Consider the following 115,343-nt stretch of genomic DNA (forward strand, 5'->3'; position numbering starts at 1 on the left):
GCACCGTCACAGGGCGCAGCTCGAGCGTATCGGTGCCGGCACGCACCACCCAGACTGCGGGGTTCTCGCCCTGATGAAAGAGCGCCGTCACCGGCACAGTGAACGGCTGTGCGCCCGACGCGCCACCGACGATATCGAACGCAACGGTGGCCGTCATGCCGAGGCGCACTTCAGGGGTGGGAGCGTTCAGGGTAAGCTTGACGCGCCAGGTGCGGCTTTGCGGATCCGCACCTGGCGACACCTCGCGCACGCGGGCCTCGAAGGTCTTGCCGGGTAGCGCCGATAGCGTTACGCGCGCCATGCTGCCGACTGTCAGCGAACTGAGCGTCCGCTCGGGTGCGTCGCAGACGACATCTACGTCGCCTGTCCAGTCGAGGTGATAGATGGATTGGGTTGCCTGAACGTTCTGGCCCGTGTCGGCGTCCTCCGACGTAATCACGCCGTCGTGGTCCGCTGTCAGCGTCGCATAGCGCAGATTGTCCGACGCGAGCGCCATCTGCGCGAGCGCCGAGTCGCGCTGCGCAGTAGCGGAAGCGTACGCGTCCTGCGTCTGTTCAAGCTGCGCAGGTGCAATCAGGTTTGCTTGCGCCTGCGCTTGATCCCGATTGAGCTGCTGCGTCGCGTAGACAAACCGGTGTTCGGCGGCATCGAGTTGCGCTCGCGCGTTCGCCAGGTTACTGCGCAGATCCGTCGGATCGAGGAGCGCAACGGCCTGCCCCGCCTTGACCGCGTCGCCGAGACGAAGGCGCCGTTCGATGATCTTACCGCCCACTCTGAACGAAAGCGCCGTGGAGTAGCGAGCCTGCACCTGAGCCGGCAGCGAAGCACTTACCGTGCGCCCGTCAGCGTGCACGGCCACGGCGACCACGGGCTTCGGCTCCGGAGCGGCCGCTTCCCGCGGGTGGCAAGCCGAGAACAGGACCGCGCAGCAGGCCGCAAGCGCCACGCGTGCGCATTGCAGAGATTGGACGAAGGAAGGTAAGAAGCAACGCGCGGGCGCCTGCGCGATAAGGCCGGAATGTTTCACGATGTTCACAAGACGGGCAATAACCCAAGTAAGAAAGTTTCCTCATGCGGTGCAAACCTGAAGTGCCAGTAAGCACAGTTTGCTATCAGCGAGGACCTACAAAACCAGCTCTGTTGATACGTTAGTTGTCCTTCTTTAGACGTACATATCGGGGCACGCCACCCGGGTACGACTCACGCTGTCAGTGGTCGACGCCGCGCCCGCTTATGCCTAGGCGCAATGATCTGCCAGCCTGTCAGTTTCGCCCGAAGACTTGGCGAGACCGGAAAGGCATTTTTTCGCTCCGTCGCCATTAATCAGCTCTGCGTACGTCCGGTTGCGGGGCGGTCGGAATGAGATTAGACCCATTACTGATAGACTTGTCAACCATGACATATAAATCTAGAATATGAACATCGAACAAATAAGATTACGGAGCCGACATGCCAGACGCCCTAAACCCGCGCACCAGGCGCGCACGCGCGCTCAAGGCGCCAGTCGCATCTCGCGACGCCGTCAACGGGAGCTTCCCGCGCGGCGCCCGTCGCAAACGCGAGACGCGCGCCCGCCTGCTGGACGCTGCGCTGCAACTGGTGGCGGCCAATGGCTTGAGCTCCGTGACCATTAACGAAATCACCGCGGCAGCGGACGTCGGGTTCGGCTCTTTCTACAACCACTTTGAGTCAAAGGAAGGCATCTTCACGGCGCTGATCGAATGGCTGTTCGAGGAATTCGCAAATTCGCTCGATCGCCTCGCTGCGGGGTTGTCCGATCCGGCGGAAGTGATCGCCGTCTCAGTGCGTCATACGCTGTTGCGGGCCCACCGCGAGCCGGTTTGGGGGCAACTTCTCATCCGCGAAGGCTTGTCGCCGCGCGCGCTCAGCAGGGGTCTCGGCCTGCGCCTGCTGCGCGACAGCGAGAAGGGCATTTCAGAAAGGCGCTTTGTGATCGCGGATCGGCTCGTGTCCGTTATCTCCGTGATCGGCACGGTGCTCGCGGGAATTGCGGGCGAACTGCAATTAGCCCTCTCGTCGAAGCGCACAGTTCGTGCGCGAAAAGCGCTTCGCTCGAAGGAGGAGAAGTTTGCGCAGCGAACCGCCGCCATCGTGTTGCAGGCGTTCGGTCTCCCACGTGTAGAGGCCGAGCGCATCGCACGACGTCCACTGCCCAGCGTTCCCGCCGGTCAGACCTTGCCGTGAAGGCGTGATTAGCGCGAGCTTTGCGCCCCTTCGCATCTGCGGGCGCACGGCCAAGATACAGAATCGGACGGTGGCGCGATCGCGCCGCACTTCTGATCAGACGAACGCGCCGCCGGTCAGATCTGGTAAAGGGCACTCACGAGATAGCGACGGCGCAGTTCCCGCAATGACGATGCGAGGATGGTGCTGACCGGCAAAGCCAGCAGCGCACCGAAGAATCCGAACAGCCGCCCAAAGCCGGCACGCAAAGATCTCCGCAAGGATGATCGAGTGGCTTTCGTCGCTGGGTCGAAGTGTCGGCGGAAGCCACCGTCTTAACCGCGGGACCCGGCGATGATGCGGTCGCCCGCCGGCGCATCCGTCAGATTCGCGTCGCAACTTTAGCGGCGCTGCGAGTCATCCTGGCATTACCCTGTTGACGTGACGGGTCTTGCGGTGTCGCCGGCGTGCGGGTGCCTATCTGCGAACGCCCGCCGGGTCGCCCGGCGACCTAAATCCACAATGGAGGCGCCTTCGGATGGGGCTGCGGCGTCATCGCCGGTGCAGCCATGGCGGGAACGACAATCGCAATGACCCGAGGTGTCGGCATCACGATCGTGGAGCAACCGCAGACCATCGCAGCGAGCGGGAACTGGCACAGCAAGGCGAAAAAGAAGCGCGATCGTCGCATCATTCCTGCCACCGATGCAGCGAATCGTTCAGGTTTTGGTCGAACAGTTATGAGTGACATCTCCGCGGTTGATACAGCGTGCGCTGGCGTTGGAGACGACTCTCCTATGCCATTTCGTGGACGGGTCTAAATATGATACCAATATCATATTTGATGATTAACATCGTCGTAGATTTAGAAAAATGCAAGCGCACTGCACCGGCGGTCGCAATGCGCCGCGCGCTGCGTTGCCGTCCGGCTCGCGGACGGCGGCAGACGCGCGGAGGGGTCAATGCGTGAGGACGCTCGTCTGCGCGGCTAGGCGCTCGACCTCGATTAGCGCCTGGCCAAGCACATCGATAGCCCCATTCGTGGTGGCGGCCGTAGCAGCGCTGCGCAACGCATGCTGAACGACTTCATGAATGACTTCCGTGTTCGATGATTCGACCTGGAACATGTTTTGGTGTGCCATAAGCATTCCTGCGTAAATAGCGAAGTGTGTATGAGTGGATGCAGTATAAGCAAAGCGCGCCATCATTCGACGCGCGCAACTATGAGTTGCGAGATCTTCAATACACGGGGTTTGCGTGAACCGCGAATCGCGGGCAGCAGAACAACAAGCGGAAGCTATTCCATACTCACGTCCGGTCTTATTAACGAACCTCTGTCGAGGCGTCCACGCTCGATCGGCTGATATCGTTGACGTGACGCCCAGTTTGAAACCGCCGAAGCGACTGCGGTACGTGTCATTCAGATGGTCCGCAGCGTCCGTGCCTTCGGACACGGTATAGAAGCGCGCGGCACTTCAGGGCAATCGGCTGCGAGGCTTGCAGCGACGGCAACTCTCCGTTGCTCCGGGGGATGCTTGTAAGCAGACGGTAACTGACTAAACTGGCACCAACGAACTGGCAAACAGCACTCATGCCTCGCCAGACCGTTGTTCCCCAAACACCGCGTCTCCTGCACGACGCTGGATATGGAGTCTGATCATGCAAAAGCCGAAGACCTTCCTCCCCGCCCCTGTTGTCGCGTCACTCCTGTCCTTCTCGACCGCCGCGTTCGCTAACAGCGATGCCCCCCCAAAAGTATGAGCCAGCGGCTGCGCAAACGGTTCAGCGTAAAGCGGTTGAGGGTCAAACGGTCGGCTACCACGACCGCACGAGTGCCGCTACACGACATGCAATGGACTTTCAGGCGGTGTTAGCCCGCGTAGAAGCCCAACGACAGGCGTTCAACAACTACGGCGGGGTGGATAGTTCGTCCGCTTCCCGCCCCTCAGACAACGTAGCGTCGAATCGATCCGTCGACTTCAGTACCGCAACGGCGCCCTGGCGGTACAAGGCAATCCTGGCCGCGCTCTGATACGGCCTGCGGCTGCCAATCGCATCAAATTCAGGACAACCAGCTGGAAAAATTGAAATGAAAAAGACCTTCGCCGTACTGTTCGCATTCCTTACCAGCACATCTGTGCTTGCGCAAAGCAATCTGCCGCAGCAATTCCCATCGCAGCAGCTTCCCTCCACCGGACAGTCCCCCACGAAGCAGCTTTCACAGGGTGGGCCGCAGCTTCCGCACCCTCCACAGCTTCCGCAACTTCCAAACCAGCTTCCGAACCAGCTTCCGACACAAGCGTCGACCCAAGTACCGACCCAAGTACCGACCCAGCTTCCGAAATAACCCGTATGGCCGCGCAAGCACCGCAACCATACCTGAGAGACTGGCGATTGTCGCGCCTACCCCGATTCTGTTCGTCGCGGTAGGCATGCATGCGATGCATGACGGTGTTTGCCATATGACGTCCGCAACTCGCTGGCCGCGACACCGTGGCTGGTCGAGCAATAGACTGGGGGTTGGACGGAGCCGCCCACCTGGCGAAACGGTGGCGGTTCGCCTGCCATCGCCCGAGTTCAGGCGCCTGCCTATGCGACGTCACCTTTGTCCGTCGGCCCATAGGCGGCCAGAAACACGTCGACCGCTCTTTGAACGACTTTGGCGACGTTGCGGGAACTGGTATCCGCCGGCACACCTAGCAGGCAAAGCTCCAGCAACTCCGCTTCATATAGCCCGCGCAGATGCGCGGTCGCGACGTCTGCGTTACAGCTGCGCAGCTGCCCGCCGTCAATCGCCTGCTGCAGGAAGTCAGCCACCATTTGCCAGCCGACCTTCGGCCCGCGGTCATAAAACAGGGCGCCGACGTGCGAGCGGCCGCCTTCGTGATTTGCTAGACGGCGCACCGCCAGTATCTGCGGCTTGAGCGTGGCGGCGAGATAGTGCTTGCCGAACCTCAGCAGTGTCTCGCGAATCGGCAGCGAGGTTTTGAGTAGCTCCGTCGCTACTTTGGCTTCCTCCGCGGCGGCCATCATGACGTCCGCGAACATCAGATCCTTGGACTCGAAATAGCTGTAGAGCGTGGCTTTTGATCCGCCTGCCCGCGCCGCGATCTCGGACATGGATGCCCGTTCGAACCCCACTTCGCAAAACACCTGGAACGCGGCGTCGACGATCGCCTGCCGCTTTTCTTCTGTCTTCACCCTCATTTTCAATGCCCTCCCACTCTCTGCAAGACCGATCAACGACATGGCCGGCGGCGACACCGTGACCGGCCTTCGACTTCCAATGGTGTGATCTTATCATATCTGAACCGTACAGTTTATTTCTGTTGACAGGCAAGATCCGTATAACTAGACTGCCCGGTATCGTAAAGGAGCGAAGGGAGCAGGAGATCATGCAAGAGAGCACGGACATTCGGAGTCAGGTGAAACCGGTGAGGCTGGCCGTCGCGTTCGCGTTCGCGATGGTGGTGAGCGCTTGCGCGCAACTGCCCGACATGCCGCAGAAGCCGGTCACGAAAGACATCAGCAGCTATGAGACTGCGCAGAGTCTCAGTGCGGTCGGCGGCAAACAGGGCAGCTCGGCGTCAGCGTGGCCTACCGATCAGTGGTGGCTCGGCTACAACGATCCGCAACTGAACGCGCTGATCGGAGAAGCGCTCCAGGATGAGCCGACACTGGCGGCCGCCCAGGCGCGGCTGCATAACGCCGAGGCGTCGGCGCAGGTGGCCGGCGCGGCGCTGCTGCCCGAAATCGACGCGGACGGCTCGGTCCAGAAGAAAAAACAGAGCTACAACAACGGTATTCCCTCGGATTTCGTTCCCCACGGATGGCGCCCCTACGGCAGCGCCGAGCTGAATTTCAACTACGAAATCGACTTCTGGGGCAAGAATCGCGCGGCGCTGGCCGCCGCTACGTCGGAGCTCGACGCCGCACGCGCCGATGCCGCACAGGCCCGCATGGTTCTCTCGGCGTCGATCGCGGCAGCGTATGCCGACCTCGCGCGTCTGTTCGCCGAGCGCGACAGTGCGCAGGCGGCACTGCAGGTGCGCACGCAATCCGCACAGCTGTTCCGTGAGCGCTTCGCCAACGGGCTCGAAACGCAGGCAGGTGTGAAGCAGGCGGAGTCGAAGCAGCAAAGCGCGCAGGCCGACCTTCTCGCGCTGGATGAATCGGTGGCACTCGAGCGCAACCAGATCGCCGCGCTGATGGGCGCCGGTCCCGACCGCGGCCTGCGCATCGCACCGCCGGCCGTCGATCTGACGCAGCCCGCCGAGATGCCCGCCAACCTTGGACTCGGCCTGCTTGGCCGCCGTCCGGACGTGGTGATTGCACGCCTGCGTGTAGAGGCGGCGGCGAAGCGGATCGACGTCGCGCGAGCCGGGTTTTATCCCGACATCACGCTCGGCGCGTCGATCGGCTTCCAGTCGCTTGGCCTGAACATGCTGACGAACGCGGCTTCGCTGGCCGGCAACTTCGGTCCGGCGATCACACTTCCCATCTTCAATGGCGGACGTTTGCGCGGCGAACTGCGCGGCGCGCGGGCGACTTACGACGAGGCGGTCGCGAACTACGACGAAACGCTGACGAAGGCGCTGCACGACGTGGCCGACGTGGCCGCAAGCAAACGCGCGCTGGCGGACCGGCTGCAAGCGACCCAAGCCGCCTACGACGACGCAGCCCAGGCGCACCAGGTCGCGCTCGATCGCTATCGCGCCGGCCTTGCCGGTTATCTCGAGGTGCTGAACGCCGCCGACACGATGACGTCGGCACAGCGCCAGCTCGCCGATATCCGCTCGCGCACCTTCTCGCTCGATGTCGCGCTCGTGCGCGCTCTCGGCGGCGGATATCAGGCCAGCACGCCGGCCGCGACCGACGCAACCCATCCCAACAAGCAAAGCTGATTTCAAGGACTCCGATCATGTCTGAAACCCAATTCGTCAAAACCAGCGAGTCGCTGATGCCGGACTCGCCCGCTTCCGCTGCTTCCGCTGCTCCCGCCGATACCGGTGCCGCGGCCCCCGCTCCCCCTTCGAACCGCAAGAAGCTGTTCGCGCTGCTCGGCGGCGCCATTCTCGTCGCCGGTCTCGCCTACGCAAGCTACTGGCACTTCATCGCGTCGCACCACGTGTCGACCGATAACGCCTACACCGCAGCCGAAGTCGCGTCGATCACGCCGGCGGTGAGCGGGATCGTCAGGAGCGTTCCGGTCGTGAATACACAGCAGGTACATAAGGGCGACGTATTGGTGGTCATCGATGACACCGACGCAAAGATTGCACTCGCGCAGGCTGAGGCCGATGTGGGCCGCGCCGAACGCAAAGTTCGCGGCTATGTCGCGACGGATACGCAACTGAGCGCGCAGGTCAGTGCGCGCTCAGCCGACCAGACCCGGATGGCCGCGCAGATCGCATCGGCCCAGGCCGACTTTGACCGCGCGGCGATCGACCTGCAGCGCCGCGAAGTACTGAGCCACACCGGGAGCGTATCCGGTGAAGAGCTGAGCAACGCGCGCGCCGCATTTGCCACCGCCAGGGCGGCGCTCGACGCAGCCCGCGCTGCGGCCTTGCAGGCGAAGGCAAGCCGCGACGCCGCAGTCGGCTCGCTCGAAGCGAACAAGGTACTGATTGCGGACACGACGGTCGAAACCAATCCAGAGGTCCTGCTCGCACGTGCGAAGCGCGATCAGGCACGCGTCGATCTCGAGCGCACCGTGCTGCGCGCGCCGGTCGACGGTGTCGTCGCGAGCCGCCAGGTTCAGGTGGGGCAGCGCGTTCAGACCGGCGCGGCGTTGATGTCGGTCGTGCCGATCGAATCCGTCTACGTCGATGCCAATTTCAAGGAGACGCAGCTCGGCAAGGTGCGCATCGGACAGCCGGTGGAACTGGAGTCGGACCTGTACGGCAGCAAGGTCGTCTATCACGGCAAGGTCGCGGGCCTGGCCGGCGGCTCAGGCTCGGCGTTCGCAATGATTCCCGCGCAGAACGCGACCGGCAACTGGATCAAGGTGGTGCAGCGCCTGCCGGTGCGCGTCAGGATCGATCCGGCCGAGCTTCGCGCGCACCCGCTCGGCATCAACCTGTCGATGGAAGCGACGGTCGACACGCGCGGCGGCAACGACGCGCCCGCTCACTAAGGATCCGCCGCCATGTCTTCCAGTCAGGTCAACGACATCGCATTGCCGCCGCTGTCCGGCCCCATGCTGATTCTCGCGGCGGTGATGATCGCCGCCGCCAACTTTGTCGCGGTGCTGGACAGCACCATTGCGAACGTGTCCGTGGCGACCATTTCCGGTGCACTCGGCTCCTCGACCAGCCAGGGCACGTACGTCATCACGTCGTATGCGGTGGCCGAAGCGATCACGGTTCCGCTGACCGGCTGGCTCGCGAGTCGCTTCGGGACGGTACGCGTGTTCATCGCGGCGCTGGTCATGTTCGGACTGGGTTCGGCACTGTGCGGAATGGCGACGTCGCTCACCACGCTGGTGCTGTTCCGTGTGCTCCAGGGCCTCGCGGGCGGCCCGCTCATGCCTCTCTCGCAAACCCTGCTGCTGCGCATCTTCCCGAAGGAGAAGACGGCCGCTGCGCTCGGCCTGTGGAGCATGACGACCCTGCTCGCGCCGGTGATGGGGCCTGTGCTGGGCGGTGTCATCTGCGACGACTACCACTGGTCCTACATCTTCTTCATCAACGTGCCGGTGTCGCTGATCTGCGCATACGCCGGATGGATGCTGCTCAAGCGCTATGAATCCGAGAAGATACGGATGCGGATCGATACTGTTGGCCTAGTGTTACTGGTCATCTGGGTCTCGGCGCTGCAGATCATGATCGATGAGGGCAAGGATAAGGACTGGTTCAGTTCGCTCGAAATTCGCGTACTCGCGGTGACTGCGGTGATTGGCTTCCTGGCTTTCCTCATCTGGGAGCTGACCGAGCGTAACCCCATCGTCGATCTACGGGTGTTCCGCCATCGTGGCTTTGGTGCGAGCGTGGTCACCATGACGCTGGCGTTCGGCGCGTACTTCGGCGCCACCGTGCTCACGCCACTGTGGTTGCAAAGCAATATGGGGTACACGGCCACGTGGGCCGGCTACGCGACGGCGACCACCGGCATCTTCGCGGTCGTCTCCGCGCCGCTTGCGGCCAAACTGTCAACGAAGTTCGATGGACGCTGGCTCGTGTTTGCCGGCGTGATGTGGCTTGGCTCGGTGACGCTGTTCCGCACCCATGCGAATTCGGATATGGACTTCTGGCAGGTGGCGTTGCCGCTGTTGCTGCAAGGCGTGGGACTACCGTTCTTCTTCGTCCCGACGACGAGCCTCGGGTTGAGCAGTGTCGACGAGCCCGAAACGGCTTCGGCGGCGGGGCTGATGAGCTTCTGCCGGACCTTCGGCGGAGCGATTGCCACCTCGGTCGTCAACACGTTGTGGGAGAACAAGACCAAGTACAACCGCGCGGAATTGTCGGGCCTGGTCGATCAGGCTGGCCACTATGCGGCCTCGCTAACGGGCTCAGGCTGGAGCGCACATCAGGCGCAGGCTCAGATCAGCAACATGGTCGAGTCGCAAGCGGTGATGCTCGCCACCAACCAGCTTTTCTTCAGCATTGCATGCTGCTTTGTCATTGGCGCACTTGCGATCTGGATTGCGCCCAAACCAACGCGTGTGGCCGATACGTCGCAGGCGCACTGAGCGCGGGGGGCGCGCGTGCGCGCCCCGCTCATTTGAATGGCGACACTGATGACCCTGCTCGATACGCCGCAGTCTTTTCTGCGCTGTCAGTTGCGGGTCACCCGAATACGACTCTCAACCATGCCCCTGACCTCCTATCAACGCCAGGCTCTCGTCTGGAGCGCCATCGCCGCTGGCCTCGGTATTCTTCTATGGATCCTGCGACCGGTTCTCACGCCATTCCTGCTCGGCGCGCTCGTCGCGTACATGTTGCAGCCAGGCGTCGAGTGGCTGGTGCGCAAGCGTGTGCCGCGTACGGTGGCCGTGCTCCTGATGATGCTCCTGTTCGCATCGCTCCTGACCCTGCTGCCGCTGCTTGCGTTCGCCGTGATCCACAAGGAAGGACCCGAGCTCGCGAAGAACGTTCCCGTTTTCATCGCCGGCCTGAACGCGTGGCTGCAACCGAAGCTGGCAGTGCTGGGCGTCAGCTACTCACTCGACCTGCCCGCAGTCCGCCACCTGCTGACGGGCGACACGATCGGCAACGGCCAGACCGTCATACTCGCCGCCGGGCGGTACGTGCGTACAGGCAGCAACGTCGTGCTTCCTGTTGTCAGCAACCTCATACTGGTGCCGCTTGTCCTTTTCTATCAGCTTTACGACAGGCACCAGATATTCGCGCGGATGGAAAGTCTTGTGCCGCGGCGCTGGGTCTGCAAGGTCCGGGGACTCGTGACCGAGATGGACCACATGTTGTCGCAATACTTGCGCGGCCAGTTGCTTGTGATGGGCGTGCTCGCCGTGTTCTACCCGGTAGCGTTGACTCTGGCCGGCCTCGACATTGCGCTGCCCATCGGACTCTTCACCGGCTTCGCGGTGTTCATCCCCTACGTGGGTTTCGCCCTGGGACTCGCCTTTGCCCTTCTTGCCGCGCTTCTGCAATTTGGCGGCTGGTACGGCATCGGTGCAGTCGCAGCCGTGTACGGAGTTGGGCAGGTTCTCGAAAGTTCTTTTCTTGTTCCCAGACTCGTGGGTAACCGCATCGGTCTACACCCGCTCGCGGTGATCTTCGCCCTGCTTGCATTTGGCGAACTTTTTGGCTTTTTTGGCGTGCTGCTCGCGCTGCCGGTCAGTGCGATCCTTGCGGCGCTGCTGGGCGACCTGCGCCGCCGCTATGTGGCCAGTGCGCTTTATAAGGATTGACCCCCGGTTTGCCCTGGATGCCGATCTGCCGCCCGGACAATGCGGGCGGCAGCCCGATGATCAGTGCGTGGTTTGTGCGGCGTCCGTCGACCCGTACGCGGCCATGAACACGTCGACCGCTCTCTGAACGACCTTCGCGATGTTGCGGGGGCTGGTATCGGCCGGCACGCCAAACAGGCAGAGCTCCATCAGCTCAGCCTCATACAGCGTGCGCAGATGCGCTGTCGCGATGGCTGCGTTACAGTTGCGCAGTTGCCCGGCGTCAATCAATTGCTCCAGGAAGACAGCCACCGTTTGCCAGCCGAGCTTCGGCCCGCGCTCATAAAACAGGGCGCCGATCTTTGACCGGCCGCCTTCGCGATGCGCGAGACGGCGTATCGCGAGCAGTTGCGGTTTCAGCACCGCAACCAGATAGTGCGTGCCGAAGCTCGCCAGTGCATCGCGAACCGGCGTGGAGGTCTTGAGCAGCTCGAACGCCGCTCCGACTTCCTCCTCCGCGGCGGCGGTCATGAACTCAGTGAACATCTCTTCCTTCGACTCGAAGTAGCTGTAGAGCGTGGCTTTCGAACCGCCTGCCCGTGCCGCGATCTCGGACATCGACGCGTGCTCGAATCCCACCTCACTGAACACCTCAAACGCGGCGTCAACAATCGCCTGCCGCTTGGCTTCCGTTTTGCCCCTCATCGGGCTCTCCTTTTGTTTATACGATCGAATCGACGACGCCGCCGGCGGCGACACATCTGATCAATCTTCCGTCTTTACACGTGCGGACTTTAACATAACTGAACTGTATGGTTTATTTACGTTGACGGCAACAGTATGTTTCACTATACTGAACCGTATGGTTTTGAATTTCGATTCACTCTGGATTGCGAACACTTATGGACCATCTCGAAACGCTGCGAACCTTCTGTACCGTCGTCGAAATGCAGAGCTTCACGCACGCCGCCAATGCATTGGGCATCTCAAAGACAGTCGTCTCGCGCGCGATCACCGGGCTCGAAACCAGGCTTGGCGTGCGTCTTTTTCAGCGCACGACCCGACACCTCGCACTCACTGAATCCGGGGAGGAGTTTTACGGCGGCTGCTCGCGCGTGGTTGCTGAACTGGACGTGCTCGAGGCCGGTGCCGGGGAGCGCGCACGGGAGCCTGCAGGGGTACTGCGGCTCGTCGCCCACACCACTGCGGCGCTGATCGAGCTGCCACCGCTGATCGCTGGGTTCCGTGCCCGGTATCCAGCTGTGCAGCTCGAATTGACGCTCGCGGAACGGACAGTGGATCTGATCAAGGAAGCCTTCGATCTCGGCATCGTGCTGCCGTTCATGCTGACCAGCGAGCTGACGATCACCCGTTCGTTGTGCCGCCTGCCCCTCGCCGTGGTGGGCTCGCCCAGCTATCTGCAGGGGCGCCGGCTGCCGCAAAGGCCCAACGATCTCGCCGCATTCCGCTTCGTGACAATCCTCGCCTCGATCAGCGAACCACAACTGCGGTTCCGGCGCGGTGGCGAACAGATTGCCGTGCCACTCGAACACGACGTATCGACCAACAACGCCGCGTTGAACAAGGAACTGGTAATGAGCGGTGCTGGTCTCGGCGTGTTGCCGCTGACGATGGTCGGCAAGGAGCTGGACGATGGCCGGCTGGTACAGCTGCTGCCCGACTTCGAGCTCATGAGCGGGGACGCCGAACTCAGGCTCGCATATCGGGACCGGAGCCTGATGACGGCGAAGGTCCGGGCGTTCATCGACTATACGACGTCATACTTCGACGCGCGCGCTGCTCAGGCGGGCCTTCGGTGATGTTCTGCCAGTTGACGCCTGATGAAACGTGTTTTTGGACGTAGGTTCCGTTCGCTTGCAGGCATGCCGACCAGCTGATAACTGTGGTCCGGTCATAGACTTTTCCGTCTTGGGTCAGTGCAGCGATGCGCTCTGCCGTACCACGCGGCACGAGCAGTCTGCTGCAGTCCACCGTAATAACGGCACTTGTAATCCGCTGACCGTAGCACGACGAAGCCGCCGACCTGACTCATCGCTGCGACGCCTTCGACCGTTTCGCTCATCGACGAATCGCCAACTGCATTCGAGCTCGCGGCGAATATGACCAGCAGCGCCGCAAACCACTTTTTCATTTCAGACTCCCACGCGCGCGCCTTGACGAATACGTTCGACACGTTGAAGGTGGGCGCGTTCGACAACGCCTTACGTACGTCGCGAGCCCGTTTCCTGTCCGCTGTTGTCGCCTTTCCTGAAGTTACAGCCGGAGTCGATGCGATTGCCATGGCGTCGATGGCTTGCGCATAGCCGTTCGACGTGAGCGTCACGCAGCCCACCACGGCGAGCAGATTCGCTACGTTGCATGCTTTCATGATTGCCTCTCCTGTTCGGCCTGCGGAAATAGCGGTCGATCAAGGTCTGGGTCGGATCATGTTCGGCCCTGGGACGGCAGCCGCGTCTTCACGCGGACAGTCGATGTCGCCTGCACCCTGGCCACCGATCCTCATGCGCGGATCGCGTCCGTCGGGTCGCTGCCGGGCATGTTTTCATCGTCTCACTTGCGGGCATCGGGAGCTCGCTGGCTGCCTTAAAAATGACCTGTCGCGTCCGCAATCAATATACCGCGGGCATCCCCGGTGGACGATGTTTGAAACGTCGACGCACCCAGTAATACTGGGCGGGAATTTTCATTATCTGCGTTTCAAGAAACGCATTCATCGTATGCACATCATGGGTGTCACTTCCCGACGGGAAATCGCTCAACGGCGGAAAAACGGTCAATCGATACTCTTTGAAATCTGGCAGTACTTCCGTAACAAACGGCACAACTCGCGCGCTCCCTATTCTGGCGAGTCGCGAAACAGAGGTTAACGTGCACGCATGTGCGTGTACGAGGAAGTGGCAGGCATCTTCAGTGAATAAATCAGGCACCCGATTTCGACGCCGACGAAATGGAACCCCATGAAGATCGTGGACGGGGGGTTCCTGTCTTCGAGATCAATCGCCGTGAGCCGATGCTGGAAGCAATGGATTCCTGACGAATCTGCCCCCATTCTCGCGCTTCCTTCTACGTCTTTCATGCGCCGCGCCAGCCGACCGTTTAGCACAAGGTGACGCGCATGAATTTAAGCGGTCGCCACAGAAACCACCGAAACAGAGCAATCCAAATCGATCCGTCGGCGATTCTTTTCCTCGGACAAATGTGCGTCAGTGTCAGAAATTCACGACAGGTTACTTTTTTTGCTTCGGTAACCGAACGATGCGGAGTTACCCTCATGTTCGCAACAACAATCATCCTGCCGGGAGAAACGCATGAAACGAATCGCATTGTCGACCTTCTCGCTTGCGCTGCTCGGCGCAACAGGCGCAGCGCATGCACAGAGCAGTGTGACGCTGTATGGCTTGATCGATGAATCAATCCAGTACGTATATCACGCAGATTCGGCGAACAATCATCTGTTTCAAACGTACGCCGGCAACCTGCAGGGCAGCCGCTGGGGCATGAAGGGCACCGAAGACCTGGGCGGTGGCCTGAAGGCTATCTTCCAGCTGGAAAACGGTTTCGACGTGAACACTGGCGGATTGAACCAGGGCGGTCGCCTGTTCGGCCGCCAGGCGTACGTCGGCCTGACGCAGGACCTGTACGGTACCTTCACGTTGGGTCGCCAGTACGACCCGCTTGTCGACATGGTCCAGCCGCTGACGGCTGATAACTACTTCGGCAGCACGTTCACGACGCCGGGCGACGTCGACAACAATGACAACAGCTCCCGTACCAACAGCGCAGTCAAGTACGTATCGCCGGTGTGGAGCGGCTTCCAGTTCGAAGGCATGTATGCATTCGGCGGCGTTGCGGGCTCAACGGGCGCAGGCCAGACGTGGGCGGGCGCGGCGACGTACGCCTTTGGTCCGTTGAGCTTTGCAGCCGGTTACATCCGCATGGAGAACGCTAACTCGGCGGCCGGCCGTGCGAGCACGACCAATTCGTTGTCGCACTGGGGCTCCAGCGCAACGTCCGACGGTACGTTCGACTCAGCCATCAACGGCGGATACTCATCGGCCAAGTCGATCGACATCACATCGGCAGCAGCCCAGTACGTCACGGGTCCGTTCACTTTCAATATCCGTTATAGCTTCGCGCAGTACAAGCCGGACGGCTTCTCTCTCTTCCAGAATCAGGAGAAATTTCACGTCGCCGGCGGCTACGCGGGTTACCAACTCACGCCTGCCATGCTGATCGGCTTGGGCTACATCTACACGCACGGCGCTGGCGACACGTCGGCTACGTATCACCAGGGTTCGCTGGGTGCGGACTACCTCCTGTCGAAGCGTACCGACCTGTACCTGATTGGCGCTTACCAGCACGCAAACGGCACGCAACGAGCGGCCGATGGTAGTCACGTCACTGCGGATGCTTCGGTTGGCTCGTACGGATTAACGGCAGGATCCAGCTCGCAAGCGATTATCAGCCTGGGTATCCGTCATAAGTTCTAGGAGAAATGCATTGGATGCGGCCAGTGACGTCTGGCCGCGGCACGAAGCCGGCCCCAGGACGCGAGCCCGAAGGTTGGCTTTTCTGCTGTCATCTTGTCGACTTCGCAAGAGGACGCGTCACCGTGGACGGTCACCACTTTCTCGGATTAAGACCTCTATCCACTCTCTGTTCCTCCGACTCCAAAAGTAGCTTTCATATCAGGTATCCTGGTTTCCTCTTTTTTGTACGTCGTGTGCGGCCATTGCTTCATCGCCAGAGGCCGGCGCCAGGTGAGGCGTGAACGCGGCCTCGTCCCGTACGAGACGCTGGGGCAATGTTTCCTTGAGAAATTCGACCCATGTACTTACCTTCTTGTCGTGGGAGCGCGGCGAAGAAAGAAGCACGTAGGCATTGCGCGCCTGCATCCTGTACCTGGGCAAGACGTGCATCATGGTTCCAGCCTGTAATTTTTGCATCCCCGCACGCAGCGGCAATGGGCCTATACCAAGACCAGCCTCAATTGCATCAGCGAGTACATCGCTCAGGTCGCTATGAAGAATCGGGTCGCCGACCGAACACGTTTCGTGGCCAAATGGCCCCTCGAACTGCCATTGCCCGGATGACACGTCGCCAGCGTGATCAAAGCACCGATGTTGTTTGAGGTCGCAAGGCGTCTTCGGCACTCCGTATCGCGCCAGATAGACGGGTGCAGCACATAGGATCGAAGAAACTGCCCCAAGTCGCTCGGAGACTATGCCAGGGCCGGGCGGTTCGGACGAGCAAAGCAGTACGACGTCGTAGTCGCCGGGCAGCGCGTCCTGCATCTGCGGCAACAGCGTCACGCTCGCCGAAACCTGAGGGAATCGCTCCAGGTAGCTCGAAAGTAGCCCTGATAGGTGATATCGGTCAAAACTCGCGGATACGCCGATCCTAAGTGTCCCGGCCGGTTCAGCGCCCACTTCCGATGCCTCCGCCTCCGCCTGTGCTAACTGATTCAGGATCACGTCGCAGTGCGAAAGATATCGCTCCCCTGCCTGAGTCAATGCCACGCGCCGGGTCGTCCTCTGCAACAGACGTACCTGCAGGTGCGTCTCAAGATCTGCGATAGCACGCGAAACCTGAGATGTAACGAGGTTGAGTTCTTGCGCTGCCGCAGTAAAGCTGCCAACTGATGCAACTCGGGAAAAGGCACGTATGGCCTGCAGCATATCCATGGGTCGCCTTCAATCTGTTAAGGCGTTTCAGTTCGTCAATTGTGAGAAACCAACCCGACACGCCAGCGGCACATGCCGGCCCTTTTTTTGGGCAATTCGGATGTGCCTCACTAAATACTTTAGTCGAAAGAGCGCGCGGTTTTCACGTGGCTCGTTGATAGAATAACAATCTTATTCTCGTTGCCTCGCAATACTTGTGTCGCGCCCTGGTTGGCGCGCTCGAGCAGTATCCGCTTAGGGCAGAACGATAATGCTACCTTCGCAATGACCGGAGAACTGCACCCGGTCCGTGTTCGCGCCATGCGATCAGCGCCGCCGGGTGAGACTAACGCACTTGTCTGGACTGGCTCGGTGGCTTCAGGTATCGCCGGTACGACCGAAGCATCTATCGCATGGACTTCGAACATGACTACACGCCCGGACGTACAGGATGATTTTTTGCACATGCTTATAAAGAACAAGGCCGCCGTGAACGTGTTCCTTGTGAACGGCATAAGACTGAGCGGTCAACTGGCCGCCTTTGACAGATTTTCAATTCTGCTAGTGTCTGGCTCAGGTTCGCAACTTGTTTTTAAACATGCCATATCGACCGTACTGCCCGTCAATGGCATGGGCCAAGTACGTGAGCCCACCGAGGTGCCTGTAACTGGTGAAACGACGGACCAATTACGGCGCCGTGTCCGATGAGAACTGCCATGACATGCTGCCGCTACGCCAAGCCTCACCCGTCTCCGTACCATTGAGTTTCTGCGCCGCGCTAACTCGCGCAGTGTCGATGAGGTACTCGGATGTTGACTCATGCTTCGGATGGCCTGAGACGGCGCGTCGCGGTCGATCTCGGAAAAGGCGATACCTGGCTTTTCGTCCCGGGCAAGGACGGTTGGCGGCAACAGAAGGAGCGCGACGCACGCGGCGATCCAGGCCGCCGGGATGTTCGTTTTCCGCGCTCGATAGGTCGAGGGAAGATGCAAGGCTGGTCGCCCTCGTCTTTAACTTGCTCGCGTCGGGTGGACTCCTCGGGCGTAAGCGCTGGACTACCGATGAAGTTCCACGCGAAGCGCGGTTTCAGAGCGCCAATGCCGGCGCGATGCACCTGGGTTGGCGCGCCACTGACGACACCGCTTAGATTGGCGTTTTCTACAGGGCGTATCACGGGCCACCGAATACCGCCTCGCTGCGCTGGTGCCGATGCCCCATCACCCTCCTCCGTCAAATTCAGGCGGCAGATCATGCCGACTGTCACACGAGCCGACTGTCACGTGCTCGGCTTGCTCCCGCATACCGGGGCGCCAGTCGCACCGGAGGAGGTGTCCGAATTGGCTGCGCCATCACTGACGACCCCATGCGCGTATGCCCGAGCGTCGTCGATGTCGACACGCGACAGGCAGCATAAAACCGCGTAAACTTACTTTCATCGACATGACTGGAAGCCCACCATGGTCACCACGAAAACTGTCCGACGGGCATTTTCGGGCCTGACTTTAGCGTTCAAGCCCAAAGCCAACGCTCGCATTACGCGCACACTCAAAAATGCCCAGCGACACGCCGACGATGCGTGGAAGGGGACCATGCATGGCGTGCACGACCCCTCCCGTCACAAAGGGTATGGGCGATGATTGGCGAATGACATGGGCGTCTTGCGGCATCGCTTGCGCCGCAATGCCGCGCGTCTTCGATTACGCCGACCCCGAGGTTTCCTGCTCGCTTTTGCGCTCCCGTTGACTGTTGCGCCAGATGGCGTGAGCCCGCGTGCGACGTTGTGTGCCTTTGCGTCATCCGGGTCCTTGCAGCGATACCGTATCCCCGGCCTGCCGGTACTTTTTGAGCGGCGCAACCGCGAGTCGTTTTTGACCAAGACTTGACGGTTAGTTGCATTCAGGCGCAGCAGCAAAGCCGGGCGCGGGAGCGCTGCTGACCTTTGCTGGCGTCACGGCATGATGTACGACGCGACGCTCGCCGGTCGGCTTCGGGCTCTCCTTGCGTCGCGGATTGCCGTTCGGAGCGTCCAAGCGCACAATCACCGCGCCCTACGTGATCGTGCGGGGCGCTTTCGTCACTAGACGCCTTACGGCTGCCGAACCATGTCATCCGATCAACCTCTTCAACCACGGCAGCGCGCCGACAGCATCCCCAAAAGATGGCTGCGCTATGTGCCCGGCGTCGCGATGCTCAAGGGCTATCACGCCACGTGGCTCAGGAACGACATCACCGCGGGCCTTGTGCTGACCACGATGCTCGTTCCGGTCGGCGTCGCTTATGCTGAGGCGTCGGGCGTGCCCGGCGTGTGCGGCCTGTATGCGACCATTGTCCCGCTGCTCGCCTATGCAATCTTCGGCCCAAGCCGCATTCTCGTGCTTGGCCCCGACTCCGCGCTCGCCGCACCAGTGCTCGCTGTCGTCGTGCTGAGCGCGTCGGGGGAGCCGTCGCGCGCGATCGCCGTGGCGAGCATGATGGCGCTCATCTCGGGACTTGTGTGCGTCGTCTTCGGCGTGTTGAAGCTCGGTTTCGTGACTGAGCTGCTGTCCACGCCGATTCGATACGGCTACATGAACGGCATCGCGCTGACGGTACTGATCAGCCAGTTGCCGAAGCTGTTTGCGATATCGTTCGAAGATCAGGGGCCGCTGCGGGATCTGCTCAATCTCGTCAAAGCTGTCGGCGCCGGGCAGGCGAACTGGTATAGCTTTTCGGTCGGCGCGGGCAGTCTCGCGCTCATTCTGTTGCTCAAGCGCTTTGACAAGGTGCCGGGCATCCTGGTCGCCGTCGTGCTCGCGACGCTGTGCGTGAGCGTGTTCCAGCTCGATCGCATGGGCGTGAAAGTACTAGGCACGATTCCGCAGGGATTGCCCACGTTCTCGCTGCCCGTCGTAAGCGACGTCGATTTCGGGCGCATCGTGCTGGGCGGTTGCGCGGTCGCGCTGATTTCCTTCGCGGACACGAGTGTGCTGTCGCGCACGTTTGCCGCGCGCTCCAACATGCGAGTCGATCCGAATCAGGAAATGATTGGACTGGGGGTCGCCAATCTCGCAACCGGGCTCTTCCAAGGCTTTCCGATCAGCAGCAGTTCATCGCGCACGCCGGTTGCGGAAGCTGCGGGCGCCCGGACGCAGGTGACGGGCATCGTCGGCGCGCTCGCGGTCGCGGCCGTTCTGCTCGCGGGACCAAATCTGCTGCGCCATCTTCCGAGTAGCGCACTCGCCGCAGTCGTGATCGCCGCGGCGATCGGCCTCTTCGAGTTCAGCGAGCTTAAGCGCATCTATCGCATTCAGCAATGGGAGTTCTGGCTGTCGATTTGCTGCTTCGCCGGCGTCGCGGTGTTCGGCGCGATTCCCGGCATCTGCATTGCGGTGGTCATCGCTATCATCGAATTTCTATGGGACGGATGGCGTCCCCATTACGCCGTACTCGGCCGCGTCGACGGATTGCGCGGCTATCATGACATGAAGCGTTACCCGCACGCGACACAGATTCCGGGGCTGCTGCTGTTTCGCTGGGATGCGCCGCTCTTCTTCGCGAACGCAGAATTGTTCCAGGAGCGCGTGATCGAGGCGGCGCAGCAGGCCACTACGCCCGTCAAACGAGTCGTCGTGACTGCGGAGCCGGTGACGAGCGTGGACGTCACCTCGGCCGACATGCTGCGCGAGCTGCACCGCACGTTACAGGACCGCGGCATCGAGCTGCACTTCGCCGAGATGAAAGACCCCGTCCGTGACAAGCTCAGGCGCCTGGAGCTGTCGCCGATCTTTCCCGATGCGTGCTTCCATCCGACCATAGGCAGCGCGGTCGATGCGTACCTTGATGCCGCAGGTGCAGGCCAGACGCCTGCGTCTGACCATCGTTGAGCGCGTCGAGAGCGAAAATCAACTGTCATCGCAGCGCGGGTTGCCCACTGCGGCGCTGTCACATTAATTGTTGGCGACACAATAGCGGAGAGGACAGACACCTGCCCAGAAAACGGACGGGCTTTGGGTGGCCTCAGTGAAACAATCCCAGGCGGCGAGGCGTGTGGCGATCTGTTTGCGATAGAGTGAGGCGCATAGCAGGTGTCGCTTGAGCGCGAAGTGCTGACGAATCGGACCGAAGCTCGACCAGAGAACCTGCGTGCGTTCAGGATCGCGGAAGCCGCGCGTGCGTCGCTCACGTTCGCGCGCCGGCTGATAACTGTTTTCAGCGCGGCTATTGATTCGCGCGCTGGCTTTGACGAAAACGTGCTTCATATGAGCGAGCTCGCGAATCTCGGCTTTCGCCGCCGGATAGCTGCGCAACTGGTTAGTCACGATCTTGCGCGGTGGCTTCAGCACACGAGGCAAGCACGCGCTTGAAAAACTGCTTTGCTGCTGCCTTGTCGCGGTGCTTCTGTAGCAGGATATCGAGTACAGCCCCGTATTGATCAACAGCGCGCCATAGCAGGTAAGGCTCGCCGCGCAAGGTCACAAATACTTCGTCAAGGCGCCATGTCGCGCGGGGCTTGTGAGGCGCCATGAAGACGCAGGGTGCGCAGGAAAAATACTTGCTCCCGCCGATACATGGAATCAGTTGCTGTTCGCCGCGCACGAACCGCGGACGCGCGACCGCTCTGTCAGCGATGGCCTTCCTCTCACCGAGCCAAAAATTCACGCGGCGGTGATAGCGACCACTCAGGACGCCGGCTCTGAACCTGCACTTCGAGCCTCGGCACCCAGCCACTTTCTGAGCAAGGGTTCAACCCACGTCAGCGCCAGAAGAAAGCAGATTGCGACGGTAAAATTGAATATCAGATGCGCCCATGCCACCGCCATCCCCGGGTTGGTTGTTAAATCCACCATTGCTCTTGAAAAGGATCTCAGGAATGGAAAGTAGCACAGCACTCCGGTCGCATTGAACAGAAAGTTCGTAATCGCCGTGGCTCTTGCGATGGAACTCATCCCGAGACCTGCAACCAACGCGGTTGAGGTCGAGCCGACGTTCGAGCCGATGACAATCGGTATCGCGGCCTGCGGCGGTAGCACCCCTTGTTGGACGAGGAGAATTGCCAGACCAGTGGTGACGCTGCTTGACTGAACCAACGCAGTGAATAGCAAGCCGGCAAGCACGCCTGCCCACGGAGCCTCTGCAAGTGCAAGCCATTCCTTGAACTGCGGGCGATTTTGCAGAGGCCTCAGTTCCGCGGATATCAGATCCAACGCGAAGAAGATCAATCCAAAATAGAAAACAGCTTTTCCGATGTACCTGGCGCGGATCGGCAACATCGAAATCAAGGCCCCAAGTACGATGAATATCGGTCCGATACCCGTGAGCTTGAAGGAGACCAGCCAGGCGGTTGCGGTGGTCCCGACATTGCTGCCGAGCAGGATCCCCAGACTGGCTCGGAAGGAAATGACGGACGCGTCCACAAGAGTGACCGCAAGCGCTGTGATTGCGCTGCTTGACTGCACAATCGCTGTGGCGAATGCACCAACCAGAAACCCGAGCCAGCGGCTTGCTGTCACACGTTCGAGCCATGACTGCAGCGCCGTGCCCCCGACTTCCTGCAGTTCGCGACTAAAGCCCTGAAGGCCGTAAAGGAAAAGAAGAACCGCGGAGGCCGCGGCGAACAGTCCCTGGATTGGTGTCATGGCGACCTCCTTGTCCGTTCTCCTCTCTGCGGGAAAGCCGTTCGAGTGTTGAGATCACGTCGACGGAAGACAATGCTGCGCCGCATGCCAAGTATGTACCCGCTTTGGGGCTCTGACCACCATGTCTCCCCCGCCGCTGCCGAAAGGCAGAACACCCTGCGAGTTGTGCCGGCCTGTCGCGTCGGCGTGGTTCACAACTACTGCACGCGTTTCATCGACCGCCGCGTTCGCGGCGGGGCGGGTAGCAGAAAGTTACCTGCGAACCTCCGGGATAAACCTGAATGGATAGTCGGGCTCTTGGTAATCTCCGGGCTTCTGTCGTTTGGGCAACGTCACCTTGTCTCGGGCCACCTCCTCATAAGGAATCTTGCTTAGTAAGTGGCTAATGAGATCGAGGCGTGCGCGCTTCTTGTCATCCGACTTCACGACGTACCAGGGCGCAAACTCCGTGTCGGTCGCCATGAACATTTCGTCGCGTGCGCGGGAGTAATCGTACCACCGCTGGTATGACTCGAGATCCATTGGTGACAGCTTCCAGATTTTCCGTTGATCATGAATACGCGCTTCCAACCGACGCGTCTGCTCTGCCATTCCGACTTCAAGCCAATACTTGAGCAAAATGACGCCGGAATCAGTCACCGCCCGCTCGACTAATGGCGCGTCTTTCAGAAAAATCCTCGCCTGTTCTTCGGTGCAGAACCCCATGACCCGTTCCACCCCGGCTCGGTTGTACCAGCTGCGATCGAACAGGACGATCTCGCCGCTCGCAGGAAGATGCGGCAGATAACGTTGCATATACATCTGCGATCTTTCGCGGTCGGATGGCGCTGGCAATGCGACGACGTGAAATATGCGCGGACTCACGCGCTCGGTAATCGCCTTGATCGTACCGCCCTTGCCCGCACCGTCGCGCCCTTCGAATATCACACATATCTTGGCGCCTGTTGCAACGACCCATTGCTGGAGCTTGACCAGTTCGACGTGAAGGCGAGCGAGCTCTTTCTCGTACTCCCTGTTTCCCAGATGATGTTGCCTGTTTGCCTCTGTCGGACTTGCACCTACCTTTGCATCCTTCATCGCCTTTCTCCCACGGCATTTCGGGTTTGCTGCTTTGCCGCACTTAGTTTGTCACAGTCCCTTTGAATTGCTATAAACACCTGTTGGTGTACCGAATGGCACCAGCATACGCGGGTAGAAGTGTTTCGAAATCAACTGAGCGAAGACCTCGAACTCAAGGGACCATTGAGCGCGTTTTCCGCTGGGTTTAGTGGCCGCTTCGTCTAAGCGTCTCGATGGGACGCCATAAAGAAGGACGGACAGTGAAGCGTCCTCGCCAAAGATGGTTCGCCCGGTCCCCGCACGTTCGGGCATAAAAATAAGGTAAGGGTTGCGCCCCTGAAGACGTTTGCGTCGAGCAGTAGCCTCGCAGTACGCGAACTATCGATTCAAGCCCACCTTCCGGTTTTCCTCTACGACACAGCGGCCGTTACCGATCAAATCCGCGCCGGCGACGGTCAAGGTGTCGCTGCAGACAGATCCTCCTCGGTCACCGCATCGTCGCTCATCCCGTCCATTTGAATGCCCGGCGAATCTGCAGAAGTCGTCGCAGCCGGAGTTGACATCGAACGATCGAACGACTGACGGGACGTGCCCGATCGCCGCACGGGCTCGCCGATGGTCGCGTCGAGTCGCGTCAAAACGTACGGAAAGAATGGATTAGATGCGATTCGAAAGAGCGTATCCAGACTGACAATCAGCCCTCCGCGCTCCCCGCGTGGAACGAGAGTGCCGAGTGCTGCGCCATACTTCGTGCCTGATTCCTCGTCCTGGCGGGTTCCATACAACGGATCATCGGGTGGAAAAGGAATTGCGACATGTGACAGTGAGAACACCTGCGGCGGGTAGACGAGGTCAAGCTCACGCGTTTGCCATTGCGTGCTCCCCGGCTCGACCACGCGCTCCTTCATGTTCTCGGAGCCCGACGGAGCATTGGCGATGACCGTGAGCCGGTATGCCACAGGAAACCGCGGTATCAAGCGTGATAGCGCCAGTGGTGACGCCGGATTAAGAATCTGGCCCATCTTTGCCCGTCTGTTCACGTCGAACAGTACCAGTTCGCTTCCGTTTGATGGGAAATTCGCGTACATCGCGGTCAGGATCGCGCGTGTGCTTACTGTGGAATCGATAACGGATTGAAAGGTTAATACCGGAGGAAGTTTCGCAAGTTGTCCTATTCTCGCAAGACGAGCCAATTCCTCCTGCAATGCCACTGTCAGCCGGTGCGATTGCCTTGCACCATTAACCGGAAACGAGTTGTATTTAAATGGATTGAATTCAGGCACGATCCCGAGCCACGCAGCTTTTGCAAATGGTGGCAATAGCGCCGGAAGTGACGCGAGACCGGCAAAACGCGCATAACGTGTAATACCGATCATCGGTGAGAACAGCACGATCCGTTCTGGCCGGTCCAGCCGACTATCTTCGAGGCTGTCCAGTGCATACTTCATCGCGAGCGCACCACCATTCGAGAACCCGACCATCTGTAATGGGCAATTCGGCCCGACTCGACGTCTGGCTTCACGCATCGCAAGCCGCGTTGCCGCCATCCATGTCTCCCAGTCGACATCGGTCAGCCCGGCGGGCACCGTGCCGTGACCGGGCAGGCGAATTCCGATTGCAACAAATCCATGGGCGACGTAGATGCGTGCAATGTGCCGGAGACTATAGGGAGAATCGGTCAAACCGTGCAGCAGCACGACAGCGCCCAAGGGCTTTCCAGGCGGGAGCATCTCATATGACCTGTTCCAGTCGTGGTCGAAACCTGGCGGATAGATGGGACTATTTTTAAAGTACCGATTCGACATTACCTGCGCCGACGTTGGCAAACGGTCCGTGACCTCCCGGCGCACCTGCTCGAAAAGACTGTCTTCGTGCCTGAGATACGCGTTCCAGTCCGATCCATCGATTTGCCCAGCGCTCAATTCTTCGGGTACATAGGTGTGCCAGAGTTCGAGCGGAGGCCCCGTGCGCGAATCGTACGCACGGACGGCAAGCAGGAGTGAAGACAATGCGGCGATTAATAGCAACGCTCGCACCAATATCCTGACAAAGCGAGTGCCTGTTCCCATTTTTAACTACCCCGTCCCAATGAACCCGATCTGGGCGATAAGGCGCATGAGGGTGTTTGCAGTCCAACTGACGCAATCACTTTCTGATAGGACTACGCCGGGCCTATCGCCGTAAGCTTGAACGACACAAGCGTGGCGGTGGCCGTTGTCCCCACAGGGCGACGCCAACATCGTCGCGTCCAAAACCATTGGCGCCCAGCAAGACTTTTCCAGACTGACGCGAGGTGCAGCCGCATCCCGTGTCGCGAGTTCGGCATATGACGTGTCGGAGCGTCACAGAAGCCATTGGTTTGCATCGTCCGACATGCGTGGGACCGCATGCAGATCGTTTCGCGCGAAACGCACCAGACAGAAGGCACGCGATTCCTGTAATGCACCCGGCACCCGCGCCAGATGAACCTGGATCTCGGTACTTTCACGCTGATGGTCGTCGTCCACGATCACGTTCGTCCGGTCAAGACGCAGCGTCCTCTTTTCCACCTGAATGTAAGGACCGGGCGACGTCAGCATCTCGCATACCATGCTGATCTCCCGCTCCAGTGCGTCGGTCTTTAGCCCAAGGCCAGCCAGTTTGCGGTTGTTCTCCTCGAGCTGCACCTGCAAGGCAGCCATCTCTCCGACACCCGACAACCGGTTACCGTCCAGAAGTGAATTCATTCCCTTGCCCTGTCGCCCTAGAAGCATGAGTCGCGTATTCAGCAGCGCACGCTCCTGTTCCAGCAGGCCACGGCGCGATACGTCGGCGGCGATCCGGTCGAGCGCTTCAAGCGCGAGTTGCTCCACGACCCGCAACACAATTTCGTCACGCAACTCCGATTCATTGCGTTCGCACACGCGCACCTGATGATCGCCAAAACTGACCGTCGTTCGCTCAACGTCGGTACGTACAGCATCGCCGTGCTGCGCGACGCCCAAGGTGCGGCGCTCGGTCATGGCCATACCAAGCAAAATAAACGCCTCGCGATCCAGTGCATTTCGGTCAAAGTACGCACGCAGTTCGGCCGAGCGACTCAGCGCGCGGGTGACATCCTCCGACACCGCAAAGAACGCGTGAATGTGTGGGTCCGATGACCAGGCCGCGGCGCTCGCCTCGCGTGCGATTGGGACATCTTCGGTCAGAGCGCGCACATATTCCAACGCACATCTGATGGCCGGTGCCAGTCTCGCCGCATGGTTCGTCACGAGCCGCAGTTGCGGAGCCAGGTTGAGGATTCGATCAAGCGCTTCACGTGTCTCTCGCGCGGTAGCTTCACCGGGCGGTGGTTCGCGCCTAAACAACCAGTTGAACACGCTCATGCTGGCCTCCTTGTCCGAGACCGTTAAAACTTCACGCGGAGACTTACACTGACCGTCTCACGCAGCGAGAGTCCACACTTCGGCATGGACCGGCGCTGATGACTTGTATTGAATGAGAATCGAACGTACCCGAGCCAGAGCGAACGTCCTCTCTTCTACCAACCCTATGGGAGCCATGTCCCTGTTCAGTTTTCGCACGGATGCCCGGATACCCGCTCTTTTCCCGAGCCATTCAACCATGATGCCACGGCCCTTTCCTGCTAACGAACTTTCTTTCGCGATACCGGTTACCTGCAAACGCAAACTGCCCCGTCGCATTCGTCGCAGCAGGGCGTTGGCGAATGACGGCAATCCGCGTCGACATGACCGCTCGCCAACTGATCAAACTGCAACTCCTGGCGGCTGAATGCCGACTCCTTCGGTGAAAAAAAATGGGTGTCAATGGGTACACGCGCCGCCTATTATCATTTTGTAGAAGGTCAATTCCTCCCGACCAGTGTGCTTGCGTCGCTGCACTGCGACGAGTCGTTTTTATCAAGAGGCAAGTTATCGGCGCTCTCACTTTCGAAGACGCGAACATGTCACACCGCTCCGTCTCGGCGTGATCGTTGGCACTGCATCGTTGGATATTTACCGGTTGCCTGGTGGGCTTTGCGTGAAATCGTTCACTCGCCGGCGCACCGTATGGGTCCGTGTGAGCATCCTCCCGACTGGGGGTGGGACATGTTCAGGCTCGACACGCAGGAAACGCTGATGGCTGCCGCCCTGGTGCTTCTGCTTGGTCGCCAGATTCTTGCCCGGATCCGTGTGCTTCGAACTTATACGATCCCCGAACCGGTGGTTGGCGGCCTGCTGGTCGCGTTACTCGTGTTTGCGTTACGCAGCATCTTGCGAATTGAAGTGCAATTCGACACGACGCTTCAGGCGCCTCTCATGCTCACCTTCTTTGCCACCATCGGCCTTAATGCCGACCTGGCGGGACTGAAAGCCGGCGGCCGTGCGTTGATCGTCTTTCTCGGTGTCGTGGTCGGACTGCTCGTGATGCAGGATACGCTTGGCATCGGATCGGCCTGGGCGTTAGGGCAAGACCGCCTTCTCGGTCTGCTCGGCGCATCGGTGACCCTATCCGGCGGACACGGGACGGGAGCGGCGTGAGCGAAGGTTTTTGCAGCTCGTCACGGGCTTGCCTCGGCAACGGAGATTGCGATTGCCTGCGCAACGTTCGGCCTGATCCTCGGCGGATTGATCGGTGGACCGGTCGCGCGTTTTCTCATCAGCCGGTACAGTCTTTCCCCCAGCCCCAAACCTGATGTCGCGGGCACAACAGGCTTCGAACAACCAAAGGCAGTACGGCCGATCACGGCAGAGGCCGTAATCGAAACAGTGGCGCTCATAGCCGTTTGCCTTGCCGTTGGTTCGGCACTCGCATCGTGGATTGCCGGCACAGCGTTCGAACTGCCGACGTTCGTGTGCGTCTTGTTTATCGGCGTCATCCTGCGCAACGCGCTCGCCGTGCGCGGTCTGTATCAACCATTCGAGCTCGCGGTGTCGCTGCTCGGCAATGTTAGCCTCGGGCTTTTTCTCGCCATTGCGCTGATGAGCCTACGCCTATGGGATCTCGCCTCGCTTGCACTACCACTCCTCGCGATTCTGGTCATGCAGGCGATCGCAATGGCGACGTACGCGATTTTCATCACCTTTCGCGCGATGGGCCGCAACTATGACGCGGCCGTGCTGGCCGCCGGACACTGTGGTTTCGGCCTCGGTGCCACGCCGACTGCCATCGCCAACATGCAGGCCATTACAGAACGTTTCGGCCCATCGCATCTCGCCTTTCTGGTTGTACCGATGGTGGGCGCATTTTTTATCGACATCGCCAACGCGATCGTCATCAAGTTGTTTCTGCTGCTCCCTATTTATGGCTAAAGTCCGTCTCTCGGCCGCTCATCCGGACGCGATGTGAGACCGGAGCGTTCGTTGAAGAGGTCCGCTTGCCAACCGGGCGTGATAGCCGGATTCGTCTGTTCCGCGCGGCGCATCCTGCCGCCGCACCTCTCTTTCGTGAGACGCTCTGCCCGCTCGCGTTTCATGCTGTACTTCGTCCAGGAGGGCGTCGGAGCAAGCATCGATGTTTTTGCACTCATCGGGGATGCCCTACCTGTGCAACACTCCCGTGCATCTGCCAACCACCTCCCATCGCGCGAAACATCGCGATCTGGGCATGAATCACCGCGACCTTTTCCTTCGCGTGCGATCTGCACGACACGCCCCGTCACGTCGAATTCAAGCGACGAGGGTCGAGCGCTGGCGAAAAATCACGGTCATCCCTGAGACCACAACCTTGCGTCGCGAAAGGGATTGGCCAGAAACCTTCCCTCGAACGCGTGTATACACCTAGGACCAAAGTCCACTTTCTCGGCATCCGGACCGTATGACATGATGCCATCAGGCGGAAGCTCGCAGCCGGCCTGTCATGGCCGCCGACAAATGGGAGGCGACGCCTTGGCCCGTATTCGTAGCGGCCGAAAAAAACAGCGCTCAAATTGCTTCAATGTTGTCCGACCAATGAACGCCGAGATCGAGACGTCATACTGCGCAGCCTGTTCATGTGGCGCTGTTCAACAGCCGCCCGTAGTGCACTATTTCGCGCGGTGCATACGGAGACCGGAAATGCATGTAATGAACGTATGAAGTGCTCCAAGATCAGGCCAGGTCGTTCGTCTTTCTAGCGGGCGCGCACTCGCCAGACGCTGACATCAGGACCGAGGGCTTAACGTTATTCACATGCGTGCTGTTCGTACGCCATAGCGCCTGCGGGCAGATTGAGCAGCAGAGAGGACCTGCATGGCAGCACCGACCGATCGGTAGCGCGCTGCAATACGCCTCTGCCCGGGAGGCGCGGCGACTCGACCAGCGCCATCAAACCGATCAACAGGAAACGACGGCGGGAATTGCAATGGAGGATGACATGCAACGACGTAATTTTCTGCTGCACACCGCGACCGGCATCACCGGTCTACTCCTTGCGGGATGCACCACGACTCCGAGTGGGACCAGGAGTGAGGCGACTGACGCGTCAAAACGCCAGTCGATTGACGCAAGCGTTGATGGAACGATATCGCGACTCTACGCGTCGGTGCCGGGCGCGCGCGAGCTCGTGTCCAAAGCGCAAGGCGTGCTGGTGTTTCCCTCAGTTCTCCAGGTCGGGTTCGTTGTAGGTGGACAGTACGGCGAAGGTGCGCTGCGGGTAGCCGAGCGCACGGTCGGCTACTACAGTACGGTATCAGGTTCGTTCGGTCTTACAGCCGGCGCACAATCCAAGGCGATCATCTTCCTTTTCATGACGGAAGATGCACTCCAGAAATTCCGCGGCGCCAAGGGGTGGTCGGTTGGCACTGACGCGTCAGTTGCACTCGTGAAAATAGGCGCAAACGGCACAATCGATACGTCGACGGCAACCGCCGCTGTTGACGCAATTGTGCTGACCAACTCGGGGCTGATGGCCGACGTTTCCCTTTCGGGAACCAAGGTGAGCCCACTCAGTATCTGAATGCAATCTCAGCGATCCGGGGCATGCATGCACGAACGACGGATATGTGGAATCACTTTTAGTTGCACTGCGACGCACAGACGTTACTCTACTTTCTGAACGGACGGGACCACGCGACCCCGCCTCTATCCCAGGCTTCACCCTCACGAGAACCTGCCGATGCGCGAGCCGACACGATGAATCACAATGCGTCTCGTAAGCTTTCCGATGGCCTTTCCGAATTCCTGAAAATGGAATCGGCCGGGGGCCTGTTGCTCGCGGCCGCCGCGCTTCTCGCCTTGATCTTCAGCAACTCGCCGCTTCGGCAGATCTATGACCATTTGCTGAACATTCCGGTCGAGATCCGGTTTGGGTCGTTCCACATCGGAAAGCCACTACTGCTCTGGATTAACGACGGATTGATGGCCATCTTCTTTCTTCTGGTCGGGCTTGAAGTGAAACGTGAGGTGATCGAAGGTGAACTGTCAACGCCCGCGCAAGTAGTGCTGCCGGTCGTCGCCGGCGCTGGCGGCATGGTGGTGCCTGCACTCATTTTCTTCTTTATTTGCCGCGGTGATACGGCAAACCTCCGCGGCTGGGCCATTCCGACGGCAACTGATATCGCGTTTGCGCTCGGCATCCTTTCCCTCCTCGGCCGCCGGGTGCCGATGTCGCTGAAAGTATTTCTGACCGCAGTTGCGATAGCCGACGACCTCGGGGCCATCGTTATCATTGCGCTCTTCTATACCGCTGATCTTTCGCTTGCAATGCTCTTTCTGGCGGCCTGCGCCATCGCGGTCCTGATTGCGCTGAACCGGCAAAGGGTTACGCGCCTTGCGCCCTATATTCTCACCGGAATCGTCCTGTGGATATTCGTTCTGAAGTCCGGTGTTCACGCAACGCTTGCGGGTGTCGCACTGGCGTTCGCCATACCCTTGAAGACGAAGGACGCCACAGGACAAGCTCCCCTGCATCAGCTTGAACACGGCCTGCACCCGTGGGTTGCCTTCGCGGTACTGCCTGTCTTTGCGTTTGCAAACGCCGGCGTATCGTTTGCCGGCGTTACCCTTGCTGCGCTGTCGGCGCCGCTGCCACTCGGTATTGCGGCGGGTCTCTTTGTCGGCAAGCTCGTCGGTGTATATGGTGCAGGTGCAGCACTCATCGCTGTCGGGCTGGGAAAACTTCCCGAGGGGGCAAGCTGGCGACAATTCGCTGGCGTCGCCTCATTGTGCGGCGTCGGCTTCACGATGAGTCTGTTCATCGGTTCCCTCGCGTTCGAAGGAGCCGAATTCTTCACTCCTGTCCGGCTGGGCGTCATCGTCGGCTCATTACTTTCCGGGATTGCCGGGTGCCTCCTTCTGAGCTTCGGATCGAAACCTTCCCTTGCGGAATCGCCGCAAAGTGCGGCATGAACGTTCCCCGCATTGACGGTTACGTGTCAGCCGCGAGAGGGCGCGCGACGCCAGTTCCGCACATCTGCGACCTTCGGTCATCCGACGCGGGCAAGACCGTCTGCAAGTAGCGCGTTAATTTCTTCAACGTACACACGATACGTAGTTTGGTTGCGGATCGTGCCGGATGCTCACCCGGCCGTCGGCCAGATTCACTACCTTGTGCATGCGGTTCCCTGCAAGCGTATGCGACCAATACGGGCTGGAACCGCCCCAAGCATAGATACCACCCTCATAACGCGAGTCGTCTTTTGACGCGACGATTGCATTATGGCTTCCTCCACCCTGACTGCCATGCGCGTTCGTATAGGCAAACAGTGCCTTCAGTTCATCAAGCGTAGGCAGCCGCATACGTCGCTTGGCACAGTGGTAAAGCGCGTCGTGGTAATCGTACATCACGATTCGTAATCCGTTGAAGGCGTCGGGCGCGCCTTTTTTTATCCGCGCGCTGTTCTTCTCCCAAGCGTAGGTGTCAATCGCGGGACGGCTAAAGCAGGTCTTTTCGTGCGAGAAAACCGTCGTGCCACCACCCGCCGTCGGATATGTTCCTTTAGGTATGCAGATTTCACGGGTAGTCACGTTGGCGTCCGCCGGCTCCGCGCCGAACGAGAAACTCGAACCGGGTAGTGCCGCCGCTGTCGACAACGCCAGAAACAACACAGCGCGTCCATGCAGCTTTCCGATGGTTAGTGTCATGGCAATCCAGTCACCGGTAGCCAATCGAGCTGCAACTGCCCCGCTCTTCAAGACATCGAGCATAAGCATTCTCCCTGATACAACCATGGATACAGCAAGGGCCCATGTATCGGGCACACTCAGGTTGTAGCCGCGAAGGCCCGTCTGCACAAGGACCGGCGATCAGAAATTCTGCCATTCTCAATCCACGTCACGCAGTCGGGCCCAATCTATCTGCTCGGGTCGCGACTCTCCGTTGGCGCTACCTCTCATATTTTTGTAAGCCGGCTGCCACGGTATGGAATCGCTTAATGCACTTGCTGCACAAGCCCGTCACATCTGGACAAGGAGCGGCAGGGTTTTCCACGCGCCATCAGCCTGTCGATTTCAAATGCGAGAGTCTTGCAAAGAAGATGTTCGCGACACTACAGCGGAAGCTGTATGCGAAATGGCGTTAAGACAAATTGGTCCTCACGTCAGCAAGAAGGGGCAGCTGTTCCGCAGTTGTGCGCCGATCCGCCCCGCGGAGCATGGCAAGCATTGTCAAACGGGCCTATAACGTAAAAGTGGGCCTCAAGACCGCGTGAAAGAAAGCCTCAAGAAAGGAAGTGACGTCTTGCAAGCTGCCCCGTGACAAAAACAAGGCCCTGTCTGACACGGCATTTCCCTGTCCGGACCTGAAGTGAAAGGGAGTCTTCCGTGAAAAAGATGAATGAGCGAACACTTTCCCCGGCGTTCCAATCGCTCAGATTCCTCTTGCGGCTCAGGAAAAGATGAAGTCCCATTTGTTTGTCCGCAGAGCCCGGTTAAGCCATGCCATTGCCGAGACACTTTGCGCCCGGCTTCTTCCAAAGGTCGCTTATTGTCGTTTCATTGAATGTCGTCTGCGCGGCCGCGCTGTGCGGTTGCGCGTTGCCACCGCTTGAAAGCCGCACGCCATCGACGGCAATAAGCAACGCAGAGGCGCAGGCCACAACGCTTGGGCGTTCTGCCGCTCATGAGCTTGCTGCTCACCATGATCTGGCCGGTATCCATCCGCTAGCGGACCCGCGTGCAGCCTTCGCTGCGCGCATGGAGCTAATTCGCACGGCTGAGCGTACGCTGGACGTCCAATATTACATCTGGCGAAGTGACCTCACGGGCACGCTCCTGCTCGATGCATTACGTGCGGCGGCCGATCGCGGCGTACGCGTACGCCTGCTGCTGGACGACTACGGTATATCGTCTTCACTCGATGGCACGCTGGCCGCGCTTCAGACGCATCCAAACATCGAGGTCCGGTTGTTCAATCCGTTCGTCATCCGCAAGCCGAAGTTCATCGGCTTCCTGACGGATTTTTCGCGTGCCAACCGTCGCATGCACAACAAGTCATTCACCGCCGACGGCGCCGTAACGATCGTCGGCGGACGCAATATCGGCGACGAATACTTCGGCGCCACCGATGGCATTGTTTTCGCCGACCTCGATGTACTGGCAGTAGGCCCGATTTCAGCCGATGTCGCAAATGAGTTCGACCGGTATTGGGCGAGCGGATCGTCGTATCCGGTCGACCTTATCGTACATCGTGCCGCCAGCGACAAGCCCGATGAACTGGACCGGAAAGTTCGAGCAGTCGAAAGTGACTCGACGGCCGCCGCCTACCTGGACGCCCTGCGTGATGCACCGATCGTGCAGCAACTGCTTGACGGCACGCTACCACTGGAATGGGCCAGGGCACAGATGGTCAGCGACGACCCGGCGAAAGCTTTGAGCGAGGCACCGCCTGAGGCAAGCGTCGTACATCAATTTCGGGAGATTCTCGGCGACCCGATGCATGAACTGGATCTGGTGTCTCCGTATTTCGTTCCGGGTGCGGCCGGAACAAAATATTTCACTGAGCTCGCTCGTCGCGGCGTCGCCGTGCGCGTACTAACCAATTCACTTGAAGCCACCGACGTGACAGCGGTTCATTCCGGTTATATGACCCGTCGTGTCGAACTGCTCGAGTCGGGGGTGGAGCTGTACGAATTGCGACGATTGCCTGGCGTGGAACACAAAAGTGAGGAGCACGCCGGCATATTCGGTAGCTCGGGGTCGAGCCTGCATGCAAAGACCTTCGTAGTGGACAGCAGCCGCGTCTTTGTTGGATCATTCAATTTTGATCAGCGGTCGGCCCATCTGAATACCGAGTTAGGCTTCGTTATAGACAGCGCGCCACTTGCGAGCCGGATCGCATCCATCTTCGTGTCACTCGTACCACAGGTCGCCTATTCGACGCGCCTCGATGCCGACGGCAGACTGTACTGGCTGAAGCGGGAGAACGGGGTGGAAGTGCGCTATGACACGGAGCCCAACACGACCTGGCTGCGCCGGCTGGGGGTCTGGTTTCTTTCAATCCTGCCAATCGAATCTCTCTTGTAGACGGAACGGCATCTATGCCCGGGCCCTGTTCCCGGAGTCGCAGCTCGTGCGACCTCTCCGCAGCCTCGTAATTTCAATGGCACTGTTGCACCGCGTCGTGCGCAGACACTGAAGATCAACTGAGAAAGTCCACAGCGCCGGTTTTCAGGTTGTACATCGCACCAACGATCCTGATCGTGCCTTTGGTTTCAAGCTCCGCAAGCACCGGGCTATCCTTACGAATGTTCGCCAACGTCAATTCGACGTTCTTGCGCGCCACCGCGTCCACGAAATCATAGTTCGTCGCTGAACGATCGCCGTTGTAGGTCGTCGCCTGCACCGCGGGCTTGATCTTGTCCAGCAATCCGGTCAGATTGCCCAGCTCGGCGTTGGCAATGGCTCCCTTAATCGCGCCACACGCTGTGTGACCCATCACGAGCACTACCTTTGCGCCAGCAAGCTTGCACGCGAATTCCATGCTGCCCAGGATGTCGTTGTTTTCAACATTGCCGGCAATACGGCAGTTGAAGATATCACCGATGCCGAGATCCATGATCACTTCAGCCGGCGCGCGCGAATCGATACAACTGAGGAGCACGGCTGCCGGATACTGTCCGCCGGCACTCGCCCTCTGTTCATTCAGGTAATTGCGTGCTTTCCTCTCGCCCCGCCGGAAGCGTGCGTTACCTCGCTTCATCGCCTCGATAATCTGCTCTGGCGTCATGCTGTCGCGCTGCTCCCTGGTCAAAGCGTCGGCGTGCGCGGGACTCGCAACGAGGGCGCCGCCGGCAAGCCCGAGCGCGACCGCGGTGCCGGTGAACTTAAGCAAATTCCGACGGCCCGAACCGTTGCCGGGCAGAAGAGGCTCACATGTGTCACACATGATTCATGCTCCATTCTGGCAAACTAACGCGCTGTATAAGCCAGCGTCAGCATTGGGCTTCGAACGCGCCCATGCCTTCGGCTCGCTCATATGGCCAGGCCGCTCGCGCTGGTAGGCGATAAACATCTTTTCGTTTGGTGTTCTTCCCTGGGCGGCACAATGTCCTTTGTACAGGGTATTCGCCATGAGGCTCGAGCGCTATTGGACTTTGGTCCGATAGCGGAGGATTCACCGCCAATATGCGATATCTGGAACTACGCCAGGCGTCGGACGACCTGTGCGTTACGTGATCGGCTGACAGTCTCAGTGGCGATGGCAGCCGGCTGGTCGGCGAAACTGACATTGCCGAAAGGACTGGTGACGAGCGTGGGCGGCGACTACAAAGCTGCAACGCTTACGTTGTGGTATCGATGGTTCGATCGCTGAACCAACGCCTCTGCCGATCCATTGTCGCGGCCCCGCTATTCCTTCACCTTCTCACCGACCTGGGAAATCCGGTTCCGCACGACGCCGATCGCCTGTTTGAGGGCATAAACATCCTGAAAATAACGATACGGAATACGTATCTGGCTGGCATGCGCATCAATGTTCTCGATTTCATCCCGCCATTTCGCGACATCGTCTGGGGTGGGTTGCCTGTTTCTCCATATTTCGTCTTCCAGCGATTTTATTTCGCGATACCAGACCACAAGCCGTCTTCTTATCCGCGCCTCCAGCATGCGCGGCAATGCCTGCAGCAGGCCTAGCACAAGGGCCATGAAGGGGAGCAGGATCAGCAGCCGCCTTTCGATGAGACTGGCGAGCCAGAATGGAAGGTAGCGCTGCAGGAAGGGGCGACCCGATCTGAAATAGCGCGCGCTTTCGTCGGAAATGGGAAATTCCTCGGTGGTCAGATTGGGGAACGCGCCCAGCGGCGTGAAGTAGTCTTCACCGCCGTGGACGGTTCTGGCTGCATCCAGCAGCAGGTAGACCAGGGCCGGGTGTAGGGTATCTTTGGACACGAGCAGAGCCGTGGCGGCCAGCAGGGTGACATCAGTCTGTGGCAGATCGTCGACGATGCTGGTTGAGGCGCGGGGGAAAATAACTTTCGACAGGGACGGGAATTTCTGCACCAGCGCATCGGCCTGCGCAAAACTCATCAGCTTCAGATCGCTGTTCAGCAGCCTTATCTGCATCGCGGCGTCGGGCCTGCCAATAAAGAAAGCAGCATCCAGTTGGCCAATTTCGAGGCCTTCATATGCCTGGGTGGCGTCCATTTCCAGCAGCGTGGTGTTGTCGCCAGTGACGCCGCTATAGCCGAGCAATGCCCGGGAGACGTGAAGCAGGCCGCTGCCGGCAACGCCTATGGCGATCCTCTTGCCGCGCAGTTGTGACAGCCTGTTGACGGTAATGTCGCCACGAAAGAACACCCAGATCGGTTCGTATGAAACGGCGGCGATGGTCTGCAGGTGGTCTGTTGCTTTCGGACTGGTGGTGCCCGATTGGATAAAACCCACTTCGTATTCGCTGTCCGGATTCGTCAGCCGCTGATAGTTTTCGACCGAACCGGAAGAACTGCGGATATCGAGCGTGATGCCTTCGCGCTTCAGGATGGGTGCATAGCGATCGGCAAAGTTACGGTAGATACCTTGGTCCGCCCCGGTGGTAATGACGATCGTGCGCTGGATGGCAGGCTTGAGCATTGTCACCAACGCCCAGCCTAGCGCGGCCAGCAGCACTATCACGCAAATGACGAGAAACCGCCGGCGCCCCGGTGTCATGGGGGCCTTCTGCGTACGTTGAAGCGCTGGGTTCTGCTTGGGCATCGTTGCCCTCTCTCGTCAGGCCTCTCCTGCCGGGGTGGACTCGGGGCAAGCGTTTAAGTAACCGCGTTGCCGACAGTCGCCCGTAACGCTGCGAAGAGCTTGTTGAAATCTTCTGCAACAGCGGGACTGCGTGGTTTGGCATGCCTCCACTTGGCGTCGTCAGGAGCGGCCGGTTGACGCCGACCACCGGCAACAGCACGATGAATCAGTCCGCCGCCGACGTCAGAGCGGCAGCGTATGCGTGATTGCCTGCAGGCAGACCGTCATCAGCGGGCCCGGCACAATACCCAGCACCAGCACGGCCACACCGTTAAGCGCGAGCAGCGTGCGGTTACCGGCGCCGGCCGAGATCGGCGATGTGTCTTGCGGGTCGTCGAAGTACATCAACTTCACGATACGCAGGTAGTAGAACGCGCCGAACAGCGACGTCACCACGGCCAGCACCGCGAGCCACGTGAGGCCCGCGTTCATCGTCGCTTCGAGCACGGCGAGCTTCGCGTAGAAGCCGACGGTCGGTGGAATGCCGGCGAGCGAGAACATCATCACCATCATCACGAATGCGGACACCGGGCTGCGCTGGTTGAGACCCTTGAAGTCGTCGAGCGTGTCAGCTTCGAAATTGCGGCGCGCAAGCAGCATCAACACGCCGAACGAGCCGAGTGTCGTCACCAGATAGATGATGCTGTAGAACATCGCCGAACCGTAGGCGCTTGCCGCCGAACCCGCGTTGCCGTCCACCACGCCGGACAGCAGGCCAAGTAGCACGAAGCCCATGTTCGAGATCGTCGAGTAGGCGAGCATTCGCTTCACGTTGCGTTGAACGATACCCGTGATGTTGCCGACGATCATCGACAACGCCGCGAGAATCACCAGCATTTCCTGCCAGCCGACGGCGAGCGGCAGCAGGCCCATCACCAGGAAGCGCAGACCCCACGCGAACGCCGCGACCTTCGGACCGCCGCCGACGAACAGCGTCATCGCGGTCGGCGCGCCCTGATAGACGTCCGGCACCCACATGTGGAACGGCACCACGCCCATCTTGAATGCAACGCCCGCGACGATGAAGACGACACCGAACAGCAGCACGAACTCGTCGATGTGGCCCGAGGCAACCGCCTTCAGCACCTCGTTCAGTTCGAGCGAGCCGGTCGCACCATAGAGCATCGAGATGCCGTAAAGCAGGAAACCCGTAGCCAGTGCACCAAGCACGTAGTACTTCATCGCCGCTTCGCTCGATTGCGCGACGTCGCGGCGTACTGCAACCATTGCGTACAACGACAGCGACATCAGTTCAAGACCGAGGTACAACATCAGGAAGTGGTTGCCCGAGATCATGACCAACTGGCCGAGCAGCGAGAACATGCCGAGCAGGAATACGTGGTCGCGAAACAGGTCGCGATCTTCAAGATATCTGCGCGAATAGACGAGCGAGACCGCGAAGCCAAGCGAAACGGTTGCCTTCATCACGCTGGCGAATGGATCAATCACGATCATCCGCGAGAAAAAATAGTAGTGGTGCGGATCGGACGATTGGATTGCGAACCAGACGCCTGCCGCGGTCGACGACACGAGCGCGATGAGGTAAGTAAGACGCCGGTTCGTTGCTTCGGAGCAGAAATCTCCTACCCGGGAGGCGATCACGAAGCCGAGCACTACGAGCGCATCAGGCAGCAGTATATGTGCGTTTTGCATGATCTATATGACTCTTAGGAAGTTGGAGTCGGTTCAGCCGCATGCGAATTGCTCAACGAGGAGTTGGCCTGTTCGTCCGGACATTTTCCTCCCTGCACCCCGGCTTTGGCCTTAAGGCTTTTCAATCCGTCCATGCCGTGGGCGCCCCCGCGCATTGGTGCCGCAATTAGCGAAAGTTATTCGCGGGGTATGCGCGAGCATCTTCCATGACACGCAACGTTAGTCCGAAGTTAACTTGCCCTGTCAATTCACGTTAGCGGGAGTATCGAATCTGCCGATCACTCTTCTGCACATGTCGCGCACGCTCAGATCCGTGCCGTTGGCCGAATGGTCTGCAGACTGATAGGCCACCACTTGCCGATCTCTGATCAACACCCAGTAACTGGCTTTCTGTAGACCTGCCAAGACTGTCTTTGGCGTTTATGACCAAGCACACCACATAACCGAAGTACAGATGGAAACTGAACCCGCCCCACGACTTTTGCGCACGCTGAGGTACTGAACCAGTGCGTTAGTTGTGTCCTCAAACCGTGCTTCGCGATACCTCTCAAGGATCGTTTTGTAGTCGGCTGGGTAGGGACCGTACTGCGCGCGCAGGCTACCAATCTAAACCGGTGCAGCCCGGGTATGCGCAAAGTACGTAAGGCATTAAGTAAAACACGCAGACGGACGAAAACAAAACGCTCGAGAGGTTTGAATCCTACCGGGTCAAAGTAAGCCTCGAGAAGGAGGATGTAAACGTTTTTCTGACCTCCGCCGCGGACATTCAAGCATGCGGTCTCGACAGCTGAGTTTGCGAGCAGTGACACGAAAAGCGATGCGACGCTCTTCAACAAACGGAAAGTTGCTATAGATCGAGGTACCGGTTCGACACGCGGGTTCGGCTTCTCGGGTCTGTGTGAACGTACGCAGACAGCCGAACCGATTCTTAGATGCCGGGCATCACAGGATAAGGCTCAGTATGATCCTCCACGCTTTTGACGCCTGGAATGCTTTGCGCCGCCACGCGAACGGAATCGACGGCTTCCTTCGAATGGAAGGCGCCCCACAGGTGCACCACCCCATCGGTGACAACGACATTTCTTCCGGCGAATGCCCAATTGCGACCCGCCAGTTCACCCATCAACGTCGCGCGAATCTCGCCATCCGAAAGCGTCCCGTCCGACGCCGGCTCGTCGGGAATACTGCCAGCGCCTGCACAAGATTGGCCCGGCAGACGATGCCCGCAAGCCTGCCCTCTTTCATCACCGGTACCCGCTTGATGCGCCGCGACTCGAGAATGCCGGCCACTTCGCCGAGCGGGGTGTCGGCCTGAACGGTTACCACGTCGGACGTCATCACGTCGCGCACCTTCAGCGCATGGGTTTTGATGTAGTCGCGCGCCTCGTGACCGGCGGACCAGAGATCGAGCCAGGAGGTTCGCTTGCGCGTATCGGTGCCAAGCTCGGCCCGACGCAGCAGGTCGCCTTCGCTGATCATGCCGGCGACGCGGCCGTCGGGATCGAGCACTGGCGCCCCGCTGATGCCGTTGTCCACAAAAACTCTGGCGGCCTCGCGCACAGTCATATCGGGCTTGACGGAAACAACATTGCTGGTCATGACATCTGATGCACGCATGGCAAGTCTCCCTGGCTGTTGCGTTGAATATCTTCTGGCGCCTGACGCGAGAATGTCTTCGACATCTTGAATTGCACCCACACGATCCCTTCGTGCAAACCGACAAGTACGGCCTCAGTTCGGTCGGAAAAACGCTGCTGTGTGTGAACTCGTGAGTGAAGACGCCGTCTGTGTGTCAGCAGCAAGACGGTGAGCACCTACACGACGCGCATCCTCAGAAAATGCAGATGCCGCACGAAGCCGCGCTGGTGCGCTACGCAATGCGGCACAAGCTGCTCGGGGACGATGAGGAAATCTAGCACGGCCCCGGCGCCCGTACACGACTTCGAACTCGCCTACCTGAAGCTCGTTCGTCGCCGATTTTATTTTGAGATCGGCCCGGCCGATACTTCGAGCCATGAACCAAGCCCGTCACTGCCAACCTTGCGCGTGTTCCTTGTCGGGGACGCGATTTCCGTCAGAACGCGGATGGCGGAGCATTTTGGTGCGACCGAAGGTGTTGTGATCATCGGCGCAGCCGAGGAACCTGCCGCCGCATTCGACGGCATCGGCACGTCGGCCGCAGACGTCGTTGTCCTGAATCTGCATCTGACGGGCGGCGCCGGTTTTGAACCCTGCTGCGCAGTCTCGTGCGAAGCCTGTCCCCGGTGATCCCGATCGTCCTAACGAATCGTTCGGTCAACGGGTTCCAGCAGGCGTGTCTCGCGTGCGGCGCGCGGTATTTCTTCGACAAGACGGGTACCGCGAAAGAGGCGTGTTCAGGCAGGGCTGTCAGCCGCCTTTCTTTCGCCGCCAGAACAAGTCACGAAGCGGCACGCTACCTGATCGACAGCACCGCAGCCCCCGTCAGTCTGCCCGACCGTAGATCATCGAGCGCCCGGTTGGCGTCACTCAATGCGTAGGTGGTCGTTTCGATTTGCAGCCGGGTGTTCGCGGCCACCTGCATGAACGCGGCGCCATCATCGCGCGTCAGATTCGCAACCGACACCACGCGCCGTTCGCCCCACAGAAACGCATACGGAAACGACGGGATGTCGCTCATGTGAATGCCTCCACACACGACGATCCCGCCCTTCGCCACCGCCTTGAGGGCGATCGGCACCAGCGCCCCGACCGGCGCGAACAGGAGCGCGGCGTCCAGTTCGTCGGGCGGTGCGACGTCGCTCCCGCCTGCCCACGCGGCGCCGAGGCGCCGCGCGAACTGCTGGCCGACGACGTCGCCCGCGCGGGTAAACGCATACACGGTCCTTCCCTCTTGACGCGCAATCTGCGCAACGATATGCGCGGCCGCGCCGTAACCGTATATACCGATGCGCCGCGCGTCGCCCGCCATACTGAGCGTGCGGTAGCCGATCAATCCCGCGCACAGTAGCGGCGCCGCTTCGACATCGGAATACTGCGCAGGCAGATGAAAGCAATAGCGGCTGTCCGCGACGGTGCGTTCAGCGTAGCCGCCGTCGAGGGTGTAGCCCGTAAAGCCGGGATCGTCGCAGAGGTTTTCGCGCGCGCTCGCGCAATAGCGGCAATGGCCACACGTATGGCCGAGCCAAGGCACGCCGACCCGCTCGCCGACAGTGAAACCCTCGACGCCCGCGCCGAGCGCCGCGACCGTGCCGACAATTTCATGGCCCGGGATTACTGGCTGTTTCGGATGCGGCAGTTCGTGGTCGATCAGGTGCAGGTCGGTGCGACACACGCCACACGCGTGGACATCGATCAGTAACTGGCCCGCGGCGGGCCGCGGATCCGGAAGCTGCATTTCGCCCAGCCGCGAACTGCTGCCGTCGAAGACCATAGCGCGCATGTTGCCCTCCTTTCGCGAAGCCGCGCGGGGTGTGGGGTCGCCGCGAGGCAGCTCCAGCCGTCCACTCACTGCAATAAGACCACCACGCGACCAGCCTGGCTTGATCTGCGTCAAGCCGCCGCTGGCGCGGTCTGACACGATGGTTCGACGCGGTGCGCCCACCGCAGTGCGCGGAGACTCTGAATGAATACCCTTGTCCAGACAACAGCGTGGTCGGTCGATGAACAGCAATTCGACCCGCATGCCAGTATCGAAGAAAAACTCCGGTTTGCACTGCGCTATGCGGTGCTGGCGCCATCAAATCATAATACGCAGCCGTGGCATTTCCTCGTCGACGGCGAATGCGTCACGCTTTGCGCCGACCGTATGCGGGCGCTTCCGGTGGTCGATCCTTTCGACCGTGAACTGATCATCAGCTGTGGCGCCGCCCTTTTCAATCTGCGCGTGGCGCTGAGCCGCTTCGGACTCGCCTACGCGATCACGCCGTTTCCGTCGACCGCCGACGTCGACGTGCTCGCGCAGCTACGGGTCATACGGGACGGCCGCTGCGATGTCAATCTGGTGGCGCTGTTCGGTGCGATCCTTCGACGCGTGACGACGCGCGAGACATTCGTCGACGAGCCAGTGCAGCCCGAATCGCGGCGGCAGCTCGTGGAAGCCGGCACGCTCGAGGGTTGCGACATCGTCTGCGTTGAAGACGTCGCAAGCCGGGAGCAGCTCGCCGCGCTGATCGGCGAAGCCGATCAGGCGCAGTTCAGGGATCCGCGCTTTCGCCGCGAACTCGCCAGCTGGATCCACCCACGGCGGCTTCAGGGCGGCATGCCCGCCTTATCCCCGGGCGCACGCGCGTTGCTCGACTTCGGGGTGCCGCTGGTGAGTTCGATAATCCGCACGTTCGACCTGGGCGGCGGCATGGCCGCGGCCCACCATACGCTCGTCAGGGGCTCGCCGTTGCTGCTGTGCATTGCCGCTGGAACGGATGATGCACCCGCGTGGTTCGCGGCCGGCCAGGCGCTCGAACGCGCGCTGCTCACCGCGGCATCCGAAGGCTTGACGGCCTCATACCTGAATCAGCCGATCGAAGTGGCCGCGTTGCGCGAACGGCTGCGTGCCGCCCTCAATCTGGATGGCGCGCCGCAACTGCTGATACGCGTCGGCCGCGGCGCTCAGGCAGCGCATTCGCCGCGGCGTCCGCTTGATCAGGTGGTCTCGTAGCGACACCACCACAGCGTGGCCTAGGTTGCAGCCGGTCAATTGCAAAAGCGGAAATAGCCGCTATGCATCATGACAGGCTTCGGGCCCACTTCGATCAGCAGGTTTCGTGCGGCGTCTTCGATCGGACGCCGGTGCGTGTCGAATGCGGCAATCAGCTCGTCTTCACGTAACGACGCCGCGCCAAAGTGATCCTCCAGTGCCTCAGCGGTAATAGCGCATTGCACACGCACGCCGTCGATCTCCGCCCGGAAGGCAAGGATGAGATCGCGCGCGCAATATTCGGGACGTTCCTGCGGGAAATGGATATTCACGACCGCTGCCTGTAAAAGTGCGTGGCTTGAATAACAATGCCCAGTGAACCAGGCAACGTTCGCGAGTTGGAGGAAGAGTGGGCGGCCACGCGCGGCAGCCATCTGTGATCAGAATAGGCGCTATTCGCACGCCGCAGGAGGCAGTTTCGCGGTCGCGAAGGCCGGTTGATCTGAGTCAATCCGCGATTCTCGCAGCAGTGCAAGATGAGCTATGCCGTTTGCGGTTCTGGTTTGCAGGAGGCCGACATGAAACATCTCTTCAGACTTGGCACTGCCCTGCGCGATCAGGGATGCCCGCGGCCGGTCACCGGTGTGGCGTCGGCGAGGATCGAATTACCGGCGCCCGAACGCAGCGGTGGCATGCCGATCATGGAGGCGTTCGCGCGACGCCGCACGACGCGCCGTTTTGCTTCTACCCTGCTGGACGACGCGACACTCAGCAATCTGCTGTGGGCGGCCAACGGCATCAATCGGGAACCGGACGGCGGGCGAACCGCGCCGTCCGTGCTCGCCCTGCATGAAATCGACGTGTACGCAGTACTCGCATGCGGCCTCTATCGCTACGATCCACACCGCCATTGCCTCGACCTGGGCGTCGCAATCGATCTGCGCGGGCTGACAGGCTATCAGGAATTCGTATGCGACGCGCCGCTCGATCTGGTGTACGTCGCCGACCTGTCACGCATGCACGATATCGCGCCGTCGCAGCGCGAACCTTTCGCTTCGGCGAGTGCTGGAGCAATTGTGGAAAACGTATATCTCTTCTGCGCAGGCGCCAGACTGGTGGTCGCGGCGCGAAGCTGGCTCAACCGCAGCTCGCTGGGCGTCGAAATGCACCTTCCGCACGACAGCGTTGCGGTGCTTGCCCAAACGGTGGGGCACTTCGATCTGTCCGACGGCGCGGAGGAATCCTGATTGACGTTCCACCATCGATCGCGCCAGGAAGCATTGGCTTGACATGAGTCAATCACGGCAACGGCTTCAACCGTAAACTGAAACTGGAACGTCTCGTGGAGTGTGCCCCGTGAATGTAGCGCCCCACCAATATCTCGTCGCGAGTGCGCTCACACTATGGTTGACCACAAGTGGCGTGGCGCTCGCGCAGTCGGAGCCGACCGCGCTTGTCGATCAACAGCATTGCATGTTCTGCCATACCCGCGATGCGCCTTTTCTCGCGCCTTCGTTTCAGCAGATCGCAGAACGATATCGGAATGTACCGGATGCGCAGGTGATGCTCGAGCACAAATTGCGGGTCGGCGGCAAGGCTCATTGGGGTGATACGGCCATGCCGCTGCCGCCAGACCGCGGCGGGCCGCTTACGCCCAGTGACGCCCACACGTTGATCAAGTGGGTGCTCAGTCAATGAGCCGTAGCGCGACCCGCCGCGGACGCACACGGTACATATGGAGAAACTCATGCGCCTTACTCTGCACCTCGACACGTTCGACCGTGTCAATCCGATGGCATTTGTCATCCTGTGGCTCGACAAGGAAACGCGTCCATGGTCGCGCGAAGGGCATGGGGCTTGAACTGCCCGAGTGGGGCACGTTGCACATCGACTGCGGCAACGCACTCGTGTGCGGCCCGCACGATTCGACGCCCTGCTGCGTGCTCGAAGGACTCGATCTGAACGCGCCCGAGGGGCCGTTCGAAGGCGAGACCGGGCGTGCGCAGTGGTGCGCCAGCGAAGGCAGAACGCTGATGACGGGCCATTGGCACGTGCAATGTGTCGACCACGAGAGTGCGGAACCTGAGCACGGCGTCTTTGCCGGCGACGAGACGTACTGAACCTCGCCCGAGCCGTCACGACAACAAGGTGCGCCATGGGATTGACAGCGGATACGGACGGCGTGTCTTTCTGCAAAGTCATTGCGCGAGAATTCATATGCCTTGCCTACCAGACAAGAAGGTGATCACGATGGCTCAGCCCCAACCGAACTTCACGGCACCTATTGTGTCGGCCGACTCGACAGTGTTGTTCTCGGCATACGGCTTCGGCTGGGGATACTGCGCTTTTACGCTGCAGTCTGAAGCGGTTTGTGAACAACTCGGTGCTGCTGACGGAACAGCAAAACAGTTGCTCCTTGCCTTCGAGCTAGGCAAGCGCCAAATTCTGCAGGCGGTAGAGCGCAACGCGGTTCCAGGTGCCGGCGAACGCGTAGCGCTTGCAGCAGCCGACCTGATGGCGCGGGACTGATCTGCTGCGAGACGTATCTGCTGAACAGGATCGCGTGAAGCAGCACGATTCGCGTTTGCCGTTCCAGTGCGTGACAAACGCGGTTGCTGTGTACCCCGGCATGGAAATCGGGGCAAGAGGCGTGATCGTCGCTGTCTTGTATTCCACGGCATCAGCGTGCGAGGCATTGGTCCTCCCTGTTCACAGACCGAAATCTGTCCCAAGTTGGGTGGAAACATTAATCGGATTTCAATCCAAATGCGCACGCAATTCCAACCTTGGTTTATAGGCTGAGACCTTCCCTACAGCGTTGGCCAAATGGTTTCAGGACTGATATGACTTTCAGTGTCAATCGGATCGGTTTTCGTTTGGCAGGCACATGAATTTCCTGGGGGCGACGCAGCTGTAAGTCTCGACGGTGGATCGCACTGATATTCGCGGGTTGGGTACCGCACTACTGAGGTCCGCCCCTTGAGCCTGCCGCTATCCTCGCCTAACTTCCCGGATCAAGCAGATTCGATGAGAAGTCGCACGATTGCGCTGCAAGCGTCGCCACGGCAGCACTGAGCGAATGCGCCTGTTCTGCCCGATGCATAGCGATGTATCTGACGGCGGGCAGCGCCGGGAAAGTCGGAACCACGACAAGCGCCCGTCGCTTGAGCATGCGCGCAAGACACGCCTCGGGTAAGTAACTGACTCCAAGCCCCGACAGCGTGAGCCCGATTTGCGCAATAAGGCTGTTGCTCGCCAGCACTTTCTGCAACGCCACGCCTTGCTCCTCCAGGAACCGGCTGTACACGTAACCGGTACCCGACAGGCCGCCCTGCAAAATCAGCGGAAACTTCGCGATGTCGGCAAGCGGAATCGCACGCTTGCCCGGCGCGAGACTGGTCGCGCACATCCACACATTCTGAACCTGACCGACTAGCGTCGACGCATAGGGCTCGACCTCGTGGGTCTGCGGCACGATGATGACGTCCACAGTCGCCGCTGCCAGCTGTTCGCGCAACGTCGCGTTCAGATCCACTTCTGCTTCGACCTTGACCTTTGGATATTCGGACTGGATCGCCGCAATGAGGCGGGGCAGCCAAGTCAGCGCGGTGAGTTCTGTCACGCCGATGCGGATCTGGCGTACCAGCGCCTCCTTCGAACTCATGCGCTCGACGATCTGGTCGCGTCGTTCGAGCAGTTCTTTCGCGTATTCGAAGAACTCCGTGCCTTTCTCCGTGAGACGCGCGCTGCGATTCGCGCGGTCGAACACCGCGACGTCGAATGCACGTTCCAGCTCCTGCACGCGCTTGGACACCGCCGATTGAGTGGTGTTGAGTCGCGCCGCGGCAGCCTCGAACGAACCGAGCTGAACGATCCAGTACAAGGCTTCCATCTGCTTGAACGTCAGCATAGTCGTATTTCACATCACTAAAAGCGATAGTTTCCCATAGAAAAAAATCGCTTTTTTTGTTCATTTTGACTGTTTACTTTCCCCTTAACGAGTCCCGGCCGATGCTTCGCTTACCCATATCAACTCGTACGTGTCTGGAGAACGCATGGAATCCGTCATGGAAACACCTCAATCCGATCGCGTGGAACGTAAGCCTCGCGTCGGGCTCGCGTGGCAAATCGTTATCGGACTCGTCGTCGGCATCGCGATGGGGCTGGTACTCAACCGTTTCCCGCAGTTTCGCGAATCCGCGATCAACGGCATCCTGCAACCGGCCGGCGATATCTTCATTCGTCTGATCAAGATGGTCGTCGTACCGATCGTCTTCACGAGCATGGTAATGGGTATCGCTGGCGTGGGCGACGGGCGCTCGCTCGGGCGCATCGGATTGAAGACGCTCGTGTACTTCGAAGTCGTCACGACGATCGCGATTGTGCTGGGTCTCGTGCTCGGCAACGTGCTGCATCCGGGTTCGGGCACTGACCTGTCCCAACTCGGCCACACCGATATCTCGCGCTATCAGCAGACCACACAGCAGACGCAGGGACATCACGGGTTCATGGCGCTGTTGTTGAGCATCATTCCCGACAACATCGTCATGGCGATGGGGCGCGGCGATCTGCTGCCGGTGATCTTCTTCTCGGTGCTGTTCGGGCTCGGCCTGCAATCCGTGCCCGCCGAATATCGCAATCCCGTGCTCGCGACCTTCAAAGGCATCAGCGATGCCATGTTCAAGGTCACCGGCATGGTCATGCGTTACGCGCCGTTCGGCGTGTGTGCGCTGATCGCAGTGACGGTCGCGAGCTTCGGCTTCGGTTCGCTGTTGCCGCTCATCAAACTCGTTGCAGTGACCTACCTCGGGATCATCCTGTTCGCGGTGGTCGTGCTCGGCATCACGGCGCGGCTCTTCGGTTTCAACATCTTCACGCTGCTGCGCGTCATCAAGGACGAACTGATCATTGCGTTCTCGACCTGCAGTTCGGCAACGGTATTGCCGCAACTGATGAAGAAGATGGAGGACTTCGGCGTGCCTAAGAACATTACGACGTTCGTGGTGCCGACGGGCTACACGTTCAATCTCGACGGCGCGTCGATTTATCTCGGCATCGGCACGCTGTTCGTCGCACAACTTTATGGCGTACATCTCGGCCTGCAAGAGCAGATCGTGCTTGTACTGACAATGGTCGTGACGTCCAAAGGCGCGGCAGGCGTGCCCGGCTTCATGTTCGTCATCTTGCTGGCGACCCTCGCGAGCGCGGGGCTGCCGCTCGAAGGGCTCGCGTTCATCGCGGGCGTCGACCGGATCATGGATATGGGACGCACCGCGCTGAACGTAGTGGGCAACGCGCTCGCGCCGCTCGTCATCGCCAGATGGGAAGGCCAGTACGACGCTGAGAAAGGCAAGGCCTATATCGCGTCGCTGGACGCATGACAGTCGGTGAAGATAGAAATGGAAATCATGGAACGAGGAGTCAATGATATGCGTAGCAATGGTGGGCAGTTGTTTCCCGAGTCGATCATGGCAGAGATCAAGCGCCGATTTCATTACGTCGATCACGATGTCGACGGCCGTGCGCGCCTCTTCTTCGACAACGCCGGTGGATCGTTCAGACTGAAATCGGTGCTGGAAGCGTTCGCGCAGGTCGATGCGTTGCCGGATTGCCCCGAGCGCATCCACGAACGCGCACTGGTTTTGCAGGACATCCAGACGCGCGGCGAAGACGACATTCGCCGCATTCTCAACGCGCGCGATGGCAGCGTGTATCTCTCACTGACTGCATCGGCGGCGATGTTCGAGATGGTGCGCGCGGTGATGGAGAACGTTCCAGGCACCAATGCCGTCACGACCATTCTCGAGCATCCGTCGTCCTTCGACGCGATGACGCTTTACTGCGAGCGCACCGGCAAGACACTGCGTGTCGCGCCGAGCAATGCCGAAACCGGCGGCGTCGATGTCGATGCAATCGTCTCGCTGATCGACGGCGACACGGCGCTGTTGAGTGTGATGTACGCATCGAACATTTCAGGCGCGAAGCTGGACATCGCGGCCATCGTCGAACGCGCGCGTGCCCGCAAGCCGGATATCTTCATCATCGTCGATGCGGTTCAGCATGCGCCGCACGCGGTCATCGACCTGCAGAAGACGCCGGTCGACGGCATCAACCTGGCGCCGTACAAGTTCTTCGGATGCCGCGGCGCAGGCGTGGCGTGGCTGTCGGAACGGCTCGCGGAACTCCCGCATCATCGGCTCGCTGCCAAAGAGAAGGGCGTCTGGGAACTCGGCAGTCCCGCGCCAGCGCACTTTGCCGTGGTGAGCTCGATCGTCGATTATGTCGCGTGGATCGGCGCGCAGTCCAGCGACGCCGAAGACCGGCGCGAGCTCTTCGTGCAGGGCATGCGGCGCATTGAAGAGCACGAGCGCGCCCTGCTCTCGTTGTTGCTCGACGGCGTCGGCGGGCAGCACGGGCTCCGTGCGATCGAAGGCGTCCGTGTGTTCTGGGATCACGACGATCTGACGCAGCGCGATCTGATCGCGGGCATTGGTTTCGATGGCTTGGATCCGACCGCCGCCGTGCGCGCCTATGAAGAGCGCGGCGTGGTCGTCTATGAGCGGATTGCGACCAGCCTTTACTCCGGGCGGATGTTGAAATCGTTCAACCTCGGCGGTGCGGTGCGTATCTCTCCGTTGCACTGCCATGCGCCGAGCGATGTTGCGAGGTTCCTTGCAGTAAGTGAGGACATTGCGATCACAAGCCGGCTCCAGCCCGACGGCCTCAGGCCGCCTTCCGCGTCTTCAGCGGCGGGAACCTTGCGTCGATGTCGGTCTTGAATGTCGTGGAACTGCTGCATCCGGTACGGATACGGAAGTTGCGGCTGCGAAACCTGATCCAGCCTTTCGATCTGCGGGGAAGTCAATGCAATTCGCTGAGCGTCGAGATCGGCAGTCAATTGTGCGGACGTGCGCGCGCCGATAATCACGGAGCAGACTTCGCGGCGCTGGAGAATCCAGGCTAGCGCGACCTGGGCCACGCGAAATTCTGGGCGCGTGGCCTGGTGCGCCGGCTTTACTGCGCTTGTGAGACGAGCGTCCGCAGAACGGTCTCCAGTTCCACTTCGCCCTTCACAATGTCAGCCTCTTCGCCTTCAAAGGCGATCCAACCTTCGTTGAACCCGTCGAGCATGCGAATGCGCGGCATGGGTTCTTTCATGCCCTGGGAGCGGAACAGCGGCTCCCACGTGTCACGCTCGACAACTTCCGCGACGACGGCACGGCCGAGAATCCGGGCAAACGTGTCGGCGATTTCGCTTGGCGTGACACGCTGCGGCCCTTCCAGTTCGACGACACGCACGCCGCTCCACGACTGCTGAAGGAGTTGCGCGGCGACCCGGCCGACGTCCGCGGTCGCAACCATCGGCACGGCTTTATCGAGCGGTTGCAGAAAGCTGGCGATCACCCCCTGGTTCTGCGCCGTGGCCACGTCCCATGCCGCGTTTTCCATGAACCACCCCGGGCGCAGAAATGTTACGGGCATCGGCAGGACGCGAAGTGCCTGCTCCATGAGCGTGCGCTGCGTCAGTAGATTGGTCTCGCGAGCCTGCGCGCCGATCGTCGACAGACAGACGACTTTCTCCGGCCGCGCGGCCTGCAGCGCGGTGCTCACGGCATCGATAACCACGCGTGCCTCGGGAAAGCCCGGCATCGGATCGAACTCGGACGGCGGCAGAATGAACACGCCCTGCGCACCTTTGAACGCCGCAGTCAGCGACGCCGCGTCGTCCATATCGGCTTTCACGATTTCACAGCCTCGCGCGGCCCATTCATTTGCCCGCGCGGGATCGCGTACCACGGCGCGTACTGTCTGGCCTGCGGCGAGCAGCGTGCGTGCTACTGCGCCGCCAACTTTTCCTGTTATTCCTGTGATTGCGTACATTGCTGTGCTCCTTGCTTGAATAGGTGTGTGACGCGCCGTGAGTGGCGCTCAGGCGTGTTGCAGGCCGTGATATAGCCCTTGCTCGAACTGTCCGTATAGATCCACCACACGCGCGTCGTAGAACGGCAGGACCTGTGTGAACAGCGAACCGGCCACCTTCCTGACCGGATCGACCCAGAAATAGCTGTTCAACAGTCCCGCCCAACTGATGCTTCCGGCGCTGCGGCCATGAGGACCCGGTTGCGTGTTGATGTCGAAAGAGAGTCCCCATTTGTGAGGCATTCCGGGAAACTGGTCGAAGCTGTTGGACCATGCCGGCTGCGCCGTTTTCATCTCGGTTACCTGAAGATCTCCGACGTGGTTCTGGAACATTGCCGCCACGGTGTCGGCACGCAGAATCCGCTCGCCGCGATAGGTCCCGCCGTTGACCAGCATCTGCAGCAACGCCATGTAATCGCGTGGCGTGCTGAATGCACCGCCGCCGCCCATGAAGAACTCAGGCCGCTGATTGATCTCGAACGGCGCGGGCTTGAGCGATCCGTCGGCTTGCCGGTTGTGCATCGTAGCCACGCGCTGTTTCTGCGCTCCGCTAATCAGAAAACCCGAATTGCTCATACCGAGCGGCGCGAAAATGTGCTCACGGAAATAGACCTCCAGCGACTGATCGCTCACGGCCTCGACCAGCTTGCCCACCCAGTCCATGCTGATACCGTACTGCCAACGCTCACCGGGTTCGAATTCCAGCGGCGCCTTGAACGCACCGTTCATCGAGTAGCCGATATCCGGCATGCCGGTCACCTTTTCGTACCGGCTCAGGTTCTCGCTCCAGATGCTGTATGTGAAACCCGACGTGTGAGTCAGCAGATGACGCACAGTTAGCGTGTTTTTTGCCGGACGTAATTTGGGTTGTCCGGCTGCATCGAAACCGTCCAGCACCTGCGGCGATTTCAGTTCCGGAAGGATGTCGCCGGCCGGCTGGTCGAGCCGGATCTTGCCCTGCTCAATGAGTTGCATGCAGGCTGTTGCCGTGATCGCCTTGGTCATGGATAGCAGCCAGAACACCGTGTCGGGTGTCATCGCCGTACCGGCCTGGGGATTGGCATGGCCCGACGCACCCTCGTAAATAAGACCGCGCTGCGTGGCGCCGATTGCCACTACACCGGCTACGGTGCCGTTGTCGACAGCCTGCCGCAGGGCAAGGTCGAGCGAGGCAAAAGCCGGGTTGTGGGCCGCAACGCGACTACGCGCCTGAGGAGCTTCCGCGGCCTCTGCCTGGATGCCGGTCAATCCGCCTACTGCGGTGACGGCCAACAGGCCGGACGCTCGCTTCAACAGATCGCGACGGGTAAATTGAACGGTCATCTCCTACTCCTGGAAACTGGCTTGAACAATGATGGATATGACGCTCAGAAGCACGTCATGCATGGGTCACCAGGCTGGGAACCTGCTGTGGGTTGCATTGTGGATAGAAGCGATGGGAAACTAAATGACATGAGTGGCACTTATAAAGTGACTAATAGTTACTAATAGCTGTAGCGCGACTTCTGGCGCACCAAGCAAAGGTGATCCGTTCGTCGCGATGGCGCGTGCTGAATCAGATGCTAAGATCGCAACGTGGCCTTTGATCGCGGGTGCCGGACCGAAGTCGTCTTGCGTGCCATGTTGGCATTCGACCGAATGACTTCCGACCATTAAATGATCAGGATGCAACCCCCATGAGTCCGCCCACCGAGAATCTCTCCAGTGGTATCAGCGTATTTGCCGCCGTGGTCGATGCGGGGACATTCGCCGCCGCCGCGGAACTGATCGACATGTCACCGCCCGGCGTGAGCCGCGCAATCGCCAGGCTCGAAAAACGCCTGAAAATACGGCTCTTCAATCGAACCACCCGCGCTGTTTCGCTGACTGAAGAGGGCCGGCGGTTCTATGAGCAGGTCATGCCGCACTTGAGAGGAATGGAGGAAGCGGCGGCGGCCGCAGCGGGAGACGGCGCGATAGTACGCGGGAAGCTGCGTATCAATCTCGATCCGGTTTTTTCGCACATCCTTCTCGGCGCGAAACTCGACGCGTTTATGGACTCGCATCCAGAAATCGAACTCGAATTCATTGCGAGAGATCAGCTTGGCGATCTGATCGTGGACGGCTTCGATCTGGCTTTACGATTCGGCGAGCCGCGCTCATCGAGCCTGATTGCGCGAAAGCTGCTTGATACCGCGATTGTCACCGTCGCATCGCCCGCGTACCTCGCGAGCCGGGGCCGGCCCACAGAACCGCAGGAACTGGGCCGCGGCGTGCACAGGTGCCTCGAATTCCGCAACCCGGAGACAGGGAAACCCTATCGGTGGGAGTTTCATCGCAAGCGCAAAAAGCTGATTGTCGAGACGAACGGGCGGCTTACAGTGAATGATCCGAGCGCGCTGCTCAATGCGTGTCTGGCTGGTTCCGGCGTCGCGCAGATGCTGCTGCTCGGCGCTGAGCATCTGATCCGCGAGGGGCGGCTCGTCAACCTGTTTCCCGACTGGCCGGACGAGCGCTTCCCGCTGTATGCGTATCATCCATCAAGGCATCATGTACCGGCACGGACACGCGCTTTCCTTGACTTCATCATCGCTTTGACGAGTACGGGCTAGGAAATCGAGAGAGGTCGGTGGCTAATATTCCCTGTGAAATCTGCAACGATGTCGTCGGTGTCGACTGTTTCGAGTCGCCTCCATCCGCGGTCTGGTAAGTTTCTTAGAGATTGTTTATTGCGCCAATGTGCTTTCTGCCAACGTAACGAGAAGTGCCGTGATACCCGTCAACTTGGCGGACGCCTCGCGTGTTACGAAGCAAACGACTTTTGCGTTGCTCCTGAGCGCACCCGCGTTTCGGAGAGATATTCGCGAAATGCCACAGCCAGGATTCCGTCTATAGTGATTGCAGCTTCTGACTACAAAGTCACGCCAGTTTCCGGTGCAAATCAACACCCGCCGGATTGCGCAGCGGTCTGGCTCAGTTGCTGCAACGGCGCCCGCGCATTCACAACGAAATACATCGTGTGATAACGAGCGGCGACATAGCACTCGTCCTGTTTGACTGGTCCCTGAGCGTGACGCTACCGGACGGTCACGAACAGGAGCAACGCGGCACCGCTACCCAGGTTATGGAAAAGGGCCGCGACAGCGGGTGGAGACTGCTGATCTCTAATCCGCTCGGGTTGAACTGAACAGTTCTGGGGAATGACGCCATAAACAGCCGACAGGGACGTACATCATGAACACACCCTCCATCATTACGATTCCCATCCTGCCGTTCGGCATGGTCCACTGCCACCTGATCATCGGTGAAGCGGGCTGTGTTCTCGTGGACACGGGCACGCCGGGCTCAGAGGACAAGATTGAGCGCGCTTTGGCGAAGCACGGGCGCGGTTTTCGCGATGTCAGCTTGATCGTGGTCACTCATGCGCATACGGACCATGCCGGCGCGGCTGCGCGACTGCGTGAAATGACGGGGGCCCCGATCCTCGCGCATGCCGGAGATCTGGACTACTACGAGCGGCGCAAGGAGATGACATACTGCGTCGCCCATTGGTGGGGACCGCTCTTTCTGCGATCGGGCGTGCCCAGCGAGCCCTACCTGCCCTTCACGCCGGATATCCTGCTGCAAGACAATGCCAGTTTCGATCTCAGTCGGTTTGGAATCGACGGCGTGGCAAGGCACACGCCCGGCCACACGGCTGGCTCCGTATCGGTTGAACTGGGCAGTGGCGACGCGCTGGTTGGCGACCTCGTCGCCTCCGGTGTATTTCTTGGAGGATTGATCCGCACGAGCCATGCCTTGCGGCCCCCGTTCGAGGATGATCCGCAGGCTGTCAGTGTTGAACTGATGAGCAATGGTCAACGCGGGCATGCCGCGTTTTCACATGGGTCACGGCGGTCCGCTGCCCGCAAAAGAAGTGCGCCGGCACGCTCTTTCATTGCGGAATCTGAAGCCAGGACGCAACTACGGGATGCAGACCATCGGATGTGCCTGCTCTGAGCGCAAGCTTGCTGAGGTTGTTGACTAAGGCATGGCTTGCCCTTAGCCCGGAGTCGCCGCCTGAATTCAGGTCTGTTCGGCTTCGCCATCTTTCAGGAGTGGATTGTCATGCCTCTTGTTCATCCGAAATACAAGGTCGCTGTTGTTCAGGCAGCTCCAGTCTGGCTCAATCTTGAAGTCAGCATCGACAAGACGATTGAATTGGTCAATGAGGCCGCCGCCAATGTGAACCGGTATCCGGCTAGTCGGGGATATCTCAAATGATGGCCGCGGTTGGGAACCGTTCCCCAGTCCTTAGGAAGTCTCCGGTTCGGTCCCACCTAAGTGGTTGTGGCCAGGATGCAGCTCCATCGTCGGCCGGCAACTTGCAAGTGGATAGACGCACCATGATCCATCGCTGTGTCCCTACGACGGGACGTGCCGACGCGCGGCACTCGGCCGCGCCGACCGAAGGGGCGCGGCCGCACGCGCGGACAATCGCGTGCCACTTATTCGCGGCTGCTTATTTGCCGTAGTCGTACACCCCGCGCCCCGTCTTGCGCCCCAGCCGTCCCGCCGACACCATCTCGCGCAGCAACGGGCACGCGCGATACTTCGGATCACCGAAGTCCTTCTGGAACACGTCCATCACCGCGAGGCACACGTCGAGGCCGACGAGGTCCGCCAGCGCAAGCGGCCCGATCGGATGGTTCGCACCGAGCTTCATCCCAGCGTCGATCTCCTCGGCCGACGCGATGCCTTCGGCAAGCACGAAGAACGCCTCGTTGATCATCGGCACGAGGATCCGGTTCACGACGAAGCCCGGCGCGTTCCGCACGCCGATCGGCGATTTGTCGAAACGCTCGGTCAGCGCGCGCACCGCGGACGCAGTCGCATCGCTCGTCTGCAGCCCGCGAATGATCTCGACAAGCGGCATCAGCGGCACTGGATTGAAGAAGTGCATGCCGACGAAGCGCGACGGATCGGCAAGCAGCGCGGCGAGCGCGGTGATCGAGATCGACGACGTGTTGGTCGCGATGATCGCATCGGGGCGCGCGACGGCCTCGATCTGCTTCAGGATGCGCCCCTTCAGCTCGACGTTTTCGGTCGCGGCTTCGATTACGATGTCGACCGCGGCAAGCTTCGCGTAATCAGTCGACGTATTGATGCGCGCGAGCGCGCCGTCGCGTGCGCCGGCGTCGAGCTTCTCTTTCGACACGAGCCGCTCGAGGCTGCCCTTCAGTGCGGCGACGCCCTTGTCGAGCGCCGCGTCGCTGACGTCGATCATCACGACGTTCAGTCCTGCAATGGCAGCGGTTTGCGCGATGCCGTTGCCCATGGTTCCGGCGCCCACGACGCCGACTGTTTCGATGGCCATGACGATTCCTTTGTGTTCGGGTGCTGAGCGGTCGATTATCAGATGTTCTCGAAGATCGCCGCAATCCCCTGGCCGCCGCCGATACACATCGTTACGAGCGCATAACGCCCGCCGATGCGCTTCAGCTCGTACAGCGCCTTCACCGTGATCAGCGCGCCCGTCGCGCCGATCGGGTGGCCGAGCGAAATGCCCGAGCCGTTCGGGTTGACCTTGGCCGGATCGAGGCCGAGCTCCTGCGTGACCGCGCAGGCCTGCGCGGCGAACGCTTCGTTGGCTTCGATCACATCGAGATCCGTGATCTTCAGACCCGCTCGTTCGAGCGCCTTCCGCGTGGCCGGCACCGGGCCGATGCCCATGTAGGCCGGGTCGACGCCCGCGTGCGCATACGCGACGAGCCGCGCGAGCGGCTTCGCGCCCTGCGCGCGCGCGGCGTCCGCGCTCATCATCAACACGGCCGCGGCCGCATCGTTGATGCCCGATGCGTTGCCAGCCGTCACGGTACCGTCCTCCTTCGCGAACACCGGCTTGAGCTTCGTGAAATCGTCAGAGCCCGCGTCGTGACGCACGTGCTCGTCGGTGTCGAACGCGACCTCGCCTTTCTTCGTGCGAATCGAGATCGGCAGGATCTGATCCTTGAAGCGGCCTTCCGCGATCGCGCGCGCCGCGCGACGATGCGACTCGAGCGCGAGCGCATCCTGCGCGTCGCGCGAAATGCCGTACTTGCGTGCGACGTTCTCGGCCGTCACGCCCATGTGGATCGTCTGGAACGGGTCGTGCAGCGCGCCGAGCATCATGTCGACGAGCTTGGCGTCGCCCATGCGCTGGCCGAAGCGCGCGGCCGGCACGGTGTACGGCGCGCGGCTCATGCTCTCCGCCCCGCCGCCGATCGCGACGTCGGCATCGCCGAGCATGATGGTCTGCGCGGCCGACACGATCGCCTGCAGGCCGGAGCCGCACAGACGGTTCACGGTCAGCGCGGGCGCATGCTGCGCGACGCCGCCGTTGATCGCCGCGACGCGCGCGAGGTACATGTCCTTCGGTTCCGTGTTCACGACGTGGCCGAAGACGACGTGCCCGACCGCATCACCCGGCACGTTCGCCCGCGTCAGCACTTCGCTCACGACCTTCGCACCGAGATCTGTCGGCGAGAAATCCTTCAGGCTCCCGCCGAAATCGCCGATCGGGGTACGGACACCGCTCACCACCACCACTTCCTTCGCTGCATTGCTCATCGTCTCACTCCGGTTCGTTCGCGCCCGCAGGCGCGGAGATGCGTTTGCGTTACATGTTCGGATAGTTCGGCCCGCCGCCACCTTCAGGCGTGACCCACACGATGTTCTGCGTCGGGTCCTTGATATCGCAGGTCTTGCAGTGCACGCAGTTCTGCGCGTTGATCACGAGGCGTTCGCTGCCGTCGTCGTTCTTGACGAACTCGTACACGGCCGCCGGGCAATAGCGTGATTCCGGACCGGCATAGGTCTGCCAGTTCACATTCACCGGCACGGACGGATCTTTCAGCGTCAGGTGAGCCGGCTGATTCTCTTCGTGGTTGGTGTTCGAGATGAACACGGAAGACAACCGGTCGAACGTAAGCTTGCCATCGGGCTTCGGATACACGATCGGCTTGCATCGGGAAGCCGGCTTGAGCATCTCGTGATCCCAATGCTGGTGATGCAGCGTCCACGGTACATTGCCGCCCAGCAGCTTCTGCTCGATGCCGACCATCATCGTGCCGAGGTACAGGCCCTTGCTCATCCACTGCTTGAAGTTGCGCGCGCGGTGCAGTTCGGTGTGCAGCCACGATGTCTTGAAACTCTCCGGATACGCGGTGAGTTCATCGCTGGTGCGACCTGCCTGCACGGCTTCAAAAGCAGCTTCGGCAGCCAGCATGCCGGTCTTGATCGCCGCATGCGAACCCTTGATCCGCGACGCGTTCAGGAAACCCGCATCGTCGCCGACCAGCGCGCCGCCCGGGAACACCAGCTTCGGCAGCGACATCAGGCCGCCGGCCGTGATCGCGCGTGCGCCGTACGACACACGTTTGCCACCTTCGAGCACAGCGCGAATCGCCGGGTGCGTCTTGTAGCGCTGGAATTCCTCGAACGGCGACAGATACGGGTTCGTGTAACCGAGGCCGACCACGAAGCCCACCACCACCTGATTGTTGTCCATGTGATACAGGAACGAGCCGCCGTACGTATCGTTCTCCAGCGGCCAGCCGGCGGTGTGCATCACCAGACCCGGCTTGTGCTTCGAAGGATCGATTTCCCACAGTTCCTTGATGCCGATCCCGTAGACCTGAGGATCGGCGCCTTCGCGCAGCTTGAATTTATCGTTCAGCTGACGGCCCAGGTGCCCACGCGCGCCTTCGCAGAAGAGCGTGTACTTCGCGTGCAGCTCCATGCCGAGCTGGAAGTTCTCGGTCGGCTCGCCGTCCTTGCCGATGCCCAGATTGCCGGTCGCGACGCCTTTGACCGAACCATCGTCGTTATACAGAATCTCCGCCGCCGGGAAGCCCGGGAAGATTTCCACGCCCAGCGCCTCGGCCTGCTGACCCAGCCAGCGCGTGACATTCGCGAGGCTGATCACGTAGTTGCCGTGATTCTTGAAATTGTCCGGCAACGCCCAGGTCGGCACGCTCTTCGAGCCGGTTTCGGTCAGGAACAGGAATTTGTCTTCGGTCACGTCCACCGTCAGCGGCGCGCCTTTTTCTTTCCAGTCGGGAATCAGTTCGGTGATCGCGCGCGGGTCCATCACCGCGCCCGACAGGATGTGCGCGCCGATCTCGGAACCCTTCTCGAGCACGCACACGCCGATCTCGGTGCCATTCCCGGCGGCCAGCTGCTTGAGCCGGATCGCCGCGGACAGGCCGGCCGGGCCGCCGCCGACGATCACGACGTCGTATTCCATCGATTCGCGCGGGCCGTATTGCGCGGCCAAGTCCTGTGTGGTCAAAATCCTGTCTCCTCCTGCGCCTCGACCGTGACGGTTAGAACTGGTCTTCCGACAACGCGAGCACGCTGTTGTTGCCCTTCGCGCTGACGATCGACGCTTCGAGCCCGCCTGCCTGCACGAGGACGTGTTCCGCATAGCATTGTGCGATCGCGATCTTCGCATCGAAGAATGCCGTGTCGCTCGCGCGGTTCGCGTGCGCTGCCAGCAGTGCGCGCGCCATCTGCCATCCGCACAGCACGATGCCCGCCAGCTTCAGGTACGGCACGCTGCCCGCGAACACCGCGTTCAGGTCCTGCTTCGCGTTCGCGAGCACGTAGTCGATCACCGTCGACAACGAGTGCGCGCCCTTCTCCAGCTGCGCTTTCATCGACGCGGCCGCCGCGCCGTCGACCTTGCCGAGCGCCGCGACCGTATCGCCGATCTCGGCGATCAGCGCCTTCGCGACCGCGCCGCCGTCGCGCAGCGTCTTGCGGCCGACCAGATCATTGGCCTGAATCGCCGTCGTGCCTTCGTAGATCGCCAGGATCCGCGCGTCGCGGTAATACTGCGCGGCGCCGGTTTCCTCGATGAAGCCCATCCCGCCGTGCACCTGCACGCCGAGGCTTGCCACGTCGTTCACCATCTCGGTGCTCCAGCCCTTTACGACCGGCACCAGAAATTCGTAGATTGCCTGATGACGTGCCCGCGTCGCCTCGTCCGAATGGTGATGGGCAATGTCGCTGTGCGCGGCCGCGACATACGCGAGCGAGCGTGCGCCTTCGGTCAGCGCGCGCATCGTGCCGAGCATCCGGCGCACGTCCGGGTGATGGATGATGGTGACTGACTGCCGGGCCGAGCCGTCGACCGGGCGGCTCTGCACGCGCTCCCTCGCGAATGCGGCGGCCTTCTGGTATGCACGGTCGGCGACGCCGATCCCCTGCATCCCGACGCCGAAGCGCGCGGCGTTCATCATGATGAACATGTATTCGAGGCCGCGATTCTCTTCGCCGATCAGGTAGCCAATCGCGCCGCCATGGTCGCCGTATTGCAGCACTGCGGTCGGGCTCGCCTTGATCCCGAGCTTGTGCTCGATCGACACGCAGTGCACGTCGTTGCGTGCGCCGAGCGAGCCGTCTTCGTTGACCAGGAACTTCGGCACGATGAACAACGAAATGCCCTTCACGCCTTCCGGCGCGGTCGGCGTGCGCGCAAGCACCAGGTGGACGATGTTGTCCGCCATGTCGTGTTCGCCCCACGTGATGAAGATCTTCGTGCCGAAAACGTTGTACGTGCCGTCGCCCTGCGGCTCGGCGCGCGAGCGCACCAGCGCGAGGTCTGAACCGGCCTGCGGCTCGGTCAGATTCATCGTGCCCGTCCATTCGCCCGAGATCAGCTTCGGCACGTAGCGCTGCTTCTGTTCGTCACTGCCGGCCGTCAGCAGCGCCTCGATCGCGCCGTCGGTGAGGAGCGGACACAGCGCGAACGACAGGTTCGATGCGTTCAGCATTTCGATGCACGGTGCCGCGATCAGCTTCGGCAACCCCTGACCGTCGTACTCGGCCGGATGCTGCAACCCCTGCCAGCCGCCCTCGACGAACTTATGGAACGCCTCCTTGAAGCCCGGCGTGGCGGTCACGACGCCGTCCTTCCAGCTGCTCGGATTGCGGTCGCCTTCGACGTTCAGCGGCGCCAGCACCTCGCCGCAAAGTTTCGCCGACTCATCGAGCACGGCATGCGCGGTGTCGTAACCGGCATCCTCGAAGCCCGGAAGCTGCGCAACGGTGTCGATGCCCGCGAGCTCCCTGAGCACGAACAGCATGTCCTTGACGGGGGCGGTATAGCTCATGGTCGATGTTCCAATCAGGCGGTGAGTGAGGTGCGTCTCAAGGCCCGATACGGCAAAACCGGCCAGATCCAGGAGACGTAGTGATGCATCCTACCGCCGCCGTGACGAATTCCCATTGTCATATCCGGCCCTCATGGTGACAAAACCGGCCACGCGATGCACGGGCGATGCTGAAGGCAGTCGGCCGTGTCGGGTTTCCCCGAATCCGGTCTCTGCGAAAAAACATGCGCATCGTTGTGCCGACCAGTAGGGCCGAAGCGGTGGTGACAGTTGGCGGAGCGTCCGGCAAGGGGGGCCGGTTATGGGTCGCATAGGGGAGCCGGGCGTGGGAGCGGGCGAAGTGAGTCGGCCAGGTGATTCAGCGTCGGAAAAACGGCTGCACCTGCTCCGCGCGCTATGCACGCCGCCGGTAAGTCCCCGGTGTGCTGCCTGTCCAGTGCCGGAACGCGCGATGGAACGCGCTCGGATCGTCGAAGCCAACGTCGGCGCCGATCGCCGCGATCGTGTCGGGCGTGTCGGTGAGCCGCTGGATTGCGATATCTCGCCGCAGTTCATCCTTGAGCACCTGGAACGTCGTGCCTTCGGCGGCCAGGTGGCGGCTCAAGGTGCGTACGGAGCAATGCAGATGCTCGGCCACCAGATCGATCACTGGCAGGTCGGGCAGCGCCGCCGACAGGTATTGCCGCACGCGATGGCACACGAGCTGTTCGCTGAACGATTCAAAGATCCAGTCGCCTGGCGCGCGCGCGAGGAACTTTTGCAGGTTGCGCTTGCTCTGCCGGATTGGCGCGTCGAGGTAGTCCACGCTGAAGCGCAGAAGCGTGCGCTCGCAGTCGAACTTCACGGACCGGAGAAGAAGTACAGGTGATCGACCGCATGGCGCGGTCGCGGGCACGCAAGCTCGATCTGCAGCAGCGCGATCTTCTGCCCGATCAGCCATGAACACACGCCGTGAACGAGCTTGAGCATCAGCTCCTGGCCGAGCGGGCTGATTGGGCCCACGGCCGCATCCGGCCGCAGCATTACCTGCACAATGAGACCGTCGTTCCTCGATTCGACGAAGAAGTCATCGAGCAGGATATGGAAGAACTGGCCGAAACGATGGAGCGCCGTTTTAAGGTTGCGCGCATCGAGCAGGCTCAGGCACAGGTACTTCAGCGTGCCGCCGCGCAGCGGGCGCGAGAAGATGCCGGGCATCTCGTCGTCGAGGTCAATCGCGAGCGTGCGGTACAGCGTCGAGAATTGCTCTTCCGTCACGCGCGAATGCGGCTCGCCGAGCAACTCGATTGCAATGCCGGCTTCATACAGATAGCCTTCGATCACATCGCGCCCCACGCCCGCGCTCGCCAGGAAACCGTTGACGAGCGAGATCGGCACCGTGGCGCCCGGCGACGGCAGTGCGCGCCCGCGCTGGGCGGAACGGGAATGTGAGCCAGTCATCGCGTGCCCGTAGACTAAACCGCTCGGATTGTACTTGAGCGGCCCGGAACGCCGTCGACTTGCAAGCTTCCGACCCGACCTCCAGAAAGCGTCGGTGCAATAGGAGCGGTCAATGGAGGTGGGATGGGTTGCGCGAACGCACTTCATCTGTCCTTTGACGATCATGTGCATAACTTCGATGCCTCCCAGCAGGATCAGGACGCATCGAATAGACTTGAATCCCAGCATGGCCCGGATGCGCCGCTCGACCGTCCGATGATCCTGCTCGACGAGGTTATTGAAATATTTGGATTGGCGGATCTTGATGGGTGTTTTTCACGATCGGCATTGATGCTTTCAAGCGCGGCGAGGTTCGGGGCTCAACAAGTTGCCCGGTTTGTCGGGTTTTCTTGCCGGCGAGATCGGCAATCCAAACGGGACCGCGACTACAAACCGAGTTCCGCTTTCATCATGCTCAAGTGATCGGCTACACGTCGCGCGTAGCCCTTGGCGCCTCCACTGTACCGATATAATGCGTCGTCGAGGTTTCCACCTGACGCTCTTATGTAGTCTTGCAAAATTGCGCACCCGATACGGATGTTTGTGCGCGCGTCTGTCAAATCAGACGTGCGAAGGACACGGTCTGCGTGTTGAGACGGAAGCACCTGCATGAGTCCCATGGCGCCAACCACACTTACCGCGAAACGGTCGAAACTGGATTCGACGGCGATCACTGCAAGCAATAACAGCGGTGAGATTGTGGAACGCTTCGCAGCATTCAGCACCGCGTGACCGATTTGCAACGCATCGTGCAATCCGATGTGAAAGCGGGTACTCACAACAGTTGCGATTTCCTCCGCAGTAGGCATTCCCCCTTGCGGCACGTCGACAGCTTGAGTGGATGTTGGCCAAACTGGAAAATCAGCGCCATAGCACAGTCCCGTTAGCGACCCGAACACCACAACTGCCGCAAAGACATTACCGCGGAGTCGATAAGCAATTGTTCGTGGCTTATCGATACGCTCTTTCTTCGCGTTCGTTAGCATGACTAATCCCCTTAAATCCACGTAGTCACGAACGGTTCAGGCGGAGTCTTCCCTGGAACGGTCTGACGAAGTTAGGTCACAACGACAAAGGAAAAAATAGAGTAGAAACAGGATATTCCGTCCTGACCACTCACTCGAAAAAAAACAGAGGCGTACTGTCCAGCAACGACAACAGCATTAACACCGTAGGTCAAATTAAAGATTCCGGCGCCCGATTAATGCGGGCACCGCACGTTTCGCTCGCGACCGACTCGCGGACGCTGTTGGCAAAGCGCTGAAGAGCTTGCAAGGATCCGTACACGCTCTTGTACTCTTCGCGGCCGATCCGCCCATCGAGCACGACCAGCATGCCCGAGTCGCTTGCAATCTTTTCGATGTCCATCGCAATTCCCCTTCAATCCCGACGAATACGCCTGCCTTCCTCATTCGGCCTTCAGCCAGGCTCGCATCGCCGGCCGCTCCGAAGAAGGAGGAAATACACACCACGATCCGTCGTCGTGCTGGAAAAAGATGAGCGCCAGGGAGCCTGACGCCAGAAGAGATTCTGCACGGACACATCGCGTGGGTCTCGGTGCCGCATAACGGAACCGGGTCAAGCGGACCGGCGAGGCCGGTGTCGGGGCCAACCATTTGTCGATCAGACTCCGCAAAGAAACTACATTGCTGCTCATCTCGCACTCCTTCATCCTCAGCCCCGCAACCATCCTCTCATCAAGCCAATCTGTCCATTTTATTGACCTATATTTATTTTATTCATGACCTAATAATAGCTGTGCATCGGCCTAAAATCAAGCTTGGTAAACGCAGGGGAAACACCGACTGGTGTGAACAATTCTCCAGCCACTTGCTGTTTCTCGGCCTCGTGCAAATCCGCCCCTAATTATTCAGACAGGGCGATTGTCACAAATGCGAGCAGGTGTCCGAAACTTGCTTCACCGAGATCGCATCGACGATGCTTTTGCATACCATCGAACCGACCTATAATCTGAAGTAGTTCTATTGAGGAGAGCCGACGTGCAAGAGAGATCGCCGGAGCGAGGAACCTTGGGGGAAGCAAGGCCCGACGGCGGGCCAGTTGCAGGGCGAAACCGGGAACTGCGCATCACGCAGATCATCGTTGCCGCTCGGCAGACGTTTCAGGAAGATGGGTACGCTGGATTCGCGACACGTCGCGTAGCGCGTCGGGTCGGAATCGCACAAGGAAACCTCCAATACTACTTCCGCACGAAAGATGAATTGCTGCGTACGGCGCTGCGGGCGTATATACGCCAGACGCTCAACGACTACGCGGAAATCGCAAGCCGGCCCGGCGCCAGCGCCGAGCGGCGTTGCTCTGCGCTCGTAGAGCGCATATTTCGCGATATCAACGAAACCGATCTACCAAAGTTTCTGTTTGAAGTCTGGGCTTTCGCTCAGCATGAACCCTATGCTGCGGAACTCGTCGACGATATGTACGCGGAATATCGGGGCATGTTTGTGAAGCTGCTCTCGGAAATCCACCCGGCTTTGACAAACGAAGAGTGCTTCGTGCGTGCATCCGTTCTTATCGCGCAGACCTCCGGAATGATGATTCTCTCTCATCAAGGCGGGGGCTCGGATAAGGACCATACAGAATTTATTCGCGTGACAAAGCGAGCTATAAAATTGATTGTCAGCTTGTCAGGACAGGTGCTCGAATACGGTGGCCCCCTTCACAGCTCGCGCAAACCCCACGCACAGGGTAGCAGCAATACTCACGTCGGCGTCTTTGGGTCCCAAGGGCATATCCAGCACGGATTGCTTGAGTTGAGCACGCGTCAAACAGGAAAGGACGTCCTCGACTACCGGCCAACGCTCCAAGGGAAGCGTCGAGAGATAAAGACCAACGAGATAATCTCTTCTGCCGCTAACCTCCTGGCGTCGGAAGGATATGCGAACTTTACACAGGCGCGAGTTGCGAGGGAGCTCGGTATCCTGCCGGCCGCGCTCCAGCACTATTTTCCCACGCACGATGACCTGCTTCACTCGACCATTAGCGCACTGCTGAAGGCCTATCTGGATCGCTATGTAGAAATGGGCAGGCCAAGCGGCAAACCCGCGCTCGAGCGCCTGCGTGAAATCGTCGAGGACGTTTTCGAGGAAGCCTGCGATCCGAGGGTATGTCGATTCGCGATCGAAATGTTCGCGCTAGCTCAGCACTCAGATGTCACCCGTGAGCTCGTAAGACGAATCTACGCTGCTTATCGGGCGATTTACGCCGACCTGGTGCGCGAGATAGATTCGTCTGCTACAGCGCGTGAATGCCTCGCTCGCGCGACACTCATCGCGGCACAGATGGAGGGCGTAGCGACCCTGATGTTCGGTCTGCCGAAGCAATGGGGGGACATTGACCGCGTTTTCGAACTGATGATGGCCATGGCGATTCGCATTGCGCACGGAAGAATTGACGCCAAGGATGCAGCGTAGGTCCCGCGCTTGAATTCGTCGATGATCAACAGACTTGCGGCGCAGACATCGGCCTGGCGCAATCGTCCCGTCAAGCCTGCTTTAGACGGTTTCTCGCTGGGTAGAAAGGCGTCGTCAGGAATGGCTCCCCGTGCGCCATCAGGGCGTACGCGCTCCGAGAAAACGTCACGAATCGTGCCGCAAGTCGGGGCGCAGTTCCGCCCCGATCTCGCGGCAAGTAAAATGGACAATCAGACCGCCAGCGCGCCAAAGATTTCATTGAGCATCGACTTCGCGTCTCCGAACAACATGCGGTTGTTGTCCTTGTAGAACAGCGGATTGTCGACGCCCGCATAGCCGGAGGCCATGCTGCGCTTCATCACGATCGACGTCTTCGCCTTCCACACTTCGAGCACCGGCATGCCGGCGATCGGGCTCATCGGATCGTCCTGCGCGGCCGGGTTCACGATGTCGTTCGCGCCGATCACCATCGACACGTCGGCCTCCGGGAAGTCGCCGTTGATCTCGTCCATTTCCAGCACGATGTCGTACGGCACCTTCGCCTCGGCCAGCAGCACGTTCATGTGCCCCGGCATGCGACCCGCGACCGGGTGAATCGCGAAACGCACGTCGACACCCTTTTCACGCAGCAGCTTCGTGAGTTCGAACACGGTGTGCTGGGCCTGCGCCACGGCCATCCCGTAGCCCGGCACGATGATCACGCGCTTCGCCTCGCGCAGCAGCTCGGCCGTCTCCACCGCGCTCACCGCCACCGCTTCGCCGGCCGGCTGTGCCGCGCCGCTGCCGACTGCCGCCGGTGCGCCCGCGCCGCTGCCGAAACCGCCCGCGATCACGCTGATGAAGTTGCGGTTCATCGCGCGGCACATGATGTACGACAGGATCGCACCGGACGAGCCGACCAGCGCGCCGATCACGATCAGCAGGTCGTTGCCGAGCATGAAGCCGGTCGCCGCCGCCGCCCACCCGGAGTAGCTGTTGAGCATCGACACCACGACCGGCATGTCCGCGCCGCCGATCGCCATCACCATGTGCACGCCGAACAGCAGCGAGATCACCGTCATCACGACGAGCGGCAGCATGCCGTCCTGGATGCTTTCCGCATGCAGGAACGCGCGGCCGTAGTAGATCACGATCAGCAGCGCGGCCAGGTTCATCCAGTGCCGCGCCGGCAGCAGCAGCGGCTTGCCGCCGATCTTGCCCGACAGCTTGCCGAACGCGATGATCGAGCCTGTGAACGTGATTGCACCGATCAGGATGCCGACATAAATCTCGACCTCGTGAATGGCCTTCTCGGCGCCGGTGAACTGCACCGACGTGTCGATATAGCTCGCGAAGCCGACGAGGCAGGCCGCGAGACCGACCAGGCTGTGCATCAGCGCGACCAGTTCCGGCATCTGCGTCATCTGCACTTTCTTCGCGGCGTACAGGCCGCCGGCGCCGCCGACGACGAGCGCGGCGCTCACGTACGGAATGCCCGCGGCCGACACGCGCGGGCCAAGCACGGTGGCCAGCACGGCGGTCAGCATGCCGATCATGCCGAGCAGGTTGCCGCGACGCGCGGTCTCGGGATTGGCGAGGCCGCCGAGGCTGAGGATGAACAGGATCGCGGCGCCGATATAGGAGACGGTCGTCAGGTTTGCAGTCATTGTTTTCGTCCCCTTATTTGCGGAACATCGCCAGCATGCGTCGTGTCACCGCGAAGCCGCCGAACATGTTGACGGCCGTGAGCGTGAGTGCGCCCACCGCGAGGCCGAGGATCAGCCCGGACGGACGGTCGCCGGCGTTGGCCGGCTCGCCCAGCGGCGGCGCGACCTGCACGAGCGCGCCGATCGCGATGATCGACGAGATCGCGTTGGTCACGCTCATCAGCGGCGTGTGTAGCGACGGCGTGACGTTCCAGATCACCATGTAGCCGACGAAGCACGCGAGCACGAACACCGTGAAATGCGACAGGAAGCTGGCCGGTGCGAACTGGCCGACGAACAGGAACGCCAGCGCGCCGATCGCGAATACGATCGCGAGCGACTTGGCCGACATCGGCTCGCCGCTGTGACCGTGGCCTTTCAATTTCGCCGGTGCGGCAGCTGCGGGTGCCGCTGCCGCGGGCTTGGGCGCGACGACCGCCTGCTTGATCGGCGGCGGCCACGTGACGTTGCCTTCCTTGATGACGGTGAGGCCGCGGATCGCATCATCGTCGAAGTCGACGTTGATCGTGCCGTCCTTGCCCTTGCACAGCTCCTCGACCACACGCAGCAGGTTGGTCCCATACAGCGTGGAAGATTGCCGCGGCAGGCGCGATGCGAGATCGGTATAGCCGACGATCGTCACGCCGTGGCGCACGACGGCTTCGCCGGGCACCGTGAGTTCGCAGTTGCCGCCCTGTTCGGCGGCCATGTCCACGATCACGCTGCCGGGCTTCATCGACTGCACCATCTCGGCGGTGATGAGCTTCGGCGCCGGCTTGCCGGGGATCAGCGCGGTGGTGATGATGATGTCGGCATCCTTCGCCTGCCGCGCGTACATCGCGCGCTGCGCCTGCTGGAAGCCTTCGCTCATCACCTTCGCGTAACCGCCGCCGCCCGAGCCTTCTTCTTCGTAGTCGACCTTGACGAACTCGCCGCCGAGCGACCTGACCTGGTCGGCCACTTCCGCCCGCGTGTCGTTCGCGCGCACGATCGCGCCGAGGCTGGCCGCCGTACCGATCGCGGCCAGACCGGCCACACCGGCGCCCGCGATGAACACCTTGGCCGGCGGGACCTTGCCGGCCGCGGTGACCTGCCCGTTCAGGAAGCGGCCGAATGCATGCGCGGCCTCGATCACTGCACGGTAGCCGCTGATGCCGGCCATTGACGTGAGCGCGTCCATCTTCTGTGCGCGCGACAGCGTGCGCGGCAGCGAATCGATCGCGAGCACGGTGGCACGCTTCGCAGCCAGCTGCTGCATCAGTTCGGGATTCTGCGCGGGCCACACGAAGCCGATCAGCGTGCCGCCTTCGCGCATCAGCGCGACTTCTTCCGTGCTCGGCGGGCGCACCTTGAAAACGATATCGCTGCCCGACCACAGCTCGGCCGCTGTAGCGGCGATGCTCGCACCGGCCGCACGATACGCGTCGTCGTCAAAATTCGCGCCGGCACCGGCGCCGCTTTGGACGGCGACCGAAAACCCCAGCTTGATCAGCTTCTCGACCACTTCGGGCACGGTCGCAACGCGCCGTTCGCCGGCGGCAGCTTCTAGAGGAATTCCAATCAATAGTGTCATCGGACAATTCTATTTTTCACATGGCATCGTTCATCGCAAGGATTGCAGGCCCGACGGTAGTGACGAAGTCGGGCCAGCCGAGCGATCTGTCAATCGTCCGCGCAGAAAATCGTCGGAGTGATAGTGGTGAAGTTTTTCACGTCACCCATTACCTCGGCAGTTTTGGCGGAAGAAAGGACCCTATTGATCGCGGCCTGATCGTTGAAACGCAGTATCGCAACGCATGCGAAGGGCTGTGCTTTCGTTGATGGAAACAGGACTTCGGCCGATTGCAGACCGAACTCGCTCCACGCCGAGCCGACAAGGGGAGCATGCTTCGAAAGGTAATACTCACGGTCAAAGGTCGCACCTTCCGTGCTTGGGTAGTTCACGATCAGGGTAGTCATATTCAATCCTGTGTTGAGATACGTTTGAGAGTTGCCTTAGGTGGTCGCTCTAACACCTTGCAAGCGTGCCGGCTGCTTTCGTGCGCGGCCCAGCAACTGCCCACCGAACAACAACATCCACAGAGGCGGAACCAGCACGATGACCACCTCGCCGGCGTTCGAGAGCGCGTCGAGAAGCAAGTCAGCTGCGGTACGGTGTGGGCGATTTCAGCACGGCCCCGCCGCTTTTCGTTCCCTCGATAGCACAATAGCCGTGATAGATCGCCGCCATGAGGTAGGCCCACGAGCACAAAGCAAGGGTGTAGAAATTGAAAAACACGTTCGTTTCGTCGCCCGGGATCTTGTAAAAATCATAAATACCCGCAATGCCGAGTGAAGTCACCAGGCCTAACGCCAAGGCCAGCGCACGGAGCGTCTCACCTATTTCCAGGAGCCTTTTAATGAAGTACGCGAGATAGATCGACAGCAGGATCCACATCGTCAGATAGAAGTAGGGCAAAACCGGAGCGACGAAGTCCGATCCCACGAGGACGAATGTGAGTGCAGCCGGGACGACAAATGCCGCGACGTCCTGGCGAACTGTCGGCTTGTACCCGTGCGTAATCGCCATCAGACCCGCAACGGCGATGATAGGCATGCCGAATCCACGGGAGAACGCGTCAAAGAAATGCGCTACCTCATAGGAAACGGCGTTCCCGGTGGCAAAGTATCCGATAGCGTTCGTCGCGGAGATACCCACAATCCACATCTCCAGCCCGAGAAGAAAGTTGCGTCTTTTGACGAACTTCCAGCCGTGGAAAAATGAACTCCACGCCAGCAACGCACTAGAGAGAACGAGAACGACAGATCTGAGGTCCATGACTAAACTCCAAACTCCGGTTGTATCTGATAGGTCAATTTTTCTTCGGGTCAAGGCTTGCCAGATAGATGGCAATGGCCTGGCGGTCTTCTGGCGAAAAACCAGTCGCTAGATTTTTCATGACGCCTGTGGGTTCACTGCGGATGCCGGAAGCGAACTCGTCGAACTGCGCAAGCAGATAGTCGTATCCCTGACCGGCCAACCGCGGAAACTGGTCGTGGCCCATCAGTTGGGCACCATGACATGCGACACAGTTGCCCGCGGCCACCAGGCGCTGTCCCTTCTCGCGCAACCGTGCATCCGGTTGGAAGTAGTGATTCGCGACCGGAGTCACACTTGCGAAATACGCAGCCAGCGATTTGATCTGCGGGTCGCTCATCGTCTTAGCGAGAGGTCCCATGTTCGGATTGCGCCGCGCCTCACTCGCGAAATTGTGGAGCTGTGTTTCCAGGTAAGGCGCGGGCTGCCCCGCCAGGCTCGGATATCCCTGATGGAGCGAGTTTCCTTTGACTCCATGGCAGACGGTGCAGGTGTCGACCACGTGTGGCCATGGCCCGCCATCGGCAACGTAAGCGGCCGCCGACGTCGTGACATAGCTCTGAAGTCGATAAAGGCCCAGCAGATCGGAACCAAAAATGGCGAGCAGCAGGACGGCAACCAGAGGAATGCCAAATAATAGAATTTTTTTCATTGATACCCTCCTACGCTCGACGCAGGGAATTCAGCGCCTGAAGTGCGCCATGATGGCCGGAACGCACTGCGCCATCCATGTAACCGGCCCAGATATCTGCCGTCTCCGTTCCCGACCAGATCAGCTTGCCGCACGACGGGCGCAGCGCCTCGCCGTGCGCGCTCCAGAAGCCCGGCGGAATTGCGGAAACGCAGGTAATCGTCCAGGGATCGGCCTTGCTCCAGTCCTGATCGTGATAGGCGATGGGAGAAAGCGCTTCGTCGCCCCATGCCTGCGCGTAGAACTGCTTATGCATGGCCATTGCAGCGTCCCGTTCGGACGGGACCATCGCATTCCCGACGAACGCGTTGATGACCCCGATCTCCCCACCGGGCGGGGAGTTGTCGAAGGCCCAAAGAATGGGGCCATTGACCTGGAAGATGCTGCCGTTCATGCCCTTGTCGCGCCAGAACGGGCGGCGATAAACCATGGCCGTCTTCCGCGCGGGGGAATGCGCGGGCCAGGCGCCCTGCAGGGCCGCACGCTTTTCGGGCAAGGGCGGATCGAACTGCATCTGATGACACAAGGCCGGATGGATGGCCATGATGACGGTACGCGCCCGTACTTCTCCATGGTCCGAATGCAGGGTGACGACGTCGCTGTCCCATCCGGAAATCTGGCGAACCGGTGAAGACAAGCGGACCTTGTCGCCGAGTTGCTGGGCCATCTTGATACTGAGGATTTGCGAGCCGCCGATGAAGCGGGTTTCCTGGGCGCTGTGCTTGATGGCGTCGAGTTGAGAATAATCGCAATCCGCCGAATTGATCATCGAAAGGAAATGCAGCAACCCCATCTTTGCCGGCGCCGCGCCACCCGAGAGAATGATGCTGGCATTCCAGCTCACCTGGTCTTCCGGCTTGATATCCTGCTTCGCCAGCCAATCCCCGACCGAAAGCCTGTCCAGTTCGCCGATCTTCGAAGACTTCCACGGCGCACCACCGGGGACGTCGCGCGAGAGCTTGCTGAGCTTGGCCGCGACCGCCTCGTCGGTACCGAAGGTGCCCTTCAAATCGACTGTCACGCGCCCTTCACCGCCCAGAACGACTGTCTTCCCGTCGTAATAGGTTGGGAAAGTTCCGACGCCCAGTTCGCGCGCGAGATCGGCGACGGCAGTCTGGCCCGGGCCGATCCACTGTCCGCCGACTTCCGAAACGTACCCACCGGGAATGTTGTAGTTGAGCGTTCGCCCTCCCACGCGATCCCGGGCTTCGAGCACCAGAAAGGACTCGCAGCCCGCCTTACGCAGGTCTCGCGCGGCAGTCAGGCCGGCCAGTCCAGCACCGATGATGGCGACATCGAGAATGCCGTCAGTGCTTCTCGCGCCCGTGGTGACTGCGGCATACGACTGTTGGGCGCTCACGGCGAGCGTGCCCGCGGCAGCCGAGGCCCCGGCATATTTGAGCCATTGCCTGCGCTGCAGGTTTGCCGTACTGGTTGGAGAAGATTTTTTTGCCATACAGCCTCTATCTACATGATGACGGTGCCCGCCCTGTGCGGGTCACCGCTTCGGCTTGCCCGCTCAAATTGACGACGTCAGCTCCGGCACGAGCGTGAACAGATCGCCGACGAGGCCATAGTCGGCCACGCTGAAGATCGGCGCTTCGGGATCCTTGTTGATCGCGACGATCACCTTCGAATCCTTCATGCCGGCCAGATGCTGGATCGCACCCGAAATGCCGACCGCGATGTACAGCTGCGGTGCGACGATCTTGCCGGTCTGGCCGACCTGGTAGTCGTTCGGCACGTAGCCGGCGTCGACTGCCGCGCGCGACGCGCCGAGTGCGGCCGACAGCTTGTCCGCCAGCGGCTCCAGCACCTTCGTGTAGTTCTCGCCGCTGCCCAGACCGCGGCCGCCCGGCACGATGATGTTGGCCGACGTCAGTTCCGGACGGTCCAGCTTCGTCACTTCACGGCTCACGAACTGCGACTTGCCGGCGTCTGCCGCTGCTTCGATCTTGTCGACCGATGCGCTACCGCCTTCCGCCGCCACCGGATCGAAACCCGTTGCACGCACCGTGATGACCTTGATCGGATCGCTCGACTGCACCGTCGCGATCGCGTTGCCGGCGTAGATCGGGCGCTCGAACGTGTCGGCCGAATCGACCGCCGTGATGTCCGAGACCTGCGCGACGTCCAGCTTCGCGGCGATACGCGGCGCGATGTTCTTGCCATACGCGGTGGCCGGCGCGAGGATGTGCGAATAATCCTTCGCGATGTTCAGCGCGGTCACCTCGACGTTTTCCGCCAGGCCTGCGGCCAGTTGCGGCGCATCGGCCAGCAGCACCTTCGACACGCCTGCGATCTTCGCTGCCGCGTCGGCCGCCGCTTGCGCGTTGTGGCCCGCGACCAGCACGTGGATGTCACCGCCAATCTTCGCTGCGGCCGCCACCGTGTTCAGCGTCGCGGCCTTGATCGACGCGTTGTCGTGTTCTGCAATCACCAGAATCGTCATTTCTTTCCGCTCCCTCTTACAGCACCTTGGCTTCGGTCTTCAGCTTCTCGACCAGCGTCTTCACGTCCGGCACCTTCACGCCGGCCGCGCGCTTCGGCGGCTCGACCACCTTCAGCGTCTTCAGACGCGGCGCGACATCGACGCCGAGGTCTTCCGGCTTCACCGTTTCCAGCGGCTTCTTCTTTGCCTTCATGATGTTCGGCAGCGTCACGTAACGCGGCTCGTTCAGGCGCAGGTCGGTCGTGACCACTGCCGGCAGCGTCAGGGACAGCGTTTCCGCGCCGCCGTCCACTTCACGCGCAACCGTGGCCTTGCCATCGGCGATCGTCACCTTCGACGCGAACGTCGCTTGCGGCAGCCCCGCCAGCGCAGCCAGCATCTGGCCCGTCTGGTTCGAGTCGTCGTCGATCGCCTGCTTGCCGAGGATCACCATCTGCGGCTGTTCCTTGTCGACCAGCGCTTTTAGAATCTTCGCGACGGCCAGCGGCTCGACGCTGTCGTTCGACTCGATCAGGATCGCGCGATCCGCGCCGATCGCCAGCGCCCCCCGCAATGTCTCTTGGCACGTGCTCGCGCCACACGAAACGACAATCACCTCAGTCGCAACGCCGGCTTCCTTCAGCCGCACCGCCTCCTCGACCGCGATTTCGTCGAACGGATTGATGCTCATCTTCACGTTCGCCAAATCGACTCCCGATCCGTCAGCCTTGACGCGAACTTTCACATTCGCATCAACGACACGCTTCACCGCTACCAGCACTTTCATTTCGTCTCCTGATTCAATCCTCGACGCTGCTTACTGGCTCGCGCCAGGAAGCACTCCGTCGTCTTTCCACGCCTGCTCGAGCCGCAGATATCGCGCGCGATTCCGTGAAATCGTGTCCGCGTTCGGCGGGTAGTCGAAGCCACGCGATGGAAGCATCCCCGCCTCTCCTGCCTGCAGGATTTCCGCCTGCACTTGGGCCCGGGTTTTTCCCGAAACCGGACTGGCGCTTGCCGCCTGAGCCATGTTCACGTTTGCTTTCGCCGTCGCTGCGTCCGATTCGGCCGGATTCTCACTCGACAAAGCCACCGAATGCGGAATCGATCGGTCAGGACGAGATACTCCGCCTCCACGGGCGTGGGCAACAACAGCCACGGAAACCAACAGGACCGCCATCGAAACTTGTTTCGACATACTAATCATATTCACCATGACCTCCTTAATGGAAACGTCACGTTGTGCCATGCTCCATAACTGGGCTCGCCGGGCAAGGCGCTCCACGATTCAAATACAGCGTCGTATTGTGCCGGCCTCTCAAACAAATGCGGCCCGAAACGCTCGGCCGCGGCCCGTAGCGGAATCTGGAGATGCGCCGCCCGCTCCAACCCGGGAGCGACGGCGCGTCTCGCTTATTCCTTCGTCCAGCCGTTCTGATAGAGCCGGCTTGCGAGCACGCCAAGGCGCATTGTGAGGTGGTAGTTTTCGCCGTCTTCGATCAACGCGGACCGGACGTCGCGGAAGAGCTTCTCGATCGGATACTCGCGCGTGGTCCCGTTGCCGCCGAAGAGCTGGAATGCCTCGTGCGTGATCTTCATGGCTTCCTCTGTCACGCTGACCTTGGCCTGCGCAGTCGCGTAGGGATGGGTTTGCGGCGACATCCTCGCGAACGCGAGACTGCGACGGGCAATGGCACGTGCCATCTCCAGCCGGCGCAGCATGTCGCCCAGGCGCAGTTGCGTCATTTGGTGCTCGATGAGGAAGCCGCCGCCCTGCTTGCGTTCGTGGCAATAGGCCAGCGCCATTTCAAACGCGGCGCGAGCCACGCCGGTAAAGACCTGGCACATATGCGTTCCACCGAATGACCACGTCGAGGTCAGGTTGCCGAGGTATTCATCCTTCATCGCGATGGCGAAACGCTTCGGAACCCTGACGTTGTCGAAGAAGATCTCGCCCTGCGGCAGCGCGCGCTGGCCGATCTTGTCCAGCGGCTTGCCTCGCGAGATGCCTGGCAGATCGAGCGGAATGATCATGCCAATACCGTTCGTCTGGGCAGCGTTCTCACCGGTACCGTAGAAACCATCCCCATAGTCCGCTGCCATGTAGGCGAGCGCGACCTGTGCCACCGATCCGTTCGACACCCACGACGAGTACTGCCCGTTGATGACGATCTCGTCTGCACCGACCTTGGCGTAGACGTTCCCGACCGGCTGCTTGCCATGCGCGCTGATCTCTTCGCGGTAGAGAATCGCCCCGTCAGAACCGCGATCGGGCTGCGTATTCGCCCAGCAGCCGATCTTGCCGGTACACATGTCGATCAGTTCCTGATTGCCGACCGATTGAGCCATCATCAACGGCATGCCCGCAACACCGAGCGAAACCGCCAGACCGGAATCGCCCCAGCCGAGTTCTTCGCCGATAATCGACTCGATCCGAACACCCATCTCTGGCGGGAATTGCGCAATCAATTGCGGGTCGAGCCCGAGCTTTGCGCTCTCGATCATGGCCGTCCAGTATGGCGACCCGGGGGCAATCACATCTTCCGGCGTCATGCGGTCGAGTTCCCGGCCAATCGGACGAAGCACGTCGCGCGCAAAGCGGTGGACGCTGCTCTGGATCGCACTTTCCTCTTCACTCAGCGGCGTCTCGAAACCGGTCAGCCCGGCCGCTGGCAACTCCACGTTTTTCTTCAGGCGAATCATGTTGTGCTCCTCCTTTCCTTTTGCAGTTAAAAAGCGCTTGCCTTTATGCCTTGGCGCCTCTCACCTTACTGTTTACCCAGTCGTCCATAATGGCCGCGCCAGCCAGCGCCCCTTTCATGGCACACCATCGAAATGGTTCGGGAAGCGTCGAGGGCGACTCGTGGCGCACCGCCGTGAGCAGCGGCGGCTCGGTACCGAGAATCCGTTGGGCAATCATGTGGCCGACCATGGATTGGGCCGCCACACCATGCCCCGAACACCCGGCGGAGTAGTAAATGTTCTGGTTCGCTCCGGTCGTGCCAACCACCGGGAGCGCATCGTTGGCGAAGCTGATATAGCCGCTCCAACACGCCCGCATCGCAACGTCTCTCAAGGTCGGGAAACGGTCGCGCATGGCGATCCTCAGCTCACGGTACTGATCGTAGTCAGGTACATTCGGCGTCTTCGATCCGTACGGATAGTTGAGTCGCTTGGTGGTCACCAGCAGCGTGTTTTGCGCTGTCACCCGATGGCTTTCCATGACCCAATGTGCAGTCATGATGCCTTCGCGTCGCGCCCAGCCCAACGATTTCAGTTGTGCCGCGGAAAGCGGTTCGGTCTCCATGGCTGATACCCGCAAGGGCACCACCTTGTCCGCAAGCAGGCCGAGCTGCGGGGTATAAGCGTTCGTGGCGAGCATCAGCACTGGAGCACTTGCGCTACCGTGCGGCGTTTTCACCTGAATCAGGGGCCCTTCCGTATAGGACAGCAGCGGCGTGTTCTCGTAGAGCTTCACACCCGCCCGAAGTGCTGCGCGCCGCAAACCCATCACGTACTTGCCCGGGTGGAGCGTGCCGCCGCGCGGTGTGTACTCACCAAACAGGAACGCCGGGGGAATGCCCCGTGCCCGCATCTGAGCCTCGTCCAGAAACGCTGACTGGACACCAAACTCCGCGCTCGCCTGTACGCCCTCGCGTACTTTTTTTTCTTGTGACGAATCAATGCCCGCGCGAATCAACCCGGACGGGTTGTAGTCGCAGTCGATGCCGTGCTCCTTGAGCTTGCCTTCAACGAAGGGGACGGCGTCTTCGTAGTAGCGGACAATCTCCTGCGCGCGTTCTTTGCCGACATCCTTGAGGAACAGATCGTATTCAAGCGCAATAGCACCGCCCAGGTAGCCGGCATTGCGCCCGCTTGCGCCAAAGCCTGCAAACTCACGCTCGAGGACAATCACTTTCGCACCCTGCCTGGCAAGTTCCAGTGCAGCGGAAAGGCCTGCGAAGCCAGCACCCACGACGATCACATCCGCGCTGACATCGCCCTCAAGCGCGGATTGCATGTCATCGGGCTTCTCGACCCATCCGCCCAGCGCCCGATATTTTTCAAGGTCGGCCACTTCTTTGGCGTCGTCCCGCGGCGCCGTGAGCGCACTCTGCATGGCTGCGGCGGCCGGCACGACAACGGCAGTCGCTACTGCACCTTTTACGAAAGTGCGCCTCGTCAGTCCGGATTGACCGGCCTGCTTGGTATCGAGCCCCTTGGTCATCTCAAACTCCGTCAATCTTTACTCAAAATATGAACGGCAAGCGCTGCTTCTTCGATTCCCTGGAAGCCTCCCCCGTTTTCCTGAATCGCATGCCGCGCGCCGAGCACCTGGCGTGCACCGGCCTCCCCACGCAATTGCGTGACCAGTTCATAGAGTTGACCGATGCCGGTCGCGCCGATCGGATGGCCCTTCGATTCGAGACCACCGGACGTATTGATGGGCATACGTCCGCCGATCGTGAAATCGCCTCGTTCGGCAGCGGGGCCACCTTGACCGAGCGCGACCAACCCGAGGTTTTCGGCCTGGATGATTTCGCCCATGGCCGAGGCATCGTGGACCTCGGCTACATCCATGTCCTCGGGGCCCAGTCCGGCCTGCTCGTATGCCTGTAGCGCCGCCAAACGACCGATGTGTTTTTCCGGCTCTTCGATGCGCCGATGCGTGAAGCTGCGGATCACACTTGCCGCGATCCGGATGCAACGCTTGCGATCGGCACCGATGCGGCGCAGGCCCTCTTCCGTGCAGAGGATGGCCGCGGCAGCCCCGTCCGTCACCGGCGCGCACATCGGCAGTGTGATCGGATAGGTGATCGGCACCGCCGCGAGTACCTCGTCGATCGTGAACGGCTTGCGGAATTGCGAAAGCGGGTTGTGCACCGAGTGTCCGTGGTTCTTTGCCGAGACCGCAGCGATCTGACGCTGCGTCGTGCCGTAGGTCTTCATGTGATAGCGGCACATCGCCGCGTAGACCGACATGAAGCGGCTGTAGGGCCGGTCTGATTCCGAGCCCGGTGGCGACTCAACGCCCTCGCCCATCCTCATCAGGTGAGCAAAGTTTTCCTCGACACGCGACACGTCCCACCCGCCCTCGAACAGCGCGAAGGATTTCGCCTTGTCCGGCACGTTCATCTTTTCCGCGCCGATGGCCAATGCCACATCGCATACGCCCGCTTTCAGGCTTTGCGCAGCCAGGTGCACGGCGGTGCTGCCGGACGCACACGCGTTCTCGACGTTGAAAACCGGAATGCCTTCCAGACCGATCTTACTGAACACAACCTGTCCTGGAATCGACAGTTGACCTTGCAACGGACCATTGGTAATGCCGCCATAGTAGGCCGCACCGATCGCATCGGCGTTGCAGCCTGCGTCCTGCAGCGCACCGCGCAGCGCATCGCCAGCGAGGTCGTCGATTGTGCGTTCGAGGTGACGGCCAAACACCGTCATGGCGATGCCGGCAATGTAGATGTTGCTCATTCGTCTATCGCTCATCTCAGATTTTGCGTTGCTGACCTTGCCAGTACTGCTCGCGCAAGTCTTTCTTCAACACCTTGCCGATCGTGCTGCGCGGCAGTGCGCCGACAAAGTCCACGCTCTTCGGCGCCTTGACCGAACCGAGCTTCTCCTTGCACAAGGCAACGAGTTCCTCGGCGCTTACTGTCTGGCCCACGCTGAGCTCCACGACCGCCTTCACCGCCTCGCCCCACTTGTCGTCAGGCACACCGATCACTGCGCAATCCTGCACCGCCGGATGCGCCCAGATCACCTGCTCGATCTCGCTCGGGTACACGTTGAAGCCGCCGCTGATGATCATGTCCTTCTTGCGGTCGGTGATGTGCAGGTAGCCTTCGGCGTCGAGATGGCCGACGTCGCCAGTGTGCAGCCAGCCGCCGACGATGGTTTCGGCGGTCTTGTCCGGTGCCTTGTAGTAGCCCTTCATGATGAGGTCACCACGCACGCAGATTTCGCCGGTCTCGCCTTGCGGCAGCGCCTCGCCCTGATCGTTCATGATCTCGACGCGGATCAGAGGGTTCGGTCGGCCCACCGACGAGAGCCGTTCATCAGACGCGATCTTGCCGTCGACGAAATGCTCGGCGGGCGCCATGTTGGAGATCGATGCTGCGGCCTCGGTCTGCCCGTAACCACCGGCCATCACCGGACCGAATACTTCGATGGCGCGCTTGAGCTTCTCTACCGACATCGGTGCGGCGCCGTACAGGAAATACTTGAGCGACGAGAAGTCCTGCTGCTCGATGCCGGGGATGTCGAGCAGGCGATAGATAACCGTCGGGGGCAAGAAGAACTCGGTGACGCGATGCTTGGCAATGGCGGCGAGCAGCAGCGCGGGATCCGGTTTCGGGAGCACGACCACCGTGCCTCCGCGTGCGGTACACGGCAGCGACATCATCCCCGCGGTATGCGTCATGGGCGCAGCGGCAAGATTCACCGGGCGCTGCGTTCCATATGGGAACGCGATCATGAATTGTGCGAAGTACGTCTGGAACGCGCGGTGCGTGTTCATCACGCCCTTCGGGGCACCCGTGGTACCGCCCGTTGCCGACAACGTGACGATATCGTCCATGTCGTACTCGACGCGCGGCATGGTGGTCAGGTGACCCTCGCTCCAGGTGGCGAGCGACGGTGCCCACGGAAGTTCAGCGTCAACGCACACCCACAGCTTGACCTTCGGCAGGCTGGACCGCAGTTCTTCCAGAATCGGTGCACATGCCTGGGTGAAGAACAGCGCTTCACAGTCGAAAGCGTCCAGCACGTATTGGTTCTCGGCCGCCGCGTTGCGCCCGTTGACGGGGATGTACACCATGCCGGCGCGCCACATGCCGAGCGCGCAGCCCCACCCCATTACGTCGTTGTCCGCCCACACCGCTGCCTTGGCTTCCTTTTCGAACCCGGCAGCCAGCAGCCCGTTGGCGATGCGGCACGAAAGCTCGCCGATCTCCTGAAACGAAAAGCTGCGTTCGCCCTGGATATAAGCGATGCCGTGGGGGTTGATGCGCCACCCGCGGTCGAAAAAATCAATGATTGCCATTTTCGTATTCCTCTGGAGCCGTACCGGGTCGATGACGGAACGACTCCTGCCTGCCGCATACGGGTCGAAATTGATTTTCGGTGCCGCCCCGAGACAGCATCCGGGGCGTGCTTCGTGTGTCCTGCTACGGCCTGACGTTCAAGTCAGAGCCGCATGACGACTTGATTACAGCTGCGAGATCGTGGCGCGCGCCAAGCCGCGCTGCTCAAGGAAGCCGAGCAGGTAGCGATGCCCGAACGCCTGCGAGCCGGACGCGAACCCGACCTTGGCGGTATCGCCGTCGATCAGCTTGATCGCGCCGGCGGCCTGGATAGCGCCCGTCGAGATATACGGCGTGATCCCGTGCACGGTCGCGCGCACCGCAGCGAGCTGACCCCGGCCAATTGCAAAGTCAACGGTACGGTGAGACGACGTGCGCTCGCGCGGCGGCATGATCGGCGTAGTCGAATCGACGAGCTTAGCCAGCACCGCGTCCTGCTGCTCGCGCGGCAGGTGCGCGTACTCGGCATCCCACTTTTGGCCGAGTTCATGGACCATTCGCATCGCGTTGTTGTCGTAGAAGCCAACGCTCGAGATGCAACTGCGCACGCGCGAATCGTGCTGGAAGTACACCGGCAGCGAAGTGCCTCCCCACGGCAGAGCGAATACCGGTTGCAGGAAATCGGGGGAGGCGACGGAGAACGAAGCGTGCTTCTCGTGCGGCACCAGTTCCTTTTCCCACAGATAGCAGGATTCCTGGCGATAGCTTTCGAAGATGGTGGCGGCGGAGCCCACGCTCACGCCGGCACCAGCGCCACGCAGTCCGCGCGCCAGGGTCGCTGTCTCCAGCGCATCGACACCCGGCGTCTCGAGCGCCAGTTCGGCCGCAATTTCAGCGAACGTGTACATGTACGCGTTCGACGGCGACGCCAGCAAACCGGCCTGACGGAACTGCTCGCCAAACTGATCGCGCACCTGGCGGATGAAGTGCTGCTCGCCGGTGGTATCAAGGTAATGACACCCTGCCTTGAGTGCCGCCTGCACCGCAACCAACCCAAAATTGAAGAACGGACCAACGGTGTTGCACACAACCTTTGCGCCGCTGAATGCCTTCGCGAGCGAATCCACGTTGTGTTCCACTTCGAGGATTTCGTATTTGGCCGACTCGAGGCGCACGACACGCTGCGCCATCATCTCCTTCGCCCGGCCTGCGTTGCGCGCGACCGCGGTGAACGGGATGTTCTGATCGATCAGCCAGTCCATGATCAACATGCCGGTGTAACCGCTTGCGCCATAGACGACGACGGGGTGCTTTGCCATGGTTGTCTCCTGATATCTCTGTTGTTGAACATCGGGTTAATCAAAATCGATGCGGGAAGCTGCCTTGCGCGTCAGTCGGTCGAAGCCGGTGCGGCATGTCTGCTCGATCTCGAGATCGAGCGATGCGCCCTATTCTGCCTTCGCCACCACATCTCGACGTTTTGATGGCCTACAAACTGCATTTAGTTGGCCCAATATTAACGTTGATACGGCCTACAAGCAAGGTGATCGCGATAGGGAAAACACCGACCAAACCCGGCACAAACGATGTCGCATCGAGGCAATTTCGCGTGTTGCGGGAGACGGGTGGCGCGGCTGCCGAAGCGTCCGGTACGTGGCTGGTGTGGGCGGAGGGGCGTGCAGGCAGTCCGGCTGTGGTCAACGGCTGTACTCAGGTAGCCACTATGGAAACGCCCGGGCACGGAAAATCGGCGCGGCGTTCCCCCCTTCCGTCGTATCGGCCTATAATTTGGACTGTCTTTTAACGTGATGGGAGAGCCAAAGTGCAAAATGGCGCGGTCAAGCAAAACAACCCTGACCATTCCGAAGAAACCAGGCAGCCGTCAACGCGACGAAATCGGGAACTGCGTATCCGGGAGATCCTTGGTACTGCGCGCCAGGTATTTCAGGAGGATGGCTATGCCGGATTCGCGACACGCCGCGTGGCGGATCGCATGGGCATCACACACGGAAATCTCCAGTACTACTTTCGAACGAAAGATGAATTGCTGAGCACGGCGCTCCGGGCATACATGAGCCAGGTCATGGCGGACTACACCGCGATCGCGAGTCGTCCGGGCACCGGTGCAGCGCAACGTTGCTCTGCGCTGATCAACCATATTTTCCAGACCATCAACGAGACCGATCTGCCGAAGTTCATGGTGGAACTCATGGCGTTCGCCTCACGTGAAGCCTATGCCACTGAACTGCTGCACGAGGTTCAGGTGCAGTTTCGAGGAATCCTTGCGAAGTTATTGTCAGAACTCCATCCGACGCTGACCGGCGAAGAGTGCCTGGTGCGTGCGGCTGTGATCGTCGCGCAGATCGACGGCATGACTATATTCGCCTCCCACGGCGATTACCTCGGAAAGGACTATATCGAGTTCGTTCGTGTGACGAAACGCACCATCAAAATGGTGGTGAGCGCGCCTACAGAGATGCTGGAAAGCGAAGCGCTCGTTCGTGCCGCTCAGGGCAGTGGCGATACCCAGGGCAGCATCTTTGGGGAGGGTGGGCGGTTCCCGCCAGAGTTGCTGGATCTGCGGGCGCAGCACTCGGCTCAGGACGCCTTCCATTACCGACCGACGGCGCAGGGAAAGCGTAGAGAAACCAAGATCAACGAGATCATCTCTACCGCCGGCAACCTGCTAGCGGCAGAAGGCTATGCGAGCTTCTCGTTGGCGCGGGTGGCGAGAGAGCTTGGCATCCTGCCGTCCGCGCTCCAAAACTATTTCCCGACCCACGATGACCTGCTCCGCTCGACAATTGGCGCGCTGACGCAGGCTTATCTGGACCACTACGCGGATGTAGGCAAGCCGAGTGGCAAACCGGCTCTAGAACGTCTGTGCGATATCGCCGCGTCCGTCGCTGCGGAAGCTGCAGATCCTGCGGTGTTTCGACTCTGGGCAGAGATGTTTGCACTAGCCCAGCATTCGGACATCACGCGTGAAATCGTGGGAGGCGTCTATGCCGCCTACCGGGTAAGCTACGCTGATCTCATCCGTGAGATTGATTCGTCGGCGACCGCGCGCGAATGCCTCGCCCGCGCGACACTTATCGCAGCACTGATGGATGGTGCATCGCTTCTGAGGTTTGGCTCGCAAGCGCAAGGTGTGAACATGAACCGCGTAGTGGATCTGATGATAGCGATCACGCCTCGCATCGCACGCGGACACCTTGCCACAAGCGACACGGCATCCGATTGATTGGCAGAACGCCCCATCCAGGTGGCATGCCTGCGGCGCCCTCGCAGTGCGCGAGGCGTGAACATCTCAGGCCCTCCCGGCAAATCAGCGAGCAGCGATGCCCTCCCGGACCGGCGACACTCCGGCCAGGTAGTGGGCAACTGCGGAAATGTCTTCGCTCGACAGTGTTGCAGCGATGCTGTTCATGGCGGCGGTCGGGTCCTTGCGTGCGCCCGCCTTGAACTCCGCTAGCTGCTTCGCGAGATAGTCTTGCCCCTGTCCTGCCAAACGTGCCGCCGAGTCCTTGCCCATCAGGTTCGCGCCGTGGCACGCCTGGCAACTTCGGGCTTGGACCAACGCCAGCCCGCGCTTTTCGAGCTTTGCATCGGCCGGGACACCTTCGTTTCGGGCTGGCGTCTGCTGCGCGAAATAGGTTGCGAATGCGTCGATCTGCGCATCGGTGAGGCCCTTCGCGAGCGGCCCCATGTACGGGTTGCGCCGCTGGTCATTGGCAAACGCGTGCAACTGGGCTGCGATATAGGCCTTGGGCTGGCCCGACAGCGCCGGGTACCAGGCGTTGAGCGACTGGCCCCGTGGGCCGTGACAGACGAAGCAAGTCTCCTGCGGCTGCGGCCACGGGCCGGCGTTGGCCTTGCTGGCCTCGCCGATCTGGGACATGGCCTTTTCATAGCGCATGCCATCCGTCAAATCGCGTCCGTAGAGCACGCCCGCGCCGACCGCTGCCGCAACTGCCGCGATGGTGACCATGAATAAGGTCCGCTGCATTTACGCCACCTCGCCTTGATGGGCCAGAGCCGCCAGTGCTTGCAACGCGGCCCGGTGGCCGGAGCGCACCGCACCGTCCATCGCGCCGGCCCAGATGTCGGCCGTCTCGGTACCCGACCATATCAGCTTGCCGATCGACGGATGAAGGAACTTCCCCCACGTCGTCAGGAAGCGGGGCGGCAAAGGATGAATGCATTGCAGCGTCCACGGATCGACTTTGCCCCAGTCCTGGTCGTGGAACTGCTTCGGCTGCAGCGCCTTGCCTCCGAATGCCTTGGCGTAAATCGCCGACAGCATCTGCTCGGCCGCCTTGGCATGACTTGGCACCGAAGCCGGCGACACGAATGCGCTGATGATGCCAACCGACAGGTCGGGAGGCGAGTTGTCATAGGCCATGGAAACGGGACCACCGACCTGGAAGATCTGGCCGTTCAGGCCGTCGTCCCGCCAGAACGGCCTCTCATAGACGTGCACCGTCTTGCGCATCGGCGCGTTCGCCGGCCAGCGCCGCTGCAATTGCGTGCGCCCTTCGGGCAACGGGGGGTCGTAGACGACCTGGTTGCACAGCGCCGGATTCATCGCAACGATCACACGGCGCGCGCGCACCACACCCTGGTCGGTGTGGACCTCGACAACGTCACGATTCCAGCCGGCAATCCTGCGTACCGGGCTGGCCAGTCGGACCTTGTCGCCCAGGCCCTTCGCCATCTTGATGCTGAGGATCTGTGAGCCGCCGACGAAGCGTGTTTCCTGCGCGCCGCCCTTGGTCGATTCGAGCTGGTCCAGGCTGTTGCTCGCGCTGTTGATCATCGACAGATAGAACAGCAGCCCGAGCTGCGCGGGGGCACCGCCCGTCGTCAGCTTCGCGGCCAGGCCCATGAAGTATCCGTCCTCATACTTCACGCCTTGTTTCAACAGCCAGTCACCGTATGTCAGCTTGTCGAGCTCGGCCGCATCCTTCGCTTCCCACGGTGCATCGGAAGGCACGCCGCGCGCGAGTTCTCCGAGCTTCGCGCCGATCGCATCGTCGGTGCCGATGCCGCCGTGAAAATCCTGCGCCACCCTGACATCACCAGCCAGCACCGTGGTCTTGCCCGCGTAGAAGGTCGGGAAGGTATCGACTTCAAGCTCGCGTGCCAGATCGGCAATGGCCGTCTGGCCGGGGCCGATCCACTGACCGCCGGCTTCCGACACCACACCGTTTCCAAGGTCATGGTTGTACGTGCGTCCGCCAACGCGGTTGCGCGCCTCCAACACGACGAACGATTCGCACCCGGCGCGCTTCAAGTCACGCGCGGCCGTCAGCCCCGCCAGCCCGGCACCGATGATGGCGACGTCCAGGATGCTTTGATCCGCCGTTGCCGCGACAGCACCTTCAGCCATCGATACCTTGCCAGCCACCAGCGATGCGGCGCCCACAGCCGCCATACGCAGGAGTTGGCGCCGGGTCGGTACATCCGGTTGGTTTTCCGGCATTGCACTCGATGCTATGTCATCCTTCATTTTCTTTTTCACTCTTCAGGTATGGCCAGGGTGCCTGATGCGTCTGGACCAGAATCAAAAGTCTGCTCAAAGCCCAGTCAGTACACCATCCTGCGAAAACAACATCGGTTTCCCGCGCGCGTCGATCAGCGCGGCGGTGAGCGTCGCGCGATCCGCGCGCTGCGCGACATCGACCGGGCCGCCCGCGACGCGCTGCGTGAACGTCAGCCCGTCGAGCCCGACGCCGACCAGCCCGCCGCCGGTCGCGACCAGATCGGTGATCGAGCTGTGCGCGCCGGTATTCAGCGCGGCCCACGTCGTGCCGCCGTCGCGACTCTCGAACAGGCTGCCGAGCAGGCCGCCGACCACGATCCGGCCATCCGGCATCGCAACGCCCGACCACAACGTGCCCTTGCCGCCGGTCGGCAGATAGGCCCAGTTCGCGCCGGCATCGGCCGACTTGAGCACCATCCCTTGCTCGGACACGATGTAGAGCGCGTGTGCGGAATCCGCAAACACATGATAGAGATTGCGGTCGGCCTTGCCGCCGTCGTGCGTCTGCAGCATCAGCGACCACAGACCGACGGCAATGCCGTCCCGCGCGCTGGTGAACAGCACCGAGAACAGCGGCTGGTCGACCGACGTATCGAGCCGCTGCGCGACCCACGTGTCGCCGCCGTCGTCGGTCGCGAGAATCGCCCCCCACTGGCCGACGGCCCAGCCGTGCTTCGCATCCGCGAACGACACGGCCGACAGCGTCGCCGACACCGGCACGCGTCGCGCCTGCCGCCAGGTCTTGCCGTCGTCGTCGGACAGCAGCACGATGCCGTGCTCGCCGACCGCGACGATCCGCGACCCGGCGCGTGTCGCGTCCATCAGCATCATGTGGGTCGGCGCCGCCCACACGTGCGCCGGCTTCGCCGACCAGGCTGCGATCGTTCCGTCGGGTTGGGCCAAAGCCGACGGGGCTGCGTATACCGTCGCCGCGGCAAGCACGATTCCGGCTACAAGAATCTTGATCATGGCTATGTCTCTGAAATGGGGGCGCCGACGTCAGTGGATCAGCACGCTGGGCGCATGCGCCGGCTTGCTGCGCGGAAACCAGCGCTCGAGGACCGACGCCAGCGCCGGCAGCACCGTCATCGCCATCACCAGATTCACGAGGAACATGAACGCGAGCAGCTTGCCCATGTCGGCCTGAAACTTCAGCGCGGAAAAGCTCCACGTCGCGACGCCGACCGCCAGCGTGATCGCCGTGAAGATCGTCGCCACGCACTCGAACTCCAGCGCGCGTTCCATCGCCGTCAGCATTGGATCGCCGTCGGCCAGGTGCATCTGCAACCGGTTATAGATGTAAAGCGCGTAGTCCACGCCGATCCCCACCGCCAGCACCATCACCGGCAGCGTGGCCACCGTCAGACCGATCCTGAGCTCCTTCATGAACCAGTAGCCGATGAAGGTCGCCACCGACAGCGGCACACAGCAGGCCACCATCGCGCGCCAGTCGCGGTACGCCACGAACACGAGAATGACGATCGCGGCGTACACGTACAGCATCATCGGCAGTTCGCTCTTCTCTACCTCGTCGTTGGTGGCGGCGAGGACGCCCGCGTTGCCCGCCGCGAGGCGGAGGTGGACGCCGGGGAACGGGTGCGACGCGGCGTATTGCTTCACGTCGGCGAGGATCCGGTTGATCGTCGTCGCCTTGTGATCGGTCAGGAACAGGTGGACGGCGGTCATGCTGCAGTCCGCTTTCATGAAGCCCTTGATGCGCTGGACATCGACCGACACCGCGCCGTAGTTCTCGGCGTCGATTGGCACGACGTTCATCTTCGGGAAGTCTTCGTTGTAGCCCGCGTTGTAGGTGCGCAGCAGTCCCGAGTACGACTGCACCGACACCACGCCCGGCTCGGTGCGCATCGCCGCCGAGAATTCGTCTTCATACTGACCGACCGCCGGGTTGTCGCACGCCTTGCCGTTCGACTCGACCGCCACCGTCAGCCAGTCCAGACCCATGTCGTAGTTGCGGGCGATCGACGTCGCGTCGCGGTTGAAGCGCGCATCTTCGCGCAGCTCCGGTGCGCCCGGCTGCAGCGTGCCGATCACGCGGTCGCGGCTCTGCCACACCGCTAGCGCGAACACCACCAGCGTCACGGCCAGCATCGCCTCCGCCACCTTCGGCTGGGCCACCCGCGCGAGCGGGCGCAGCAGCGCCGAGCGCCGCGCCTGACGCTTCTGGGCCTTTTCAGCATACGCCTGGGTGACGTTGAAATAGGACGCCGCGACCGGCAGCAGGATAAGGTTCGTGACGATCTTGTAGCCCACGCCCAGCGACGCGGTGATCGCCAGTTCGCGCACCATCGGAATCGGGATCAGCAGCAGCGTGATGAACGACACGAACGCGGTGACGAGCGCCAGCACACCCGGGATCAGCAGGCCGATGAAACTATGGCGCGCCGCATCGAACGAGCTGTGTCCGCGTGCGATCTGCCGCACGATGAAGTTGACCTGCTGCACACCGTGCGAGACCCCGATGGAGAACACCAGGAACGGCACAAGGACCGCGAGCGGGTCGAGCCCGAAGCCCAGCAGCTTCAGCGTGCCGAACTGCCAGACCAGCGACGACAGCGAGCAGACGATCAACAGCACCGTCAGGCGCACCGAGCGGCAATACGTGTAGACCGCGAGCGCGGTCAGCAACAGCGCGATCGCGCAGAAGCCCAGCACGCCGGTCGCCCCGTCGGCGATGTCACCGATCTGCTTCGCGAAGCCGATGATCTGCACTTCGTAGCCGGCATCCTCGAACGCGCGGATCTTCGCTTCGAGCGTATGGTTGAACGCCACGTAGTCGAGCACCTTGCCGGTCGCGTCGCGCTCGTTCAGCTCGGCGGTGATCATCGCGCTGTCTTCGTTGTGCGACACGAGTGTGCCGATATAGCCGCCCGCCGTCGTCGCGTGACGGATCTTCGCGACGATCTCCGGCCTCAGCTGATCCGGCGTGACGTTGCCCGAGATGACCGGTTCCGCACGGAAACCTTCGTCGGTGATTTCGTTGACGAACGCGTTCGGTGTCCATAGTGAGCGTACCCCGACGCGATCGACGTTCGGCAGATAGATGACGGCCTGGGTGACCTTGTACAGGCGCGTCAACCCTTGCGGCGTCCAGATCGAGCCATGCCGCGCGCGCACGACGACCGTGATCCGGTTCGCACCAAGCAGATCGTTCCGGTATTTCTGGAACGTGCGGATGTATTCATGGCCGATCGGCATCTGCTTTTCGAAGCCGGCATCCATCCGCAGTTGCACGGCAAACACCGCCATCACAGCAGTAAACAGGCCGATCACGCCGATCACGAGCGCGCGATGGCCGAAGAAGGCCTTTTCCAGGCGGCTGACTAGACGTTTCAACACGACATTACCCCTTAAATCTCCCGACGACGCACGCGGTGCGCCGTCGGTCGCCAATCGATCCGTCAGAAGTTCCGGGTGACGAACAACCCGACGAAGTTCCGATCCGAATACGGACTCCCCACGGTGTTATGGCCGCCCCAGAACATCGTGTAGTTAATGCCGGCCTGCCAGGTGGTCGGGTTCTGGTTGAACAGCACGTAGAGGTTCAACGACTTCGCGCCCTGCATGTAGTTCGCGCTGAGCGTTGGCGTGTACCCGTAAAGGCTATCGGCGAAGGTCACGCCCGGCGTAACCTGCCAGCCGTGAATCAGCGTACCGTCGTAAGTCCAGTTGAAGTCGACTGTCGCGCCCACGGAACTCGAGGTGCCCTGCGCCATGCCGATCGGATAGCCGAAACCCGAGTTGTTGTTCAGCCACGGCAGGTAGCCCGCCTGCGGCACCTGCGTCACCCCCTGTCCGTTGATCGTGTGCGTGATGCCGCTCGACCTCAGGCCCGGGTAGTAGATCCACGTCAGTTCCGCGCTCAGCGTCGCTGAATCCGCGCCGATCAGCTTCAGGAACGGATACTCGCTGCGCGTAAGGGCGAGGATGCCGTTGATGTCGTACTGAAACTTCTTCATGTCGGTCCACTGCTGGCAGTTAACACCTGGCACACCATTGGTGTTCAGATCAAGCGGGCCACCAGCGCCATAGCAACTCGACAGCGCCACGGCGTCATGAGGCCGGTACGACAGCTCCGTGCCGATCGCCCAGTCGCCCAGCCCGAAATTCGCGCTGACGCCGAACAGTTGCCGGTTCTGCAGATACGACCACTGCTCGGTCCCGTTGGCCAGTGACGAAAGCACAGGGGACTTGTCCGTGTAGTTGATGTAGTAGAACGCGAAGTTCGCTCCGAAGGAGCGCGGCGCATAGTTGAACTTGAAGCCGAACTGCGGCTTGTACTTCGACGGCGCCTGCCAGTTGACGGGAAGACCGATATCAAAGAAGGGCGGCCCGGCGAATGCGCCATTGACGAGACCGTTGTTGATTCCGTCGAGCACATTCTGGTTGCCGCTATTCGACCCGGCAATCGTCCCCGCACTGGGACCTGCCACGTTGAGGTTAGCCGTGCTGATCGTGAGCGGCTGCGTGCCGCGGCCCAAGCTGTTCGTCGTCGACCAGTAAGACCCGACGGGCGGATAGCGGTTTCCGTTCCAATTGAACTGGTAGTAATCCTCAGTACTGAATCCATGCGAAAGATCAGCCGCGAAGCTGACCATCGGTGCGGGAAGCAGCGCCTGCTTGAGTTGCGAACCCGGTACCAGCAGCTTCTGGATGTCGAGCGAGTTCGTGGTATTGATGCCGCCCTGTGCGAACAAGCTCTCGCCCCAGTTGATCACCTGGTTGCCCAGCCGAACGTGAGCGGACCGCCCGCCGATCGTGAAATCTTTCTGGCCCCACAGGTCGAGCAATTGGGCATCGTAGACGACCTGCGCCGATGCGGTGCTCGACAGTGGCGTTCTCGCTGTGTCTTTCGCGAGGAAGTCGTACATCCCTGTGCCGCGGATCATGAACTTGAGACCGGCGCTCGGCATCTTCATCAGCAGCTCGCTGGTCGCGCTCACGTAGATACTGAAGGCCTGTCCTTTACGGTAATTCAGGTCACCGTTGTCGCCGAATCCCCATTGATTGGTGTTGGCCGCCGCGCCGCACCCCCCGGAATTGGGATCGCCTGTCAGCGAGCAGCTCGGGCTCTTGGTCCGGATCGCCGCGCCTGCCGTCAGGTTGGTCACCCACGAGCCCGTGAGATCGTTGATCCCTGTCGTGAACTCGTAACCGTACGCGCTCGACGCTGCCGCTCCGAACATGGCCAGCGATACCGCAACATATCTGCCGATAATCTTCGTTTTCATGGTTCTGCCCTGCCGTCCTCCTCCAAGCCGGCACACGCGATTCGCGTGCGCCGGACCCTGACCTCCCAGCGAGCGTCAGCGCTCGCTTACCGACCGCAGCGACTCCGCCGAATAGAAGTCAACCTTGAAGCGCGGATCATTGATCTGCTGGTACCAGTGGATGTCTTTGCCCTGACCGAAGGTGGATGAATCGACCAGGTAACGTCCGTTGGTCAGGTCGTACTGTGCCCAGACCTCGTTGTCGCAGGCGCCACCCAGCTCCCACACCGGGATCGGATAGCTCTCGCGCACCTTCCAGAGCTTGCCCTGCGCGTCATAGTCCTCGCCTACAAGCGCGAGCCAGCTATCCTCGTCCAGGTAGAAGACCTTCTTCGACGCGGCGTGACGCGCAGTCGGCTTGAGCGTCGCCTCGACCACCCAGACGCGGTGCACCTCGTAGCGACGGTGCCCGGATGCGAGGCCATTGGGCGTGGCGGCGTCATGCAGCTTGTCCTTGAAGTTGTACATGCCGAAATCGTCATACGGGACAATCATTTCCTTCTTGCCCGCCAGCTTCCAGTTGAAGCGGTCGATGGAGCCGTTGAACATGTTGAATTCATCGACCAGGTACTGGTTCTCGAAGCCGATCAGCGGCGCGTCGTGCGTGTAGGCCGGCATGCGTCTTACCCGTCGCTGTCCGGGAAAGTAGTAATAGGTTTCCGAGTCCTTGTCGAAATACTGACGCTGCACGAAGGCCTGTCCGGCCAGCGCCGCGGGCGAATTCATCTGGAAGTAGATGGCGTTACTGAGCTGGTCGACGTCCTGCGGGGTGGTCTTGCCAACCTTGCCCGACGGGAAGTAGTACACCTGCGGCCCGACAACATCGATCGCTTCGCCGCCACCCGGGCGAGACGAAACGGTAGTTTGATCCGTTGGCCATTCAATGCCTTCGCCCCGGTATCGCGTTTCGTAGTTCAGGATCGCTTCAGCTCCGTTCTTCGGCTGCGGGAATGCGACGCCCGGAAGCGCCGCGGTCTGCAGTTGCTCGCCCGTTGAATCGAGTTTTGCCGCCGTGAGATTCTCCCTGGAGTTCTGCGCAACGAAGTCTGGCACCTGGCATTCGCGATGCGATGGATAGACATCCATCCGGTAGCCCTTCTGCTGCTTGAGCAGTGCAATCTGGCCCGGCGTGAGCTGGTCAGCGTATTTATCGACGTTCGATGCGTCAATCGAGTACAACGGCTTCTCGTTCTTGTGCTTCCAGAAATCACCGCGAACCTTGCCCCACTCCCAGCCAGGCTCCGCAGACTGCTTGCCCGTATAGGCCGGCACCGCGCCATCCTTGCTCGCCGCCCGATCGCCGCCTTCGGGCGTAAGGTCGTCCGCAACAGCCGCTCCGGCCATCAGCAGAAAGGCAGCCGCAATGGCGGACAAGGCTCCGATGGTGTGCTTTTTCATCATGACTCTCCTTCCGATCTCACTCTTATATGTAAGACGTGGTATCTGATTCATTCCTGACGCGTCGCGGCCGAACCGCTCAGCCTTCGCCGGACCCCGCCACCGCCACCGCGCGAATCTCGACGCACAGACCGGGAAGGGCCAACTGCGTCACACCCACGGCGGTCCATGACGGATAGCGGCTCGGGAAGTACTGATCCTTGATCGTCGTGAACGCTTCCAATTCGCCGCGCAAATCAGTGTGGAAGGTCGTTAGTTCAACGACGTCAGCCAGGCTCGCACCGGCTTCTTCGAGCACGAGCTTCACGCACTCGAACGCGATCTGTGCCTGCGCCTGCATGCCTTCAGCGGGCTTTACGTCTGCGTCGACTCCGACCTGACCGGAGACCCAGATCGTGTCGCCCACGCGTGTCGCCGGCGAGAAGTGGTACGCGTCGTAGAACGCCTGAAACGGAGGCGGAACAATCGATTGACGCTTGGTGGTCACTGCCATGATGTGAACCTCTCTACCTAGATGAATTGACGAAAACAGGGGGTGCGAAACCGGCTGCTCCACCCTTCAAATTGAAATCTCGTTGAGAAACAGAGCGGCCGTCACCTTTCCAGCCATCGCCTTTCGCAAGCTCGCCTCAAACCACGTATTGTCGGCCTACAAACAACGTCTACATGGCCAAATATTAGCGGCGACTCGGCCCATAAGCAAGGTCGTCACGCTAGGGAGAAACACCGACTGAACGACGCGAGAGCGATTTGATTCGGTTACCGAAGCAGTCGCGAGCACGCGAGTTCCTGGTTGTCAAGGCTGACAACTCATTGCCGGGTGTGCGAGTCAAGCATGTTCTTAAGCGATTGGAGAAAGCACGAGGCTTGGCCACATCCATGACGGTGGACAACGATCCGGAGATCGCCGGCAAGACGCATCGATGTATGGGTCTACGAAACTGGTGTGACGCTATCGTTCATCCACTGTCCGACGAGCATTCCATTCGGATTGCTAACGAGTTGCAAGAGGAATTGATGCTTCCCGACCTCGAGGTACACAACGAGCCCGTCTGCAAACTCCTGACGGAAGGCGCGCACCAGGAAAAACTCTCCTGTTCAACCTGAAACTGCGTGGCGCGGGTCCAGTTCAGCGATTCGTTGAGCGATCGCCAGGTTCGGTCAACTGCGCATGGGCCCAGCAGCATGGCGCATCGCCAGCGAACGGACGGCATCGGCCAGGGCTGTCGCGACTACGGTTCTGGAAGTACGTATCGCGACAGTTCATGAACGTTTCCGACCGCGCCCTGGCAGAATAAAGTTAAGTGCCGTGCGAACACGGCATCGAAAATTATGATCGTCGGGCCCGGTTCGATGTCCTGCGGGTCATCGCAGTTGCGTGCAAGAAGACGACCGGTACGGTTCTCCCGGTTCCAGCGACGGATCGTTGAGTTCACTGATGTCGTAAGGGAAGTTGCACCCGCGGGTCGGCAGAGGCCGGTAATACACCTTGTCGCCGTAGAACCGGTAGACCAGCGTGTGGCGATCGGGGCAATCCGGAGTCACTGGAGCGCCGCCGTGCAGCATGCCGGAATGAAACACCAGCGCATCGCCAGGCTCCAGATCCCAGGTAAAGACATCCCACGCCGTCGGGTCCTTGGCGCGGTCGGCCTCGATATCGGGGAGCCGGGGCCACTCGCAATCGATCCACAGCGGCGCGGTGTGGTCATTCGCATCGTTGTAGGAAGTGCCGTTGTACTGAACGCCGGCGTGGGAACCGCGGACGAATTCGAGCGCGTTATGCCGGGGAATCTTTTCGAAGCTGGTCCAGATGTTGAGCATCTGCGGCCCGCTCACCGGCACGTACGAGTTGTCCTGGTGCCAAGGCGACCGGCCGGCATTGCCGCCCTTCTTGATGAACAGTTCTTCTCCGACAAACCACAGGTTCTCAGTGTCCCAGAGAGACGCCACGAATTCATCGAGTCCCAATTCCTTGACCGTCGCGACGTGCACATCGCGGTTCTCGACGTTGCCGTAGTCGTTAAAGGTCTCATAGGGCGTCCCCTCATAGGCCAGGCCGTGCAACGGGCTCGGGTGAGCGATCCCATAGTCGAAAGCCTCCCGCATCCGCTTGAGCCGCTCCGGCGAGAACAGACCTCGGACGACGATGGCACCGTCACGCGCCAAGTCTCGCTTCATTTGCTCTGTCACTTGCATGGAAATCTCCTCCTTCCTCTTTGACAACATCGTTTGCAATACATCGGGTGACGATGTCCGATCTGTTCGACCTCGCACATGCTCAACGCCCGATAAGTGCACCGGGTCGCGGCGCAGGCCGCCGCATGATTGCCATCCAGCTCGCGGCCAGCGGCCGCTGCCCTTTCAAATCACCCTCATCAATATTACGTATTAGTGGCCTATAAATAACGTCTTAACGGCCAAATAGTAGCGGTGCATAGGCCTACAATCAAGGTGAATGAGCTAGGGGGAAACACCAACTGAATTGCGCCCAACCGATTGGGTGCGGTCACCGAAGCGCCGGTGCTAGCGCGCGCGAGTTCCCGAGGCGCTGTGCGCGGAATACGCCGATCGAGACGCAACGCCGCGCGCGGAAGTCGACCGGGCGAGACTTCCCGCGCATCGCCGAGCGCAGCGCCGATGTATTTCCCGTGTGCTGTCCCCGGGATCGATCGGCTCATGCGATCATTCATCACCACCGTGAATGACCACGCATTCAAAAAATAAAGTTCATCAATACCGGCGACGCCCCTAAGCTGCTTCCACCGACTTGAATCGCGGAAGAAGCAATGGCAGAACTCTTTCTGGTGCGGCACGGACAGGCGTCACTCGGCAGCCAGGACTACGATCGTCTCTCGCATACCGGCAAACAGCAGAGCATCTGGCTCGGTGAGCACTTCGCGCGCAACGGCATCCGATTCGATCGGGTGATGACCGGCTCGCTGCTGCGTCACGCCGAGACGCTCGACGCGATCCGCCTCGCCACATCGGGTGCAGACGTCGAATGCGAGATTCATCCCGGACTCGACGAATACGACTTTCACGCCCTCTTTCGCGCCCTGTGCGATGAAGATCTCCGTCTCGTCGAATCCGCGAAACGCAGCCCGCGTGAATTCTTCAAGGCATTGCGGGCGGTCCTGCATCTCTGGTGTGAATGCGCCCTCGACGATCGCGTGCCCGAAACATGGCGCGCGTTTCAGAAGCGCGTGGCCGCTGCGCGCGCGGCCATTCAGCAATGCGGCGCACGACGCGTCCTGGTGGTCACTTCCGGCGGCGTGATAGGCGCTTTCATGCAGCAGATCTTGCAAGCCCCTGCTGCGATGGCCATCGAACTCAACATGCAGGTCCGCAACAGCAGTGTCACGCATTGCTTCTTCAATCGCGAAGCGATTCAGCTATCGAGCTTCAACGGCATCGCGCATCTCGACGATCCACAGCGTCACGCGTTTCAAACCTACGGTTAGTCCAACTGTCATGCACGGAAGCATATGAACAGCGAACGATCCAGCTCGTCTCTCGACATCGACCGGCTCACGCCTTATCTCGAGCAACATCTCCCTGGCTTTCGTGGGCCGGTGCATGCGACGAAGTTCGCGGGCGGCCAGTCCAACCCTACGTGGCTACTCGACGCACGAGGCCGCCGCTATGTCCTGCGCCGCCAGCCGCCTGGGACTTTGCTCAAGTCCGCTCACGCAGTCGATCGCGAGTTTCGCGTGCTGAGCGCGCTCGCGCAAACGCCGGTTCCCGTGGCGCGCGTCTGGCATCTCTGCGAAGACCGCGACATCATCGGCGGCCTGTTCTATGTGATGAGCTACGAGCCCGGCCGCATCTTCTGGAACCCTGCCCTGCCCGAAGTCGATCGCGACGCGCGGCGCGACTACTACACATCGATCGTTTCGACACTCGCGGCACTCCATGACGTCGATCCGGAAAGCGTCGGTCTCGGTGACTATGGCCGGCCCGGCAACTACTTTCAGCGACAGGTCGAACTCTGGACGAAGCAGTATCGCGCTTCCGAAACGGAGCGGATCCCGCCGATGGAAGCGCTCATCGACTGGCTGCCGAGCCATTGCCAGACCGATTCGCCACGCCCGGCGCTCGTGCACGGCGATTTCCGCATCGACAACCTCATCTTTGCCGACGACGCACCGCGCGTGCGCGCCGTGCTCGACTGGGAACTCTCGACCCTCGGCAATCCGCTCGCGGACCTCGCGTACTTCTGCATGTGCCTGCGCCTGCCGTCGAAGGGGCATATCACCGGGCTTCGCGGTCACGATCGCACTGCGCTGGGCATCCCCGAGGAGGAGGAGATCCTCGCACAGTACTGCGCATTGCGCGGTCTCAGCGAGATCGGCAACTGGAACTTCTGCCTCGCATTCAGCTTCTTCCGCCTCGCCTCGATCGCTCAGGGCGTGAAGGCGCGCGCGTTGCAGGGCAATGCATCGAGCGCGGATGCGCACGAGGTCGGCCGCATGGTCGAACCGCTCGCCCGGCTCGCCGAGGACCTGCTCGCGTAGCGGACGATCTTTCTCAACCCGTCAAAAGGAACGACATTGACTACGAAACTCTTCGACCTCACGGGACGCATCGCCCTCGTGACGGGCGCGAGCCGCGGCATCGGCGAGGCCATCGCGACACTGCTGGCCGAACAAGGTGCACATGTCATCGTATCGAGCCGCAAAGTGGAAGATTGCGAATCGGTCGCCGCGCGCATCCGCGTATCGGGCGCCAGCGCTGAAGCGTTCGCGTGCCACGTCGGCCGCATGGAAGATATCGCGCTCATGTTCAGCCATATCCGCGAGAAGCACGGCCGGCTCGACATACTCGTCAACAACGCCGCGGCCAATCCGTACTTCGGCCATATCCTCGATACGGACCTCGCCGCCTACAACAAGACCGTCGATGTGAACCTGCGCGGATACTTCTTCATGTCCGTCGAAGCCGGCAAGATGATGAAGACGCAGGGCCGCGGCAGCATCGTCAACACCGCTTCCGTCAACGCGCTCCAGCCGGGCGACATGCAGGGCATTTACTCGATCACCAAAGCGGCCGTCGTCAACATGACGAAGGCGTTCGCGAAAGAGTGCGGCCCGTTCGGCATCCGCGTGAATGCGATTCTGCCGGGCCTCACCAAAACGAAGTTCGCCGGCGCGCTGTTCGATGACAAGGCGGTCTACGAGCGCTGGATCGACGCGATCCCGCTGCGCCGCCACGGCGAACCCGACGAAATGGCCGGCACCGTGCTCTATCTCGTATCCGATGCGGCGAGCTATACGAACGGCGAATGCATCGTCGTCGATGGCGGCCTGACGATCTAGCCAACCGCGCGAAAGGAACCCATCATGTTTTTCGCACATTACCCGAAAGTTGAAGACCTGATGCGCCGCGTGCGCAGTTTCATGGACGAGCATATCGTGCCGCGGCAGCGTCAGTGGCACGACGAAGTGCACGCGGGGCGCTTTCCCGTCTCGTTCATGGAAGATCTCAAAGCCATGGCCAAGGCAGAGGGCCTGTGGAATCTCTTCCTGCCGCACCTGAAGGACGGCGAGCCCGGCACGCGTCTCACGAACCTCGAATACGCGCCGCTCGCGGAGATCATGGGCCGCGTTTCGTGGGCGTCCGAGGTCTTCAACTGCAATGCGCCCGATACCGGCAACATGGAACTGCTGCACATGTTCGCGACGCCCGCGCAGCGCGAAACATGGCTCGTGCCGCTGCTCGATGGCCGAATCCGCTCCGCGTTCGCGATGACCGAGCCGGATGTGCCCTCCTCCGACGCGACCAACATCACGACCTCCATTCGCCGCGATGGCGACGACTACGTGATCAATGGCCGCAAATGGTTTATCACGAACGCTGCGCATCCGAACTGCAAGCTGTTCATCGTGATGGGCAAGACCGATCCGGATGCCGAAAGCCATCGTCAGCAGAGCATGATCCTCGTGCCGGCAGGCACTTCCGGCGTGACGGTCGTACGCAATATCCCGGTCATGAATCACATCTCGCCGGAAGGACATTGCGAGATCACGTTCACGAATGTTCGCGTGCCCGCGTCGAATCTGCTCGGCGAAGAAGGCAGCGGATTTGCGCTCGCGCAAGCGCGGCTCGGGCCGGGGCGCATTCACCACTGCATGCGCTCGATCGGCGCGGCTGAGCTCGCGCTCGAACTGATGATCGAGCGCGCTCAGGAACGCAAGACGTTCGGCAAGTATCTGCATCAGCACGGCACGATCGGCGAATGGATCGCGAAATCGCGCATCGAGATCGATCAGGCGCGCTTGCTCGTGCTCAAGACAGCGTGGCTGCTCGACGAGGTGGGCGCGAAAGAGGCGCGCAAGGAAATCTCGATGATCAAGGCGCTGATTCCGCAGGTGCATACGGCGGTGTGCGATCGTGCGATGCAGGTATTCGGCGCGATGGGCGTGAGCCCGGACACGCCGCTCGCCGATCACTGGACCTGGGGACGGGCGTTGCGTTACGCCGACGGTCCCGACGAGGTCCATCTCCAGGCCATCGCGAAAATGGAACTGGCGCAAGGCAAGGAGCGGCCCGGTGCAATGGCGGCCTATCTGAACGTGCCGCCGCGTGACTGTGCCTGACGAAATCGAGGCAAACGTACGCATCCTCACAGCGCCTCCCGTTTATGATGATGGGCAAACGGAGACTGTGAGATGCGTTCACCGAAGCTGGATCTGAACCTGTTCGTGGTGCTGGAGTCGATCTACGAGAAGCGCAACCTGACCCGCGCGGCCGAGGCGCTCTTCATCACGCAGCCCGCGGTCAGCAATGCGCTCGCACGCATGCGCAAGGCGTTCGATGATCCGCTGTTCGTCAGCACGTCGTCCGGAATGGTGCCTACGCCGTTCACGGAGAACATCATCGGGCGCGTGCGTGAAGGACTGCAATTGCTCGAGGCGAGCGCGACCGAAGGCGACGTGTTCGCCCCGGCCGCGTCCGAGCGCACCTTTCGCCTCAGCATGCCCGATTTGACCGAAGCAATCCTGCTGCCGATGCTCGGCGAACTGTTGCAACAGCAGGCGCCCGGCATGCGCATCGAGTCTTATTTCACCCCGCGAAGCGAGGTCAGCACCGCGCTCGCCACTGGCAAGATCGACTTTGCCATCGACGCGCCGCTTATCGATGATCCGCAGCTGCATCAGGCGCGCCTCGGCCGCGACCGGTACGCCTGCATGCTGCGCCACGATCATCCGTTCACCGGCGAGACACTCACGATGGACGACTACCTCGCGCTTGGCCATATTCAGGTGTCGAGCCGGCGTCAGGGGAGTGGGATCGTCGACGCCGAGCTTAAGCGGCTAGGCAAGCAGAGGCGCATACAAATGCGCGTGCAGCATTACATGGTCGCACCACTCGTCGCCTTGCGAACCGACCTTGCGCTGACCGCGCCGACACAGTTGCTGAAGCGTCACGACGCGCGCATGGTCGATCTGCCGTTTCCGCTCTCCGAACTGGAATGGCATTTGTACTGGCATCGCAGCAGCGAGCAGGACCAGGCGAGCTTGTGGCTTCGGGGAAAGATGATCGAGCTGATGTGCGACAAGCTCATGTGATGCGTCGCGCATCGGTGTTTTCGCACAAGGCCGCACAACCCGGCACAATTACCACTCGTTCCGCATTTCCGAGCACGAACGTGGCGTCGGCGGCGGAATGGGATTTAACCGGACGCTGCGGATTCCGTCAAATATGGATCCGACTTCTCAATCAGCCGGATCGCACGTTCTGCTTACACCGATACTGGAAGCGATGAAGGAGCCACGGGCAGTGGCCACTTCATGGCGCTCGACGCCCTTCAGTTTTCGCCTCACCGCATGGTGAGCCCGTAGCGAATAGTGGTGAAAGAAACGCCCGTTTATATCGAGGCGATCAGGGCGCGCGCAGCAACTCAAATTCCTTCAGATGACCCGACGGCAACTTGTCCCGTCCCGGGTCCGCGGGCAACTCGATACCATACTCACGCCTGACTACGTCAGAGATGAGTTCGTAGCAACTACCAATCCGAACCACTTCAACTTCAGGAAACCGGAGGATGGTTGCCGACCGTTGATAGTGGTGATACTTGCGCAAGCCGTGATTGAGGATGATGTCGGCGGCCGCTTTGATCTCCGGCTCGATATCATCCACACGAAACTTGGGGCCGCTTCCACTGAGGTTCGCCGACGAGCCAAAAAGAGGTTGCACCGCTTCGCGGCTCAGGCGACAGAGTTCGTTGTAAATGGGACCCGCGTTCAGCAGCATGGCGATGGTGCCATTTGCTGTACTTGCCTCGAGCAACTCGTCGTCGATCCTCTGAAGAAGCGGGTGGTCGAGACGGCACGGTGCGATTGCACCAAGCGGCAAGTTGTAGTCGAGGGTGATCGACTCGATGATGTCCTGCGAACGTTTGTCCAGCGCATGAATCTCTCGTTGCGTGATTGCGTCGCCGAGGATGGCATTGCGCTTGTGGCTGCCTCGCTTTTTCGTGTCGAAGATTTTCTGCATGGCGGCCTTACTACTGCCGACCATGCCATATCCAACATCGTTTGGCCAGATTGCAATGCCTCCTCCTGCAACGACTTTAAAGACCTGGCTTACATCGCTTGCAATATCGATCCGCGGCATGCTCGTCTCCAATGTGGATTTGGCGCAGTTTCTCGTTCGTTGTACAGAACGTCGTGGGTTGGCGGCCTTACAGCGGCGAGTGGATCAGGCATTAATGCACGTTCTAACCGGGAGTCCGCCCTGGGTTGACGGTTGAGCATCTACCGGGCTGAACATCAATCGCGCAGTTTCGTGACCATGAGAAACGACATTGAAGCGCGGCCTCCGGGAACGCTCCCCTGCTGCTGTCGGATTGCGCCATCAATATTCAGCCGGATCTCGATACAAAAACGATCAACTGTCGAAAACGCAATATCGGTAGCTATCTCCGCCCTCATCTCATTTCCATTGCGTCAGGTGTTCGCTAGCCGAGCGATAAATGAATGTGTGCAGGGCGGTATCGTGCATCCGTACCTGCGGCGGCGGCAACGACTCGAACCTGTGTCGTTTCCCTCGCCCGAGATAGAAACGGCACTCGCCCTCACGCTCGGCGTTCCGATCTTCCAGGAGCAGGTGACGCAGATTGCGATGCTCGCCGCAGGCTTCTCCGCCAGCGAGGCCGACCGGAATCGGGCGGGGGCGCTCTGGCAGGCGGTAGCAGCCGTTCCCGACGAGGACCTGTGGAGCGCTACAATGCGCGAGGAAGCACGGCCGGTGCTTGCGGCACCTAATGAGGCGCAGGAGATCGTCAGCGACTATCGCTCGACGGGCCTCGTGTGTCGTCGGCAGAATACTGTGGGTACGCTTTGACCAATAGCTCGCCACTGCCTCCCCAAAGCGCGGGTGTCCTGCTAAGGTCGATCCAGCAGCTTGATGGTTGTTCTTCGTTGGGAAGCCAGTAGGGAAGCTAAAAAGGTTCGGTGGCACGAAACCTGAATAGATACCTGTCGGTTGGCCTCGCCGTTCGCCTTTAATCTCTCAGTGCGCGCGTTCCGCACCAATCAAGCTCAGCGGGACACTTCGCTGTCCAAATCAATGCGTTAATCAGGCTTTGCGCGTGTGTCGGCGTGGCGAACCAGTTCCTCCCATCCAGCCATCGTCATCTCAGCGACGGCTTGAAGCTCGGCTCTTTCGGCGCCGTCCCGCGCTCGGATCGCCATACCGCTTTGGACTGTTTGCAGGAACCTCGCGAGTTTCGCTATATCAAGGGATTTCGGCAACTCACCCTCAGCAACGGCCCTTTCCAGGCGCGACACGAGCACATCAAACGCTCCACCTCGCGTGGCCCGCATCAAGTCATCAAGTTCGGCATGGCCATCGCTTCCGACGGTGCCCAGCGTGACCATGCAGCCGTGCGGCAGACCGCAATCTGCCCCAGTCATCGCCATGGCTGAGTCCCACAGATAGGCGAACGCCGCTTCGCGTGCTGTGACAGCCTTGCGAAACCTCCCCAGGACCAGATGCTCGTAGGTCACCGAGTAAAGCCGCATCGCTTCGGCATATAGCTCGTCTTTCGATCCGAAAGCGGCATAGAGGCTGGTCGAGCCGACGCCGAGCGCATTGGTCAGGTCTGCAATTGAGGTCGCCTCATAACCCTTGATCCAGAAAAGCCTCATGGCTTGCGCCAGTGCAGCCTCGCGATCGAAAGCGCGTGGCCTGCCACGGCCACGAGGTGGGCGTGCAATGGTCCTCGAAGTGTTCTCTGATTTTTTCTGCATCGATCACTACATAAATATCTTGACTGTGCGTGCCACCGATCCTACCATTTGTGCATCGATCACTACATAAAAGGCGGACAATGAACAACAATCTAGTCGGAAAACGGGCATTGGTCACCGGCGGCTCCCGTGGCATCGGTGCCGCGATTGCACTTGCGCTTGCAGAAGACGGCGCGGACGTTGCGGTAACGTTTCAGAACTCATCCGAGCGGGCGCAGGCAGTTGTGGCCTCGATCGAGAAGCTGGGCCGTCGCGGTGTCGCGATCAAAGCCGACAGTGCTGATCCATCCGCCATCAGGCGATCGGTCGATGAGGCCGTCGGCGCGCTGGGTGGGCTCGACATTCTCGTCAACAACGCTGCCATCGCTCGCTACAACACGATCGCCGACTTCGACCTGGCGGACATCGACGCTCTCCTTGCGGTCAACGTCCGCGGTCCCATTCTCGCGACGCAGGCAGCCATCCCTCACCTGAAAGCGGGCGGTCGCATAATCACGATCGGCTCCGCCGGAGCTGATCGCATCGTGGGCGCAGCAGGAACGGTCTACTACATGACCAAGTCCGCGCTGCAGTCGTTCACACGCGGGCTGGCTCAGGAACTGGGCCCGAAGGACATCACTGCCAATCTGGTTCAACCGGGCTCGACTGATACCGAAATGAACCCGGCTAGCGGCGAAAGCGCGGAATTCCAGCGCAGCCTTACGCCGTTGGGACGCTTCGCTGCACCGGCTGACATCTCTGCGGCCGTCACTTTTCTTGCAAGCCCGGCGGCAAGGCATGTCACTGGAACAATTCTCACGGTCGACGGGGGCTTGCTGACTTAGGTCAGTAGTGCGGTTTGGCCATGACACGAGGAACATTGTGGAAGTGACCCATACCGCGTGAGGTCGATTCCAAACGGCAGCAAATATTCTCGATCCTTATCCATATCTTCAATATCGAGTCAGTCGTAGTACGACAGAGCGATTAAAGCGGCTCCGTGCTCGCGCGTGCGACGCCAGTTCACGAAAGCGCACGCGTCTTGCAAAGCCCCGAACTGTTCTGGGCAGCGTCTCCTGAAACCGCTGACAGCACCAAGCTGTATCGCCAACGTATCCCCCTGTCTAACGCGCACGCCCGTCATCTCAGCCTCGGGCTCGTCGAGGTAACTCAAACAGTCATATGTCGTAGCATTCATTTGGGGCCTCCATTCCTCGAGTGGTTGTGTAGCAACTCCACTTTGGCACATTGATGCCGTTCGGTTCTGGGGCCCTCAATGAGGCTCAGATCCCCGAAGGGAGGGCGGTGTCCATTCCATCTGGACCCACAACCGCCTCTCGCGGCGGCGGGAACCGACGCCTCAACCTGACCGCAGAGCAGAGTCTCGCAACTATTTGTCGGCGTCGGCAAGTCGGGATGCCGTGCACAGCCTGAAGACAAATGCCCTGATAGCCGCGGCACGATGCTGTTACTCGGGTGTGCCGCGGCCTCGAGGTCGCGCGGCTTACTTCAAACGCGCTTGCAACTCGTTGGCCAACTGCCTGGTTGCGGCTTTGGTCGGTGCGTCGCCTGCGAGTGCATTAAGCAGGCCAAAGTCGTGAATCGTACCGTTGTAGCGGACCGTGGTGACTTCATTGCCCGCGACGTCGAGTTTGCGACCGTAGGCTTCGCCCTCATCGCGCAGTACGTCGAACTGCGCCACCTGGATGAGCGCTGGCGGGAGTCCCTTCAACTGATCAATTGAAGCACGCAGCGGTGAAGCGTAAATCTCGCTACGCTGCTTCGGATCCTTTGTATAAGCGTCCCAGAACCACTTCATCATCGGCCGGGTCAGGAAATGGCCTTCCGGATAGGCATTGTACGAGCCGTCGCTGAAATTAACGTCCGTCACCGGCCACATCAGGCCTTGAAAGCGGATTGCGGGGCCCTGCCTGTTCTTCGCCATCAGGGAGACGACCGCGGCCATGTTGCCGCCGACGCTGTTGCCCACTACCGCGAGTCGGCTGCCGTCCACACCAATTTCGTTGCCATGTGCAGCGACCCACTCGGTGGCCGCATACGCCTGGTTGATCGCCACCGGGTAGTGGGCTTCGGGCGACGGCGTGTAATTGACGAACACCGCCGCTGCCCCGGATTGCACGACGAGGTCGCGCACCAGTCGCTCATGGGTCTGGAAGTCGCCAAGGATCCAGCCGCCGCCGTGGAAGAACATGAAGACCGGCAGCGCGCCGGTTGCGCCTTGCGGGCGCACAACCGTGATCGGCACGGTGATGCCGTCCTGCTCGATGGTCTTGTTCGACACGTCAATGCCGGACAGATCGACTTTCTCGCTGTTCTGCGCGTCAATCAGCACCTGGCGCGCTTGCGCCGGCGGCAACGTATTGATTGCCGGTCCTGTGCCGCTGTTCAGCGCATGCAGGAACCTGCTGGTCACCAGATCGGGCGTGTCCGGCGCTGCCGGGCTCGCGGAAAGGGCGATGGGGGAGGTGGCTGCAAGTACGGCGGCCAGCAGTAAGGGCTTGAAAGTCTTCATGGTTTGTTCCAGTGCAAGTCGGTTGGACGCGTGGTTAAACGATCGTGAGGGTGACGTCGATGTTGCCGCGGGTGGCGTTCGAGTACGGGCAGACAATGTGCGCCTTGTCGACCAGCGCCTGGGCCTCTTCGCGTGGCATGCCGGGCAGGGAAATCTTCAGTTCGACTTCGATACCGAAGCCGTTCGGGATCGCGCCGATGCCGACGCTGCCGTCGATCGAGACATCTGCAGGGATGACGACCTTGTCGCGCATTGCAACGAACTTCATCGCGCCGAGGAAGCAGGCGCTGTAGCCGGCGGCAAAAAGCTGCTCCGGATTGGCGCCTTCGCCGCCCGCACCGCCCAATTCCTTGGGCGTGGTCAGCTTGAAGTCGAGCTTGCCCGCGGGGACGACAGCGCGTCCGTCGCGTCCGCCTGTGGCGTGCGCATGGGCGCGGTAGAGAACTTTTTCGAGTGACATGGTGAGACTCCTTTAAAAGAGGACGGCAATCAGGCTTTACTATCTACTACTAGATAGATTCATCAACCAAAAAAAACAGACAATTTCGACATCATATGATCCATTGTCTATCTACTCAAAGATAGACAATGGGTGCAGACAAAGAGGTGGCTCGCCACCTCACATCGACTGCGTTATCGCGCAATCCTCACCGAGGCCTCGACATCTTCAAGTCGAGCCTTGGTGTGAAACAGCCGGCTCGCCAGCACACTGCCCTGAAAAGCCGCATAGAGGGCGCGCGCCGCGTTTTCCGGTCTGCTGTTCACCGCCAGCGTATGTTCCCGCAGACCTTGCGCCAGAACTTTGGCCAGCCAGCTTTCGTTAGCCTTAAAAAACGCTTGCACCGCTTGCCGGATGTTATCGGGCAGCGACCCGATATCGGCAGCGAGCATGCCGCACAGGCAGATTTGATCGCCATCACCCAGGGTCCTACCGAATAGCTTCCCGTATTTGTTGAGCTTGGCGTCGGCCGGTAACGAAGCATCGATTGCGTGGATGGCGTTGAGTACTTCCTTGCTGTACTCGTTAACCGCTTCCAGAACCAGATCGTCTTTCGACGGGAAGTAGTAGTGGATGCTCGAGGTCTTTACGCCAACCAGACTGGACAGATCACGATAGCTAAACCCGTTGTAACCACGCAGCATGATAAGCGTGATTGCATGGTCAAGAATCTGTTCCCGCACGGTCGTTGTCGTTTCCATTGGTCGAAATATATCTACTCGCAGATAGGTTGTCAAGTAAGTCGATCTTCTTGTTTCGCGGGAGCTGTCGACCGATTGCGATGTCACTGCGCTCGACCCGCAAACTGCCTCATGACCGACCGGTGTACCGCGCGCAACGGTCGCTGACGAGACAACGGCGAACGTCTCAAAGTGGCCGGCAAGCGCCCGCTCGCCGGTCATGGTCTGTCAAACCTCCATTTGCTCAGCCATCTCGAGCGCATCGCCCGCCCCAATCCCGAGGTAACGCACCGTACTTTCAAGTTTAGTATGGCCTAAGAGGAGCTGAACTGCGCGCAGGTTCTTCGTGCGCCGATAGATCAACGATGCCTTCGTGCGGCGCATCGTGTGTGTCGGGTGCCACCAATAATGAATAATGCGTCGTTGAAGTTAAGGCGATTTTTCAGCAAGAGTGGCGTCGAGCAACCAGCACGTGCCAAGGAAAATGAAATATCCGTCCCGCACTGCCGCAGTAAGTGAAAAAAAACTGTTGTGTTCCCATCGGCGCGCTTGGAGTCGATTGACCACGTCGCCACTTTGTTCATCAGACGACGAAACGCCCGGATCCGCCGCTCATGTCAGTTGTCGTGGTCATTTCTCAATGAATTTTTGTCCAATAACCCGTCAGACGCGTCGCGGCAGGAGCACCAAGTCGGCCGCTTCCTCGGCATCTTTGAGGAGCATCTTGCGCGGCACTCCTAGCTGTGCACGCATGGTTAGCCCACGCGCTAAATCCGTGACTTGGGTTGCGCGCGCGGCGACGGGAAAGTCAGATGGGATTTCTCCCGCGCTGATTGCGTCCCGGAAACGACCTTCCACCAGCGCGGTGCCACCAGCGGCCGCGTTTTGCAGGAACTGCCGGACCTCAGGGTCGTCCACAAGCGGCGCGACGCAAATCAGAAGGCAGCCCCGGGCGGACCCTTTCTCGGTCGCACTTTCGACGGCGTACCTCAGAAAGCCCGTGATCGAGTCGAGAAGACTCCGTGGTGAGAGGAGTGCCTTCGCGGCTGACGCGCCTTTCCGTTCTGCGTACGCCTTGAGGACCCGCAAGAATATGGCCCGCTTGTCCCCAAAGACGGCATACAGGCTCGGCCGTCCCACACCCATCCCGGCGACGAGATCGTCAATCGTCACTCCGTCGTAGCCTTTCGACCAGAACACCTGAGTCGCCTTTTCCAGCGCCCCTGTCTCGTCGAAGCTGCGCGGTCGGCCCCTCGGTCTAGCAGCATTTTGAATCATTTGGTTCAAAACTCCTTGACACTCGTCATCGCATCAATATATAACTGAATAGTTCGAAATTAGCAAGTCGTCCGTGGCCTCACGACCCGACCTTCCCCCCTTCCCCCTTCCCCCTTCCACCGAGACGCCCATGGAACATTCGATCGTGCTCGTCACCGGTGCCACCTCCGGGCTCGGTTATGCGGCTGCCAGCACACTTGCCGGAGAGGGCTGGCGCGAGATCATCGTCACTGGCCGTAGCTTGGCTCGGGTCCAGGAAACGGCCGCTCAACTCGCAGCGGAAACTAAAAGACAGGTCTTCACGCCGCTTGAACTGGAGTTGGACACGCCGGCCAGCGTCCAGTCCGCGCTCGCCGAACTCGTCAAGCGAGGTCGGCCGATCGATTTCCTACTGCTCAATGCAGGGATGGTTCCTGGCAAGGCGCGCGTGATCACTGCGGAGGGCGTCGAGGCTTCTCAGGCCCCGCTCATCGGTCATCATCAATTGACTGTCGGGTTGCTCCGCGCCAACCTGCTGAGCCCCAACGCGCGGATTGTCATCACCAGCGCGGAGCCTGCCCGAGGGGGCGTACCCATGTTCAAGTACACCGACGTGGACGCACTCGCTGCCAAATACCACCAGGGCGACCTGACCGCTGCTATGGAAGCCCTGATTCGCAACGGGCCGAACGTGAAGTACGTGCCCAACAATGCGTATGCCGACGCGAAGCTCTTCGTCGCCTGGTGGGTCGCAGCGCTGGCGCGGCGGCTACCCCCTGGCATGGCCGTGTACGCTGTCTCGCCCGGTGCGGCGACTGCGACCAACGTTTCGCGACAAGCTAGTCTGGCCGTGAAGTATCTGTTTATCCCGATCGCGAACCTCATTCCCGGCATGAATCAGACGCCGGAGACGGCAGCGGGCCGGTATATCCAGGCCTCGAAGTTCGGAACCGAGGTCTCAGGGCAATTCTTCGCCTCCGCTCAAGGGAAGTTCTCAGGCCCAATTGAGGCGCAGCTACACCCACACCTCCTCGATGGCGCTAATCAAGAAGCCGCGTGGCAGGCCGTCGTCAACGTCTCTGGCGTCAACTGGTCGTACGCGGAATCCTTACGCGCGGTGTCCTGAAGGCGCGCCAGTCGCGGCGAAATGGTCGCAGTTGCCAGAATCAGCGGGCGATTGCGTAGTTACATGATCGCCCACGGGCGATACGGTATTTTGAAATGAATAGTAGTGCAAAGTAGCCAAGTATCGGCAAAGTAACCCTAACCTTCTCAAGGAGAACACATATGAACCGGTACCAGGATAAAAAGGTGGTGATTATCGGCGGCACGAGCGGCATGGGGCTCGCGACAGCGAAGATGCTCCTCGACGGGGGGGCGCGCGTTCTGGTGACCGGCCGCTCGCAGGAGGGCTTGGAGTCGGCGCAGCAAGAGCTTGGGGACGGCGCGATCGTGGTTTCGAGTGACGCGCGGTCGCTAACCGACATCGACGCCCTCGCCGCTCAGGTGAAGACCGAGTTCGACACCATCGACCTGCTTTTCGTCAACGCCGGGTTCAGCATTCCAACGCCTCTCGGGAGCGTGACCGAAGCCATCTATGACGAGATGTTCAACCTGAACGCCAAGGGCCCCTTTTTCGCGGTCCAGCAGTTCGCGTCGCTGATCAATCGGGGAGGCTCCGTCGTCCTCACGACCTCCGTCGCCAACGTCAAGGGACTACCGGGCCAAGCCACCTACGGAGCCGCCAAGGCCGCGCTGCGATCACTCGCTCGGACGCTCGCCGCCGAGCTGCTTCCTCGCGAAATTCGCGTCAACGCGGTGACGCCCGGCCCCATCGACACGCCGATCCTCAACAAAGTGTTTCCCGATAAAGCCGTGGTCGCCCAGGTTAGGGAGAAGACGATCGGCATGATTCCGATGAAGCGCTTCGGCACGTCGGAGGAAATTGCGAAGGCGGTCCTCTACCTCGGGTTCGATGCGACCTTCACGACAGGCATGGAACTTCCAGTCGATGGCGGTTGGTCGCAACTCTGAAGGCGGTACGCGGGTACGGCCCTGATCTTTTAGATCGCGCGCTCGGGCGATTACCGATACGTCGTCGCAATAGCAGCGCGCATGCGCGACCGGCACCGCGGATCCGTTCAACGCACGTATCAAGCGATATTCTCGATCGATCGCGTGAGCAGACGACAATAGCGTGCCGGACGGCTTGCGGCGCAGGACATAGCGGGCGGATGGCGTCGTCAGCAAATAGGTTGGATTCGACTGGCCTCCCGAAAATTGCGATGCTTCGAGTGGCCCGCTAAAACCACGCAAGTTTCCGCCCAGCCACGACTCCAATCGCCGCACGTCGAAATCAGGGGCTCGCCTCATGGCGGCCTCATGCGACCGTGTATCAGGGTTGCTTTTATCCATCACGTTATTGAAGCTTCGAGAAATCGGGACGACGCTTTTCCTTGAATGCGGCCAAGGCTTCGCTGCACTCGTTCCCTGCCAATTGCTTGTCGATCGCATCGAATTCCGCGTTCATTTGATCGATGACTCTCCTGCGCTCACTCATCAACCGCTTCGTCGCTCTGATCGCGCCCGGCGCCTTCGCAGCGATAACCTCCGAAATCGCCTTCGCTTCGGCTCGAAGCTGGTCAGCCGGCACCGATCGATTAGCAATTCCCCACTCCACGGCGGTCTGCGCATCGACAGAGCGGCCGAGCGCGATCATCTCGAACGCACGAATGTTTCCGACCTGGAACGGAAGCAGGTAGCCCGACGCCGCTTCAGGAACAAGCGCCAGGTCGACAAACGGCGCGCTGAGTTGTGCGTCGTTTGCAAGGATGACGTAGTCGCAATGCAACAGCATGGTGGCTCCGACACCAATGGCTTTGCCTTGTACGGCGGCCACGACGGGAACCTCCATCGCGGCCAGACATCGTAGGAACCGCGCACCGCGGCTCTTGCCGATGCCGTCACGGATTGCCTCGGCGGAGAATTCGCCCAGGTCGCTTCCCGCCGAGAAGGTGTCGCCATCAGATTGAATGAGGACGGCGTTCACGCGCCCATAAGCGGCAGCTGATTCGAGCGCGTCCGCAAGCGCGCCGTACATCTCACCGGTCAACGCATTTCTCTTTTCCGGCCTGGATATCGTGAGACTCATTACCTTCCCATCGACCTGAACGTTGACGTCGCTCACGCTGAAATCTCCTTTTTTCCTATATCCATTCCTACTCGAGCCGCTGCTCAAAATCGATAAGAAATCCCAACGAAGCCGATGATGGGATTGGCCGTTATTCTCGACGTGTTGCTCAAAACGGTGGTTCCGTTGGCGCTGACTGCATCGAATCTTCCGGTCGTCTTTAGTGGAATGTAGGTAATCGAGCCCAACATGGACCATCTGTCGTTGAGGCGATAGGTCACCCCCGCAGAGAAGGCGGGGTTCCACGACGAGCTCGCCGATGCGTCAACCCTTCCGCCAGGTCCGGCAAACTGACCGAGCGCCCCACTAAATGCCGGATGAAGCTGGACGGAGCTGAACCACGTGTAGTTCAGTCCGACACCCAGGAATGGCCGCCACACACTGTCCTTCTTTCCAAAGTAGTACTTCACGAACAATGTGGGCGCCCACACCCGAGCCGATACCAATGGCTTGAGATCGCCGACCGGCATTGACGGCCCCTGCGGCCCAAGCGGGGTGGCAACGCCATGGGCGTAAAAATTCAATTTCGGCGGAATTCCCACTGCTCCTTCGATCGCAATATGCTCGGTTGCGAAGTAAGTTAGGAGAAGCTCCCCCGTGAAGGTGTTATGAATTTCCGCGCCTGTTCCAGGAGAGGTAAAAGTGCCGAACTGGGAGCTGCTTTTTAGTTCCTCTGCACTAGATTGCGTCATGTCGATCCACGTGGCGCCACCGGTTACCACAACGCTTCCCGCCTCCTGTGCGTACGCCGTACCCGCGAGACCGCACATCGAAATCGCCAGCGCGATCGAATTCAGTTGCTTCTTCATATTTCGTCTCCTCCGTTTTACGGCGACTTCAGTCCCGAAAGGCGCCGGCTGGGCTCTCAATGGCCATTACTCGTCGATATTCACTTTGCATTACTAATTACATGACTTACTGCTCCGATTATTTTTGCCGATTGAAAATCTCTCGCTTGACCGATCCGCAGCTATCCCCGGACCACCAGGTTCCCTACGACTGCTGAGCGTGAAGAAGATCGAGCGCCACGTCGACGATCATGTCTTCCTGCCCGCCAACCATGCGGCGGCGACCCAATTCGACAAGGATGTCGACGGTTCTCAGTCCGTATTTCCGAGCAGCGCTTTCGGAGTGACGAAGGAAGCTCGAATAGACGCCCGCATAACCCAGCGCCAGGGTTTCGCGATCGACACGAACGGGCCGGTCCTGTAGTGGACGAACCAGGTCATCGGCAGCATCCATCAAACTATAAAGATCACAGCCGTGGTTCCAGCCAAGCCGTTCGGCCGCGGCGATAAACACTTCGAGCGGCGCGTTTCCCGCACCGGCGCCCATGCCGGCAAGGCTTGCATCGATGCGGTCGCAGCCTTCCTCGACGGCGACGATGCTGTTGGCAACGCCAAGGCTCAAATTGTGATGCGCGTGAATGCCTGTCTCGGTGTCCGGCTTCAACACGTCCTTGAAGGCGCGAAAGCGCTCGCGTACGTCATTCATTCCCAATGCGCCGCCGGAATCGACGACGTAACAACACGTCGCCCCGTAGCTCTCCATGAGCTTCGCCTGCTGTGCAAGGTCGCGCGGGGTGGTCATGTGGCTCATCATGAGGAAGCCCACCGCCTCCATCCCGAGCTCTCGCGCGTACTCGATGTGCTGTTTGGAGATGTCGGCCTCGGTGCAATGGGTGGCTACGCGGACAATACGAGCGCCAGCATCATAGGCGTTGCGCAAATCGTGAATCGTGCCGATGCCGGGAAGCAGCAACGTCGCGACCTTCGCGTGCCTGACCGTTTCCGCCACCGCGGCAATCCATTCGAGATCGGTATGAGCGCCGAATCCGTAGTTGAAACTCGATCCTTGCAGCCCGTCTCCATGCGCCACCTCGATCGAATCGACTTTGGCTTCGTCGAGCGCTTTCGCAATCGCCGCCGCCTGTTGCACGCTGTATTGATGACGAATCGCATGCGAACCGTCTCGCAGCGTCACGTCGGAGATGTACAGTTTTTTGCCGAGTGTCATGCCGTGTTTCCCCTAGGTCGTAGCATGGGCGACCATCTCGGCGGCCATGCGTTCAGCACAAGCCTTCGCCGCGGAGGTCATGATGTCGAGATTGCCGGCGTAGGACGGCAGATAATGCGCGGCGCCCTCGACCTCGAGAAACACCGAGGTTTTGAGCCCTGTCATACGCGCGCCCACACCAGGGATATTCAAGGGTGCATGGGCTTCTATCCGATCGAACTGCACCCGTTGCTTGAGGCGATAGCCGGGCACATAGCGATTGACGGCGGCGACCATGTCCTCGATCGACCGCTCCACAGCCTCTTCGTCGGCCGAATCGGACAGACAGTAAACCGTGTCACGCATCATGAGGGGCGGATCGGCCGGATTGAGGATGATGATGGCTTTCCCCTTAGCCGCGCCGCCAACCTGCTCGATCGCTTTGGACGTCGTCTCCGTGAACTCGTCGATGTTCGCGCGCGTGCCGGGCCCAGCGGATTTGCTCGAAATGGAGGCAATGATCTCGCCGTAATGCACTTTTGCGACGCGCGACACCGCTGCCACCATCGGAATGGTCGCCTGGCCGCCGCAAGTCACCATGTTGACGTTTAGCGTATTGACGTGCGCGTCGAGATTCACAACCGGCACGCAGTACGGGCCGATCGCGGCCGGCGTCAGGTCGATCATGCGAACGTTGGGCTTGAGCTGCCGCAAGAATGCGTCGTTCTTCACATGCGCTGCCGCGCTCGTAGCGTCAAAAACGATATCGATGTCCCCAAACACTGACAGGCGCGTAAGCCCCTCGACGCCTTCGTGCGTCGTCGCGACGCCCATACGTGCGGCGCGCGCGAGACCGTCGGAAGCGGCATCGATGCCGACCATCGCACCCATCTCGAGATGATCACCATGTCGCATGATTTTGATCATCAGATCGGTGCCGATGTTGCCCGAACCGATGATCGCGACTTTCAACTTGCCTGTCATGAATTCTCCCGCTCGTTAAAATCGATCGCCTACGCGGCGATACAGGAAACTTTGCCTAGCCCGTCGACTTCCAACTGCAATGCGTCGCCTTCGCGTATAGGGAACATCGGCCCCAACGCACCAGACAGCACGACATCGCCAGCGCGAAGCGGATCGCCGAGTTGTTGCATCGTCTGGGCGAGCCACCAGGCGGCAAGAAGCGGATGGCCCAGACATGCGGCCCCGTGCCCCTCCGAGACAAGCTCGTCCGTTTTCAGGAAGCGCATCTGGCATGTAGCGAGATCGAGATCGGAAATGCGTTTCGGATCCGTGCCG

Annotated in this window: 91 protein-coding genes and 12 pseudogenes (1 of these 103 running past the window's edge); 36 read left to right on the forward strand and 67 right to left on the reverse strand. The window is 60.7% G+C overall.

Features of this window, described 5'->3' with window-relative positions:
- On the reverse strand, positions 1 to 868 hold an 868-nt coding region (locus tag B0G81_RS00005; RefSeq protein WP_347877437.1), incomplete at its 3' end, for an efflux RND transporter periplasmic adaptor subunit.
- Positions 869 to 1,449: 581 nt separating this feature from the next.
- On the opposite strand from B0G81_RS00005, the gene B0G81_RS00010 reads away from it, so the two are divergent.
- Positions 1,450 to 2,205: a TetR/AcrR family transcriptional regulator gene (locus B0G81_RS00010; RefSeq protein WP_116122275.1), complete on the forward strand. Its 756-nt coding sequence runs from the start codon at positions 1,450 to 1,452 to the stop codon at positions 2,203 to 2,205.
- A 116-nt stretch (positions 2,206 to 2,321) separates the two neighbouring features.
- Here the strand turns inward: B0G81_RS00010 and B0G81_RS45295 are convergent, their stop codons facing one another.
- The 3 genes from B0G81_RS45295 to B0G81_RS00030 all read right to left on the reverse strand — a co-directional run bounded on the left by B0G81_RS45295 (position 2,322) and on the right by B0G81_RS00030 (position 5,391).
- A complete protein-coding gene (locus tag B0G81_RS45295) occupies positions 2,322 to 2,453 on the reverse strand; it encodes a hypothetical protein (RefSeq protein WP_279590457.1) in 132 nt (43 codons plus the stop codon).
- Positions 2,454 to 3,143: 690 nt separating this feature from the next.
- Complete coding sequence (locus tag B0G81_RS00015; protein ID WP_134132194.1) at positions 3,144 to 3,326, reverse strand: hypothetical protein; 183 nt, start codon at positions 3,324 to 3,326, stop codon at positions 3,144 to 3,146.
- A gap of 1,447 nt (positions 3,327 to 4,773) precedes the next feature.
- Positions 4,774 to 5,391, reverse strand: a complete 618-nt coding sequence (locus B0G81_RS00030; RefSeq protein ID WP_116122277.1) for a TetR/AcrR family transcriptional regulator — start codon at positions 5,389 to 5,391, stop codon at positions 4,774 to 4,776.
- Between the two features lie 188 nt (positions 5,392 to 5,579).
- Between B0G81_RS00030 and B0G81_RS00035 the strand changes: the two genes are divergently transcribed.
- The 4 genes from B0G81_RS00035 to B0G81_RS00050 all read left to right on the forward strand — a co-directional run bounded on the left by B0G81_RS00035 (position 5,580) and on the right by B0G81_RS00050 (position 11,056).
- Positions 5,580 to 7,088 carry an efflux transporter outer membrane subunit gene (locus B0G81_RS00035; protein WP_134132202.1) on the forward strand — a complete coding sequence of 503 codons (1,509 nt, stop codon included), beginning with the start codon at positions 5,580 to 5,582 and terminating at the stop codon, positions 7,086 to 7,088.
- A gap of 17 nt (positions 7,089 to 7,105) precedes the next feature.
- Positions 7,106 to 8,320 carry an HlyD family secretion protein gene (locus B0G81_RS00040; RefSeq protein WP_134132206.1) on the forward strand — a complete coding sequence of 405 codons (1,215 nt, stop codon included), beginning with the start codon at positions 7,106 to 7,108 and terminating at the stop codon, positions 8,318 to 8,320.
- A 12-nt stretch (positions 8,321 to 8,332) separates the two neighbouring features.
- On the forward strand, positions 8,333 to 9,874 hold the full coding sequence (locus B0G81_RS00045; protein WP_134132209.1) for a DHA2 family efflux MFS transporter permease subunit: 1,542 nt from the start codon (positions 8,333 to 8,335) through the stop codon (positions 9,872 to 9,874).
- Between the two features lie 105 nt (positions 9,875 to 9,979).
- Complete coding sequence (locus B0G81_RS00050) at positions 9,980 to 11,056, forward strand: AI-2E family transporter (protein WP_134142943.1); 1,077 nt, start codon at positions 9,980 to 9,982, stop codon at positions 11,054 to 11,056.
- Between the two features lie 60 nt (positions 11,057 to 11,116).
- Here the strand turns inward: B0G81_RS00050 and B0G81_RS00055 are convergent, their stop codons facing one another.
- Entirely contained in the window at positions 11,117 to 11,740 is a 624-nt protein-coding gene (locus tag B0G81_RS00055; protein WP_134142944.1) for a TetR/AcrR family transcriptional regulator, read from the reverse strand.
- A gap of 197 nt (positions 11,741 to 11,937) precedes the next feature.
- On the opposite strand from B0G81_RS00055, the gene B0G81_RS00060 reads away from it, so the two are divergent.
- The gene (locus tag B0G81_RS00060; protein ID WP_134132214.1) at positions 11,938 to 12,855 is read left to right on the forward strand and encodes a LysR family transcriptional regulator; all 918 of its coding nucleotides are present in this window, start codon (positions 11,938 to 11,940) and stop codon (positions 12,853 to 12,855) included.
- A 347-nt stretch (positions 12,856 to 13,202) separates the two neighbouring features.
- On the opposite strand, the pseudogene B0G81_RS00065 reads toward B0G81_RS00060, so the two are convergent.
- Both B0G81_RS00065 and B0G81_RS00070 read right to left on the reverse strand, forming a co-directional pair.
- Positions 13,203 to 13,424, reverse strand: a pseudogene (locus B0G81_RS00065) (BON domain-containing protein); the annotation flags it as partial.
- A gap of 241 nt (positions 13,425 to 13,665) precedes the next feature.
- A pseudogene (locus tag B0G81_RS00070) lies at positions 13,666 to 14,060 on the reverse strand (lipid A biosynthesis lauroyl acyltransferase); the annotation flags it as partial.
- A gap of 304 nt (positions 14,061 to 14,364) precedes the next feature.
- On the opposite strand from B0G81_RS00070, the gene B0G81_RS00075 reads away from it, so the two are divergent.
- The gene (locus tag B0G81_RS00075; protein WP_116123655.1) at positions 14,365 to 15,546 is read left to right on the forward strand and encodes a porin; all 1,182 of its coding nucleotides are present in this window, start codon (positions 14,365 to 14,367) and stop codon (positions 15,544 to 15,546) included.
- A gap of 198 nt (positions 15,547 to 15,744) precedes the next feature.
- Here the strand turns inward: B0G81_RS00075 and B0G81_RS00080 are convergent, their stop codons facing one another.
- The gene (locus tag B0G81_RS00080; RefSeq protein WP_134132218.1) at positions 15,745 to 16,740 is read right to left on the reverse strand and encodes a LysR family transcriptional regulator; all 996 of its coding nucleotides are present in this window, start codon (positions 16,738 to 16,740) and stop codon (positions 15,745 to 15,747) included.
- A 405-nt stretch (positions 16,741 to 17,145) separates the two neighbouring features.
- Between B0G81_RS00080 and hfq the strand changes: the two genes are divergently transcribed.
- Together hfq and sulP are read left to right on the forward strand one after the other, a co-directional pair.
- Positions 17,146 to 17,427: an RNA chaperone Hfq gene (gene hfq / locus B0G81_RS00085; RefSeq protein ID WP_134132222.1), complete on the forward strand. Its 282-nt coding sequence runs from the start codon at positions 17,146 to 17,148 to the stop codon at positions 17,425 to 17,427.
- Between the two features lie 1,394 nt (positions 17,428 to 18,821).
- Positions 18,822 to 20,582, forward strand: coding sequence for a sulfate permease (gene sulP / locus B0G81_RS00095; RefSeq protein WP_134132226.1), 1,761 nt, complete (start codon positions 18,822 to 18,824; stop codon positions 20,580 to 20,582).
- 63 nt (positions 20,583 to 20,645) lie between these two features.
- Here sulP and B0G81_RS00100 read toward each other — a convergent pair.
- The 5 genes and pseudogenes from B0G81_RS00100 to B0G81_RS00120 all read right to left on the reverse strand — a co-directional run.
- Positions 20,646 to 21,198 (reverse strand): annotated as a pseudogene (locus B0G81_RS00100) (DDE-type integrase/transposase/recombinase); the annotation flags it as partial.
- A gap of 179 nt (positions 21,199 to 21,377) precedes the next feature.
- Positions 21,378 to 22,334 (reverse strand): Na/Pi symporter, encoded by a 957-nt coding sequence (locus B0G81_RS00105; protein ID WP_106284684.1) that lies wholly within the window; start codon positions 22,332 to 22,334, stop codon positions 21,378 to 21,380.
- A 252-nt stretch (positions 22,335 to 22,586) separates the two neighbouring features.
- Positions 22,587 to 23,411 carry a polyphosphate kinase 2 gene (gene ppk2, locus B0G81_RS00110; protein WP_134132230.1) on the reverse strand — a complete coding sequence of 275 codons (825 nt, stop codon included), beginning with the start codon at positions 23,409 to 23,411 and terminating at the stop codon, positions 22,587 to 22,589.
- 437 nt (positions 23,412 to 23,848) lie between these two features.
- Entirely contained in the window at positions 23,849 to 25,462 is a 1,614-nt protein-coding gene (locus B0G81_RS00115) for an alpha/beta hydrolase (RefSeq protein WP_134132235.1), read from the reverse strand.
- A gap of 273 nt (positions 25,463 to 25,735) precedes the next feature.
- A complete protein-coding gene (locus B0G81_RS00120) occupies positions 25,736 to 26,758 on the reverse strand; it encodes a hypothetical protein (RefSeq protein WP_134132240.1) in 1,023 nt (340 codons plus the stop codon).
- Between the two features lie 723 nt (positions 26,759 to 27,481).
- Here B0G81_RS00120 and gltS point away from each other — a divergent pair.
- The 3 genes and pseudogenes from gltS (at position 27,482) to nhaA (ending at position 31,699) form a co-directional block, all read left to right on the forward strand.
- Positions 27,482 to 28,684, forward strand: a pseudogene (gltS, locus tag B0G81_RS00125) (sodium/glutamate symporter).
- Positions 28,685 to 29,726: 1,042 nt separating this feature from the next.
- Complete coding sequence (locus B0G81_RS00130) at positions 29,727 to 30,308, forward strand: YSC84-related protein (RefSeq protein ID WP_106284734.1); 582 nt, start codon at positions 29,727 to 29,729, stop codon at positions 30,306 to 30,308.
- Positions 30,309 to 30,484: 176 nt separating this feature from the next.
- Positions 30,485 to 31,699, forward strand: coding sequence for a Na+/H+ antiporter NhaA (gene nhaA / locus B0G81_RS00135; RefSeq protein ID WP_134132245.1), 1,215 nt, complete (start codon positions 30,485 to 30,487; stop codon positions 31,697 to 31,699).
- 123 nt (positions 31,700 to 31,822) lie between these two features.
- On the opposite strand, the gene B0G81_RS00140 is transcribed toward nhaA, so the two are convergent.
- Positions 31,823 to 32,497, reverse strand: a complete 675-nt coding sequence (locus tag B0G81_RS00140; protein ID WP_134132249.1) for a hypothetical protein — start codon at positions 32,495 to 32,497, stop codon at positions 31,823 to 31,825.
- A gap of 729 nt (positions 32,498 to 33,226) precedes the next feature.
- On the opposite strand from B0G81_RS00140, the gene B0G81_RS00145 reads away from it, so the two are divergent.
- Complete coding sequence (locus B0G81_RS00145; protein WP_134132252.1) at positions 33,227 to 34,813, forward strand: phospholipase D family protein; 1,587 nt, start codon at positions 33,227 to 33,229, stop codon at positions 34,811 to 34,813.
- 115 nt (positions 34,814 to 34,928) lie between these two features.
- On the opposite strand, the gene B0G81_RS00150 is transcribed toward B0G81_RS00145, so the two are convergent.
- From B0G81_RS00150 to B0G81_RS00165, 4 genes and pseudogenes are all read right to left on the reverse strand, one after another.
- Positions 34,929 to 35,675 (reverse strand): carbonic anhydrase family protein, encoded by a 747-nt coding sequence (locus B0G81_RS00150; protein WP_134132255.1) that lies wholly within the window; start codon positions 35,673 to 35,675, stop codon positions 34,929 to 34,931.
- Positions 35,676 to 36,136: 461 nt separating this feature from the next.
- On the reverse strand, positions 36,137 to 37,435 hold the full coding sequence (locus B0G81_RS00155; protein ID WP_134142945.1) for a TAXI family TRAP transporter solute-binding subunit: 1,299 nt from the start codon (positions 37,433 to 37,435) through the stop codon (positions 36,137 to 36,139).
- Between the two features lie 267 nt (positions 37,436 to 37,702).
- On the reverse strand, positions 37,703 to 39,172 hold the full coding sequence (gene nuoN, locus B0G81_RS00160; RefSeq protein WP_134132257.1) for an NADH-quinone oxidoreductase subunit NuoN: 1,470 nt from the start codon (positions 39,170 to 39,172) through the stop codon (positions 37,703 to 37,705).
- 928 nt (positions 39,173 to 40,100) lie between these two features.
- Positions 40,101 to 40,789, reverse strand: a pseudogene (locus B0G81_RS00165) (CBS domain-containing protein).
- 189 nt (positions 40,790 to 40,978) lie between these two features.
- Here B0G81_RS00165 and B0G81_RS00175 point away from each other — a divergent pair.
- Positions 40,979 to 41,440 carry a hypothetical protein gene (locus B0G81_RS00175; protein ID WP_243856320.1) on the forward strand — a complete coding sequence of 154 codons (462 nt, stop codon included), beginning with the start codon at positions 40,979 to 40,981 and terminating at the stop codon, positions 41,438 to 41,440.
- 166 nt (positions 41,441 to 41,606) lie between these two features.
- Here the strand turns inward: B0G81_RS00175 and B0G81_RS00180 are convergent, their stop codons facing one another.
- Positions 41,607 to 42,593, reverse strand: coding sequence for a zinc-dependent alcohol dehydrogenase family protein (locus tag B0G81_RS00180; protein ID WP_134132266.1), 987 nt, complete (start codon positions 42,591 to 42,593; stop codon positions 41,607 to 41,609).
- Positions 42,594 to 42,776: 183 nt separating this feature from the next.
- Between B0G81_RS00180 and B0G81_RS00185 the strand changes: the two genes are divergently transcribed.
- Complete coding sequence (locus tag B0G81_RS00185) at positions 42,777 to 43,808, forward strand: nitroreductase family protein (RefSeq protein ID WP_134132272.1); 1,032 nt, start codon at positions 42,777 to 42,779, stop codon at positions 43,806 to 43,808.
- Between the two features lie 35 nt (positions 43,809 to 43,843).
- Here the strand turns inward: B0G81_RS00185 and B0G81_RS00190 are convergent, their stop codons facing one another.
- Positions 43,844 to 44,119: a DUF1488 domain-containing protein gene (locus B0G81_RS00190; protein WP_134132275.1), complete on the reverse strand. Its 276-nt coding sequence runs from the start codon at positions 44,117 to 44,119 to the stop codon at positions 43,844 to 43,846.
- Between the two features lie 246 nt (positions 44,120 to 44,365).
- Here B0G81_RS00190 and B0G81_RS00195 point away from each other — a divergent pair, with 246 nt between their 5' ends.
- From B0G81_RS00195 to B0G81_RS00210, 4 genes and pseudogenes are all read left to right on the forward strand, one after another.
- On the forward strand, positions 44,366 to 45,034 hold the full coding sequence (locus B0G81_RS00195; protein ID WP_134132277.1) for a nitroreductase family protein: 669 nt from the start codon (positions 44,366 to 44,368) through the stop codon (positions 45,032 to 45,034).
- Between the two features lie 160 nt (positions 45,035 to 45,194).
- On the forward strand, positions 45,195 to 45,485 hold the full coding sequence (locus B0G81_RS00200; RefSeq protein ID WP_134142946.1) for a cytochrome C: 291 nt from the start codon (positions 45,195 to 45,197) through the stop codon (positions 45,483 to 45,485).
- A 94-nt stretch (positions 45,486 to 45,579) separates the two neighbouring features.
- Positions 45,580 to 45,907, forward strand: a pseudogene (locus B0G81_RS00205) (DUF3564 family protein).
- A gap of 130 nt (positions 45,908 to 46,037) precedes the next feature.
- A complete protein-coding gene (locus B0G81_RS00210; RefSeq protein ID WP_166678910.1) occupies positions 46,038 to 46,316 on the forward strand; it encodes a hypothetical protein in 279 nt (92 codons plus the stop codon).
- A gap of 472 nt (positions 46,317 to 46,788) precedes the next feature.
- Here the strand turns inward: B0G81_RS00210 and B0G81_RS00220 are convergent, their stop codons facing one another.
- Positions 46,789 to 47,697, reverse strand: a complete 909-nt coding sequence (locus B0G81_RS00220) for a LysR family transcriptional regulator (protein ID WP_134132285.1) — start codon at positions 47,695 to 47,697, stop codon at positions 46,789 to 46,791.
- 145 nt (positions 47,698 to 47,842) lie between these two features.
- On the opposite strand from B0G81_RS00220, the gene gltP reads away from it, so the two are divergent.
- Both gltP and B0G81_RS00230 read left to right on the forward strand, forming a co-directional pair.
- Entirely contained in the window at positions 47,843 to 49,168 is a 1,326-nt protein-coding gene (gltP, locus tag B0G81_RS00225) for a glutamate/aspartate:proton symporter GltP (RefSeq protein WP_134132289.1), read from the forward strand.
- Positions 49,169 to 49,216: 48 nt separating this feature from the next.
- Positions 49,217 to 50,566: an aminotransferase class V-fold PLP-dependent enzyme gene (locus tag B0G81_RS00230; RefSeq protein ID WP_134132292.1), complete on the forward strand. Its 1,350-nt coding sequence runs from the start codon at positions 49,217 to 49,219 to the stop codon at positions 50,564 to 50,566.
- Between the two features lie 59 nt (positions 50,567 to 50,625).
- On the opposite strand, the pseudogene B0G81_RS45300 reads toward B0G81_RS00230, so the two are convergent.
- The 3 genes and pseudogenes from B0G81_RS45300 to B0G81_RS00245 all read right to left on the reverse strand — a co-directional run.
- Positions 50,626 to 50,766: pseudogene (locus tag B0G81_RS45300) on the reverse strand (aldo/keto reductase); the annotation flags it as partial.
- Positions 50,767 to 50,801: 35 nt separating this feature from the next.
- Positions 50,802 to 51,668 carry an NmrA family NAD(P)-binding protein gene (locus tag B0G81_RS00240; protein WP_134132294.1) on the reverse strand — a complete coding sequence of 289 codons (867 nt, stop codon included), beginning with the start codon at positions 51,666 to 51,668 and terminating at the stop codon, positions 50,802 to 50,804.
- Positions 51,669 to 51,716: 48 nt separating this feature from the next.
- Positions 51,717 to 53,030 (reverse strand): serine hydrolase domain-containing protein, encoded by a 1,314-nt coding sequence (locus tag B0G81_RS00245; RefSeq protein ID WP_134132298.1) that lies wholly within the window; start codon positions 53,028 to 53,030, stop codon positions 51,717 to 51,719.
- Between the two features lie 353 nt (positions 53,031 to 53,383).
- Here B0G81_RS00245 and B0G81_RS00250 point away from each other — a divergent pair, with 353 nt between their 5' ends.
- From B0G81_RS00250 to B0G81_RS00265, 3 genes are all read left to right on the forward strand, one after another.
- Positions 53,384 to 54,298 (forward strand): LysR family transcriptional regulator, encoded by a 915-nt coding sequence (locus tag B0G81_RS00250; protein ID WP_134132302.1) that lies wholly within the window; start codon positions 53,384 to 53,386, stop codon positions 54,296 to 54,298.
- 622 nt (positions 54,299 to 54,920) lie between these two features.
- Positions 54,921 to 55,685 (forward strand): MBL fold metallo-hydrolase, encoded by a 765-nt coding sequence (locus B0G81_RS00260; RefSeq protein WP_243856322.1) that lies wholly within the window; start codon positions 54,921 to 54,923, stop codon positions 55,683 to 55,685.
- A gap of 108 nt (positions 55,686 to 55,793) precedes the next feature.
- Positions 55,794 to 55,949, forward strand: a complete 156-nt coding sequence (locus B0G81_RS00265; RefSeq protein ID WP_208328496.1) for a hypothetical protein — start codon at positions 55,794 to 55,796, stop codon at positions 55,947 to 55,949.
- 238 nt (positions 55,950 to 56,187) lie between these two features.
- Here B0G81_RS00265 and B0G81_RS00270 read toward each other — a convergent pair whose 3' ends face one another.
- The 8 genes and pseudogenes from B0G81_RS00270 to B0G81_RS00305 all read right to left on the reverse strand — a co-directional run bounded on the left by B0G81_RS00270 (position 56,188) and on the right by B0G81_RS00305 (position 64,669).
- Entirely contained in the window at positions 56,188 to 57,042 is an 855-nt protein-coding gene (locus B0G81_RS00270) for a 3-hydroxybutyryl-CoA dehydrogenase (RefSeq protein ID WP_134132306.1), read from the reverse strand.
- A 38-nt stretch (positions 57,043 to 57,080) separates the two neighbouring features.
- Positions 57,081 to 58,274, reverse strand: a complete 1,194-nt coding sequence (bktB, locus tag B0G81_RS00275; protein ID WP_134132310.1) for a beta-ketothiolase BktB — start codon at positions 58,272 to 58,274, stop codon at positions 57,081 to 57,083.
- Between the two features lie 49 nt (positions 58,275 to 58,323).
- Positions 58,324 to 59,952, reverse strand: a complete 1,629-nt coding sequence (locus tag B0G81_RS00280; RefSeq protein WP_134142948.1) for an electron transfer flavoprotein-ubiquinone oxidoreductase — start codon at positions 59,950 to 59,952, stop codon at positions 58,324 to 58,326.
- A 79-nt stretch (positions 59,953 to 60,031) separates the two neighbouring features.
- Positions 60,032 to 61,822 carry an acyl-CoA dehydrogenase gene (locus B0G81_RS00285; protein ID WP_134132312.1) on the reverse strand — a complete coding sequence of 597 codons (1,791 nt, stop codon included), beginning with the start codon at positions 61,820 to 61,822 and terminating at the stop codon, positions 60,032 to 60,034.
- Positions 61,823 to 62,216: 394 nt separating this feature from the next.
- Positions 62,217 to 63,262: pseudogene (locus tag B0G81_RS00290) on the reverse strand (AraC family transcriptional regulator ligand-binding domain-containing protein).
- A 141-nt stretch (positions 63,263 to 63,403) separates the two neighbouring features.
- Positions 63,404 to 63,615: pseudogene (locus B0G81_RS00295) on the reverse strand (DDE-type integrase/transposase/recombinase); the annotation flags it as partial.
- Between the two features lie 72 nt (positions 63,616 to 63,687).
- Entirely contained in the window at positions 63,688 to 64,287 is a 600-nt protein-coding gene (locus B0G81_RS00300) for a lytic transglycosylase domain-containing protein (RefSeq protein WP_134132317.1), read from the reverse strand.
- Positions 64,288 to 64,477: 190 nt separating this feature from the next.
- Entirely contained in the window at positions 64,478 to 64,669 is a 192-nt protein-coding gene (locus B0G81_RS00305; protein ID WP_134132319.1) for a hypothetical protein, read from the reverse strand.
- 632 nt (positions 64,670 to 65,301) lie between these two features.
- Here B0G81_RS00305 and B0G81_RS00315 point away from each other — a divergent pair.
- Entirely contained in the window at positions 65,302 to 66,732 is a 1,431-nt protein-coding gene (locus tag B0G81_RS00315; RefSeq protein ID WP_134132321.1) for a TetR/AcrR family transcriptional regulator, read from the forward strand.
- A gap of 230 nt (positions 66,733 to 66,962) precedes the next feature.
- On the opposite strand, the gene pntB is transcribed toward B0G81_RS00315, so the two are convergent.
- The 14 genes from pntB to B0G81_RS00385 all read right to left on the reverse strand — a co-directional run bounded on the left by pntB (position 66,963) and on the right by B0G81_RS00385 (position 82,746).
- Positions 66,963 to 68,378, reverse strand: a complete 1,416-nt coding sequence (gene pntB, locus B0G81_RS00320) for a Re/Si-specific NAD(P)(+) transhydrogenase subunit beta (protein ID WP_134132324.1) — start codon at positions 68,376 to 68,378, stop codon at positions 66,963 to 66,965.
- A 13-nt stretch (positions 68,379 to 68,391) separates the two neighbouring features.
- Positions 68,392 to 69,990 carry a Re/Si-specific NAD(P)(+) transhydrogenase subunit alpha gene (locus tag B0G81_RS00325; protein ID WP_134132326.1) on the reverse strand — a complete coding sequence of 533 codons (1,599 nt, stop codon included), beginning with the start codon at positions 69,988 to 69,990 and terminating at the stop codon, positions 68,392 to 68,394.
- Positions 69,991 to 70,079: 89 nt separating this feature from the next.
- On the reverse strand, positions 70,080 to 70,376 hold the full coding sequence (locus tag B0G81_RS00330; RefSeq protein WP_106285734.1) for an EthD family reductase: 297 nt from the start codon (positions 70,374 to 70,376) through the stop codon (positions 70,080 to 70,082).
- Between the two features lie 181 nt (positions 70,377 to 70,557).
- Complete coding sequence (locus B0G81_RS00335) at positions 70,558 to 71,235, reverse strand: hypothetical protein (RefSeq protein ID WP_134132328.1); 678 nt, start codon at positions 71,233 to 71,235, stop codon at positions 70,558 to 70,560.
- Positions 71,236 to 71,269: 34 nt separating this feature from the next.
- Entirely contained in the window at positions 71,270 to 71,926 is a 657-nt protein-coding gene (locus B0G81_RS00340) for a c-type cytochrome (protein WP_134132331.1), read from the reverse strand.
- A 10-nt stretch (positions 71,927 to 71,936) separates the two neighbouring features.
- The gene (locus tag B0G81_RS00345; RefSeq protein ID WP_134132334.1) at positions 71,937 to 73,421 is read right to left on the reverse strand and encodes an FAD-dependent oxidoreductase; all 1,485 of its coding nucleotides are present in this window, start codon (positions 73,419 to 73,421) and stop codon (positions 71,937 to 71,939) included.
- A 63-nt stretch (positions 73,422 to 73,484) separates the two neighbouring features.
- On the reverse strand, positions 73,485 to 74,417 hold the full coding sequence (locus tag B0G81_RS00350) for an FAD-binding protein (protein WP_134132338.1): 933 nt from the start codon (positions 74,415 to 74,417) through the stop codon (positions 73,485 to 73,487).
- A gap of 16 nt (positions 74,418 to 74,433) precedes the next feature.
- Positions 74,434 to 75,183, reverse strand: a complete 750-nt coding sequence (locus tag B0G81_RS00355) for an electron transfer flavoprotein subunit beta/FixA family protein (protein ID WP_134132342.1) — start codon at positions 75,181 to 75,183, stop codon at positions 74,434 to 74,436.
- Positions 75,184 to 75,213: 30 nt separating this feature from the next.
- A complete protein-coding gene (locus B0G81_RS00360; RefSeq protein ID WP_134132345.1) occupies positions 75,214 to 75,645 on the reverse strand; it encodes a DUF4148 domain-containing protein in 432 nt (143 codons plus the stop codon).
- 164 nt (positions 75,646 to 75,809) lie between these two features.
- On the reverse strand, positions 75,810 to 77,099 hold the full coding sequence (locus B0G81_RS00365; protein ID WP_134132348.1) for an acyl-CoA dehydrogenase family protein: 1,290 nt from the start codon (positions 77,097 to 77,099) through the stop codon (positions 75,810 to 75,812).
- Between the two features lie 43 nt (positions 77,100 to 77,142).
- On the reverse strand, positions 77,143 to 78,516 hold the full coding sequence (locus B0G81_RS00370) for an FAD-binding oxidoreductase (RefSeq protein WP_243856737.1): 1,374 nt from the start codon (positions 78,514 to 78,516) through the stop codon (positions 77,143 to 77,145).
- Positions 78,517 to 78,635: 119 nt separating this feature from the next.
- The gene (locus B0G81_RS00375) at positions 78,636 to 79,877 is read right to left on the reverse strand and encodes a thiolase family protein (protein WP_134132352.1); all 1,242 of its coding nucleotides are present in this window, start codon (positions 79,875 to 79,877) and stop codon (positions 78,636 to 78,638) included.
- Positions 79,878 to 79,893: 16 nt separating this feature from the next.
- Positions 79,894 to 81,447: an AMP-binding protein gene (locus tag B0G81_RS00380; protein ID WP_134132355.1), complete on the reverse strand. Its 1,554-nt coding sequence runs from the start codon at positions 81,445 to 81,447 to the stop codon at positions 79,894 to 79,896.
- Between the two features lie 165 nt (positions 81,448 to 81,612).
- Positions 81,613 to 82,746 (reverse strand): DUF5938 domain-containing protein, encoded by a 1,134-nt coding sequence (locus tag B0G81_RS00385; RefSeq protein ID WP_134132357.1) that lies wholly within the window; start codon positions 82,744 to 82,746, stop codon positions 81,613 to 81,615.
- 503 nt (positions 82,747 to 83,249) lie between these two features.
- On the opposite strand from B0G81_RS00385, the gene B0G81_RS00390 reads away from it, so the two are divergent.
- Positions 83,250 to 84,671 carry a TetR/AcrR family transcriptional regulator gene (locus tag B0G81_RS00390; RefSeq protein WP_134132359.1) on the forward strand — a complete coding sequence of 474 codons (1,422 nt, stop codon included), beginning with the start codon at positions 83,250 to 83,252 and terminating at the stop codon, positions 84,669 to 84,671.
- Between the two features lie 84 nt (positions 84,672 to 84,755).
- Here B0G81_RS00390 and B0G81_RS00395 read toward each other — a convergent pair whose 3' ends face one another.
- The 7 genes from B0G81_RS00395 to B0G81_RS00425 form a co-directional block, all read right to left on the reverse strand.
- Positions 84,756 to 85,418 carry a c-type cytochrome gene (locus B0G81_RS00395; RefSeq protein WP_243856323.1) on the reverse strand — a complete coding sequence of 221 codons (663 nt, stop codon included), beginning with the start codon at positions 85,416 to 85,418 and terminating at the stop codon, positions 84,756 to 84,758.
- 18 nt (positions 85,419 to 85,436) lie between these two features.
- Positions 85,437 to 86,912, reverse strand: a complete 1,476-nt coding sequence (locus B0G81_RS00400; RefSeq protein ID WP_134132364.1) for an FAD-dependent oxidoreductase — start codon at positions 86,910 to 86,912, stop codon at positions 85,437 to 85,439.
- A 93-nt stretch (positions 86,913 to 87,005) separates the two neighbouring features.
- Entirely contained in the window at positions 87,006 to 87,941 is a 936-nt protein-coding gene (locus B0G81_RS00405) for a YCF48-related protein (RefSeq protein ID WP_134132368.1), read from the reverse strand.
- 30 nt (positions 87,942 to 87,971) lie between these two features.
- Positions 87,972 to 90,329 (reverse strand): efflux RND transporter permease subunit, encoded by a 2,358-nt coding sequence (locus B0G81_RS00410; protein WP_134132371.1) that lies wholly within the window; start codon positions 90,327 to 90,329, stop codon positions 87,972 to 87,974.
- A 62-nt stretch (positions 90,330 to 90,391) separates the two neighbouring features.
- On the reverse strand, positions 90,392 to 92,221 hold the full coding sequence (locus B0G81_RS00415; protein ID WP_134132373.1) for a DUF1302 domain-containing protein: 1,830 nt from the start codon (positions 92,219 to 92,221) through the stop codon (positions 90,392 to 90,394).
- Between the two features lie 75 nt (positions 92,222 to 92,296).
- The gene (locus tag B0G81_RS00420; RefSeq protein WP_106285751.1) at positions 92,297 to 93,661 is read right to left on the reverse strand and encodes a DUF1329 domain-containing protein; all 1,365 of its coding nucleotides are present in this window, start codon (positions 93,659 to 93,661) and stop codon (positions 92,297 to 92,299) included.
- A gap of 76 nt (positions 93,662 to 93,737) precedes the next feature.
- Positions 93,738 to 94,151, reverse strand: coding sequence for a RidA family protein (locus B0G81_RS00425; RefSeq protein ID WP_106285752.1), 414 nt, complete (start codon positions 94,149 to 94,151; stop codon positions 93,738 to 93,740).
- Between the two features lie 386 nt (positions 94,152 to 94,537).
- On the opposite strand from B0G81_RS00425, the gene B0G81_RS00430 reads away from it, so the two are divergent.
- On the forward strand, positions 94,538 to 94,765 hold the full coding sequence (locus B0G81_RS00430; protein ID WP_134132375.1) for a hypothetical protein: 228 nt from the start codon (positions 94,538 to 94,540) through the stop codon (positions 94,763 to 94,765).
- Positions 94,766 to 95,023: 258 nt separating this feature from the next.
- On the opposite strand, the gene B0G81_RS00435 is transcribed toward B0G81_RS00430, so the two are convergent.
- Positions 95,024 to 95,854 carry a phytanoyl-CoA dioxygenase family protein gene (locus B0G81_RS00435; RefSeq protein WP_134132377.1) on the reverse strand — a complete coding sequence of 277 codons (831 nt, stop codon included), beginning with the start codon at positions 95,852 to 95,854 and terminating at the stop codon, positions 95,024 to 95,026.
- Between the two features lie 590 nt (positions 95,855 to 96,444).
- On the opposite strand from B0G81_RS00435, the gene B0G81_RS00440 reads away from it, so the two are divergent.
- The 5 genes from B0G81_RS00440 (at position 96,445) to B0G81_RS00460 (ending at position 101,226) form a co-directional block, all read left to right on the forward strand.
- Positions 96,445 to 97,119, forward strand: coding sequence for a histidine phosphatase family protein (locus tag B0G81_RS00440; RefSeq protein ID WP_134132379.1), 675 nt, complete (start codon positions 96,445 to 96,447; stop codon positions 97,117 to 97,119).
- Between the two features lie 24 nt (positions 97,120 to 97,143).
- A complete protein-coding gene (locus B0G81_RS00445) occupies positions 97,144 to 98,172 on the forward strand; it encodes a phosphotransferase (protein WP_134132381.1) in 1,029 nt (342 codons plus the stop codon).
- Between the two features lie 36 nt (positions 98,173 to 98,208).
- Entirely contained in the window at positions 98,209 to 98,973 is a 765-nt protein-coding gene (locus tag B0G81_RS00450) for an SDR family oxidoreductase (RefSeq protein WP_134132383.1), read from the forward strand.
- Positions 98,974 to 98,997: 24 nt separating this feature from the next.
- Entirely contained in the window at positions 98,998 to 100,254 is a 1,257-nt protein-coding gene (locus B0G81_RS00455) for an acyl-CoA dehydrogenase family protein (RefSeq protein ID WP_116121042.1), read from the forward strand.
- 72 nt (positions 100,255 to 100,326) lie between these two features.
- Positions 100,327 to 101,226, forward strand: a complete 900-nt coding sequence (locus tag B0G81_RS00460) for a LysR family transcriptional regulator (protein ID WP_134132387.1) — start codon at positions 100,327 to 100,329, stop codon at positions 101,224 to 101,226.
- A gap of 313 nt (positions 101,227 to 101,539) precedes the next feature.
- Here B0G81_RS00460 and B0G81_RS00465 read toward each other — a convergent pair whose 3' ends face one another.
- Positions 101,540 to 102,274, reverse strand: coding sequence for a Sua5/YciO/YrdC/YwlC family protein (locus B0G81_RS00465; protein WP_134132391.1), 735 nt, complete (start codon positions 102,272 to 102,274; stop codon positions 101,540 to 101,542).
- A gap of 366 nt (positions 102,275 to 102,640) precedes the next feature.
- Between B0G81_RS00465 and B0G81_RS44110 the strand changes: the two are divergent.
- Positions 102,641 to 102,844 (forward strand): annotated as a pseudogene (locus B0G81_RS44110) (hypothetical protein); the annotation flags it as partial.
- Between the two features lie 389 nt (positions 102,845 to 103,233).
- Here the strand turns inward: B0G81_RS44110 and B0G81_RS00480 are convergent.
- Positions 103,234 to 103,809 (reverse strand): TetR/AcrR family transcriptional regulator, encoded by a 576-nt coding sequence (locus B0G81_RS00480; protein ID WP_208328497.1) that lies wholly within the window; start codon positions 103,807 to 103,809, stop codon positions 103,234 to 103,236.
- A gap of 182 nt (positions 103,810 to 103,991) precedes the next feature.
- Here B0G81_RS00480 and B0G81_RS00485 point away from each other — a divergent pair, with 182 nt between their 5' ends.
- Positions 103,992 to 104,735, forward strand: coding sequence for an SDR family oxidoreductase (locus B0G81_RS00485; RefSeq protein ID WP_134132399.1), 744 nt, complete (start codon positions 103,992 to 103,994; stop codon positions 104,733 to 104,735).
- Positions 104,736 to 105,394: 659 nt separating this feature from the next.
- Here the strand turns inward: B0G81_RS00485 and B0G81_RS00490 are convergent.
- From B0G81_RS00490 to B0G81_RS00510, 5 genes and pseudogenes are all read right to left on the reverse strand, one after another.
- On the reverse strand, positions 105,395 to 106,423 hold the full coding sequence (locus B0G81_RS00490; protein WP_134132401.1) for an alpha/beta hydrolase: 1,029 nt from the start codon (positions 106,421 to 106,423) through the stop codon (positions 105,395 to 105,397).
- A gap of 34 nt (positions 106,424 to 106,457) precedes the next feature.
- A complete protein-coding gene (locus B0G81_RS00495) occupies positions 106,458 to 106,883 on the reverse strand; it encodes an organic hydroperoxide resistance protein (protein ID WP_134132403.1) in 426 nt (141 codons plus the stop codon).
- Positions 106,884 to 107,056: 173 nt separating this feature from the next.
- On the reverse strand, positions 107,057 to 107,623 hold the full coding sequence (locus B0G81_RS00500) for a TetR/AcrR family transcriptional regulator (protein WP_134142949.1): 567 nt from the start codon (positions 107,621 to 107,623) through the stop codon (positions 107,057 to 107,059).
- A 207-nt stretch (positions 107,624 to 107,830) separates the two neighbouring features.
- Positions 107,831 to 107,995: pseudogene (locus tag B0G81_RS44330) on the reverse strand (integrase); the annotation flags it as partial.
- A gap of 270 nt (positions 107,996 to 108,265) precedes the next feature.
- On the reverse strand, positions 108,266 to 108,880 hold the full coding sequence (locus B0G81_RS00510; protein ID WP_134132405.1) for a TetR/AcrR family transcriptional regulator: 615 nt from the start codon (positions 108,878 to 108,880) through the stop codon (positions 108,266 to 108,268).
- A gap of 130 nt (positions 108,881 to 109,010) precedes the next feature.
- On the opposite strand from B0G81_RS00510, the gene B0G81_RS00515 reads away from it, so the two are divergent.
- A complete protein-coding gene (locus tag B0G81_RS00515) occupies positions 109,011 to 109,985 on the forward strand; it encodes an SDR family NAD(P)-dependent oxidoreductase (protein ID WP_116122310.1) in 975 nt (324 codons plus the stop codon).
- Positions 109,986 to 110,146: 161 nt separating this feature from the next.
- Complete coding sequence (locus B0G81_RS00520; protein WP_134132408.1) at positions 110,147 to 110,893, forward strand: SDR family oxidoreductase; 747 nt, start codon at positions 110,147 to 110,149, stop codon at positions 110,891 to 110,893.
- 48 nt (positions 110,894 to 110,941) lie between these two features.
- Here the strand turns inward: B0G81_RS00520 and B0G81_RS00525 are convergent.
- The 6 genes and pseudogenes from B0G81_RS00525 to B0G81_RS00550 form a co-directional block, all read right to left on the reverse strand.
- Positions 110,942 to 111,232 (reverse strand): annotated as a pseudogene (locus tag B0G81_RS00525) (phosphotransferase); the annotation flags it as partial.
- A gap of 46 nt (positions 111,233 to 111,278) precedes the next feature.
- Positions 111,279 to 112,046, reverse strand: a complete 768-nt coding sequence (locus B0G81_RS00530) for an enoyl-CoA hydratase-related protein (RefSeq protein WP_243856324.1) — start codon at positions 112,044 to 112,046, stop codon at positions 111,279 to 111,281.
- Between the two features lie 47 nt (positions 112,047 to 112,093).
- The gene (locus B0G81_RS00535) at positions 112,094 to 112,858 is read right to left on the reverse strand and encodes an OmpW family outer membrane protein (protein WP_134132410.1); all 765 of its coding nucleotides are present in this window, start codon (positions 112,856 to 112,858) and stop codon (positions 112,094 to 112,096) included.
- Between the two features lie 184 nt (positions 112,859 to 113,042).
- Positions 113,043 to 114,065: a 4-hydroxy-2-oxovalerate aldolase gene (gene dmpG / locus B0G81_RS00540; protein WP_134132414.1), complete on the reverse strand. Its 1,023-nt coding sequence runs from the start codon at positions 114,063 to 114,065 to the stop codon at positions 113,043 to 113,045.
- A gap of 12 nt (positions 114,066 to 114,077) precedes the next feature.
- On the reverse strand, positions 114,078 to 115,028 hold the full coding sequence (locus tag B0G81_RS00545) for an acetaldehyde dehydrogenase (acetylating) (RefSeq protein ID WP_134132416.1): 951 nt from the start codon (positions 115,026 to 115,028) through the stop codon (positions 114,078 to 114,080).
- A gap of 29 nt (positions 115,029 to 115,057) precedes the next feature.
- On the reverse strand, positions 115,058 to 115,343 hold the final stretch of the coding sequence (locus tag B0G81_RS00550; protein WP_243856325.1) for a fumarylacetoacetate hydrolase family protein. 509 nt of this gene lie beyond the right edge of the window; the window shows 286 of its 795 coding nt (coding positions 510-795); the start codon falls outside the window, past its right edge; its stop codon occupies positions 115,058 to 115,060.

The sequence above is a fragment of the Paraburkholderia sp. BL6665CI2N2 genome, from assembly GCF_004366535.1.
Classification (GTDB): Bacteria; Pseudomonadota; Gammaproteobacteria; order Burkholderiales; family Burkholderiaceae; genus Paraburkholderia.

Coding starts and splice junctions, on each gene's coding strand:
- B0G81_RS00010 (WP_116122275.1), top strand. CDS start 1,450: ATGCCAGACGCCCTAAACCCGCGCACCAGGCGCGCACGCGCGCTCAAG.
- B0G81_RS00015 (WP_134132194.1), bottom strand. CDS start 3,326: ATGGCACACCAAAACATGTTCCAGGTCGAATCATCGAACACGGAAGTC.
- B0G81_RS00030 (WP_116122277.1), bottom strand. CDS start 5,391: ATGAGGGTGAAGACAGAAGAAAAGCGGCAGGCGATCGTCGACGCCGCG.
- B0G81_RS00035 (WP_134132202.1), top strand. CDS start 5,580: ATGCAAGAGAGCACGGACATTCGGAGTCAGGTGAAACCGGTGAGGCTG.
- B0G81_RS00040 (WP_134132206.1), top strand. CDS start 7,106: ATGTCTGAAACCCAATTCGTCAAAACCAGCGAGTCGCTGATGCCGGAC.
- B0G81_RS00045 (WP_134132209.1), top strand. CDS start 8,333: ATGTCTTCCAGTCAGGTCAACGACATCGCATTGCCGCCGCTGTCCGGC.
- B0G81_RS00055 (WP_134142944.1), bottom strand. CDS start 11,740: ATGAGGGGCAAAACGGAAGCCAAGCGGCAGGCGATTGTTGACGCCGCG.
- B0G81_RS00060 (WP_134132214.1), top strand. CDS start 11,938: ATGGACCATCTCGAAACGCTGCGAACCTTCTGTACCGTCGTCGAAATG.
- B0G81_RS00075 (WP_116123655.1), top strand. CDS start 14,365: ATGAAACGAATCGCATTGTCGACCTTCTCGCTTGCGCTGCTCGGCGCA.
- B0G81_RS00080 (WP_134132218.1), bottom strand. CDS start 16,740: ATGGATATGCTGCAGGCCATACGTGCCTTTTCCCGAGTTGCATCAGTT.
- hfq (WP_134132222.1), top strand. CDS start 17,146: ATGACTACACGCCCGGACGTACAGGATGATTTTTTGCACATGCTTATA.
- sulP (WP_134132226.1), top strand. CDS start 18,822: ATGTCATCCGATCAACCTCTTCAACCACGGCAGCGCGCCGACAGCATC.
- B0G81_RS00105 (WP_106284684.1), bottom strand. CDS start 22,334: ATGACACCAATCCAGGGACTGTTCGCCGCGGCCTCCGCGGTTCTTCTT.
- ppk2 (WP_134132230.1), bottom strand. CDS start 23,411: ATGAAGGATGCAAAGGTAGGTGCAAGTCCGACAGAGGCAAACAGGCAA.
- B0G81_RS00115 (WP_134132235.1), bottom strand. CDS start 25,462: ATGGGAACAGGCACTCGCTTTGTCAGGATATTGGTGCGAGCGTTGCTA.
- B0G81_RS00120 (WP_134132240.1), bottom strand. CDS start 26,758: ATGAGCGTGTTCAACTGGTTGTTTAGGCGCGAACCACCGCCCGGTGAA.
- B0G81_RS00130 (WP_106284734.1), top strand. CDS start 29,727: ATGCAACGACGTAATTTTCTGCTGCACACCGCGACCGGCATCACCGGT.
- nhaA (WP_134132245.1), top strand. CDS start 30,485: ATGAATCACAATGCGTCTCGTAAGCTTTCCGATGGCCTTTCCGAATTC.
- B0G81_RS00140 (WP_134132249.1), bottom strand. CDS start 32,497: ATGCTCGATGTCTTGAAGAGCGGGGCAGTTGCAGCTCGATTGGCTACC.
- B0G81_RS00145 (WP_134132252.1), top strand. CDS start 33,227: ATGCCATTGCCGAGACACTTTGCGCCCGGCTTCTTCCAAAGGTCGCTT.
- B0G81_RS00150 (WP_134132255.1), bottom strand. CDS start 35,675: ATGTGTGACACATGTGAGCCTCTTCTGCCCGGCAACGGTTCGGGCCGT.
- B0G81_RS00155 (WP_134142945.1), bottom strand. CDS start 37,435: ATGACACCGGGGCGCCGGCGGTTTCTCGTCATTTGCGTGATAGTGCTG.
- nuoN (WP_134132257.1), bottom strand. CDS start 39,172: ATGCAAAACGCACATATACTGCTGCCTGATGCGCTCGTAGTGCTCGGC.
- B0G81_RS00180 (WP_134132266.1), bottom strand. CDS start 42,593: ATGCGCGCTATGGTCTTCGACGGCAGCAGTTCGCGGCTGGGCGAAATG.
- B0G81_RS00185 (WP_134132272.1), top strand. CDS start 42,777: ATGAATACCCTTGTCCAGACAACAGCGTGGTCGGTCGATGAACAGCAA.
- B0G81_RS00195 (WP_134132277.1), top strand. CDS start 44,366: ATGAAACATCTCTTCAGACTTGGCACTGCCCTGCGCGATCAGGGATGC.
- B0G81_RS00210 (WP_166678910.1), top strand. CDS start 46,038: ATGGCTCAGCCCCAACCGAACTTCACGGCACCTATTGTGTCGGCCGAC.
- B0G81_RS00220 (WP_134132285.1), bottom strand. CDS start 47,697: ATGCTGACGTTCAAGCAGATGGAAGCCTTGTACTGGATCGTTCAGCTC.
- gltP (WP_134132289.1), top strand. CDS start 47,843: ATGGAATCCGTCATGGAAACACCTCAATCCGATCGCGTGGAACGTAAG.
- B0G81_RS00230 (WP_134132292.1), top strand. CDS start 49,217: ATGCGTAGCAATGGTGGGCAGTTGTTTCCCGAGTCGATCATGGCAGAG.
- B0G81_RS00240 (WP_134132294.1), bottom strand. CDS start 51,668: ATGTACGCAATCACAGGAATAACAGGAAAAGTTGGCGGCGCAGTAGCA.
- B0G81_RS00245 (WP_134132298.1), bottom strand. CDS start 53,030: ATGACCGTTCAATTTACCCGTCGCGATCTGTTGAAGCGAGCGTCCGGC.
- B0G81_RS00250 (WP_134132302.1), top strand. CDS start 53,384: ATGAGTCCGCCCACCGAGAATCTCTCCAGTGGTATCAGCGTATTTGCC.
- B0G81_RS00260 (WP_243856322.1), top strand. CDS start 54,921: ATGAACACACCCTCCATCATTACGATTCCCATCCTGCCGTTCGGCATG.
- B0G81_RS00265 (WP_208328496.1), top strand. CDS start 55,794: ATGCCTCTTGTTCATCCGAAATACAAGGTCGCTGTTGTTCAGGCAGCT.
- B0G81_RS00270 (WP_134132306.1), bottom strand. CDS start 57,042: ATGGCCATCGAAACAGTCGGCGTCGTGGGCGCCGGAACCATGGGCAAC.
- bktB (WP_134132310.1), bottom strand. CDS start 58,274: ATGAGCAATGCAGCGAAGGAAGTGGTGGTGGTGAGCGGTGTCCGTACC.
- B0G81_RS00280 (WP_134142948.1), bottom strand. CDS start 59,952: ATGGAATACGACGTCGTGATCGTCGGCGGCGGCCCGGCCGGCCTGTCC.
- B0G81_RS00285 (WP_134132312.1), bottom strand. CDS start 61,822: ATGAGCTATACCGCCCCCGTCAAGGACATGCTGTTCGTGCTCAGGGAG.
- B0G81_RS00300 (WP_134132317.1), bottom strand. CDS start 64,287: ATGCTAACGAACGCGAAGAAAGAGCGTATCGATAAGCCACGAACAATT.
- B0G81_RS00305 (WP_134132319.1), bottom strand. CDS start 64,669: ATGGACATCGAAAAGATTGCAAGCGACTCGGGCATGCTGGTCGTGCTC.
- pntB (WP_134132324.1), bottom strand. CDS start 68,378: ATGACTGCAAACCTGACGACCGTCTCCTATATCGGCGCCGCGATCCTG.
- B0G81_RS00325 (WP_134132326.1), bottom strand. CDS start 69,990: ATGACACTATTGATTGGAATTCCTCTAGAAGCTGCCGCCGGCGAACGG.
- B0G81_RS00330 (WP_106285734.1), bottom strand. CDS start 70,376: ATGACTACCCTGATCGTGAACTACCCAAGCACGGAAGGTGCGACCTTT.
- B0G81_RS00335 (WP_134132328.1), bottom strand. CDS start 71,235: ATGGACCTCAGATCTGTCGTTCTCGTTCTCTCTAGTGCGTTGCTGGCG.
- B0G81_RS00340 (WP_134132331.1), bottom strand. CDS start 71,926: ATGAAAAAAATTCTATTATTTGGCATTCCTCTGGTTGCCGTCCTGCTG.
- B0G81_RS00345 (WP_134132334.1), bottom strand. CDS start 73,421: ATGGCAAAAAAATCTTCTCCAACCAGTACGGCAAACCTGCAGCGCAGG.
- B0G81_RS00350 (WP_134132338.1), bottom strand. CDS start 74,417: ATGACGATTCTGGTGATTGCAGAACACGACAACGCGTCGATCAAGGCC.
- B0G81_RS00355 (WP_134132342.1), bottom strand. CDS start 75,183: ATGAAAGTGCTGGTAGCGGTGAAGCGTGTCGTTGATGCGAATGTGAAA.
- B0G81_RS00360 (WP_134132345.1), bottom strand. CDS start 75,645: ATGGCACAACGTGACGTTTCCATTAAGGAGGTCATGGTGAATATGATT.
- B0G81_RS00365 (WP_134132348.1), bottom strand. CDS start 77,099: ATGATTCGCCTGAAGAAAAACGTGGAGTTGCCAGCGGCCGGGCTGACC.
- B0G81_RS00370 (WP_243856737.1), bottom strand. CDS start 78,516: ATGCAGAGTGCGCTCACGGCGCCGCGGGACGACGCCAAAGAAGTGGCC.
- B0G81_RS00375 (WP_134132352.1), bottom strand. CDS start 79,877: ATGAGCAACATCTACATTGCCGGCATCGCCATGACGGTGTTTGGCCGT.
- B0G81_RS00380 (WP_134132355.1), bottom strand. CDS start 81,447: ATGGCAATCATTGATTTTTTCGACCGCGGGTGGCGCATCAACCCCCAC.
- B0G81_RS00385 (WP_134132357.1), bottom strand. CDS start 82,746: ATGGCAAAGCACCCCGTCGTCGTCTATGGCGCAAGCGGTTACACCGGC.
- B0G81_RS00395 (WP_243856323.1), bottom strand. CDS start 85,418: ATGGTCACCATCGCGGCAGTTGCGGCAGCGGTCGGCGCGGGCGTGCTC.
- B0G81_RS00400 (WP_134132364.1), bottom strand. CDS start 86,912: ATGCCGGAAAACCAACCGGATGTACCGACCCGGCGCCAACTCCTGCGT.
- B0G81_RS00405 (WP_134132368.1), bottom strand. CDS start 87,941: ATGATCAAGATTCTTGTAGCCGGAATCGTGCTTGCCGCGGCGACGGTA.
- B0G81_RS00415 (WP_134132373.1), bottom strand. CDS start 92,221: ATGAAAACGAAGATTATCGGCAGATATGTTGCGGTATCGCTGGCCATG.
- B0G81_RS00420 (WP_106285751.1), bottom strand. CDS start 93,661: ATGATGAAAAAGCACACCATCGGAGCCTTGTCCGCCATTGCGGCTGCC.
- B0G81_RS00425 (WP_106285752.1), bottom strand. CDS start 94,151: ATGGCAGTGACCACCAAGCGTCAATCGATTGTTCCGCCTCCGTTTCAG.
- B0G81_RS00430 (WP_134132375.1), top strand. CDS start 94,538: ATGACGGTGGACAACGATCCGGAGATCGCCGGCAAGACGCATCGATGT.
- B0G81_RS00435 (WP_134132377.1), bottom strand. CDS start 95,854: ATGCAAGTGACAGAGCAAATGAAGCGAGACTTGGCGCGTGACGGTGCC.
- B0G81_RS00440 (WP_134132379.1), top strand. CDS start 96,445: ATGGCAGAACTCTTTCTGGTGCGGCACGGACAGGCGTCACTCGGCAGC.
- B0G81_RS00445 (WP_134132381.1), top strand. CDS start 97,144: ATGAACAGCGAACGATCCAGCTCGTCTCTCGACATCGACCGGCTCACG.
- B0G81_RS00455 (WP_116121042.1), top strand. CDS start 98,998: ATGTTTTTCGCACATTACCCGAAAGTTGAAGACCTGATGCGCCGCGTG.
- B0G81_RS00460 (WP_134132387.1), top strand. CDS start 100,327: ATGCGTTCACCGAAGCTGGATCTGAACCTGTTCGTGGTGCTGGAGTCG.
- B0G81_RS00465 (WP_134132391.1), bottom strand. CDS start 102,274: ATGCCGCGGATCGATATTGCAAGCGATGTAAGCCAGGTCTTTAAAGTC.
- B0G81_RS00480 (WP_208328497.1), bottom strand. CDS start 103,809: ATGAGGCTTTTCTGGATCAAGGGTTATGAGGCGACCTCAATTGCAGAC.
- B0G81_RS00485 (WP_134132399.1), top strand. CDS start 103,992: ATGAACAACAATCTAGTCGGAAAACGGGCATTGGTCACCGGCGGCTCC.
- B0G81_RS00490 (WP_134132401.1), bottom strand. CDS start 106,423: ATGAAGACTTTCAAGCCCTTACTGCTGGCCGCCGTACTTGCAGCCACC.
- B0G81_RS00495 (WP_134132403.1), bottom strand. CDS start 106,883: ATGTCACTCGAAAAAGTTCTCTACCGCGCCCATGCGCACGCCACAGGC.
- B0G81_RS00500 (WP_134142949.1), bottom strand. CDS start 107,623: ATGGAAACGACAACGACCGTGCGGGAACAGATTCTTGACCATGCAATC.
- B0G81_RS00510 (WP_134132405.1), bottom strand. CDS start 108,880: ATGATTCAAAATGCTGCTAGACCGAGGGGCCGACCGCGCAGCTTCGAC.
- B0G81_RS00515 (WP_116122310.1), top strand. CDS start 109,011: ATGGAACATTCGATCGTGCTCGTCACCGGTGCCACCTCCGGGCTCGGT.
- B0G81_RS00520 (WP_134132408.1), top strand. CDS start 110,147: ATGAACCGGTACCAGGATAAAAAGGTGGTGATTATCGGCGGCACGAGC.
- B0G81_RS00535 (WP_134132410.1), bottom strand. CDS start 112,858: ATGAAGAAGCAACTGAATTCGATCGCGCTGGCGATTTCGATGTGCGGT.
- dmpG (WP_134132414.1), bottom strand. CDS start 114,065: ATGACACTCGGCAAAAAACTGTACATCTCCGACGTGACGCTGCGAGAC.
- B0G81_RS00545 (WP_134132416.1), bottom strand. CDS start 115,028: ATGACAGGCAAGTTGAAAGTCGCGATCATCGGTTCGGGCAACATCGGC.